This window comes from Pseudomonas sp. PB120 (assembly GCF_009761815.1).
Classification (GTDB): Bacteria; Pseudomonadota; Gammaproteobacteria; order Pseudomonadales; family Pseudomonadaceae; genus Aquipseudomonas.
On sequence record NZ_RWIN01000082.1, the window covers coordinates 1 to 91,951 of the forward strand.

A 91,951-nucleotide genomic window follows, 5' to 3' on the forward strand; every position below is an offset into this window, starting at 1 on the left:
TCGACAAGGAACAGCCTCAGCTGGTGATCCTGGGCAAACAAGCCATCGACAGCGACAACAACCAGACCGGCCAGATGCTTGCTGCATTGAGCGGCTACGGTCAGGGCACCTTCGCGTCGAAAGTTGACATCAGCGGCGACAGCGTTGCTGTGACCCGCGAAATCGACGGCGGCGCGCAGACAGTTTCCCTGAAACTGCCGGCCATCGTCACCACCGACCTGCGTTTGAACGAGCCGCGTTATGCGTCCCTGCCAAACATCATGAAAGCCAAGAAGAAGCCTCTCGAAGTAGTGACTGCGGACGATTTGGGCGTTTCCACCGCCTCCACCAACAAGACCGTGAAAGTCGAAGCGCCTGCAGCACGCAGCGCGGGTATCAAGGTCAAGTCGGTGGCTGAACTGGTCGAGAAACTGAAGAACGAAGCGAAGGTGATCTGAACATGACTATCTTGGTTATTGCTGACTATTCAACCGACCAGCAGGACAACAAAGTAGTGGCCCCGGCCACGCTGAGCACCGTGGCTGCTGCCGCCAAAATCGGTGGTGACATCCACGTTCTGGTGTCCGGCCAGGGCGTTGGCGCCGTGGCTGAAGCCGCTGCGAAAATCGCTGGCGTGGCTAAAGTGCTGGTGGCCGACAACGCCGCTTACGCACACCAATTGCCAGAAAACATAGCACCGTTGGTGGCAGAGTTGGGCAAGGGTTACAGCCACATCCTGGCTGCCGCGACCTCCAACGGCAAAAACATCCTGCCGCGCGTTGCCGCCCAGCTGGACGTTGACCAGATCTCCGAGATCATTTCGGTTGAAAGCGCTGACACCTTCAAGCGCCCGATCTACGCCGGTAACGCCATCGCCACCGTTCAATCGAACGCAGCGATCAAGGTGATCACCGTGCGTGCCACCGGTTTCGACCCGGTTGCCGCTGACGGTGGCTCGGCTTCCGTTGAAGCGGTTGCGGCCGCTCACGACGCAGGCACTTCGAGCTTCGTTGGCGAAGAGCTGGCCAAGTCCGATCGTCCGGAACTGACCGCAGCCAAAATCGTCGTTTCCGGCGGTCGCGGCATGCAGAACGGCGACAACTTCAAACACCTGTACGCCCTGGCTGACAAGCTGGGCGCTGCCGTCGGTGCTTCCCGCGCCGCGGTCGACGCAGGTTTTGTACCCAACGACATGCAGGTCGGTCAGACCGGCAAGATCGTTGCTCCACAGCTGTACATCGCGGTCGGTATCTCCGGCGCGATCCAGCACCTGGCCGGCATGAAAGACTCCAAAGTGATCGTTGCGATCAACAAGGACGAAGAAGCGCCGATCTTCCAGGTGGCCGATTACGGCCTGGTGGCGGACTTGTTCGAAGCCATTCCCGAGCTGGAAACGCTGGTCTGATCAACACATTGCCCGACCTTCTGGCCGGGCTTTTTTTGATCTTCTGTAGGAGCGAGCACGCTCGCGATGAACTCAAGGACGCCGCGTTTTTCCAAAATGAACGCGTCATCGTTGACGTCCATCGCGAGCAGGCTCGCTCCTACAGGGGTTCTCGCTAGGCTTTTTTGCGATAGGCCATGGAGTCATCGATACGCTTGAGAATGTAATCCCCCGCCGCCACCGGCGGATAGAGACTCAACGCCGGATCGATCCCCAAATCACAGGGGTCAACGCCTGCACCGTAAGTCGGATCGTAGAACGTTGCGATGGAATACCGCTCATGACCTGACGCGTTGATCACCCGGTGCAGCGTCGAACGAAAGCGATCATTGGACCAATGCGCCAACAGGTCTCCCACGTTAACCACCAGGCTGCCGGGAATCGGCGTGGCCTCGATCCAACGGTTGGAGCCCAGCTCGCGCACCTGCAACCCGCCGCTGTTGTCCTGATAAAGCAAGGTAATGCACCCGTAATCCGTGTGCGGGGCCACACCGAACTGGTCAGCCTCGGCCTGCGGCGGTTGTGGCGGGTAATAGACCATCTGCGTGCGTTGCAACGGCTTGGTGTATTTGTCCACGAAGAAGTCCTCGTCGATCCCCAACCCTGCTGCCACAGCCCTGAGCAAGTCGGCCCCGGCCTTGCCGATTTCCGAATAGTACTCGGACAAGGCGTCCTGCAACTCCGGCATGAATTCCGGCCACTGATTCGGCCCGCGCAACGCCTCGCCGGCAACAACGCACGGATCATCCTCCGCCAACTCCAGGCCGATACTGAAAAACTCCTTGAGGTCGGGCTTGGTGGCTTCGTACATGGTCGCCCCACCCAGCGCATGCCAGCCCCGATGCCGCTTGTTCACCGCCACTTGCCGCTTGACCTCGGTCGGGTACGCAAAGAACTGCGCAGCGGCCGCCATGGCCCGGTCGATCACTGGCTGAGGGACACCGTGATTGACGATGTAGAAAAAGCCGACTTCGCTACAGGCTTTTCGAATGGCATCACCGGCCCGACGAATGCTTGCCTGATCACCTTCGCGTACGCCGGTCATGTCGATCAGGGGCAGATTGGTGCTAGAGGTCATGTTCACTCCTACATTAGGTAAATACAGCAGTGGCTGGATAGCGGCTTTGTCGAAGGCTGACTGGCCGGTATATACAGGTCATAGCATTTACCGTGCCGCCTCTCTGTGCAGAGACCCGCAAGCCTCGGGCTAAGGCGAATCTCCACTTATACTGCGACGAAAGGTCATCCTCCAATCTGTTACCCACCCGTTTCCCTTCGCCCCAGCAAGGAGCAGAACGCCCACAACTGGTGCAACCTTCGGTTACAGGGTCATGGTAAATCGCCCGCATAAATTTCTCTCCCACTCCCGACCAATAGGTCTGGAATGCTGATTTGAGCGTGGGATCGAAAATTTGGCCTGCATCTTGCCTTACCTGTATATACAGGAACATATCGCCACCCTGCTTCCCATCACCCTGACCTCAGGACACTTACAATGCACGCACCCTTGCAGCTCAAACCCGGTCAACTCACCCTCGATCAGTTGCGCGCCATTTATCAGCTGCAGCGTCCTTTTGAACTGGACCCGGCCGCACGCGACGTCGTCGATGCCAGTACTCGTACAGTAGACGAAATCATCGCCAATCAGCGCACGGTGTACGGCATCAATACCGGTTTCGGCCTGCTGGCACGGACGTCCATTCCTACCGAATCGCTGGCCAAACTGCAGCGCAACCTGCTGCTGTCGCACTGCACCGGCACCGGTCCGCTGCTGGACGATGCCAGTGTCGCGCTCATCATGGCGCTCAAGGTCGGCTCCCTGGCCCGTGGTTTTTCCGGGATTCGCTGGGAAGTGATCCAGGCCCTGAGCAAGCTCTATGCCGCCAGGGTTTACCCGTGCATTCCGTCCCAAGGGTCCGTCGGCGCTTCGGGCGACTTGGCGCCATTGGCGCATATGTCCGCCGTGCTGATCGGCGTCGGCCGGGTGCGTCATGAAGGCCGTGAAATGGATGCGGTCGAAGGCCTGGCGATTGCCGGCCTTGAACCGATGGTGCTGGGTCCGAAGGAAGGCCTGGCGCTGATCAATGGCACCCAGGTTTCGACGGCGCTGGCCTTGCGTGGCCTGTTCGCCTGCGAAAAACTGTTCAGCGCGGCCGTCGTCGCCGGCAGCCTGACCGTTGAAGCGCTGAAAGGCTCGGACGTGCCGTTCGACCCGCGCATCCAGGCGGTACGCGGACAGCCGGGGCAAATCGACGTCGCGCTGTTCTACCGCGAACTGCTGGCCACCAGTGAAATCCGCGAATCCCATCGCGACTGCGACCGTGTGCAGGACCCTTACTCGCTGCGTTGCCAGCCGCAAGTCATGGGCGCGTGCCTGGATCACATGCGCTTCGCCGCCGGGGTTTTCCTGCGCGAAGCCAATGCCGTCTCGGATAACCCGCTGGTGTTCTGTGCCGATGGCGACGTGCTCTCCGGCGGTAACTTCCACGCCGAACCGGTCGCCATGGCCGCCGATGTGCTGGCCCTGGCCATTTCCGAAATTGGTGCCTTGTCCGAGCGGCGCATCGCCCAACTGGTGGACCCGGCACTGTCGGGCCTGCCGGCCTTTCTGGTGCGCGAAGGCGGCCTGAACTCCGGCTTCATGATCGCCCAGGTCACCGCTGCCGCCCTCGCTTCGGAGAACAAAACCCTGGCGCACCCGGCGTCGGTCGACAGCTTGCCGACCTCGGCCAACCAGGAAGACCATGTCTCGATGGCGACCTTTGCGGCACGTCGTTTGCTGGACATGGCTGGCAACAGCAGCGCGGTGGTTGCCATCGAACTGTTGGGTGCCGCTCAAGGCGTGGATTTGCATGCGCCGCTGCAGACTTCGCAAAAGCTCTGCGAAGTGCTGGCGATGATTCGCCGTGAAGTGGCTCACTACGATGAAGACCGTTATTTCGCCCCGGACATCGCCGCTGCACGCGCCTGGGTCGAGAACGCGGCGTTCATTCAGTGGCTGCCTGCCGAACGCCTGTATGCCTGATCCGTACACCTGAGCCAAACCCGTTCGCCGCGGCATGACGGCGGCGAACACCTACTCTTTCGTAGCCGATGGGATATGCCATGCGCCGTTATTATTCAGGCCCGGACTATCGTCGAGCACACAGCATTGCCGAGTTGGCAGTGATGGCCCGCCGACGCTTGCCGCATTTCGCCTGGGAATACCTGGAGGGCGGTGCCGAAGAAGAGGTGACCTTGCGCCGCAACCGTCAAGGCTTCGCGGACATTGCCCTGCTGCCGCAGACCCTGGTGCCCTGCACTGCCACGCAACCCCAACGCTGGCTGCTCGATCGTGAGGTGCCGCTGCCGATCGCAATCGGCCCCTCCGGCTACAACGCCATGCTGTATCGCGACGCCGATATTCACCTGGCCCGCGCCGCCACCGAGCGTGGCCTGCCCTTTACCTTGAGCACCGTTTCCACCAGTTCCCTGGAGCAAGTGGTAACGGCGGTGCCCGACGTCAATCTCTGGTTCCAGCTGTATTGCCTGCGTGACCCAAAGGTCCAGGAAGACTTGCTGTTGCGTGCGGCCGCCGTCGGCTGCCAGACCTTGTTGCTGACCAGCGATGCGGTGCTGCTGGGCAATCGCGAGTGGGACAAACGCAACTTTGTCCGCCCCCGGCAACTGAGCCTGCGCAACAAGCTCGACGTGCTCGCTCATCCACGCTGGATGGCCCAGGCCCTGTGGCCTCATGGCCTGCCAAGCATGGGTAACATCGAACGGTATCTGCCGGCCGGGCAACGTACTGTCGAAGGCGCCGCCCATTTCATCGGCTCGCAAATGGACACCGGCCTCGACTGGGACGCCCTCGCCCGCCTGCGCGACCACTGGCCACAACGGCTGTTGCTCAAAGGGGTGTTGCACCCGGCGGACGCCGAGAAAGCCGTCGCGCTGGGCCTGGATGGTTTGGTGGTCAGCAACCACGGCGGCCGGCAATTGGACGGCGTCCCGGCGAGCATCGACTGCCTCCCGGCGATTGCCGCCGTTGCCAAGGGCAAGCTCACGCTGCTGCTCGACAGCGGCATTCGCCGTGGCACCGACATTCTTAAAGCCTGTGCTCTCGGTGCTGACGCAGTGCTGCTCGGGCGCGCTACTTTGTATGGCGTCGCCGTCGGCGGCCAGGCCGGTGCCGGCCATGCGCTCGACCTGCTCTCGCAGGAGTTGCGCCTGGCCCTGTCGCTGCTCGGCACGCCGGACCTGAACCAGCTTCACCGTCGCTCGCTGTACACGACCTCCTCCACATCCTTCACCGTGAGTTGAACCGATGAACGATTTGCAACAGACCCTCGAACAATTGCGCCTGGCGCTGGGTGATGCCGCGGTACTCACGGGTGCCGATATCAGTCAAAGGCACTACAGCGACTGGACCGGCCATGCGCCGGCCTGCCCTGCCGCGCTGTTGCTGCCGCGCACCACGGAACAGGTCGCGAGTGCCTTGCGCATCTGCAACGACGCCCGTCAGTCGGTGGTTCCCCAAGGCGGAATGACCGGGCTGGCCGGCGGCGCCGTGCCCCGCGCAACAAACATAGCCCTGTCCCTGGAGCGCCTGCGCGGCATCGAAGAAATCGACCCTGCCGCGGCGACCATCACCGTCCGGGCCGGCACCACGCTGCAAGAAATCCAGCAAGCCGTGCTCGATGCCGGGTTCGTTTTCCCGCTGGATCTCGGCGCCCGTGGTTCGTGCCAGATCGGCGGCAACATCGCCACCAACGCCGGCGGTAATGCGGTGATTCGCTACGGCATGACCCGCGACCTGGTCCTCGGACTGGAAGTGGTCCTGGCCGATGGCCGGGTGCTAAATCTGCTCAACAAGATGATCAAGAACAACTGCGGTTATGACCTGAAACAGTGCTTCATCGGCAGCGAAGGCACCCTTGGGGTGATTACTCGCGCGGTTTTGAAGCTCGCGCCCCAGCCCGGCGAAACCACCACGCTGCTGTGCGCCCTGCCCGATTACGCCAGCGCGGTGAGTTTGCTGCGCCGGGTGCAGCGCAGTGTCGGGACGCCGCAAGCCTATGAGTTGATGTGGCAGGACTTCTTCCGCCTGGGGGTTTCCTGGCTGGAAAACCCGACCGCGCCGATGTCGCTCGACCATCCGCTGTATGTCCTGCTCGAATGCGCCAGCCCTCGGGAGATGCTTGAGCAGACACTGGAAGAGGCTTTCGCCGCCGGTGAAGTGGTCGATGCGGTACAGGCCAGCTCCCAGACCCAGGCCCGCGCACTGTGGAAGATTCGCGAAGCCACCGGCGAATTCCCCATGCGCATGCCCCCTTTGAACTTTGACGTCAGCCTGCCCATCGGCCTGATCGGCGACTTCGCCGAACGCTGCCGCCAGCGCCTGGAGCAACGCTGGCCAGGCAACCGCAGTGTGTATTTCGGCCACATCGGTGACAGCAATCTGCACCTGACCGTGGACTGCGCGTCGCTGCCCCAGCCTGCCCCCCTTCTTGAGGTCGAGGAACTTGTCTATAGCGCTGTTGGCGAACTGGGCGGATCGGTCTCTGCGGAACATGGCATCGGCCTGCTCAAGCGCGAATTTCTCCATCATTCGGTCAGCCCCGAGGCCCGCCAGGCGATGCAGCAACTCAAGGATTGCTTCGATCCCCACGGCATTCTCAACCCCGGAAAAATCCTCGGCTAAGCTGAAATTCAAGCTGTATATACCGCTCTGGCACGTTAACTGCTGTAGCGGTATCCGATGACGCTGTCATGAACCAACCGCAACGCATAACGAGAACCAACACACCATAACCTCGCTGTACCTGACGAAGGAGTTACACCATGCAACTCGATTCTCTGTTCAGTAAAAAATTCAATGGTCTGTGCATCGCCCTGGCCCTGGCTGGCATCTGCATGACGGCCCAGGCCGATCAACTGGCCGATGTGAAAAAGTCCGGTGAACTGGTGGTGGGCACCGAGCTGCAATTTGCACCTTTCGATTTCACCGAGAACGGCAAACAGAAAGGCCTGAACTCCGAGCTGTTCGAACAGCTGGGCAAAGAATTGGGGGTCAAGGTCCGCTTCATGGACCTGCCATGGCCAAGCGTACTGCCGGGGCTGGAAGCCAAGAAATTCGACATCGTCGCCGGCCCGATCATCGTCACCAAGGCGCGCAAGGAGCGTTACCATTTCGTGATGCCGATTGCCGAGGCCACGGTTGCATTGCTGGTCAGCGCCAAGGACAGCCCGGTCAACAAGCCTGAAGACATCGCCGGCAAAGTCGTGGGCGCCGGCAAGGGCTCGGCACAGCTCGAAGAACTGAAAACCTTCGCCGCCACCCTCCCGGGGAAAGTCGACGTTCGTGAATACATCGACAACAACCAGGCGTACGCAGAACTGGGCACCAAGCGCATCGTCGCGGTCGCCAACTCCCTGCCGAATATCTCCTACGTCGCCGCCCAGCACCCGGACAAGTACAAAGTGGTGTTGCCTCCGTTCGGCAAGAAGTCCTACTTCGCCTACCTGGGCCGCAAGGATGAAGACGCCAACAGCCTGATCGCCGCGCTCGATAGCGCGATGCTGAAAATGCACGAGGACGGTCGTCTTGCCGCCCTGCAAAAGAAATGGCTGGGTGTGGAAATGGACGTGCCAAAAGCTGACTTCGAACCGACCTGGTAAACGAGGCTTGCTGATTCGTTGAACGGAATGCCGGCTCAACCGAGCCGGTGATTCATCCCTGCGGAGGCACGACGATGTTTGATTGGCCTTTACTGCTGCAAAACCTGCCGCTGTTGCTGGACAGCCTGCTCGTGACCCTGGAGATCTCCGTCGCCGCACTGGCCATCGGTTTTGTCATCGGGGTGATCGTGGGCAGTCTGCGGTTGTCACCCATACCCGTGCTCAGGCGCCTGGGTGGCGCCTACATATTTGTGTTCCGCGGCATTCCGCTGCTGGTGCAACTGCTGTTCATTTATTACTTCCTGCCGCGTATCGGCCTGCCCAACGTGTCGCCCATGGTGGCGGCGGTGATTGGCCTGTCCCTGGCGGCAGGGGCCTATATTGCTGAAATCATGCGCGGTGGCTTTCTCGCCATTCCCGGAGGCCAGCTGGAAGCCGCCGGTTTGCTGGGCCTGACTTCAGGGCAAATGCTGGTGCGCATCCGCGTCCCGCAGGCCGTGCGCCTGACCTTGCCGGCGCTGGTCAACGAAATGATCCTGCTGATCAAGGCGTCGTCGCTGGTGTCGGTGGTGGGCCTGGCCGACCTGACCCGCACGGCCCAGAACATTGCGGCCAGTGACTACATGTTCGTTCAGGACTACCTGATGCTGGCCGGCTTCTATTGCCTGATCAACATCCCGCTGGCGTTCTTCGGCGGCCTGCTGGAACGTCATCTGAAGGAGCGCAGCGCATGATCTTCGATCCCACGATCATCACCGATCACCTCGGCGACATCGGACAAGGCTTCATGGTCACCCTCGGCACCTGGTCTGCCGGCGTTGCGTTGGGCCTGATGCTGGGCCTGTTGATCGCGGTCGCCCAGTTGTTCGGCAACCGCCTGGTGCGCGCCCCGTTACGGGCGTTCATCGAGATGATTCGAAGTACGCCGTTCCTGGTGCAGTTGTTCCTGGTGTACTACGGCGGCCCGTCGTTCGGCCTGAGCCTGGACCCCATTCCAGCCGGCATTCTCGGCCTGGGCATTTATGGCAGCGTGTACTTCGCGGAAATTTTCCGCACCGGTTTTGAATCCGTTGCCCGCGGGCAACTTGAAGCCGCCGACTGCCTGGGCATCACCCGCCTGCAATGCATCACCCGCATCCAGATCCCGCAAATGCTGGTGATCATCCTGCCCGCGCTGGTCAACCTGGTCACCATCCTGTGCAAGGAAACGGCCGTGCTGTCGATCATCACCATCCCCGAACTGACCATGGTCCTCACCGGCATTGGCTCGGAAACCTTTGCCTTTGTCGAAACCCTGCTGGTGCTGTGCATCGGCTACCTGCTGTTGGTGGAAGCCTGCTCACGGTTGGGCATGTTGCTGGAAACCCGCGTGGGGCGGTTTATGCAGAAGCAGCCGCGATGAGTCACTTCCAATCGACGCCCACAGCGGCGCCACACTCATCCGTATTGAACGAATCAGGTGAAGCGATGAAGACGTCCAAGACACTTTCCGACACGAGCGAGCCGATGCTGAAACTGCAGAACGTCGGCAAGAGCTTCGGCAACCTGCGCGTGCTCAAGGGTATCGACTTGCAGGTCCGGCATTCTGAAGTGGTGTGCCTGATCGGCCCCTCGGGCTCGGGCAAAAGCACCCTGCTGCGCAGCATGGCGTTTCTTGAGGAATACGACGAGGGCGAGATTTACATAGAAGGCCAACTGCTGGGCTGGGTGCCCGAGAACGGCAAGGGCCGCAAGCGCGCGGCCCAGTCGCAGATCAATCAGGTGCGGCGCAATGTCGGCATGGTTTTCCAGCAATTCAACCTGTGGCCGCACATGACTGCCCTGGGCAATGTCAGTGAAGCCTTGCTGCGTGTGCGCAAATTGTCGGCCGATGAGGCAAAGCAACGCGCCATGGCGATGCTGGACAAAGTCGGCCTGGCCCATAAAGCCACGTCTTATCCGGCGCAGCTGTCCGGTGGCCAGCAACAGCGGGTGGCGATCGCCCGGGCATTGGCCATGGAACCGCACATCATGCTGTTCGATGAACCCACCTCGGCCCTCGACCCGGAGCTGGTCGGCGAAGTGCTGCAGGTCATGAAAACCCTCGCCAAGGAAGGCATGACCATGGTGGTGGTCACGCATGAAATGGGCTTCGCCGCCCAGGTCGCCGACTCGGTGGTGTTCCTCGATCACGGCCAGGTGGTCGCCCATGGCACCCCGCACGAAATCTTTCACAACGCCGAACAGCCGCGTCTGCAGCAATTCCTGCAGAACTACCTGGATCGCAACGCTTTCTGGCAAGACACCAAAGAGGTTAGCCCGGTATGAATTCCAACGACCTGAACCTGCTGGCCCGCGCGGAAGTGCGAGACCTGGCCAGCTATAACGCCGGCCTCGGCTCGGATGCGGTGCGAAAGCGTTTCGGCCTGACCCGCGTCGCCAAACTGGGCAGCAATGAAAACCCCATGGGCCCGGCACGCGCCGTCACCACCGCGATGGCCCAGGCTTGCGGCGAGATTGCGCTGTACCCCGATGCCGGGTGCCAGGCGTTGCGCACCGCACTCTCGAACAAGCTCGACGTACCGGAAGATCAATTGGTGTTCGGCAACGGCTCGGAAGATTTGCTCAGCGTGATCAGCCGGGTGTTTCTCGATCACGACGACGAAGTGGTCACCGTGGTGCCGTCCTTCGGCCTGCATTTTATCTACCCGATGGCCGCCGGTGCCCGGGTGGTGGGCGTACCGATGACCGACGCCGGCACGTTCGACGTGGCCGGCATGATTGCCGCGCTGACGCCGCGCACGCGTTTGCTGATGTTTTCATGCCCGTCCAACCCGGTGGGCTGCACCCTGACGGCCGATGAGTTGCAGCAGTTGCTCGACGCCTTGCCCGACCAGTGTTTGCTGGTGTTCGACGAGGCCTATTACGAGTACGCGCAATGGGAGGCGGAATACCCGGATTGCCTGGGCTTGATTCAGGCCAGCGGCAAACCGTTCATTCTGCTGCGGACTTTCTCCAAGGCTTATTCCCTGGCGGGTTTGCGCGTCGGCTACGGCATCGTCAGCGATCCGCTGCTGGCCGACCTGATCAACCGCCTGCGCACGCCCTTCAACGTTAACCGCGTGGCCCAGGCGGCAGCGGTTGCAGCGCTGGCCGACGATGAGTACCTGCAAGCCTGCCTGTCCCATGTCGCCAGCGAACGCCGGCGGATGACCGTCGCGCTGCAGGAACAAGGCATCTCGACCGCACCGTCCATGGCGAACTTTCTGTACTTCACCACGCCCTATCCTGCCGAAGTCATCAACCAGGCATTGCTGCGCGAAGGGGTCATCATCAAGCCCTGGCGCGAAGCCGGCTATTTGCAGCACTTGCGGGTATCCATCGGAAGCTGTGAGGATAACGACCTTTTCCTCCAGGCACTGGCAAATGTCCTTGCCGCACAAGCCATTCGGACCGACTAATGATCAAAAATGCACCGCAAGCGCTCTATCGGCGCGCGAAGGATTTCGTGCAAGGCCAGCTTCGCGCGGGCGTTTGGAAACCCGGCGACCTGATCCCCTCAGAGAACCGGCTGGTGCAGGAACTGGGCATGTCGCGCATGACGGTCAACCGTGCATTGCGCGAGCTGACCGAAGAAGGCCACCTGGTCCGTATTTCGGGCGTAGGAACCTTTGTGGCCGAAAGCAAACCGCAATCGAACCTCCTGCGCATCACCAACATCGCTGACGAAATCATTTCCCGGGGACACCGTTACACGTGCCGCGTCCTGCACCTGGGGCGCGAGTCCGCGTCGATGGCGGTGGCCGCCGCCTTGGCGCTGCCCACCGGCTCATCGGTGTTTCATTTGATTTGCGTGCACAGCGAGGAAGGCGTCCCGGTGCAGCTCGAGGATCGTTACGTCAATCCGGAGCTGATACCGGAATTCCTGCAGCAGGAGTTTGGTGAACACCTGCAACCGGCCCGTTACCTGCTGCAGGTGCTGCGGCCCGATGAAATGGAACACATCGTCGAGGCCAGCCACCCGAGCAGCGACGAAAGCAAGCACATGCAGATCGACGCCAACGAACCGTGCCTGGTGCTGATGCGTCGCACCTGGAGCCAGAGCAAGATCGTCACTTATGTGCGCCTGGTCCATCCCTCCTCACGGTATCGCCTGGGCAGCCGCCTGCCGGTCAATGGTGCGCACCGGGACAGCTGACGGCCATTAGTTGCCGTCAGAGATCAATTGCCAAACTTTCCTTCAAGTCGATACCGGGAGCCCGGGTAGACCAGTCGTGCACTGCCGACCTGACCTTTCGCCGACCACGTACGCCGACGGATCAGCAGGCACGGCTCATTGCGTTTGATCTGCAGCAATCGGCACTCCACCGACTTGGCATGAATCGCTTCGACCACATGCTCGCCTTCGGTCAACGGCGCCAACTGAATCAGATAGGCATAGGGCGTGACTTTGGTGAAATCCTGATTCAGGTAGTCAGGGGCCACCTGTGCGTTGACGAACCGCTCCTCGATCTGCACGGGCACTTCATTCTCGTAATGCACGACCAGGGAGTGAAACAGTCGCGGCACACCGTCCAGTGCGAAGGGCAGCGCCAACGAAGATTTGGCGGGCACCTCTTCAAGTGTGATCACCTCACAGCGATGGGTATGCCCGCGCGCCGATATTTCTTCGGCAATGTTATGGATCTCGAACAGCGCGGCATGCCCCTTCGGTTCCGCGACAAAGGTCCCGACACCCTGCATGCGCACCAGCAACCCTTCGATGGTCAGCTCTCGCAAGGCGCGGTTGATGGTCATGCGGCTGACCCCCAACAAGCTGAGCAGCTCGCTTTCCGATGGCAATTTCGAGTTTGGCAGCCAGTCCCCCGAGCGGATCTTTTGCACAATGGCTTGCTTGACCCTGGCGTACAACGGAGAGGGACTTTCAATCGTCAAAGACTCAAGGGGTGGCTTGCCATTGACAGTGGTCGACACAATGACTCCTATTTTCAGAGGGCTCCTGCGAGCGGAAGCGCTAGTTTATACGAACGCCTTGGGGTTGATGTACGGCGCTGATGGTCAGGTCAACAGTTGCTTACTCACCGCCATTTGATCCCGCCCACGAGCGACCAGCCATCGATGGAAATCACGGCAGTGCGCTTTATCGAAAACATCTTTGGCCCCCACCAGAAAATACGACGAAGGCATCTGCAGCCCTTGTGCGAACGGCATGATCAAACGCCCATCGGTCAAAGCGTCGGCAATCATCGAGTATTGCGCCAGTACAACGCCCTGCCCGAGGATCGCCGCCTGAATGGCCATGGATGACAAGGAGTAGACCCGATACCCGTCACATATCTGCGAACTGTCGACCTGCTGGGTGCTGAACCAATCGCGCCAGGAAGGCGGGGACGCGAATTTAGGCAACCAATCAATCGACAGCAATGGATAAGCCAACAAATCCGCCGGCGTCCGCAGCGGCTTGTCGGCCTGCAACAGATTCGGGCTGCAGACGGGAACGACCCAATCGCGGAACAGTTCGATGGCGTGCTCACTGGCGCCGTAATCGCCATAGGTCACCCGAAAATCGATTTCATAGCCGTCCGGTGCGGGCTCGGCATGGCTGCCGTCCAGGAACAGGTTCACTTCCGGGTGATTGCTTTGCCAGGTGTAGATCAACGGTGCCAGCCACTCTGAAAGCAGCGAGGGCAATGCACTGATCCGCAGGTTGGTGGCGCTCTTTGCGCGTTCGACTTCCACCTGGGCAATGCGCAGCATTTCAAAGGCTGCCACGCAGCTGTCGTGATAACGCTGGCCGGCGGCGGTCAGGCGAATACGCTTGCCGACGCGGAAGGTCAGACTCAAGCCCAGGCTGTCTTCGAGCAACCTCATTTGCTGGCTGACCGCGCCCGCCGAAATGCCCAGGCGCCGGGCCGCTTCGACAATTCCACCGAAGCGCCCGACCGCTTCAAACACCTGCACGGCACGCAGAGAGGGCAAGTTGTTCATCGGCATCTCCAGAAAAACAGCCGCCGATTAATACTTTAGCTGAGCTACACAATGCAACAGCTTTTCACATCTTTTCGAATGTTCAGACTCTCGTATTCTGGTCCTGTCACTGCTTGCCCCGTGGGCAGTGAAAACAGACCGGATCAGCCTTGCACCACGACCTTGCATCCGCACATTGCACATTCCAATGACGAAAAATAAGGCAAAGAAAAATGAAAAAAATCATTCTCGCCACGTTATTCGCTCTCGCGTCGAGCAGCGCCCTCGCTAACGATTTGAGCGCGATCCGCTTCGGCGTAGACCCGACGTTCGCGCCTTTCGAATCGAAGGAACCCAGCGGTCAACTGGTCGGTTTCGACATTGACCTGGGGAACGCCATTTGCGCCCAGCTCAAGGTCAAGTGCGTGTGGGTGGAGGTCGCCTTCGACAGCATCATCCCGGCACTCAAGGCGAAGAAATTCGACGGCATTCTTTCGGCGATGACTGTCAACGAAAAGCGCAAGGAAAACATCGCGTTCTCGGACCGGCTCTACAACTCACCCAACCGCCTGATCGCCAAGGCTGACAGCGGTTTGCTGCCCACCGTCGAGTCGCTCAAGGGCAAGCGCGTCGGTGTCGCCCAAGGCAGCACCCAGGAGGCTTACGTCAAGGCCATCTGGGCACCCCATGGCGTGACGATGGTGTCCTACACCAATCAGGACCTGCTTTACCCGGACCTGGTCAGCGGTCGAATCGACGCCACCCTGACTGACGCGGTCGTCGCGGATATCGGCTTTTTGCAGACACCGCAAAACAACGGGTTCGCCTTTGCCGGCGACACGGTCCAGCACGAAGAGCTGCTGGGCCAGGGGATCGCGATTGGCCTGCGCAAGAATGACGAGGCGCTGATCAACGCCATCAATGGCGCCCTGGCGGAAATACACAAGAACGGCACGTACGACGCCATCCAGAAAAAGTACTTCACCTTCGACATCTACAACTGACGCGTCGTCCTCGCAGGCTCTGATCGCCTTGCTGCGGTGATCAAGAGCCTGCCCCTGCCCCCCGAAAATCCCCCTGACTTCCAATCCTCTAAATAGGCGGTCTGTGGATCGCTATTGCCGAAGGAGAGACAGACCATGTTTTTACAGGGTTATGGTGCGCTGATTCTTGAAGGTGCATTCGCAACCATCAAGTTGGCGTTGCTCTCGATGTTACTGGCGGTTTCGCTCGGCCTGATAGGCGCGTCGGCAAAACTGTCCAGCCATCGACCGCTGAGAGTGCTGGCAACCGGATACACCACGCTGATCCGCAGTGTCCCTGATCTGGTGATCATGTTGCTGCTGTTTTACAGCCTGCAAATTTTGCTGAACGTTTTCACCGAATGGTTGCACGTCCAACAGATTGACCTGAACCCGTTTGTGGCCGGCGTGTTTACCCTGGGGTTCATTTACGGCGCCTATTTCACCGAGACGTTTCGCGGGGCCTTTCAGTCAGTGCCTGTCGGCCAACTGGAGGCCGCCATCGCCTATGGCATGAGCCGTCGGCAACTGTTCATGCGGGTGCTGTTTCCGCAAATGATGCGCTTTGCGCTTCCCGGCATCGGCAACAACTGGCAGGTGCTGATCAAGGCCACCGCGCTGGTCTCGATCATCGGCCTGATCGATATCGTCAAGGTCACTCAGGACGCCGGCAAACACTCGATGCGCCTGTTCTTCTTTAGCCTGATTGGTGCTCTGATCTACCTGGCGATTACCACCCTGTCCAACGGCGTGTTGTTGTGGCTTGAACGCCGCTACTCGGCCGGCGTCAGGGGGGCACAGTTATGATCGGCATCTTGCAGGAGTATTGGCAGTCCTACCTTTGGTTCGATGGCTATCAACTGTCCGGCGTTGCCATGACCTTGTGGTTGCTGGTCGTGTCCATCGCCATCGGCGGCGTCCTCTCCGTGCCCCTGGCCGTGGCGCGGGTCTCACGCAACCCCTTCATCCGTGGGCCGGTCTGGTTCTATACCTATGTGTTTCGGGGCACGCCGTTATACATCCAGTTGCTGCTGCTTTATACCGGGGTCTACAGCCTGGAGATGGTCCGCGATCAACCGCAGCTCAATGCCTTTTTCCGCGAAGGCATCAACTGCACCTTGCTGGCCTTTGCCCTCAACACCTGCGCCTACACCACGGAGGTGTTCGCCGGCGCGATCCGCGCGACGCCTTACGGTGAAATCGAAGCCGGGCGCGCCTATGGCATGTCCAGCTTCACCTTGTACCGACGAATCATCCTGCCCTCGTCGCTTCGTCGTGCGCTGCCGTACTACAGCAATGAGGTGATCCTCATGCTGCATTCCACCACCCTCGCCTTCACGGCCACCGTGCCTGATTTGCTGAAGGTCGCCCGGGATGTGAATTCAGCGACCTATTCCACTTTCGAGGCATTCGGTCTGGCGGCGATGTTTTACGCCCTGATGGTGTTTGTCCTGGTCTGGTTCTTTCGCCGCTGCGAAGTTCGCTGGCTGGCCTTCCTGCAACCTCAAGCGCATTGATTTGCCGTCATTTGGAGAGCATCGAACATGTACAAATTACGCATCGATGAGCTGTACAAGAATTACGGTCCCCACGAAGTCCTCAAGGGTGTGTCGCTCAAAGCCAAGGCCGGTGACGTCATCAGCATCATCGGCTCGAGCGGGTCGGGCAAGAGCACCTTCCTGCGCTGCATCAACTTCCTCGAGCAGCCCTGTGCGGGGCGAATCAGCGTCAACAACGAAGAGATCCGCACCCGGCAAGACATCAACGGCGCGATGAGTGTGGCCGACCCGCACCAACTGCAAAAAATTCGCACCAAGCTGTCGATGGTGTTCCAGCATTTCAATTTGTGGCAACACATGACGGTGCTGGAAAACATCATCGAAGCGCCCATTCATGTCCTTGGCATCAAGCGCAAGGACGCTGTGCAGCGTGCCCACCAGTACCTGCGCAAAGTTGGCCTGGATGCCAGCGTCGACAGTAAATACCCCTCGCACCTCTCGGGCGGCCAGCAACAGCGCGTGGCCATCGCCCGTGCGCTGGCGATGGAGCCGGAAGTGATGCTGTTCGACGAGCCGACCTCGGCGCTCGACCCGGAACTGGTCGGCGAAGTGTTGAAAGTGATGCAAGCGCTGGCAGAAGAAGGCCGGACCATGGTGGTGGTCACCCACGAGATGGGCTTTGCCCGGCACATTTCCAACCACGTCATGTTCCTGCACCAAGGCCGGGTGGAAGAGGAAGGACATCCCGGCGACGTCTTGGTCAATCCGAAAAGTGAGCGGTTGACGCAGTTTCTCTCCGGTCGTTTGAAGTAATGCTACGTTCGATATGAGGCAACCATGAGCGCAAGTTTCCCCACGCACCCGAGTTTCAACAACCAACGTGAGCAATTCCTGGCGGCTGCCAAGGCTGCCGGGGCCAACCTGACCACTTACCCTCACCCCTTGAAGGGGCCATTTGGCGAGCCATTGAGTACCGATGTCACCTGGCTTGGCGACCCGCAGGCCAGCAGAGTGCTGGTCGCGATCAGCGGCACCCACGGCGTTGAAGGCTTCTATGGCTCGAACTGCCAGATCAAATGGCTGCTGGAGTTCGGCGAAAGGTCCCTGCCGCCTGATGTCGCGGTCCTGATGATCCACCTCGTCAATCCCTGGGGCACGGCGTGGATGCGCCGCGTCAATGAAGACAATATCGACCTTAATCGCAACTACCTGGACTTCACGGGGAGACTGCCGGAGAACCGGCAATACGAGGCGTTGCACGGGGTTTATGCCTGTGAACAGCGGCTGGGACCCGCACGCGAATATGCCAATGCGCAGCTCAACGATCGCGTCCAGACCGAGGGCTGGTCAACGGTGATGTCGATTGTCGAAGCCGGCCAGTATCACCACCCGGATGGCCTGTTCTACGGCGGGCAATCGGCGAGCTGGACGAACAAAACCCTGCACGGGATTTTGCGGGAGCACCTGAGCCACACCCGGGTGGTCATGTGTTTTGACCTTCACACCGGCGCCGGGGACTATGGCCACCCGATGCTGATGACGATTGCCCAGGCCGAATACCCGGCGTTCAGCGATGCCCAGGCCATTTATGGGCCGTGGCTGTACACCTTGATCACCGGGCCTGGCAGCCAGAGTGACACCGGCGTGGCGGCAACAGCCACGGGGTACACGTCACACGCCATCATTGAAGCGCTGCCGGACGTGCACCTGATGCCGTTCGTGATTGAATGCGGCACGTATCCCGGAGAACAGATCCATACCGTTTTGCGCGACGACCATTGGCTGCACCTGCACGGGGATCTGGCCGAGCCAGTGGCCGGGCAAATAAAGCTGAAGCTGCTTGAACAGTTCTACCCGGCCGATCCGGACTGGCAAGCCCTGGTGTGGCTGCGCACACGACAGATCTGGGAGCGCGCCTTGGCGGCGTTGCCACTCATTCAACCGTAAAACCCTGCTGCCCCCCTCAAACCTCTCCCATTCAAGACTGCCCTGCGCGGTCTTGAATGCGTTTGTTCGTCGTACTTTTTCAATGCCAGTCATGTTAGCCAAACTAAATAAACGAACAGATTTAGACATCTATTCTCACTCAATCCCCTCCTCGTAACCTGAACGCCTCGCTAGCCATCGTTCGCCAGCAAACGCGAACAACACAACAACAAGGAGAACCCCCATGTTTTTACGAAACGCATGGTACGTGGCCGCCAGTGAAGCCGAGTTGGGTGAAGATCTCTATCCGGTCACGCTGCTCAGTGAGTCCGTGGTGCTTTACCGCAAAAGTGACGGCACGCCGGTCGCCCTCGAAGATGCCTGCCCGCACCGCAAGTTGCCGCTGTCCATGGGACGCCGCAAGGGTGATGACATTGAATGCGGTTACCACGGCTTGACCTTCGACTGCTCGGGCAGCTGTGTCCGCGCGCCGGGTAGCCAACGCATTCCCCAAGGCGCCAAAGTGCGCAGCTACCCCCTCGCCGTCCGCTACGGTTTGATCTGGATCTGGATGGGCGATCTCGAACTGGCAGACGAATCCAGAATTTGCGAGGTGCCTGAATGGGGTGACCCGGCATGGGGCCTCAATCGTGGCGACAGCATGATCATCCCGTGCAATTACTTGTACATGACCGACAACTTGCTGGACCCAGCGCATGTCGCCTGGGTGCATCAATCGTCCTTCGGCAACGCGGCCTGCGCCGAAGAACCGCTTAAGACCACCGTCACCGACGTCGGCGTGATCGTTTCGCGGTGGATGCGCGATGTCGAAGTGGCGCCGTTCTACGCCAAGTTCGTCACGTTCAGTGGACGGTGTGATCGCAAGCAGCATTACGAAGTGCATTACCCTTCCCAGGCCATTATCAAGGCCCTGTTCACCCCCGCCGGCACCGGTTCTGACGAAGGAGAAATGCACGAACAGGTGTTCCTGATGAACTCCTACAACTTCATGACCCCCATCGACGAATCGAACACGCGCTATTACTGGTTTCAAGTGCGTAACTTCGATACCGAAAACGAGGAGGTGTCACGCCAGTTCGACGAGGACGTGCGCCACGCCTTTGCTGAAGATCGAGTCGTCCTGACGGCCGTGCACAAGGGGATGGCCAACAAACGCACGCCCAACATTGATCTGGCCTCCGACTCCGGTCCGCTGCGTTTCCGCCGCAACCTGGAAAAATTGATTGCACAGGAGCAGACAGGCCAATTGATTCCGCTGACCCAACGGCACGTTGCGGAACAAAAGACGGAGGCATGAGATGGGGACTCAATTGCAAACGCCGTCCGCTTCGACAGGCTTCAAAACGTTCCGGGTCATGGAGAAGATTCAGGAAAGTGCCGTCATCACGTCGTTCGTCCTGACAGCGACCGACGGGTTTTCCACCCTGCGATTTCGTCCGGGTCAGTTTCTGATTGTTCGCCTGCCGCTGGGAGATGGCGTGACCGCGTTGCGCAATTACAGCCTCTCCGGTGACGCCAATGACCCCTCGCGCTTACGCATTTCGGTCAAGCGCGAACCGGCACCGTTCGACCGGCCCGAGCTGCCACCGGGTCAAGGGTCCAATCACTTGCATGATGCCGTACAGGTCGGCGACTCGCTGGAGATCGCCGGCCCCACCGGCACCTTCGTGCTCGACGAAGAGAGCCCAAGGCCAGTTGTGCTGTTCAGCGGCGGCGTGGGGCTCACGCCGATGCTCAGCATGCTGCATCAGCTGAGCCGTCATTCTTCGCGTCCGGTGTTTTTCATTCATGCCTGTGAAAGTGGAACCGTGCATGCCTTTCGTGACGAGGTGTTGGCACTGGCCAGCCGTCGCCCGGGGATCCATGTGCATTTCTGCTACCGCAACCCGGAGGCAGACGATCTGGCCAAGGGTGTTTTTCACAGCCAGGGCCTGGTCAGTCGGGAAACCTTGCAACGGCTGCTTCCATTGGACGACTACGACGTTTACCTGTGCGGGCCGAGGCTCTTTATGCAGGCGAACTGGCGTCTGTTGCGCGACCTTGGGATTGCGAGCCAGCGTATCCACTATGAATTCTTCGGCCCCGCGACGGTACTCGAAGAGGATGAAGTCATCGCGACGGCGCCCTTGGCCACGCCTGAACCCACGGCGCCGGTTGAAGGTGCGCTGACCGTGGAATTTCTGCCGTCCGGTACGCGCGTGGCCTGGGACGAGAGTTGCCAGTCACTGCTCGAACTGGCCGAACAGGCCGGCCTGACACCGGCCTTCAATTGCCGGGCGGGCTTGTGTAATACCTGTCAGGTCAGCCTTCGCGAAGGCTCCGTCGAGTATGTCGAAACGCCGCTGGATGAACCTCAGAGCGGTAGCATTCTGCTCTGTTGCACCCGCCCTACCTCTGCCGTGACCGTGGATTTGCGGCAGTGATCGGCTGCAAGCCAGGTTTTTTGCTGTTGGCTGGCGGGATGATTTGCTGATGTGCTGTTGGCTCGGCAACACTTGGGACGGTGTTGTCTGGGCGGACGCCATCGCGAGCAGGCTCGCTCCTACAGGGATTTTGTGAGCGCTGGAGAATCAATGTGGGAGCGAGCCTGCTCGCGATGGGGCCAGACCCGTCGCCGCAGGAGCCGGATAAAGGTAAGATATCGCCCCTTCCCCGCAGCCCTTCCCTGCACCCCGCCGAATAAGCCGATTCCATGCCTTTCGAACTCAGCGTTGACCTCACCACCCTGGCCATTCTGGCCATTGTCGCTTTCATTGCCGGCTTCATCGACGCCATTGCCGGCGGCGGTGGGCTGTTGACCACCCCGGCGCTGCTGACTGCCGGCCTGCCGCCGCACCTGGTGCTGGGCACCAACAAACTCAGCTCGACCTTTGGGTCGGCCACCGCCAGCTTCACCTTCTACCGCCGCAAGCTGTTTCATCCTCGGCAATGGGTGCATGCCATCGTCGGCACCCTGGTCGGCGCACTGACCGGCGCCATCGTCGCGCATTACCTGCCGGCCGAATGGTTGAACAAGATGCTGCCGGTGATCGTCTTCGCCTGCGGCGTGTACCTGTTGTTCGGTGGAACGCCAAAAGCGCCGCTGGACAGCAACGCACCGATCAAGAAAAAGTGGCAATCGACCCAAGGCTTCAGCCTCGGCTTCTATGACGGCGTGGCCGGTCCCGGCACAGGTGCGTTCTGGACCGTCAGCAGCCTGCTGATGTACCCCATTGACCTGGTGAAGGCCAGCGGTGTGGCGCGCAGCATGAACTTCGTCAGCAACATTGCGGCGCTGTCGGTGTTCGTGTTTTCCGGGCAAGTGGACTGGATCATCGGCCTGTGCATGGGCCTGTCGGTGATGGTGGGCGCGTTTTTTGGCGCACGGTCCGCGATCAGCGGCGGCGCCAAATTCATTCGCCCGGTGTTCATCACTGTGGTGCTGGGCCTGACGGTGCGCCTAGCCTGGCAGCACTGGTTCAGCGTGGCCTAACCGCCGCGCCACGTAGACGTCGATCAGGTAACGGGCAATCGAGCGTGACGCCGGCAACGGCGGCAGCTCATGCACGTTGAACCACTGGGCGTCTTCGATCTCGTCTTCCTGGCAGACAATCTCGCCGCCCGCGTACTCGGCGTGAAAACCCAGCATCATCGAGTGCGGGAACGGCCAGCACTGGCTGCCCAGGTACTGGATGTTCTTGACCTCGATCTGTACTTCTTCACGCACTTCACGAATCAGGCAGTCCTCCGCCGACTCGCCCGGCTCGGCAAACCCGGCCAGCGTGCTGTAGACCCCGCTGACGAAACGCGGCGAACGGGCCAGCAGCACTTCATCGCCACGGGTCACCAGCACGATCATGCTCGGTGAAATGCGCGGATAGCTGCGCAAATCGCACGGCTGGCAATGCATCGCCCGCTCCCTCGGCACCTGCGTCATGGCCTGCCCGCAGTTGCCGCAAAAACGGTGCTCGCGGGCCCAGGTGCCGATTTGCGCCGCGTAGCCGAGCACCTTGTAGACCGTGTGATCGCCTTCCAGCATGAACGCCCGCAGGCCTTTCCAGTTGCAGCCCGGCACGTCGCTGTGACTGCGCAGCTCCAGCAGGTAAACCGGTTCGCCATCCAGATGGCCGATGCCGTGCTCAGCGAGGATCGACAGGTCCTGGCGCTTGAGCCATTCCCGGGGGAACAGCGCGCCATTGTCGTCGAACAGAAAGCCCTCGGGGCTGCGCGCCACGGCCCAGCCGCCGGGTTGATCGGTGTCCAGTACTGCGGTGGTCCAGCGTGAAGTCATTTTTCAATCAATCCAGAAATTCGGGTTTCTGTTTGCTCATATGGGCGGCCATGGCCACGCGCAGATCGGTGGATTGCAGCATGGCGGCGTTCCAGGTGGCGACGTATTCGAGGCCGTCGTCGATGCGATGGTCGCGCATGTAGCTGATCATTTCCTTGGTGCCGGTGATCGCAATCGGCGATTTGCCGGCGATGTCGCGGGCAATGCCCATGACGCCGTCGAGCAGGCTGGCGGCATCGCTGTAGACGCGATTGACCAGGCCCATGCCGCGCGCTTCTTCGGCACCAAAGGTGCGACCAGTGTAAGCCAGTTCACGCAGCATGCCGTCACCAATGATTCGCGGCAAGCGCTGCAAGGTGCCGACGTCCGCCGCCATGCCGATGTCGATTTCCTTGATCGAGAATTGCGCGTCTTCGGCGGCGTAACGCATGTCGCACGCAGCAATCAGGTCGATCGCGCCGCCCAGGCAGTAACCCTGAACCGCCGCCAGCACCGGCTTGCGGCAGTTGTCGACCGCATTGAACGACGCTTGCAGGGCCAGGATCTTGCGGCGCAACAAGCGGGCATTGCGGCCGACGTCCTTGCCCAGTTCATTGGCGACCCCGGCCAGCATCATCAGGTCGATACCGGACGAGAAATGCTTGCCTGCACCACTGAGGACCACCACGCGAACTTCGTCGGTGTCCTCCACCCATTGGAAGATCTCGATGATCTCGCTCCAGAAGGCGGCATTCATCGAGTTGATTTTTTCCGGGCGATTGATCTGCACATGGGCGATTTTGTCGGCCAGTTCGACGGTGAACGCAGTGTACTGAGTCATGGCAGTGATCCTTTACCGGGCAAAAAATAAGGCCGGAACTATAACAAGGCATCCGGTCTGGCAGTAAGGCAGCGGTTCGGCCAAAAGCGGGACCCTAGCGCGCACCACAACAGTGCGAGGCCCTTTTATGCGTTGCACATTCATGTGACTGCCAGATTACTTTTTAGGGCAAAAAAGCAAAAAAACATGCACTTCGTCGGGGCGATTTTGTCCCGTTCCGGTACGTCCGTACCGCTTTGAACCGATTGTCGAACAATTTTGCCATTCTCGCTTTACCGCTCTAAGTTCTGGCCTAGACTCATTTTCGCGGGGCAAAACCGGCCGGTCACAAAGTGTAAAAAAAATCGAAACTTTTGCTGTTTGTGGTCGGTCCTCTGAAAGGTAGGTGCGTTGCCACTGGTGCAATCCTTGCAACGACGACTCCAGCCATTCTGCTTCAACACATTGGGAGCGTTTGCTCAACGATGTGTCGCGCGTTTGCGCCCGGCCACAGGACTTGGCCATGAAACACCGTTTTTGTCAGACCTGAGAATTAGATCAACAACACGGGAGATTCATATGATCAGTGCGGCTTTAGATATTCAGGGAGAGCGTGCTCATCAGCAGGTCGGCGATTCGAACGCCGTGAGTGCGCCAGCTGCCCAATCGGTCATCGCTCCCGGCACCCGGACGCTTGTACCGGCTGTCAGTCAGAATCCGAACAGAAAGAAAGTGCTGTTCGTGACCTCGGAAATCGCCGACCTGGTGAAAACCGGTGGTCTGGGCGACGTTTCCGCCGCCCTGCCCCGGGCCATGTCGCATTTGCACGACGTGCGCGTGCTGATTCCAGGCTATCCGCAGGTGCTGCACAGCGAAAACCCGATTCACATCATTGGTGAACTGGGTGGGCATGCGGCCTTGCCGCCGTGCAAGATCGGGCGCATGGACATGCCCGACGGTCTGGTCATTTACGTGTTGATCTGCCCCGAGCTCTACGAGCGCGAGGGTTCGCCTTACGGCGCCAATAACGGTCGCGACTGGCCGGACAATCACATCCGCTTTGCCCGCCTGGGCCTGGCCGCCGCCGATATTGCCGCCAACCTGGCACAAATCCACTGGTGCCCGGACCTGGTGCACGCCCATGACTGGCCGGCCGGCCTCGCGCCTGCCTACATGCACTGGCGTGGCCAGCGCACCCCGACGCTGTTCACCATCCATAACCTGGCCTATCAAGGCGTGATCAGCCTGGGTTCGTGCCCGGAGCTGGGCATTCCAGCCCATGCCCTGCAGCAGGAAGGCATGGAGTTCTACGGCAAGATGTCGTACCTCAAGGCCGGCATGGCCTATTCGAGCCACATCACCACGGTCAGCGCCACCTACGCCCAGGAAATCACCACCCCGGCCTTCGGCTGCGGCCTCGACGGTTTTCTCGCAGCCAAGACCCAGCAAGGTTTGCTCAGCGGCATTCCAAACGGCATTGACGAGAGCTGGGATGCGGCCACCGATACGCACCTGTTCCGCCCGTTCAGCATTGGTGACTGGGAAGGCAAGGCCGTGAATGCCGCGCATGTGCGGGAACTGTTCGGCCTGGACGACTCCGAAGGCCCGCTGTTCGCCGTGGTCTCGCGCCTGGTGTATCAGAAAGGCCTGGACCTCACCGAAGCCGTCTCCGAATACATCGTCAAGAACGGCGGCCAGATCGCGATCATCGGTCGTGGCGAGCCGGAAGAAGAACAAGCCATGCGTGAACTGGCCCTGCGTTTCCCCGGACAGATCGGTGTGCGCATCGGTTTCAACGAAACCGATGCCCGCCGCATGTTTGCCGGCAGCGACTTCCTGCTGATGCCTTCGCGGTACGAACCTTGCGGCTTGAGCCAGATGTACGCCCAGCGTTTCGGTTCGTTGCCGGTTGCCCGCAATACCGGCGGTTTGGCCGACACCATCGAAAACGGTGTCACGGGGTTCCTCTTCGACGAGTCCACGGTGGAAAGCTATCAAGAAGCGCTGAGCCGGGCCTTCAAGGTGTTCGCGTTTCCCGACCTGCTCCACGCCATGCGCTGCCGTGCGATGGCTGCACCTTTTAACTGGTGCAAAGCGGTCGAACCGTACGCCGAACTCTACGAACAACTGGTCGCCAAGGCGTTGGGTAAATCAGGCCACAAATAATCAGAGGTTTTCAACGAATGCCGTTACGGACCCTTGAGACCCGGCCCCACGGCGCAATCATGCTGGACGCCGAGCACACGCGTTTTGCCTTGTGGGCGCCAGATGCGTTTTACGTCAGTGTCGAACTGGAAAATGGACAATCCTTGCCGCTGCTGCCTCAGGCTGACGGTTGGTTCGTGATCATGACCCGCTGCCCCGCCGGCACGCGTTACCGCTACAACATCGACGGCGAGCTGGACGTCCCCGACCCGGCCTCCCGTGCTCAGGCCGGGGGGTTGCACCTGCCGAGCGTGGTGGTCGACCCTCTGGCCTACCGCTGGCAACACAGCGCGTGGCTGGGCCGGCCATGGAACGAGGCAGTCATTTACGAACTGCACGTCGGTGCGCTCGGCGGCTTTGCCGGCGTCGAGCAGCATCTGGCGCGTCTCGTCGAATTGGGCATCACCGCCATCGAGCTGATGCCATTGGCGCAGTTTCCCGGTGAGCGCAATTGGGGCTACGACGGCGTGCTGCCCTACGCGCCGCAGTTCTCCTATGGCTCCCCTGAGCAACTCAAACACTTGATCGACACCGCCCACGGCCATGGCCTGGCGGTGATTCTCGACGTGGTCTACAACCACTTCGGCCCGGACGGCAATTACTTGCATCACTATGCCAAGGGCTTCTTCCGTGAAGACAAGCACACACCGTGGGGCGCCGCCATCGATTTCCGGCGGCGTGAAGTGCGGGACTTCTTCATCGAAAATGCATTGATGTGGCTGATGGAGTACCGCTTCGACGGCTTGCGCCTGGACGCGGTGCACGCCATCGAGAGCCCGGACTTTCTGCAGGAGCTTGCCCAGCGGGTTCGCCGGCAAACCGATCCTGCGCGGCATGTGTGGCTGATGGTCGAGAACGAACACAACCAGGCCAGCCTGCTGGAACAAGGTTACGACGCGCAGTGGAACGATGACGGCCATAACGCCTTGCACGTCCTGCTGACCGGCGAAACCGATGCCTATTACGCGGACTATGCCGAACAACCGACTGAGCAGCTGGCGCGCTGTCTGAGCCAGGGTTTCGTGTTTCAGGGCCACATCAACCGTCACGGCGAATCCCGGGGCGAGCCCAGCGGCCACCTGCCGCCCAGCGCATTTGTGCTGTTCCTGCAAAACCATGACCAGATCGGCAACCGTGCGTTCGGCGAGCGCCTGCATCAATTGGCGCACCCCGAGGCCTTGAAAGCCGCCACTGCACTGCTGCTGTTGTCACCGATGATTCCGTTGATGTTCATGGGTGATGAGCTTGGGGTCGCAGAACCTTTTCTGTTTTTCACCGACCACCATGGCGAACTGGCAGAACTGGTGCGCGAGGGACGGCGCAATGAGTTTGCTGCCTTCAGTGCGTTTGCCGACTCGCAAAAGCGCGAGCAGATTCCCGACCCCAACGCGCCCCACACTTTTGAAGCGTCACAGCCTGACTGGTCGGCACCGCAACAGCCCGCCATGGCAGCGCTGTATCGACAATTATTGAGCCTGCGCCACCAACACCTCATCCCGCGCCTGCCGGGCACCCGCTCGCTGGGTGCCGAGGTGTTGGGCAAAGGCGCGGTGAGCGTGCGCTGGTCCCTGGGTGATGGCAGTGAGCTGCGCATTGACCTGAACCTCGGCGACACGCCCGTGGTCCACACCTCACAGGCCGGTGCACAGTGGTTGTTCGAACACCCTGCGCAATCAGCCGACCTGTTGGAACAGGGGCACCTGGCCCCGTATTGCGCGCTTGTCAGCCTCACGGCCGCAGCCCTTTTGCTACCCCCGGACGGAGAGCGCCCATGAGTGATGCGCAACTGGAAATACTGGCCAGCCGAGCAGGCCTGGCCGTCGACTGGATCGACGCCAACGGCCGCCCGCAAAAAGTCGCCCCCTCGGTGTTACGCGCCGTCCTTACCGGGCTCGGCCACCCGGCCGGCAGCGCCCAGGAAATCGACGCCAGCCTGCAGGAATTGCAGCAGGTGCAAGAGACCCACGTGCTGCCGCCGCTGATCACCGCCGACTTCGGCGCCGGTCTGGACCTGGCCCGTTTCTTCGAGCCGCAAACGCCTTGCGAAATCCACCTCGAAGACGGTTCGCGGCTTAGCCTGAAACTGGATGGCGACGCGGTTCTGCCGGGCTTGATCCCGGTCGGTTATCAGCATGTCGACATCGCAGGGCAGTCCTTCACGCTGGCAGTGGCCCCGGCGCGCTGCTACAGCGTCGGTGATGCCGTCGACAGCCCGATCCCCCGCACCTGGGGTCTGAGCGTGCAATTGTACTCGCTGCGGCGCCCCGGCGATGGCGGTTTCGGGGATACCCAGGCCCTCGAAGACCTGGCCCGAGTCGCCGGCGAACGCGGTGCCGAGGCCTTGGCGATCAGCCCCTTGCACGCGATGTTCAGCAGCGATACCCAGCGCTACAGCCCCTACTCGCCTTCCAGCCGCTTGTTCCTCAATACTCTCTACGCCGCACCGGGAGCCATTCTCGGGGAACGCGCGCTGCGCACTGCCATCGACGCCACCGGTCTCGCCGTCGAGCTCAAGGGCCTGGAAGAGCTGCCCTTGATCGATTGGCCAACCGCCGCCGAGGCCAAGCATCGCCTGTTGCAGGCGCTGTACGAAGGCTTCGTCCAGGGTGAACACCCACTGCATGCCGACTTCAGCAGCTTTCGCCACGCTGCGGGCGAAGCCCTGGAAAATCACTGCCGTTTCGAAGCCCTGCAAGAGGCCTGCGCCACCAAGGGTGAAACCCTCGATTGGCGCGAATGGCCCGAGCAATGGCGCGACCCGCGCAGCGCCGCGCTGGCTGAATTCGCCGAAGAAAATGCCGGGCGCATCGGCTTCTACGCCTTCTGCCAATGGCTGATCACCCGCTGTCTTGAGCGCGTGCAAACCGCCGCCCGCAGCAGTGGCATGAACATCGGCCTGATTGCCGACCTGGCGGTAGGTGCCGATGGCGGTGGCAGCCAGGCCTGGAGCCGTCAGGATGAATTGCTGGCCTCCCTGACCGTCGGCGCGCCGCCGGACATTCTCAATCGCACCGGCCAGGGCTGGGGCATCTCCGCGTTCTCGCCCGAAGGCCTGGTGCGCAACGGTTTTCGTGCATTCATCGAAATGCTACGCGCCAACTTCGCCCATGCCGGCGGCCTGCGCATCGATCACGTCATGGGCCTGCAACGGTTGTGGGTGATCCCCAATGGCGCGCCGCCCGCGGATGGCGCCTACCTTTACTACCCCGTCGACGACCTGCTGCGCCTGCTGGCCCTGGAATCCCATCGGCACCAGGCGATTGTCCTCGGCGAAGACCTCGGCACCGTGCCCGATGGCCTGCGGGAAAAACTGATCGCCCGGTCGATCCTCGGCATGCGCGTGCTGCTGTTCGAACAGGACAACACGCACTTCAAGCCGATCCTCGATTGGCCGGATAACGCACTGGCGACCACCAGCACCCACGATCTGCCGACAATCAATGGCTGGTGGCATGGCCACGACATCGACTGGAGCGCCCGACTGAACCTGGTCGACGCCAACGGAGAAATCGACTGGCGCCATCACCGCGAACGCGAACGCGAAGGCCTGCGGCGCGTGTTGAGCGAGGACCCGCAGAACTTTCGCGAAGAGCCCCACGAGACCGATCAGATACTCGACGCGGCCATCCGATTTCTCGGTCACACCCGCGCGCCGTTGGTATTGCTGCCCCTGGAAGACGCCCTAGGCATCGAACAGCAAGCCAACCTGCCCGGCACCACCGACACGCATCCCAACTGGTCACGGCGCCTGCCCGGCACCAGCGAAGCGTTGCTCGATGACCCGGACGCGGCCCGGCGCCTGGAGTTGCTCGCCTGCGCGCGACTTCAGGCCGGCGAGCGTGATCAATGACTGCATCGGCACTCCAGCCGCTGCGGGCGACCCTGCGGCTGCAGTTTCATAAAGGCTTCACCCTGGACGATGCGGTGCCGCTGGTGCCGTATTTCGCCAGCCTGGGTATCAGCCATGTCTACGCCTCGCCGCTGCTGAGCGCCCGCGCCGGTTCGATGCATGGCTATGACGTGGTGGACCCGACCACGGTCAATCCCGAGCTCGGTGGCGAAGCGGCTTTGCGCCGTCTGGTCGCTGCCTTGCGCGAGCAAAGAATGGGGCTGATCCTCGATATCGTCTCCAACCACATGGCGGTTGGCGGCGGCGACAACCCCTGGTGGCTGGACTTGCTGGAATGGGGACGGCTCAGTCCTTACGGCGAATTCTTCGACATTCAGTGGCACTCGCCCGATCCGTTGATGGAAGGTCAGTTGCTGCTGCCATTCCTGGGCAGCGATTACGGCGTCGCCTTGCAGGACGGCACCCTGCCCTTGCGCCTGGATGCCGGGCGCGGCGCATTTCATGTCGAGCACTATGAGCACCGTTTCCCGATTTGCCCGATGCATTACGGCGAGTTGCTCAATGGCGATGACGAACGACTGAAATCACTGGCCGAGCGCTTCAGCACCTTGAGTTACCAGACGGACGCCCACAGCCTCGCGATGCCGTTGAAAGACGAACTGCGCGAACTGGCAAGCGACCCGGCCGTGTTGCAGGTGATCCAGCAGAACCTGAAAAGCTACGACTCCTTGACCACCGAGGGTTTCCAGCGCCTGCACACGCTGCTGGAGCGTCAAAGCTATCGCCTCGCCAGTTGGCGCACCGCCGCGGACGACATCAATTGGCGGCGCTTTTTCGATGTCAACGAACTCGGGGGCCTGCGTGTCGAGCGCCCGGCCGTGTTCGAAGCCACTCATGCAAAAATCTTCGAACTGGTGACACAAGGATGGGTGGACGGTTTGCGCATCGACCATATCGACGGCCTCGCCGATCCGCGTGGGTACTGCCGCAAACTGCGGCGCCGGGTCGACAGCCTGTCACCGGACCGGCACCTGCCGATTTTCGTCGAGAAGATCCTTGGCCAAGGCGAAACCCTGCACCGCGACTGGTCGGTGGATGGCACCACCGGTTACGAATTCATGAACCAGTTGTCGTTGCTGCAACACGCGCCGGAAGGTGCCCAGCCCCTGGGCGAACTCTGGAGCCGGCACAGCGAACGGCCTGCGGATTTCCGCCAGGAAGCGCAACTGGCGCGCCAGCAAATCCTCAATGGCTCACTCGCCGGCGATTTCGAAAGCGTTGCCCAGGCCCTGTTGCAAGTGGCCCGAGATGACCTGATGACCCGCGACTTGACCCTCGGCGCGATCCGGCGGGCGTTGCAGGAATTGATCGTTCATTTTCCGGTGTACCGCACCTACATCAGCCCTCTTGGCCGCTCCGCTGAAGACGATGTGTTTTTTCAGCAGGCCCTGGACGGCGCACGCCAAACCCTGGGCGAGGCCGATTGGCCAGTGCTCGATTGCCTGGCACGCTGGCTGGGGGGTGAACCCTGGCGCAAACGCCCGGTGGGCCGCTCGCGCAAGATCCTCAAACATGCCTGCGTGCGGTTTCAACAATTAACCTCACCGGCTGCCGCGAAGGCTGTGGAGGACACCGCGTTCTATCGTTCGGCCGTGCTGCTGTCTCGCAATGACGTGGGGTTCAGCACCGAACAATTCAGCGCGCCGGTCGCCGACTTTCATGCGGCCTGCCGCAATCGTCTCGACGAGTTTCCGGACAATCTGCTGGCCACAGCCACTCACGATCACAAGCGTGGCGAAGACACTCGTGCACGGCTTGCGGTGTTGAGCGAACGCAGTGTCTGGTACGTGGAGCAAGTCGAACACTGGCGTACCCTGGCCGCGCCGCTGCGCAGCGACGACAACATGCCATCGGCCGGCGACGAGTTGATTCTGTATCAGGCCCTTCTCGGCAGCTGGCCGTTGACATTGCGCAGTGACGATCAGCAGGGCCTTGAGGACTACGCCAAACGCCTCTGGCAATGGCAGCAAAAAGCCCTGCGCGAAGCCAAATTGCAAAGCAGCTGGAGCGCCGCGAACGAGGCGTATGAACACGCGACCGAGGCCTTTCTCAATCGTCTTTTGCTGAGTCCGCAGGGCCTGGCATTGCGCTCGTCACTGTGTGACGCCGCGCAAGTCATCGCCGCCCCCGGAGCACTGAACGGGTTGGCGCAAACCTTGCTGAAGATGACAGTGCCAGGCGTGCCGGATCTGTATCAGGGCGACGAGTATTGGGACTTCACCCTGGTCGATCCGGACAACCGCCGGCCGGTGAATTACGCCAGTCGCCAGCAGTCGATGCAGGCACCTGCAGAGCTGTCCGGGCTGTTGGCGAACTGGCGTGACGGGCGCATCAAGCAAACCCTGATCGCGCGCACGCTGAACCTGCGCGCCGAGCATGCCGAACTGTTCCGGCGAGGGTCGTATCAGGCACTGGACGTCGTCGGCAGCGAGGCTCACCGGGTTGTAGCTTTTGCGCGCGAACAGGGAGGCAAACGGGTCATCGTGATCGTACCGATACGCTGCGCTGCCCTGCTGGAAAACAGTGCCGCCCCCCATGTCGGCGCGCCGCAGTGGGGCGATACGCGGGTCAAATTACCGTTCACCGCCACGGGCGAAAATCTGAAGGGACTTTTTTCAAGCGTCGCAGTCACAGAACACAAGGAGCTGATGATTAGCGCCGCGCTGGGGGATTTCCCGGTCAATCTCTTTATCCAAACTTGAACACAGTTCAGGAGCATTGCGATGAGTACCGACGATAAACGCGTTCGCGAATTTGCCTATCAGATCTGGGAGTCGGAGGGTAAGCCCGAGGGCCAGGAAGCCCGTCATTGGGAGATGGCGCGCAAACTGGCGGAAGCTGAAGCCCTGGCGCCGAAAAAGTCGCCTAAGGCTGCGGCCACCAAAGCGACCACCGCCAAACCGGCTGCCAGTAAACTCAACGGCAAGGCCGCCGAATCCAAGGCCAAGGCCAAGCCGGCTGCGGCCTCGAAGGTGATTCCGCCCGGCGAAAAACCAGCCGAGAAAAAGCCTCGAGCCGCGAAGAAACCGCCAGCGGTCTGATACCCAGCCGATTCACCTCGTGGCGAGCCCCCTCGCCACTGCGGCCGCACTCGCCCTGAACAAATTGCAACTGTGGACGCGATCCAATGTGGGAGCGAGCCTGCTCGCGATGACGGGCTGACATGCGCCATTGATGTCGATTGGCAGGACGCCATCGCGAGCAGGCTCGCTCCCACAGGGTTTGCGGTGTCTTCACCCCCGTATTCGTTTTCCCCTATTTGCAGGAGCATCTATGACCAGTCCAAAGAAAGCCGCGCCAGAGTCTCACGCCGAGGCCTCACGAATCCGTGAAGGCTTGCCCTTCCCGCTGGGCGCGACCTGGGATGGTCTGGGGGTTAACTTCGCATTGTTTTCCGCCAACGCCACCCGGGTCGAGCTGTGCATCTTCGACGACACCGGCGAAGTCGAGCTGGAGCGTATCGAGCTGCCGGAGTACACCGACGAGATCTATCACGGCTACCTGCCCGACGCTCATCCCGGCCTGATCTACGGCTACCGCGTCTATGGGCCATATGACCCGGCCAACGGGCATCGCTTCAACCCGAACAAATTGCTGATCGACCCCTACGCCAAACAATTGGTCGGCCAGTTGAAATGGTCCGAAGCCTTGTTCGGCTACACCATCGGCCACCCCGATGCCGACCTGAGTTTCGACGAACGCGACAGTGCGCCGTTCGTACCGAAATGCAAGGTGATCGACCCGGCCCACACCTGGGGCCACGATCACCGGGTCAGCGTGCCGTGGGACAAGACGATCATTTATGAGACTCATGTGCGCGGCATCAGCATGCGTCACCCGTCCGTTCCCGAGAACCTGCGGGGCACCTTCGCCGGGTTGATGGTCGATGATGTGCTGGAACACATCCGCAAACTCGGCGTCTCGAGCGTGGAGTTGCTGCCGATCCACGCCTTCGTCAATGACCAGCATTTGCTGCACAAGGGCATGACCAATTACTGGGGCTACAACAGCATCGCGTTCTTCGCCCCCGACCCGCGCTACCTGGCCAGCGGCAAGATCGCCGAGTTCAAGGAGATGGTCGCGCACCTGCATGAAGCCAATCTGGAAGTGATCCTCGACGTGGTCTACAACCACACCGCCGAGGGCAACGAGCAAGGCCCGACGCTGTCGATGCGCGGGATCGACAACGCCTCGTATTACCGCCTGATGCCCGACGACAAGCGCTTCTACATCAACGATTCCGGCACCGGCAACACGCTGGACCTGAGTCACCCGTGCGTGTTGCAGATGGTCACCGACTCATTGCGTTACTGGGCCACGGAAATGCACGTGGACGGTTTCCGTTTCGACCTGGCGACCATTCTCGGGCGCTATCACGATGGTTTCGACGAGCGTCACAGTTTCCTCGTGGCCTGCCGCCAGGACCCGGTGTTGCGTCAGGTGAAGATGATTGCAGAGCCCTGGGATTGTGGCCCCGGCGGCTATCAGGTCGGTAACTTCCCGCCGGGCTGGGTCGAGTGGAATGACAAATTCCGCGATACCGTGCGCGCCTTCTGGAAAGGCGATGACGGGCAATTGGCGGACTTCGCCAGCCGCATGACCGCGTCCGGCGAGATGTTCAACCAGCGTGGCCGGCGGCCTTACGCCTCGCTGAACTTCATCACCGCCCACGACGGCTTCACCCTCAACGACCTGGTGTCGTACAACGACAAGCACAACGAGGCCAACGACGAGAACAATCAGGACGGCAGCAACAACAACCTGTCCTGGAACCACGGCGTCGAAGGCCCGACCGACGACCCAGAGATCAATGAGCTGCGCCTGCGCCAGATGCGCAACTTCTTCGCCACGTTACTGCTGTCACAGGGCACACCGATGCTGGTGGCAGGTGACGAATTTGCCCGCACCCAGGACGGCAATAACAACGCCTATTGCCAGGACAGTGAGATCGGTTGGGTCAACTGGGACCTGAGTGAAGATGGCAAGGCCTTGCTCAAGTTCGTCAAACGCTTGATCAAGCTGCGCCTGACCTACCCGATCCTGCGTCGCGGACGGTTCCTGGTGGGCAATTACAACGAGGACATCGGCGTCAAGGATGTCACCTGGCTCGCGCCGGATGGCAGCGAAATGTCCACCGAACAATGGCAGGAGGCCCATGGTCGCTGCCTGGGCATGCTGCTCGACGGTCGCGCTCAGGAAACCGGGATTCGCCGTAAAGGGGGCGACGCCACGCTGCTGTTGGTGGTCAACGCGCACCACGACATCGTCAATTTCACCTTGCCGGAAGTGCCGGACGGCGGCTTCTGGACCTGCATGATCGACACCAATCAACCGTCGATCCGGGGACAGGAGCGCTTCGAGTTCGGCCACGAATATTCGGTCACCGGCCGCTCGCTGCTGCTGTTTGAATTGCAGCGTGACGAAGAAGAGTGAAATAGACCTTCAGGGATTTCTTCAATGTTGATCACCGGCCTGCGCGGAGGCGCAAGGCCGGATAAAAAATCGTAACAAAGGAGGTACCGAGGCGACGAATCGTGTGACATGAGCAATACTCTGCTCGCGGCAATCCAGGGCTTGGAGCGCAGCACACTGATATCAACCAGAACAAGGATGTAGCGCCATGAAACAGGTTTCCATCAGCGAACACAGCCTGCCCGCACAAATCTGGAACAGCGCCCCGCAACTCGACAACATTCCCGTCATTAGTACTCAAACCCTGATCCCCGCCGGCGCTCGCGCGGTGGTGGTCGCCCCGCACCCCGGCGATGAAGTAGTGACCTGTGGCGGCCTGCTCCAATTGCTCAGCGCTTTGGGCCATCCCCTGCAATTGATTTCGATCACCGACGGCAGCGCCAGCCATCCGGGGTCGCAGCAATGGTCGGAGAAACGCCTGAGTGTGTTTCGCCCACAGGAAAGCGTCGAAGCCTTGCGCCGGCTCGGGTTGCCGATGCACAGCCTGAAGTGGATTCGCGGTGGTTTCACCGACAACGCGCTGGCGGAGCGCGAGGTGCAATTGACGCAGTTCATCGCCCGCTACCTGCGCCCCGGGGATGTGGTGTTCAGCACCTGGTGCGAGGACGGCAATACCGACCATGGCGTGGTTGGGCGCGCCAGCGCAAAAGCGGCAGCGCTGGTCGGCGCGGCGTTCAACGAAATGCCGGTCTGGGCCTGGCATTGGCCGACCCGCGATCAAGGACTGATCCCTTGGCACCGCGCACGCAAGGTCCGTCTCGACACCTGGACCGTCGCGCGCAAAAGCCACGCCACCCACGCCTATGCCAGCCAGCTCGACGGCGAACCCGCCATCGGCCTCGCGCCGTTGCTGCCGCCGGTGTTGCTGGAGCGTATGCGGTTGCCCTATGAAATCGTGTTTGTCTGAATCCGACGCCCCTTCTCACGGCGCGCACACTCCCCTGTAGGAGCTGGCTTGCCAGCGATGGTCGCCAACGATAACGCGGGTTGTCTGAATGAAAGCGTTGCCCATACGTTTTTCGCGAGCAGGCTCGCTCCTACAGGAGTTTCATGATGCCGCGAAATCCGGACTGAACTGCCCGCTCCCGCGTCAGTCGCATACTTTAGCTGCCCTGATTCCAAGGAGTGAACGTGACCATCGATCCCAAGCCTCGGGCCGTCGAACCGGCGTCGCTGAACACGCCACCGGCGATTCATCGTCTGCGGGTGCTGACCGTCAATACCCACAAGGGTTTTACCGCCTTCAACCGCCGTTTCATTCTCCCCGAACTGCGGGAAGCGGTGCGCAGTACCTCGGCTGACCTGGTGTTCCTGCAGGAAGTGGTCGGCGTCCATGACCGTCATTCGTCGCGTTACAACGACTGGCCGCAAACCTCGCAATACGAATTCCTCGCCGACAGCATGTGGAGCGACTTCGCCTATGGCCGCAACGCGGTCTACCCCGACGGTCACCATGGCAACGCCTTGCTGTCGAAATACCCGATTCGCGAGTATCGCAACCTCGACGTTTCCATCACCGGTCCCGAACGACGCGGGTTGCTGCATTGCGTACTGGATGTGCCAGGGCACGCCGAAGTCCATGCGATCTGCGTTCATCTGAGTCTGCTGGAAAGCCATCGCCAGTTGCAGCTCCAGTTGCTGTGCCAACTGCTTGAATCACTGCCCGATGGCGCACCGGTGATCATTGCCGGTGATTTCAACGACTGGCAGCTCCAGGGCAACGCCGCCCTCGCCCGTCGCGACTACCTGCACGAAGCCTTCGAACGCCACCACGGTCGCCCCGCAAAAACCTACCCGGCCCGGTTCCCCCTGCTGCGCCTGGACCGCATCTATCTGCGCAATGCCAGCAGCCACGCGCCCCGTATTCTGGGCAGCAAACCCTGGACGCATCTCTCGGATCACCTGCCGCTGGCGGTCGAAGTCCACCTCTGAATGTGCTCTTTTTCCGCTTGCACCTGTTACTTATGACAGTAGATAGACCTGAAAACTGTTGATAGCGTGTGCTCGAAGGTTTTCCTCACGGAGACGAGCATGAGCGGTTCGACGAAGCTGTCCAAGGAACTATGCGGGGTCTGTGCCGTTGCCATTTTTCTGTGCCTTCCCTGGTCGCAAAACGCCAACGCGAGCTGCACGCTCACAGCCACCGGCGGAAATGACAACTACGTGTGCGACAGCGGCAGTAGCGGCCCGCTGACTGACCTCACGGGCAACAACAGCTTGACCTTCCCTGCCAATGGCACCGGCACCATCAACGGCAACGTGACCTTCGGCGCAGGCATCGACCGGGTACTGATGAGTTCGGGCAGCATCGTCGGCGCACTCGATCAGGGTGACGGGGCCAACGTCCTGCAAATCGACAACGGACGGATAACCGGCGACGTTCATCAGGGCAACGCCATCGACCTTTTCATCATGAACGGCGGCAGTATTCATTCGCTGTTCCAGGGTGACGGCCTGGACCGGTTCCTGATGACTGGCGGCACGATTATCGACGCGTTCGAGGACGGTGATTTCGCCACCATGACCGGCGGCACCATCGGGCGAGTCAACATGAAGCTCGACGACAACACCTTCGACATGTCGGGTGGCAAGATCCTGGGCAATCTGGTGACCGGGTTCGGCCAAGACACCATCATCGTTACCGGCGGATTCATCGGCGGCAATATCAGCGTCAGCGGCGGTGACGACAGCATCACGGTGACGGGCGGCGAAATTGTCGGCGAGATCCGCGCCAGTGCGGGCAATGACATTTTGCTCTGGAATGGCGGTGGCCTGATCCGTTCGGCCATCCTCATGGGGGAAGACAACGACCGCGCGATACTGCGCAATCTGAGTGAAAGCACCCTGACCCTCACCCCGAGTATCGACGGCGGGACCGGCAACGATCAGCTGACCTTCGATCACACCACGTCAGCGGGCGCGGGCAGGTACATCAACTGGGAAACGGTCAATCTGAACAACGGCTCACGGTTCGACCTGACGGGCAAATTTGTGCTGGGTGACAGCGCCAGCGGCACCGGCGTTTTCAACATCGACGGCAGCAGCACACTGACTTCCACTCAGGGCAGCGTCATGCCATTCGCCGCGGGCCAACGCGTCACCCTGAACAACGCAGGGGTGATCGACCTGAGCAGCGGCAATACCCGCACCAACGATACGCTGACGGTGCAGGGCAACTACGCGGGGAGCGGCGGCCAACTGCTCTTGCAAAGCGAGGTCGGTGCTGACAACGCCCCCAGCGACAAACTGGTGGTCAAGGACGGGACGTTGACCGGAAACACCCTGATCAGCGTCAGTAATCTCGGGGGTACCGGTGCGCTGACCGTGCAGAACGGCATCCAGTTGGTACAGGCACAAGGCACGGCCGTCAGTGCCAACAATGCCTTTGCGCTCAAGACCCCGGTTTCAGTGGGCGCGTACGATTACTACCTGTTCAAGGGTGGCGTCACTGCCGGCACTGAAAACAGTTGGTTCCTGCGCTCGACCGTGGTGGCCCCGCAAGTGGCGGGTGTCCCGATCCCGGTGGCGGCCATCGGCACCCCGCCGCTGCCGGCTCCAGTCGTCGGTGCCGCACCGATTCCGTTGTATCGCCCGGAGGTGCCGACCTGGTCGGCAGTGCCGCCGGCTGCGGCGCAGTTGACCCTTGCGGCCCTTGGCACCTTTCATGATCGGCAGGGTGATCAACGTCTACTCAACGAAACCGGAGCCTTCGGCGCGGGCTGGGGCCGCGCTTATGGCAAAAACCTGGATCAGACCTGGGCCGGCACCGTGACGCCCAGGCTCAACGGCTCACTCAACGGGTTTCAAGTGGGCAATGATCTGTACAGCTCAGAAACTTCCGGCGGGCAAACCCAGCGCACCGGTTTCTTTATCGGCCACACCCGATTGCAGGGCGATGTCGACGGTTTCAATCAGGGCTTCGAGGGCAAGCGCGCCGGCAAGGTGGACCTGCGCGGTGACAGCGTCGGCCTTTACTGGACGTTGATCGACCCCATCGGCTGGTACGTCGACACGGTCCTGATGGGCACCCGGCTGGATGGCGACAGTCACTCCGAGCGCGGACTCAAGCTCGATACACGCGGACACGCCCTGACGGTCTCGGCCGAGGCTGGCTACGCGATTCGGCTGACGCACGATTGGGTGGTGGAGCCCCAGGCTCAAGTCATCCACCAAAAAGTCTCCCTGGACAGCCAGGATGACGGCGTTTCCCGGGTGTCTTTCGATTCCGACGGCGCCTGGACCGGTCGCCTGGGGGCCCGCCTCAAGGGCCGTTATGAAATCAGTGGGCGCCCGCTCGAACCTTTTGTGCGTGCCAACCTGTGGCACACCTTTTCCGGAACGGACTCAGTGACGTTTGGGGGAATTACCCCCATCAATACCGAGCAAAAATCCTCATCGGCCGATCTGGGCATGGGCGTCGTATTGAGTCTGGCCAAGGCCGTCAGCGTTTACGCCAGCGCAGATTACAGTCGCAATATCGACAGCAATCAGCTGCGCGGGACCAGCGGTAATATCGGTTTGAGAATCAGCTGGTAAGCCGATAGCTTGCTACCAAACCCGTCTAGACCGGGGCTGAGCCGACGTTTTTTTGTACAAACAACAACTTAGAGAGGCTGTAAAAATCAGGGACTTGCAGCCGCTAAAATAGCCATACCACTTATCGGCCATTTTCTTGACGCAAGGCCACGGGTCTTCTTAGCTTCACCGTACTACCCCCGGAAGTACCATCAGGGACAAACCCCAGACACCCGTAATAACGGGCGGGCAGAGGCTTGCCCCCATCCATTCGGTCGCCCCTCATTCGGGGTAGGAGAGACGCCAGAGCGAGATACGGAATGCGATTGCAAGGTAGACCTCCATGAAAACTTCATTCACCTCACAAGAGATCAAAGTTACTTTTTGCACTGTCTCGAGTTCACTCCTGCTGTGCTCCTCCATTGAAGTGCAGGCTTCGCCTGCGGAGGAAGACACAACACCCTGGTACCGCCAGGATGTCCCGGTCCTTAACCTGACCACTGCAATCGCGGCAACCTACCCTGGCCGATTTGGCATCATTCCGGATTTACGAAGTACACACCTGACCACCGAAGACGCTGCCCCGTCAGCCTGGGATCAGCTCTATGGGCAGGCCTCGCGCAAGGCACAGACCGATTACCTGGCGCTGGGGTCTACCTTCTCCGGTGCAGGTGAATTGAAGAGCCCGCCGATTCTCACCTTGCAAACCAGTAACGGTCAGACTCAGCGAGTCGGGTTGATCGGCGGCCTGACTCAGTTTCAGGGCAACAGCAACGGCCTGGTGACCAGCCCGGCCCTGGCCAACCCGAACAGCGACACCCTCAACCTGCAAGGCCAGAGCCTCGGCGCCTACTGGAGTTTGATCGGTGCCCAGGGCTGGCACGTTGATTTGACCGCCAGCGGCGGCCGGGTCAATGGTTTCAGCCGCAACGAACAAGGCGCCCGACAAGCCACCGAAGGCAGCGCGATGACCCTCTCGGTCGAAGGTGGATTCCCGATTGGCCTGAGCGATAACTGGGTGGTCGAACCCCAGGCGCAATTGATCAATCAGCGCATTACGCTGGATACGCCATACGCCGGTTCGGGCAATGCCTCGTCCAGCGACCTGACGTCATGGAGTGGTCGGGTCGGTGCCAAATTGAAAGGGAGTTACGACATCAATGGCCTGCCTGTCGAACCCTATGTGCGGACCAACTTGTGGCACACCGTGTACACCGGCAACACCGTGACCCTCGATCAGGTCGACAAAATCAGCAGCAGCCGCAATTCCTCGACAGTCGAGTTGGGGTTGGGATTGGTGGCCAAGGTGACACCGGCGGTGAGCCTGTATGTCAGCGCCGATTACAGCAGTGATGTGGATGACAATGATTTGAACGGGTTGATTGGCAGCCTGGGGGTGCGGATGCGGTGGTGAGGGGCTGGCAGCAAGCATTGTTTTGTCTGGGCTGACGCCATCGTCGGAACGCCGCCCGGAGCCGGCTCGCTCCCACAGGGATTGCACCCTCCCTGTGGGAGCACTGAACCTGTGGGAGCGAGCCGGCTCGCGATGGCAGCGCCTCGGAGTCAGTAGATCAACCCTCCGGCCGCAAAATCAACACCGCCAGCGGCGGCAAGTTCAGCACCAGCGACAGCGCCTGGCCATGGCTCGGTGTTTCCTCGGTAAACGCCCCGCCGCTGTTGCCATAATTGGAACCGGCATACGTCGCCGAATCGCTGTTGACCACTTCCGTCCAGCGCCCGGCAAACGGCACACCAATGCGGTAAGCCTCGCGCGGCACCGGCGTGAAGTTGGCCACCACCAACACCGGCCGCCCTTCTTTGCTCCAGCGCAGATACGCATAAACGCTATTGATCGCATCATCACCGATCAACCACTGGAAGCCCTGCGGCGCATCGTCCTGCTCATGCAATGCCGGCTCTTCGCGGTACAGCCGGTTAAGGTCGCCAACCAGCTTCTGCACCCCTTGGTGTTCCGGGTATTGCAGCAAGTACCAATCCAGTTGCTGATCGTGGTTCCACTCGCGCCATTGGCCGAACTCGCAGCCCATGAACAACAGCTTCTTGCCCGGATGGGTCCACATGAAACTCAGGTACGCCCGCAGGTTGGCGAATTTCTGCCAGCGGTCGCCGGGCATCTTGTCGATCAGCGAATGCTTGCCGTGCACCACTTCATCGTGGGAGATCGGCAGGATGAACCGCTCGGACCAGGCATACACCAGGCCGAAACTCAGTTCATTGTGATGGTGGGCGCGGTACACCGGGTCCTGCTGGATGTAATGCAGCGAATCGTGCATCCAGCCCATGTTCCACTTGTAGTTGAAGCCCAGCCCGCCTTGCTGGGTGCTTTGGCTGACACCCGGCCACGCGGTGGATTCCTCGGCAATCACCAGCGCACCCGGCGCTTCCAGGGCGACAACGTCGTTGAGGTGGCGCAGGAAGTCGATGGCTTCAAGGTTTTCCCGGCCGCCGTGACGGTTAGGCACCCACTCGCCCGCCTTGCGCGAATAATCGCGGTACAGCATCGAGGCGACGGCATCGACCCGCAGGCCATCGACGTGGAAATGCTTGAGCCAATGCAGCGCCGAAGCGAGCATATAACCGTGCACTTCGGTGCGGCCCAGATTGTAGATCAGCGTGTCCCAGTCCTGATGAAAACCTTCCTGGGGGTTGCCATATTCGTAGAGCGCAGTGCCGTCGAACTGGGCGAGGCCGTGGACGTCGGTGGGAAAGTGCGCCGGCACCCAGTCGAGGATCACGCCAATCTCGGCCTGGTGACAGGCGTTGACGAAGGCCGCGAAGTCATCCGGCGAACCATAACGAGCGCTCGGGGCAAACTGCGACAGCAGCTGATAGCCCCATGAACCGCCAAACGGGTGCTCCATGATCGGCATCAGTTCAATGTGGGTAAACCCCAGTTCCTTCACATACGGAATCAGGCGTTCACCCAACTCCTTCCAGGTGTACTGACGGGCGACTTCCCCCAGGTCATCGAGCTCGCATTGCCACGAACCGGCGTGCAGTTCATAGATCGACAGCGGCGCGCTTGGCCGCTGGCGGTCACCACGGGATTGCATCCAGTCGTGGTCCTGCCAATCGATATTCAGCGGCGAGGCGACTTTTGACGCGGTGTCGGGCGGCAGGGAGGTGGCCAGCGCCACCGGGTCGGCCTTGAGCGGCAAAATGCCGTGGGCGCCGAGGATTTCGTACTTGTAGGTCTCCCCCGCTTGCAGGCGCGGAATGAACACTTCCCAGACACCCGAGGGATGACGCAGGCGCATCGGGTGCCGACGGCCATCCCAGTTGTTGAAGTCACCGACCACCGACACGCGCCTGGCATTGGGCGCCCACACGGCGAAACGCACGCCATCGACACCATCGACATTTTTCAGCTGCGCGCCCAGGCAACCGCTCAAGTCGCGATGGTTACCCTCGGCGAAGAGGTACAAATCCATCTCGCCGAGCAATGGGCCAAAGCTGTAAGGGTCTTCGGAGATTTGTTCGCCGCCGGCCCAACGGGTGCGCAGCACGTACGGCTGGGCCCGATCGAAATGGCCGACAAACAGCCCCGGTGTCTGGGTTGCCTCAAGTTGGCCGAGTTCTTCACCGGAGTCCTTGGCCAGCACCTGAACGCTCAACGCGTCCGGCAGATAAGCCCGAATGAATTGTCCGCCAGCGTCGTCGCCGTGCGGGCCGAGAATTGCAAAAGGGTCGTGATGTTCGGCGCGCACTAGCGCGTCGATGTCCCGCGATCTGGGCAGTAGCGCCTCTTTAGCGTGACCCTGTTCCTTGTTCGAGAAACTCATGACTACTCTCCACCAAGATCGGAAAAGGGTTTAAGCCCACTCAATAATCCATATAAACCGTGCAACGGCACAGGCAGCCATGCAGGTCGGTTCTCCGCCTCATACGCCACCTCGTAAGCCGCCTTCTCCAGACCGAACAACGCCAGCGCGGCGTCCTCGCCTCCCGGATCTTGCCACGCATGAGCAAGACTAGCTGCCGCCAGCCGATAAGCGTCGACAAATGCCTGTTTCGCCTCATTTAAATAACGATCTGCTACCCGCTGTCGTGCTGCTTGCGCATCGACGGTGTTGTCGACGTTGTGCACGTTGATCGTCATCGCCGCCGCATAATCGAAGGAGCGCAGCACGCCACTGACGTCCTTGTACGGGCTGTGCTTGCCCCGACGCTCGCTCAACGGACGCGCGGGCTCACCCTCGAAGTCGATCAGGTAGGCATCGCCCTTGATCACCAGCACTTGCCCCAGGTGCAAATCGCCATGGACACGGATGCGTAATCCGCCAGCGGCTTGTTTGCCCAGGTCCTGAACATGGCTGAGGATGGTTTTCTTGTTGTCCAGTAAACGACTGACCAACGCTTTGTCCGCAGGGTTCAGTTCGTTTTGATGTTGCTTGAGCAACTTCAGCGCGTGCTCCAGTTGCGCGGCGACGTCCTTGGCTGAGACCAGTGCGTCTTTTTGCGAAGTGATTTGGGGAGCGAAATCCGGATTGTCAGTGGGCGCCGCCAGCACCTGGTGCATTTCACCGAGACGCTGGCCGAGCATCCCGGCGAAATCCTTCAGCTCACCCAAGGCGTTGTAGTGCTGTTCCTGTTCGGACATGGCATCAGCGAGTTCGTCACGCAACGCCCGTTCCAGGTTGTTCTGGGTCCACTCCCAGGCATCGCCCTGATTGCTCAGATAACCTTGGGCAATCATCAGCAGGTTGTCTTCACCCTTGCCGTCGCGCCGAACCACCGAGCCGAGCAATGGCGAGATGTTGGCGAACCCGGCGCCGGTCAGGTAGGCGCTCATCTCCAGCTCCGGGTGAGTGCCCGAGGCGACTTTGCGGATCAGCTTGAGCACCAGGCTTTTACCAATCACCACCGAACTGTTGGACTGTTCGGCGGAGAGGTAGCGCACCTCGGATTCGGCGGTGAGGCCCAGTTTCTCCAGTTCGTCCGTCGGTTCGAAGCGGATCTCGCCGCCATCCGAAGGCAACACGGTGCGGTTCTGCATGCCCTGCAGCACGGCGCGGATAAAGTTTTCCAGGGCGAACGCATCGGTGATCAAGCCGACCTGCGGCCCGCGTCGAACGCGGGACAGCGCCAGTTGTTGCGGTAACGGGGCGCCGACCTGATCTTCCGCGATAAAACCAAAGGGCAGTTGATAGCGGCTGGTATGGCCGCCGCTGGTCACCTCGATTTCACTCAATAACACCGGATGCTGCGGGTCGCCGAAGCGCACACCATAGGCCAGGTTGACCTTCTCGATGGTCGCGTCCTTGCCGGCGAACCAACGGCGGTTCTGCAACCAGTTGGGCAGGATGCCCTGCTCCAGCGTGGTCCGGGACGGGGCTTCGAGCAGTTCTTCCATGCGTTTCTTCAGCACCAGGGTGGTGAAGTCCGGCAGGCTTTGCGCCGGTTCCACGTGCCAGCTCGGCATCTGGTTTTCTGCCGCCAGGCCAAACCAGTAGAAACCGTACGGCGCCAGGGTCAGCAGGAAATTCAGCTGGCCGATGGGCGGAAACGCATTACCGCCGAGCATCTCCACCGGGACCATGCCGGCATACGCAGACAGATCGAGCTCCGCCGCTTGCGCACTGCGCGAGACGTTGGCCACGCACAGGATGATTTCGGATTTGCCATCCGGTCCGGTGAATTCACGGGTGTAGGCCAGAATCCGCCGGTTGCTCGGCGAAAGCATTTTCAGCGTGCCGCGCCCAAACGCCTTGGACTGCTTGCGCACGGCGAGCATGCGCCGCATCCAGTTCAGCAACGAATGCGGGTCACCGGCCTGGGTTTCGACGTTGACCGACAGATAACCGTATTGCGGGTCCATGATCGGTGGCAGCACCAGGCTCGCCGGATCGGCGCGGGAGAACCCACCGTTGCGGTCGATGGACCATTGCATCGGCGTGCGCACGCCGTCACGGTCGCCGAGATAGATGTTATCGCCCATGCCGATTTCATCGCCGTAGTACAAGGTCGGCGTGCCCGGCATCGACAGCAGCAGGCTGTTGAGCAGCTCAACGCGCCGACGATCACGCTCCATCAACGGGGCGAGGCGCCGGCGAATCCCCAGGTTGATCCGCGCCCGGCGGTCCGCCGCGTAGTAATTCCACAGGTAATCGCGTTCCTTGTCGGTGACCATTTCCAGGGTCAGCTCATCGTGGTTGCGCAGGAAAATTGCCCATTGGCAGTTAGCGGGGATTTCCGGGGTCTGGCGCAGAATATCGGTAATCGGGAAACGGTCTTCCTGGGCCAGCGCCATGTACATGCGCGGCATCAACGGGAAGTGGAACGCCATGTGGCACTCGTCGCCATTGAGGCCCTTGGCGTCGGTGTCGCCGAAGTAAAGTTGTGTGTCTTCCGGCCATTGATTGGCTTCGGCGAGCAGCATGCGGTCCGGGTAGTTGGCGTCGATCTCGGCCCGGATCTGCTTGAGGACGTCGTGGGTCTCGGGCAGGTTTTCGTTATTGGTGCCGTCGCGTTCGATCAGGTAGGGAATGGCGTCCAGGCGCAGGCCGTCGATGCCCATGTCGAGCCAGTAACGCATCACCGACAGCACGGCTTTCATGACTTGCGGGTTATCGAAATTCAGGTCGGGCTGGTGGGAATAGAAACGGTGCCAGAAATACTGGCCGGCCACCGGGTCCCAGGTCCAGTTGGATTTCTCGGTGTCGAGGAAGATGATGCGGGTGCCGTCGTATTTATGGTCGTCGTCGGACCAGACGTAGAAGTCCCGCGCCGCCGAACCGGGCTTGGCCTTGCGCGCCCGCTGGAACCAGGCGTGCTGGTCCGAGGTGTGGTTGATCACCAGTTCGGTGATGACCCGCAAACCCCGTTCGTGGGCCTCGGCGATGAAGCGCCTGGCGTCGGCCATGGTCCCGTAATCCGGGTGCACGCCACGGTATTCGGCAATGTCGTAGCCGTCATCGCGACGGGGCGACGGGTAGAACGGCAGCAGCCAGATGGTATTGACGCCGAGGTCGGCTATGTAATCAAGTTTGGCAATAAGACCGGGAAAGTCGCCGATCCCGTCATTGTTGGAGTCGAAAAAAGACTTAACGTGAACCTGGTAGATCACCGCATCCTTGTACCAGAGCGGGTCTTTGATGAAGGTGGCTGCCTTGGGTTTCTTCGCCATGTGAAACTCCTGTTGAACTCGGTTCAGCAACGCTTACTTGTGGCGAGGGGATTTATCCCCGTTCGGCTGCGAAGCAGTCGTAAAAATTCGGCTGAAGGAATGGGTTGCCTGATTATTTGGGGGCCGCTTCGCAGCCCAGCGGGGATAAATCCCCTCGCCACAAAGGCCCCTTGCCATGGCATCTAGGGGGCAGTAATCCGCCAAATCCCGAACGGCTGATACGCCGGATCAATCCGCATGAATTGATACTTGCCATACCACGTCCAGCGGTGGCCGTTCATCAGGTCCTCGCCCTGGGTGTGAGCATCGTCAGGCAAGCCCATTTCCCACAGCGGCAACTCGAAATTCGCCTCCTGAACGTTATGCGGATCCAGGCTGACCGCCACCAGAATGAAATTGCTGCCGTCTGCACTGCGCTTGCCGAAATACAGGATGTTGTCGTTCCACGCGTTGTAGAGCGTCAGGCCCAGGTGCGTGTGCAACGCCGGGTTTTGTCGGCGTATGCGATTGAGCTGAGCGATTTCGGCAATGATGTTGCCCGGCGCATTGAAGTCTCGCGGACGGATTTCGTACTTCTCCGAATTGAGGTACTCCTCCTTGCCCGGCACCGGCGCGGCTTCGCACAGCTCGAACCCTGAATACATGCCCCAAAGGCCCGAGCCCATGGTCGCCAGCGCCGCGCGGATCAGGAACCCGGCGCGCCCGGACTCATGCAGAAAAGCCGGGTTGATGTCCGGTGTATTGACGAAGAAATTCGGCCGATAACACTCGCGCCACGGCGATTGGTTGAGCTCGGCGAAATAGGTCGAGAGCTCATACTTGGTGTTGCGCCAGGTGAAATAGGTGTAGCTCTGGGAATAACCGACTTTGCCCAGGCGCGCCATCATCGCCGGCGTGGTGAAGGCTTCCGCGAGGAAGATCACCTCGGGGTACAACGCCCGCACATCGGCGATCAGCCATTGCCAGAACGGCAATGGTTTGGTGTGAGGGTTATCGACGCGAAAGATCTTCACGCCCTCCTCGACCCAACCCACCACGATGTCGCGCAACTCGACCCACAGGCTCGGAATCGCCTCGACGGCATAGAAGTCGACGTTGACGATGTCCTGGTATTTTTTCGGCGGGTTTTCGGCGTATTTGATCGTGCCGTCCGGCCGCCAGTTGAACCAGCCGGGATGCTGTTGCAACCAAGGGTGATCCTGGGAGCACTGGATCGCGAAATCGAGGGCGATTTCCAGGCCATGATCCGCCGCCGCGGCCACCAGCCGGCGAAAATCCTCGCGGGTGCCCAGTTCAGAGTGGATCGCTTCATGCCCACCTTCCGCGCTGCCAATCGCGTAGGGACTACCCGGATCGTCCGGCCCGGCGGTCAGGGAATTATTCGGGCCTTTGCGGTAGCTCCGCCCGATGGGATGGATCGGCGGGAAATACAGGACATCGAAGCCCATGTCCTGGATCATCGGCAGCCGCGAATGCACGTCGTTAAAGGTGCCATGGCGCGCCGGATTGTCGGTGATCGAGCGCGGAAACAATTCATACCAGCTGGCGAATTGCGCCAATTCCCGCTCGACGTCTACCGGGTATTCAGGGCTGAGGCTCAGGTACGCGCGGTGGTCGGCCTGGGCCATCAACTCGGCGCTGCGCGCGTGCAAAAACAGTGCGACTTGCTCGGTTTCCAGCAGCCCCGCCAGTTCATGGTGCAGCGCCGCGAGCTGCTCGCTCAGCGGTCCGTCGGCACGTTCGGCGGCGTGTTGAACCAGCGTCCGGCCTTCCTGCAGTTCAAGACTGACCGGTACCCGCGCCGAATGCTTTTTCTCCAGTTCATAACGGAAACTGGCGAACTGGTCGATCCAGGCCTCAACGCAAAACACATAGCGGCCCTGGCGCTCGACGCGGAACTCGCCCTGATAGCCGTTATTGCCGAGCTCGCCCATGACTTCGCTGTGCCAGACCTCATCACCGTCAGCGCGCCAGCGGATGCGCACCGCCAGCTTGTCGTGACCATCGGCAAACACCTTGCTGGTCACCACCACGTCCTGCCCTTCGACCGCCTTGACTGCAAACTGCCCGCCATCAAGGATCGGCATGGTGTTTTCAATCGCGATACGCGGCAGCAGCAACGCCTGCGACAGTGGCATATGAGGGTTGTAGTTCAGTTCTGTCGGTTTTTCGGCAGTCATCGAGCATCTCTCCTTTACGCCCCATGGACGCTCTTGTGTCTGATGTTCCTTGAATTGACTCACCTAGGTTCCGAGCAACCGGTAGCCGTAAAAGTTCACCGGGATTTGCCTGAGACTTCGGGTGAATCAAATCCTTTACGCAGTGGTCAACACACTTAAGCACGACTCACGCCATGTGCCACAGGAGACCTCAACCATGAGCATTCCAATCCCGGCTGAAACACCCGATCCGAACATCGATCAACCGACCATCCCGCCTACGGAGCCGCAACCGGTGCCGGAGCAAGATCCGCCAGAGACTACCGCGCCACCGCGTGAGGAACCGCCGACGACCGTGCCGCCGGTGATTGTGCAACCAGAATGATGACAATTTACGGGATGTGATCCTTGTCGAGCAGCTTCACGATTTTCGGCATCACACTGAAAACCCCCAACGCCAGCAGCGTACTCAGTACCGCCGTCGACTCCCTTCCCAACCCCGCCGCCACACCAATCGCCGCCGTCATCCACAACCCGGCGGCGGTGGTGAGGCCTTTGACGTGGCCTTCGTCGCCTTCCTGGTTTTTCAGGATGGTCCCGGCGCCGAGGAAGCCGATGCCCGCGATCACGCCTTGGACCACGCGGCTCATGGCGTCTGCCTGTGAGCCGGACATTTGCGGCACCAGCACGAACAAGGCGGCGCCCAGTGCGACCAACATGTGGGTGCGCACCCCGGCGGCCTTGCCCTTGTGTTCACGCTCGAATCCGAGGATGCCGCCCAGGAGGGCGGCGATCAGCAACCTGACGGTGATTCGCGTCAGTTGCGAGGCGTCGCCGATGTCGGCGAATTCGGCTTGCAGGGTCACCCACACCTCATGCCACCACGCGTTCATGTCGCTGTCCTTGTGCTGATGGATGGAAAATCGCTCGATTCTGGATGGACCGCGCCGACCATTAATCGGTTGCACAGAACGATGCCCGGCCGATGCGCCCTAACACTGTAGAACCCGCTCAAAAAGGACCTGCCCATGACCGTTCGCATCGAAAACCAGACCTGCTTTTTCACCCTCGAAAACGGCGAAGAAATTCGTCTGTGCCCCGACGTGACCATCATTACCGACTCGGAAAAAGCCATGTCAGCGGTGGACATCAACGGCCAGCGCGTTTACATCACTGAAGCAGAAGCCGATGCATTGACCGTAGCAGGCGCTGTGGACGGTCGCCGGCATTTGAAGGCCACGGACAGTGATTCGGTTATTTGACTGATCCGGTCAACCGCATCGCTGGACGCCGGATATAGCCGCCAACAGGTGCTTCAACTTGTCGCAGGCAGCGGATCAGCCAGCATCTGATCCGCTTTTTATTGCGATACCTGAGTCTGTTATGCAAACAGATCGACGCTCATAGTGCTCTGGCCTGATGGAGGCTGATGAGCGAAAGACCATGAGCGATAGAATCCCCGTCCGATTAGTTGAAAGCACCGCTTCAGTACAGACTTTCGAGCCTTCGCGTCCAAAGATGAGGGCCAAGTCCAGCGACAACCTGATCCACACCCGCAGCTTCACCGGACTGTTCCGCACCCTGCGCATGGGCGGCGCGGGGTTTCTTTTCCTGTTGTTTTTCGGCACCGTGTGGCTGAACTGGGGCGACCGTCAGGCGGTGCTCTGGGACCTTGCCGACAGTAAATTCCACATCTTCGGCGCGACGTTCTGGCCCCAGGATTTCATCCTGTTGTCGGCGTTGCTGATCATCGCTGCGTTTGGCCTGTTCGCGATCACCGTGTTCGCCGGCCGGGTCTGGTGTGGTTACACGTGCCCACAGAGTTCCTGGACCTGGATTTTCATGTGGTGCGAGAAAATCACCGAGGGCGAGCGCAACCAGCGCATCAAGCTGCAAGCCGCCCCCTGGGGCCTGAACAAGGTGATGCGCCGTTCGGCCAAGCACACGTTGTGGCTGGCGATCAGCCTGCTGACCGGCCTGACCTTCGTCGGCTACTTCACGCCCATCCGGCCGCTGGCCGAGGAACTGCTGACCTGGCAAATGAGCGGCGTCAGTCTGTTCTGGGTGCTGTTTTTCACCGGCGCGACCTACATCAACGCGGGCTGGCTGCGCGAAGCAGTGTGCATGCACATGTGCCCGTATGCGCGGTTCCAGAGCGTGATGTTCGACAAGGACACCCTGACCATTTCCTACGACGTTGCTCGCGGCGAAAACCGTGGCCCGCGCAAACGTGACGTGACACCGGCCGAGGTCGGCCTGGGCGATTGCATCGACTGCCAACTCTGCGTGCAGGTCTGCCCGACCGGCATCGACATTCGTGACGGCCTGCAGATGGAGTGTATCGGCTGTGCGGCGTGCATCGACGCCTGCGATTCGATCATGGACAAAATGGGCTACGCCCGTGGCCTGATCAGCTATACCTCGGAGCATCAGTTGCAAGGTGGCAAGACGCATCTGTTGCGCCCCCGGCTGATCGGCTACACCGCCGTGTTGCTGGTGATGATTGGCGCGTTGGTGCTGGCGCTGGTGGAGCGGCCGATGGTATCGCTGGATGTGAGCAAGGATCGGGGCCTGTTCCGGGAAAACAGCCAGGGGCAGATCGAAAACATTTACAGCCTCAAGGTCATCAACAAGACCCAGCAGCGTCAGGCTTACCGCCTGAGCCTGGTCGATGGCGACGGTTTTCAGTTGCAAGGCAAGACCGAATTGAGCCTGGCACCGGGTGAGATCGTCGATGTGCCGGTGTCGGTGGCGATGACGGCTGACCGGCCGAGCAGCAGTTCGCAGACCCTGCGCTTCAAGGTGGTCGACAGTGATGAGCCGGGCATTTACAGCGTGGCCAATAGCCGGTTTGTGGCGCCGATGAACAGGTGATCCTTTAGACTGCGGCGTTCTGGGGCACTGTTGGAGCACTGTTAAAACTGTGGCGAGGGAGCTTGCTCCCGCTCGGCTGCGCAGCAGTCGTAAATTCTTGGGGGCGCTTCGCACCCCAGCGGGAGCAAGCTCCCTCGCCACAAACCGATAATTTCAATCCGGGCACTCGATGAAACGCTACGAAAAATTCGCCGACGACATCGCTGAACTGATCCGCTCCGGCGTCCTCGGCCCCGGCCAGCGCGTGCCCTCGGTACGCTATGCCAGCCAGACTTACGGCGTCAGCCCGTCCACCGTGTTCCAGGCCTATTACCTGCTCGAACGCCGCGGGTTGATCCGCGCCCGACCGCGCTCGGGCTACTTCGTTAACACCCATGCGCCGAGCCCGTTTTCCGAGCCGGTGATCAGCAGCCAGGTCAACGAATCCACCGAAGTCGACGTCAGCGAGCTGGTGTTCTCGGTGCTCGACTCGATCAAGGACCCGAACACCGTGCCCTTCGGCTCGGCGTTCCCCAGCCCGACCCTGTTTCCCCTGCAACGGCTGTCGCGCTCCCTGGCGAGTGCGTCCCGGGACATGGACCCGCGCATGGTCGTCACCGATATGTCGCCGGGCAACCCGCACCTGCGTCGACAAATCGCCCTGCGCTACATGGTCGGCGGCCTGATGTTGCCCATGGAAGAACTGCTGATCACCAACGGCGCACTGGAAGCGCTGAACCTGTGCCTGCAAGCGGTGACCGAGCCCGGCGACCTGGTGGCCATCGAAGCCCCGGCGTTCTATGCCTGCCTGCAAATACTGGAGCGACTGAAGCTCAAAGCCGTGGAAATCCCTGTGCACCCCCGGGACGGTATTGACCTCGGCGTACTGGCGCAGACCCTGGAACGTCACCCGATCAAGGCCTGCTGGTGCATGACCAGTTTCCAGAACCCGATGGGCGCCAGCATGCCCGAGGCGAAGAAACAGGCGCTGGTGGAACTGTTGCGCAGCCATCAGGTGCCGCTGATCGAAGACGACGTCTACGCCGAACTCTATTACGGTCAGCACGCACCGAAGCCGGCGAAAGCGTTCGACACCGAAGGGTTGGTGATGCATTGCGGCTCGTTCGCCAAAAGCCTCGCGCCCGGCTACCGCATCGGCTGGGTCGCTGCCGGGCGCTACGCGCAGAAGATCGAACGCCTCAAACTCATGACCTCGCTCTGCGCCTCGATGCCGGCCCAGGCCGCCATTGCCGACTATTTGCAGCATGGGGGCTACGACCGGCATTTGCGTAAATTGCGTTATGCGCTGGAAGAACAGCAGAGCGCGATGCTCGCGGCCATTGCTCGCTACTTTCCGGCGCAGACCCGCGTCAGCCAACCGGCGGGGGGCTACTTTTTGTGGCTGGAATTGCCGGCACAGATGGATTCGTTGAAGTTGTTTCAGATGGCATTGGCGCAGGGGATCAGCATTGCGCCGGGGCCGATATTTTCACCGACGCAGCGATTCAGGAATTGTATCCGGTTGAATTACGGCAGCCCGTGGGATGAGGCGGCGGAGAAGGCGATGGAGACGTTGGGGCGGATTGTGCGGTCGTTCTAAAATATCCGGTGAACATGCCGGCCTCATTGCGAGCAGGCTCGCTCCCACAGGAGATCTGTGGTGTTCACAACAAGTGTGCTCACATCAATCTAATGTGGGAGCGAGCCTGCTCGCGATGAGGCCAGAACAGACACCGCAAAACTCTACAGGCTACCGCCCACCACCCAGATCAACAAAAGTCCCCGTCGCATAAGACGCCTTATCCGACAACAACCACACAATCGCCTCCGCCACTTCATCCGGTCGCCCACCCCGGGCCATCGGGATCGCCGACTCAAGCTTGCTCACCCGATCCGGGTCCCCGCTCAACGCATGAAAGTCGGTGTAGATGTACCCCGGCCGCACCGCGTTGACCCGAATACCCTCGCCCGCCACTTCCTTGGACAAACCGATCGTAAAGCTGTCGAGCGCCCCTTTCGAGGCCGCGTAGTCCACGTACTCGTTGGGCGACCCGAGGCGCGCGGCCACCGACGAGACGTTGACGATGCTGCCGCCCTGCCCGCCATGCTTGGGCGACATGCGCAGGACCGCGTGCTTGGCGCAGAGGATCGGCGCCAGCACATTGGTTTTCAGTATTTTGAGAATGCGGAATTCGGACATTTCGTCGACCCGGGACTTGTGCCCCACGGTGCCGGCATTATTCACCAGCGCCGTGACCCGTCCGAGTTCGGTGTCCACACGATGAAACAGGGCGATCACTTCGTCTTCGATGCTGACATCGGCACGCACCGCGATGGCTTGGGCACCCAGGGCTCGGACTTGCGCCAACACCGCGTGCGCCGCCTGCTCATCGGCCTGGTAGTTGATACAGATCCGATAGCCTTTTTCCGCGGCCAACAGTGCCGTCGCGGCGCCGATGCCGCGGCTGCCGCCGGTGATGACGATGACTTTGTCCATGCGAGCATTCCCCCAGTCCAAGCGTAAGCTGTCGGGGCAAAGAATAACCGTCATTCCCGGTTTTTGCATGGGCTCCATGGCAAAGACATCGTGTGGCAGCCGCTACACAACCAAATCTGCTGCGGTCGCCTTTTGCTCCGCCCGATGAATATCCGCCATGAAACGATCGGCTGGCAGCGGGTGCCCGAGCCAGTAACCCTGCAACGAATCGCAGCCGAGTTGGGTCAGGAAATCCTGCTGAACGTCGGTTTCCACGCCTTCGGCGACAATGCGCAAACCCAGCGCCTGCCCCAGCGCGACGATGGCGGAAACGATAGCGGCGTCATCGCTGTCACGTTCCAGGTCGCGCACGAACCCGCGGTCGATTTTCAGCTCGTTGGCTGGCAGGCGCTTGAGGTACATCAAGCTTGAGTAGCCGGTACCGAAGTCGTCGATGGAAAGGTCGACGCCCATTTCCGACAACTCTTGAAGCACCGTCATGCTCGCATCGGCATCGCTCATGGCGGTGGTTTCGGTGATTTCGAGGGTCAGGCTATTGGCCGGCAAATGGTGCGTGGCCAGTGCCTTCGCGACGCTCTGGACCAGCCCGGCATGGCAGAACTGCAAGGCCGAGAGGTTCACCGCGATACGCCAATCGGTGTAGCCCAGCACGTACCACTCGCGCATCTGACGGCAGGCTTCGTTGAGCACCCAATCGCCAATCGCAATGATGAGCCCGGTTTTCTCGGCCAGGTCGATGAATTTGTCCGGCAGCAGCATGCCCTGAGTCGGATGCTCCCAACGCAGCAACGCCTCGGCGCCTACCGGTTGGCCGTTGCTGGCATCGAATTTCGGCTGGTAATAGAGGCTGAATTGCCGCTGTTCGACGGCCATGCGCAAATCCTGCAGCAGTTGCAGCTGTTTGCGCGCGTTGCTGTTCATCGAGGCGTCAAAGAAGCTGTAGCCGTTTTTGCCCGCGCCCTTGGCGTGATACATCGCCGCGTCGGCGTTCATCAGCAGTTCGTGGGCGGTTTGGCCGTTGCCCGGATACAGCGAGATGCCCACGCTGGCGGATATCTGCAATTCATGTTCGGCGACCCGGAACGAACGCGCGATCAGGCTGACCTGTCGAGCTGCGAGGCTCACGGCGTCGTTCTGTTCGCCGAGCTGAACAAGCAGCACAAATTCATCACCGCCTATGCGCGCCAGCGTGTCCTGGCTGCGCAGATCTTCACGCAGTCGCAGCCCGACTTCACGTAACAGCTGATCACCCATGTGGTGACCGAAAGCATCGTTTACCGGCTTGAAGCCGTCCAGATCGATGAACATCAACGCAAAACAGCCACCCTCCGCTTCAACCCTCGACATGGCCTGATCGATGCGATCGGCCAGCAAGATCCGATTGGGCAGGCCGGTCAGGGTGTCGTGCAGAGCCAGTTGGGTCAGTTCGCGGTTCGCCTCGGTCAGCGACTGGGCCAGACTGGCCGTGCGCGCCTCGAGCCGTGCATCGAGGATCGACGTCAGCAAGGCAATGCTCAAGACCGCCAGGGTGGTGATCAGCACCAGATTGTCCAGTCCCTTGCCGCTCAGGCCATCGACGGCCGCGCCACAGAAACTGCCGTCCGGAAAACGTGCGGCCGCCATCGCGGTGTAGTGCATGCCGACTATCGCGACGCCCATGATCACCGCCGCGCCGCCGCGGATCAGACTGACGTAAGGCGTGGACTGGCGCAGGCGGAAAGCAATCCACAATGCCGCGCCCGAGGCACCGACTGCGATGATCAGCGAAGCGCCGAACAGCGTCGGGTCGTAATCGATGCCCGGCTGCATGCGCATGGCCGCCATGCCGGTGTAATGCATGGCGCTGATACCGGCGCCCATGATCAGCGCGCCGAACGCCAGTTGCCAGGCAGGCAGTCGCGGTTGGCTGACCAGCCACAGGGCGAATCCGCAGGACAGGATGGCGGTCAGCAGCGACAACAGCGTGATGCCAAGGTCATAGCCCAGGTCGATGGGCAGTTTGAACGCGAGCATGCCGATGAAGTGCATCGACCACACGCCGATGCCCATGGCGCAAGCTCCACCCGCCGTCCACAAATGCACCGCCCGCCCCTTGGCCGTGGCTATACGCCCGGTCAGGTCGAGTGCGGTATAGGAGGCGAGAATCGCTACAAAGAGCGAGATGATAACCAGCGTGGGGGAATAGCTACCAATGAGCATGAGACTTCTCGCGAACACCCCGCCGTTTAGCGTCCATTCAAGGGGGGGCAAAAGGGGCGATTGTACTGATTGCGCTGGAGAACGCACTGACAAAATCAGCAAAGGGCCATCAAGCCGATGAAACGCTTGTTTGAGCCCTCACAGAAGACGCGTTTGCCACATGCAGCCGCTGCATCCGCCTGTAGCAGCTGCCGAGCTTGCGAGGCTGCGTTCGGCTGCGAAGCAGTCGTAAAAAATGAAAATGAATTTCTCCAGATGCACCGAGCCACCTGAGTTCACGACTGCTCCGCAGCCGAACGCAGCCTCGCAAGCTCGACAGCTGCTACAAGCGAACTGAGGCTCGGCTGTCTACCCACGAATGGCTATTGCGCTTTACTCATCTCCAACGCCCCATCCCAACCACCGCCCAACGCCGCAATCAGCTGCACACTGGCAATCAGGCGACTTTGCTGCAAATCCAGCACGTTGCGTTCATTGTTCAACGCCGTGGCCTGAACCACGACCACGTCGAGGTAAGCGATCAGCCCGGCCTTGTACTGGTTCTGGATCAAACGAAGGGATTCCCGGGCCGCGTCCAATGCCTGCTGACGCACCTCGGCTTCGTTTTCCAGGACTTTAAGCTGAACAAGGTAGTTTTCCACTTCGCGGAAGCCGTCGAGCACGGTCTGACGGTACTTGGCGACGGTTTCATCGTAGGCCGCTTCACTGCGATCGACTTCCGCCGAACGCTGGCCGCCGTCGAACAAAGTCATGGCCAGTTGCGGCCCGACCGACCAAAAGCGGTTCGGCACGGTGAACCAGTTGGATGACGTACTGCTGCTGTAACCGCCGTTCAGGCTCAGCGTCAGGTCCGGGTAATAAGCGGCCTTGGCCACACCGATGTTCGCGTTGGCGGCGATGACTGAGCGCTCGGCCGAGGCGATGTCCGGACGGCGTTCGAGCAGTTGCGAAGGCAGTGTCAGCGGTACCTCTGGCAACTCCGGGATATCGCGGGTTTCAGCCAGGCCAAACTCCGCCGGTGCGACCCCGATCAGTACGGCGATAGCGTTCTCGAACTGGGCACGCTGCCAGATCAGGTCGACGAGGTCGGCCTGAGTGCTTTTGAGCTGGGTTTGCGCCTGGGCCACCGCATCTTTGCCGGAGACACCGGCGCGATACTGGTTTTCGGTCATTTTCAGCGAGCGCTGATACGCCTCGACCGTCGCTTCCAGCAAGCGTTTCTGTTGATCGATCACGCGCAATTGCAGGTAGTTCTGCACCAGTTCCGACTGTTGGCTCAGGCGCATCGCCGCCAGATCGGCAAAACTCGCCTCGGCATTCGCGGTGTCGGCCTCCAGCCCACGACGGAGCTTGCCCCAGACATCGGCCTCCCAGCTGACGCCGGCTTGCGCGGTGTAGGTGTTACGAATGCCGCTGGAGGAACTGCTCAGGCTTGAGTTGCTGCTGCCGGTGCCCTGGCTGGAGCGGTTTTTGCCGGCGGTCAGGTCCACCGTCGGAAAGAACGCACCACGGGCGCTGCGCACCAAGGCCTGGGCCTGGCGGTATTGCGCTTCGGACTGGGCGACCGTCTGGTTGGCGCTGTTGAGTTTTTCGATCAGGCCATTGAGCTGCTGATCGCCATACAGCTCCCACCAGGCGCCGCGAGCCAGCGCATCGCTCGGGTTGGCCTGACGCCAGCCTGCCGCCTCTTTGTATTGCACCGGCTCGGCCGTTTGCGGACGGTGGTAATCGGGGCCGATGGCGCAAGCGCTGAGCAGCGCAATGCACAGCGACAGGCTCAACAAACGCGAGCCTCGGGCCGTTATCAGCGGTGCAGCCAGGTTCAAAAGCGATCGGTCAGTCATAGCGGAGTTTCCAAAGCAGCATCGGTACGCACCCCACGCCATTTATTGAAGCGATGGCGCAGTTTGTCGAGATAGAGGTAAACCACCGGGGTGGTGTAGAGGGTCAGCACCTGGCTGAAGATCAGCCCGCCGATAATGGTCAGGCCCAGCGGCTGGCGCATTTCCGCGCCTTCGGCACGGCTGAGCAGCAACGGCAAGGCACCGAGGATCGCCGCCAGGGTGGTCATCAGAATCGGCCGCAGACGTTGCAGGCACGCGCTGCGAATTGATTCCAACGGTGCCATGCCATGATGGCGTTCAAGTTGCAGCGCCAGGTCGATCATCAAAATCGCGTTCTTTTTCACCACGCCAATCAACAGGAACAGGCCCAGCAACGAGATCAGGCTGAACTCGCCCCCCAACGCGTAGATCGACAACAACGCGCCGACCCCGGCCGACGGCAGGGTCGACAGAATCGTCAGCGGGTGCACGTAACTTTCATACAGCACGCCCAGCACCAGGTACACCGCCACCAGCGCGCCGAGAATCATCCACGGCTGACTTTTCTGGGTGGCGGCGAACGCGTCGGCGGTGCCGGCCATTTTCACAATCACGTCTTCCGGCATGCCGAGCTTGGCAATCGCACGCTCGATGGCGGCCGTGCCCTGCTCCACCGTCACGCCTTCGGCCATGTCGAAGGAAATGCTCTCGGACGCAAACTGGCCTTCGTGGCTGACACGGTCATCTTCCAGGCTGTTTTCGTAATGGGCGATGGTCGACAGCGGAATCCGCGCGCCATCGGCCGTGATCACCTGAACCTGTTTCAGGGTGATAGGGTCCTGTGCGTATCTCGGATTGACCTCCATCACCACCTGATACTGGTTGAGGCTGTCGTAGATAGTGGAAATCTGCCGCTGGCTGTAGGCGTTGTTCAACACGGCGGTGACCATGCTCATGTCCACGCCCAGGCGCTTGGCCTGATCACGATCGACAATCAGCGTCACCTGTTGCGCGCCGCGCCCCTCGCGGGCATCAATTGCGGTCAACTCCGGCAAGGCCTTGAGCGCGGTGACGACCTTCGGATACCACTCACGCAATTCGCCCAGGTCGGCGCTTTGCAGAATGTAGGAATACTGCGACGTGGTCTGTTCGCGACCGCCGCCGAATTGCAGGTCCTGATCCGCCATCAGCATCAACTGTGCACCGGCCACCTTGGGCATTTCCTTGCGCAGGCGCTCGATGACCTTCTGCGCAGAAATGTTCCGTTCCTTGATCGGTTTCAGGCGCACCAGCATGAAGGCGTTGTTGGTGCCGTTGGTGCCACCGATGAACCCGGCCACGCTTTGCACGGCGTCGTCCTTGAGGACGGCGCGGCGGAAGGTTTCCATTTTCGGCTGCATCACGCTGAACGACAGTCCATCGTCGCCGCGCACGAAACCGATCAGCTGCCCGGTGTCTTGCTGCGGTAGAAACGTTTTAGGAACAACCACATACAGCGCAACGTTAACGCCAATTGTCAAAAGAAGACTGAGCAGCGTCAGTCGACGATGGCGCAGGACCCAGTCGAGACTGGTCGCATATTTGCCGACCATCCACTCGTTGGCGCGCTGGCTCCAGCGTTGCAAACGGTTCTCCTGGCCCGGCGTGTGTGGCTTGAGCCATCGCGCGCAGAGCATGGGCGTGAGTGTCAGTGAAACCACCAGCGACACCACAATGGACGCCGCCAGCGTGATGGAAAATTCGCGGAACAGGCTTTCGATGATCCCGCCCATGAACAGGATCGACAGGAACACCGCCACCAGCGAGACGTTCATCGACAGCAAGGTGAAGCCGACTTCCTTGGCGCCGAGGTACGCGGCTTTCATGGGTGGTATGCCTTCGTCGATGTGCCGGGAAATGTTCTCCAGCACCACGATGGCATCGTCCACCACCAGCCCCGTGGCCAGGATCAGCGCCATCAGCGACAGGTTGTTCAGGGAGAATCCGTAGAGGTACATCACCGCAAAGGTACCGACCAGCGACACCGGCACCGCCAGCGTCGGAATCAGCGAGGCGCGGAAGTTACCGAGAAACAGGAACACCACCAGAATCACCAGCGCCACGGCAATCAGCAGGGTCATTTCCGCTTCGTGCAACGTCGCCTTGATCACGGGCGAGCGGTCCATCGCCAGGTTCAGCTTGACGCTGGCCGGCAGCACCGCTTGCAGCGCCGGCAGCTGGGCCTTGATCTCGTTGACCGTCTCGATGATGTTGGCGCCGGCCTGGCGGTTGATCACCAGCAGCACCGCCGCGTCATCATTGAAGAAGCCGCTGTTGTAGCGGTCCTCGACGCCGTCGCTGACCTTGGCCACATCCTTCAGGCGCAGCGCAGCGCCGTTGGCGTAGTGAATGATCAGCGACTCGTAATCCTTGGCCTTTTCCAGTTGATCGTTGGCCTGGACCTGCCACAAGCGCTCGCCGTCTTCGACCGAGCCCTTGGGGCGTCGTACGTTGGCGTTGGCAATGGTGTTGCGCACATCGTCCAGCGCCACGCCGTACTGGTTGAGCGCTTGGGGTTCTAGCTCGATGCGCACCGCCGGCAGCGAACTGCCGCCGATCTGCACTTCACCCACGCCCTGCACCTGAGACAGGCTCTGGGACAAAATGGTCGAGGCCAAATCGTAAAGCTGGCCCTTCTCCAACACATCCGAGGTCAGCGACAGCACCATGATCGGCGCCTGGGACGGGTTGACCTTCTTGTAGGTCGGCATGCTGCGCATCCCGCTCGGCAGCAGGTTGCGCGAGGCGTTGATCGCCGCTTGCACTTCCCGCGCCGCGCCGTTGATGTCGCGGTCGAGGTCAAATTGCAGGATCACCCGGGTCGAGCCCTGGCTGGATCGGCTGCTCATGGTGTTGACCCCGGCGATGGCGCCGAAGGAACGCTCGAGCGGCGTGGCCACGGTCGAGGCCATCACTTCGGGGCTGGCACCGGCCAGGCTGGCCTGGACCACGATTACCGGGAAGTCCATTTGCGGCAGCGGCGCCACCGGCAACAGGCCGAAGCTCACGCCGCCCAGCAGCATGATCGCCAGGCTCAGCAACATGGTCGCGACCGGGCGCTTGATGAAAGGTCCGGACAGGTTCATGGCTGCTCTACCGCTTCCACGGCTTCAGACTTGTGGCCCCAGCGTCGCCCCAGCCGGTCGAAGTACAGATAAATCACCGGCGTGGTGAACAGCGTCAGCACCTGGCTGACCAGCAAACCGCCGACCATCACCAGACCCAGCGGTTGGCGCAGTTCCGCACCGGAACCGGTGGCCAGCATCAACGGCACCGCACCGAACAAAGCGGCCAGCGTGGTCATCAGGATCGGCCGGAAACGCAGCAGTGCCGCCTGATAGATCGCGGCCTCCGGCGCCATGCCCTGGTTGCGTTCGGCATCGAGGGCAAAGTCGATCATCATGATCGCGTTCTTCTTCACGATGCCGATCAGCAGGATGATGCCGATGATCGCGATCATCCCCAGGTCATTGCCACTGAGCAGCAGCGCCAACAAGGCGCCGACCGCCGCCGAGGGCAAGGTCGAGAGAATGGTGATCGGGTGGATATAACTCTCGTACAACACGCCGAGCACGATGTACATGGTCACCACCGCCGCCAGAATCAGCAGCAAGGTGCTCGACAGCGAGGCCTGGAAAGCCTCGGCCGCACCCTGGAACTGCGTCTGCACGCCAATTGGCATGCCGATGTCTTTCTGCACCTGGTCGATGATTTCCACCGCCTGGCCCAGCGCCACACCCGGCGCGAGGTTGAAGGACATCATTACCGCCGGGAACTGGCCGATGTGGGTAATCGCCAGCTGCGCCTGACGCTCTTCGACGTGGGCCAGGCTGGCGAGGCGCACTTGTCCGCCATCGGTGGTCTTGACGTGAATCTGGTTCAGCGCGTCCGGGCCGATCTTCTCGCCGGACTGCGATTGCAGCACCACGCGGTATTGACTGGCCTGGGTGTAGATCGTGGAAATCTGCCGCTGACCGAAGGCGTCATACAGCGCGTCGGTGATGTTCGACACCGACACGCCAACCCGCGACGCCGCATCGCGGTCGATCACCAGATAGACCTGCAAACCCTTGTCCTGCAAGTCGCTCGCGACATCGGTCAGCTCCGGCCGTTGTGCCAGCGCTTCAACCAGACGACCGCTCCACAGGCTCAACAATTCCGAGTCCGGCGACGACATGCTGAATTGATACTGCGTGCGGCTGACCCGGTCTTCGATGGTCAGGTCCTGCACCGGCTGCATGAACAGGCGGATGCCAACCAGTTTGTCGAGTTCCGGTTGCAGGCGGGCAATCACCGCGGTCGCGCTCAAGTCACGATTGCTGTGGGATTTAAGGTTGATCAGCAAGCGACCGCTGTTGAGCGTCGAGTTGTCGCCGTCGACGCCAATGTAGGACGACAGGCTTTCCACCGCCGGATCGGCGAGGATGACTTTCGCCAGTTCCTGCTGCCGCTCGCTCATCGCTGCGAAGGAAATCGACTGCGGCGCCTCGGAAATCCCCTGGATCACCCCGGTGTCCTGCACCGGAAAGAATCCCTTGGGCACGACCATGTACAGGAACACGGTCAGCGCCAACGTAGCCACGGCCACCAGCAACGTCAGCGGCTGGTGCTTGAGAACCCACGTTAACTTGCGTCCGTAAGCCGCGATCATCCAGTCAATTGCTGCACCGCTGGCCCGGTAGAAACGGCCCTGCTCTTCTTCCTTCGGTTCACGCTTGAGCAGACGCGCGCACATCATCGGCGTCAGTGTCAGGGACACCACCAGGGAAATCAGGATGGCCACCGCCAAGGTGATGGCGAACTCACGGAACAGCCGCCCCACTACGTCAGCCATGAACAACAGCGGGATCAGCACCGCGATCAGCGACAGGGTCAGGGAAATCAGGGTAAAGCCGATCTGCTTGGCGCCCTTGAGCGCGGCATTCAGCGGGCTGTCGCCCTCTTCGATAAATCGGGCAATGTTTTCCAGCATCACGATCGCATCGTCCACCACGAAACCGGTGGCGATGGTCAGGGCCATCAGGGTCAGGTTGTTGACCGAGAAACCCGCGAGGTACATCACGCCAAAGGTGCCGATCAGCGACAGCGGCACGGCCACCGACGGGATGATCGTGGCGCTGGCCCGACGCAGGAACAGGAACGTGACCATGACCACCAGCGCGATGGCGATCAGCAGTTCGTGTTGTACATCGGTGACCGAGGCGCGGATGGTCTGGGTGCGGTCAGTCAGGACGGTGACGTCGAGGCCGGCCGGCAGGTTGTCGGTGATGCTCGGCAACAAGGCCTTGATGCGGTCGACCACTTCGATGACGTTGGCACCCGGCTGGCGCTGAATGTTCAGCAGCACCGCCTGGTTTTCATTGGCCCAGGCCGCCAGGCGCTCGTTCTCGGCACCGTCGACGATTTCCGCCACGTCCTTGAGCCGCAACGGCGCACCGTTGGCATAGGCCAAAATCAGGTTGGCGTAATCCTTCGGTGAAGTCAGCTGATCGTTGGCATCGAGCATCGAAACCCGGGTCGGGCCGTCGAAGTTACCTTTCGGCTGGTTGACGTTGGACGCGCCGATCAGGGTGCGCACGTCCGACAGGTTCAGGCCGTTGGCCGCCAGGGCTTCGGGGTTGACCTTGATGCGCACGGCCTGACGCTGGCCGCCCGCAATGCTGACCATGCCGACGCCACTGATCTGGGCAATTTTCTGCGCCATGCGCGTGTCGACCAAATCGTTGAGTTTGGGCAGTAGCATGGTCTTGGAGGTGATGGCCAGGGTCAGCACCGGGGTGTCAGCCGGGTTCACCTTGTTGTACACCGGCGGTGCCGGCAGGTCCTTGGGCAGCAAATTGGTCGCAGCGTTGATCGCGGCTTGCACCTGCTGCTCGGCGACGTCCATGTTGATGTCGAGGCTGAAACGCAGGGTCAGCACCGACGCGCCGCCAGAACTGGTCGAGGCCATCTGGGTCAGGCCGGGCATCTGCCCGAACTGCCGTTCAAGGGGCGCGGTCACGGCGCTGGTCATGACGTCCGGGCTGGCGCCGGGATAGAGCGTCATGACGCGAATGGTCGGGTAGTCGACCTGAGGCAATGCCGACACGGGCAACAACCGGTAGGCGATGATGCCGGCCAGGATAATGGCCAGCATGCTCAGCGTGGTGGCTACCGGGCGAAGGATAAACAGCCGCGAGATGTTCATGCGCCGCCCTTTTTCACCTTGTCTGTGGTCGCAGGTTCAGTGCTGCTGGCCGCCGATTTGCCTTGCAGATGCCCGGTCGGAGTAGTCGGTACATCCTTGGTGTCGTTGACCACTTCCACTTCGCTGCCTTCCTTCAGACGGTCGGTGCCTTCCAGGACGACCCGATCGCCCACGGCCAAGCCTTCGGTAATCACGGTGTTTTCGCCGTTACTGGCACCTACCTTCAACTGACGGATCGTGACCTTCTTGCCGTCGGCGTCCAGGGCGTAGACGAACGTGCCGTTGGTACCGAACTGGATCGCCGCCGAGGGTGCGAGCACCACGCCTTTGAGGGTGTCGGCCAGCAGGTGGACGTTGACGAACTGGTTGGGGAACAGCGACTGGTCGCGGTTCTCGTAACGGGCCTTGAATTTCAGGGTGCCGGTGGTGACGTCGATCTGGTTGTCCAGGCTCTGCAACACGCCGTTGGCTTGCAGTTTCATGTCACCGCGATCCCAGGCTTCCACCGGCAGTTTTGCGCCGGAACGATAACGGGCCAGCACGGTTTCAAGGCTGTTTTCCGGCAGGGTGAACGCAACACTGATCGGCTGGGTCTGGGTGATGATCGCCAGCGCGGTGGTGTCGTTCGCCGCCACCAGGTTACCGACGTCCAGCTGACGCAGGCCTACGCGACCGGCAATCGGTGCGCGGATCTTGGTGAATTCCAGATTGAGCTTGGCATCGTTGACTGCGGCCTGATTGGTCTTGACCGTGCCTTGATACTGGCCGACCAGCGCTTCAGCGGTGTCCAGGGTCTGTTTGGCGATACTGTCTTCGCGGTACAGGCCGCGATAGCGCTCGACGTCGACCTGGGCGTTTTTCAGTTGCGCCTGGTTTTGCAGCAACGTGCCTTCAGCTTGAAGCAAGGCATTCTGGTAAGGACGCGGATCGATCTCGGCCAGCAGGTCCCCCGCCTTCACCATTTGCCCTTCTTCGAAAGAGATCTTGATCAATTCGCCGCCAACCCGGCTGCGCACATTGATGGTGTTCAACGCCGTCACGGTGCCCAGCGCCTTGTAATACAGCGCAAAGTCGCCCTTGACCGCTGGCGCCACACGCACCGGTACCGGCCCGGTCGCCCCGCCGAACCCAGGTCGCATGCCCCCCGACTTGCCGGTGTGGCCGGCGACGGCTTTCGGCTTTTCGCCCGTTTTGTGGTCAGTACCGCCGGGCCAGAATTTCCAGCACAGGCCAGCGATGACCAACAGGACAAGCAGGCCAAACAGCCAGCGACGGGAGTTACGGGGAGCGAAGGATTGCATTGAATGATCAACCATTGGGCGCGTGGGCTTCTTTTACATGAGGCTGAACGATAAGCACTGGCGGGTATTAAGCAAAGCGCCTTTACCGGCAATTTACCTTCGGCTTACGTAACAGGATGTTTGTCCAAGACACTGAATCACAAATGAAAACGGCCTGGACAGGGCCAGGCCGTTAACAATTGTAATGACTATGCTTATTTCAGAACGGAAAGTGCTGCTTCGTAGTTAGGTTCCTGGCCGATTTCGCTGACCAGTTCGCTGTGCAGGACGTTGTCGTTTTCGTCCAGAACTACCACCGCACGGGCGGTCAGGCCCTTGAGTGGGCCGTCGGCAATGGCCACGCCATAGTTCTCGATGAACTCGGCGCCGCGCAGGGTCGACAGGTTCTGTACGTTGTCCAGGCCTTCAGCGCCGCAGAAGCGGGCTTGGGCGAACGGCAGGTCAGCGGAGATGCACAGCACGACGGTGTTGGCGACATCGTTGGCCTGGGCGTTGAACTTGCGCACCGACGTGGCGCAGGTCGGGGTGTCGACGCTAGGGAAGATGTTCAGCACTTTGCGCTTGCCGGCGAAGTTCGCCAGGGTCACGTCGGACAGATTGCCGGCAACCAGGGAAAAGGCTGGCGCCTTGGAACCGGCTTGTGGCAGCTGGCCGTTGACTTGAACCGGGTTGCCTTTGAGAGTGACTTGAGCCATGAACGGAGTCCTTCTGAACGTTGTTGTGGAGAATTTTGCCGAGGCCGAAGTTAAGCACGAAACGGCCCGGCCACCTATGGTCAGATACAAATTGTGAAGTCTGGTTGCAAAAACTGGATACAACCCGCCCTGCTACCTACATAAAACTCTGTGGGAGCCGGGCTTGCCCGCGATGACAATGGCACATGCCACATCGCTGGTGGCTGACAGATTGCAATCGCGAGCAGGCTCGCTCCTACAGGACCGCATAAATTCATCCTGTGGGAATTTTCGTTGGCACCGCTGTCGATTCAGCCAGCAGCCATTCGACTAAGCAGTGAATCTACCCACTCCAGCGGAGAAACCACCATGCGATTCATGATCATTATAAAAGCCAGCCAGGACTCCGAAGCCGGCGTGATGCCCAGCGAAGAACTGTTGACCGCGATGGGCAACTACAACGAGGAACTGGCCAAGGCCGGCATCCTCCTCGCGGGCGAAGGCCTCCATCCCAGCAGCAAAGGCACCCGCGTGCGGTTCTCCGGCGACAAGCGCTCGGTGATCGACGGCCCGTTTGCCGAAACCAAGGAACTGATCGCCGGTTTCTGGTTGTGGAAGGTGAAGTCCAAAGAAGAAGCCATCGAGTGGGTCAAGCGCTGCCCCAACCCGATGCCGGGCACTGAACCCGAGATCGAGATTCGCCAGGTGTTTGAGATGGACGATTTTGGGCCTGAGCTCACACCGGAACTTCGGGAGCAGGAAGAGCGGGTGTTCGGGGAAGGAAGGAAGTGCTGAGCGAGCTTCTAGCGCACTTTGATCACGTCCTAAACAAGAGCAGGCCTCGAATGGACGTGATCGAGTGCGTGGGGCTCAGCCACTCGTTTGGTTACTCGTGTCGATTTCCGAAAACGACGTATAACGGCTCAAGCCCAGTCTCGCTGGGGAAGACCACTATATAGTCGTCAATCGGCACATCTTCGCCACTACCGGTCACGAGCTCAAGCGGCGGTATTGACGAGGAGTAAACGAAACCAACCCGATGTGTTGGCGGCGGTGCGTCGGGAACACGCGTCTGGACAGCAGTCGATGCAGACCACTCAATGGTTATCGGTGCAGAGCCATCCGCCGTAAAGCTGAATGAATTGGGTTGTTCGGCTGATTGCGCCCCGCGAACCCGCACCCTCGGAGCTGAAAGATTGTGCCGCGAGCTGGTGATGTGCACCTGCTCCAGAGATTGGACCTCGCGTAATCCTCTAAACATCGATCCGGGTTTAGCCGGCACTACAGCCGAGCCCATCCTGACAGGAACGAGAACCTCGGACCGCTCCGCTGCCAATGACTGCCAATCTTGTCCTTCAACAGGCATCAATTCGAACAAAGGGACACTGAGACCGAAGACCTTGTTATCTGCGCGACTGGTAAATTCGAACTGCAACACAGCGGCTCGGTGTTTTTCATCGGCAGGCTCATCGGACGTGTTACGCCAGGTAAATTCGGCTACTGCCGAACGTATGGCTTTTTGTAGATCTACCTGTTGAGAAAACTCCAATGCCGATGACTCATCCTCCAAAAGCAAGTTGGGGCGATTACCCACTATGGCCAACAACGCTTGGAGCCTGCAGACAGTCAGGGCCGGACTCGCCCCCGCCAAAGTCTGCGAACCAATCAACTTCTGCTGGGCGGCTATCATCAACGCCTCGGCTTCATCGTGCAGGGTACGATGGCGCTGATTAATAGCCGCCAATCGTGCAATGTAGCGATCGTAAGTCCCATTGATTTGATGGGCGATGTCTTGCCACTGAGCCAGGTCGGATCGCGCATATTTCAGGTCGCCCTGAGCGATTTTTCTGGTGAACTCGATGTGCATTTTAAAGAATTCGAACTTTCGAGTACTCAAGTATGAATCATGCTGTGCCCGCTCCAGTTCACGGATGTTATTTTCCTGATCGTAAATATCAAGGCTGACACCCTGCACAGAGCGAAAGTGCTGGACTCGCTGTCCAAAAACAGAAAATGCCAGATCGACGGCCTGCTCTGAAACAGCTACGTCTAATGCGATTTTGCGCACATTCGTCAAGCTGTGCTGGACAGCCGTCATCCGCACCGGGGGTGGAGGTAACGAGCCCCCGTCATCCTTGAAAGCCGCCAGGCCTTGTTCGCGATGCCACTGCCTGACGTGATGCACTACAGTGTCCGGATCATGTTCCATGCCTGTTTCGTCAGGAGCAAACAACAGATCCGCTCCTTTAGGGTGACCTACGATGCGGTCGAAATGATTGATCAGGTGGTTATGGTCCAGCCTGGGTAGGTCGACGGCCCAGATCCGTTCAACCAGCGCCTTGAATTCCGAAGCGGTGAAATCCTTGAGTGTTGGTTTAAGTTCCATCTTGATTCGTCCTTGAGTTTATTTGGCATACAGTCGAATAACCTGGCACCTGCTCATTATTTGTGCAGGTGCCCGTATGTTAGAGACGGCGATTATTCAGGTTTGAAACCAGGTTTGTTATTAGCCGCGCGCCACTCTTTGACTGTCTTCAAGATGCCTTCAGGGCTGTTTTCCTGGCCTTCATCAGGATAGAAAATAACGTCTGAGCGACCTGGGTGTTCGGTGATACGTTCAAAGTGAACAAGGAGACGGTCTAAATAGGCCTCTAACGCTCTGCCCTGCAACCCTTCAGGAAAGTCATTAAATTTTCGCAAAAATGACAAAAACTCGGCTTCGGTGTAGTCCTCCAGCCTCTCTTTAAAGATCATGATTTTTTCTCTCCTTGTGGAGTTGTATATGACGCCGTGGAGTCATAACCGAAATGTTTTCAATTCCATAAACGTCGCCCCCCATCGAAACTTCTAATTCATGATGAAGTTCAAACGTTTTACGCCCGCCGCTTTGATCGGCAAGCGGAGGGTATGGTGATAGCCCCTCGCGCATTCTGCGAAGATTGCGTACGCTAAACTGCTGACTCAACGTCGAATCTGCTTCAACGGCTTTCCAGACCGCCTCCCTGAACCGGTGAAAATTAGCAAATTCACGCCCTCTTAATTGATCAGCAATCTGCAAAGGTATAGGCGCCCCCTCCCCTCGCGCAGCGTCACCCAACCATACCCCTGAAACCGTCTTGCCTACCCCAGTCACAACACCCGGATCATCCCGCCGATCGCGAAATAAAGCATCCGGAGAAGGCAACTCCATATCTCCCGGATACCCAGGAATACTCGCACCAATCTCCCCTTCGTCAACAGCCGGAAGCGTCTCGTTTGTCGGTAGGACAGGAATGGGCGGGGTACCGGGATACACCAACGGATCGGTGGGAACGCCTGGTAACGCCGTCGACCCCAGGTGTTCGCTGCCCGGTGGCACCAATGGTGTCCAACTGCTGACCGGCGGGAGCGGCCAAGGGACAACAGCGAGTACAACCCCCAGCCATCCTCCGGTGCTCTGCGGTGTCTTGATCCTTATTTTGTCGAGATTGAAAGGGTCGTCCCAGAACTCCGGCCGTTCCTGATAGCGCAGTTCGAATTCGCGGTTTTCACCCACCCACGTATTTTTCGGCGCATAAGGCGCGAAGCCTTGTTCGATGCGTTTTTTGTTCAGCGCCTCGAAGGGCGAGGCAAGCAATCGATTCTCACCGAGCGTCCGCCACAGTGCTTCGTCGAAAGTACCGAATGACTTGAATTCGCGCCCCCTGAACTGATCACCAATCTGCGTCGGGACGGCGGCGCCTGCAGCCTGGGTAGCGGTTTTCCACCAATCAGCCGCAGCGGGTTGGCCGGTACCGGTAACGACGCCCGTACCCATTGGCGGCACATTGAAGGACAGATAAGCCGGTGGCAGCCCAGGCACGCAAACAATGCAATCCTGGATGCGTAAGTCGCCGCCCGCTGGCAGGTCTTGGACCTGAGGTTGCGTCACCGCAAGGCGATAAGGGTCCTCGTAAGATGTTGTGGATGCGGCGTCTGGCGTGAACTCAACATGCCTGGCCGGTGCCCCTGGGATCTCGGCCGTGTAGAAACCCGTCATGGGGTCCAGTACTGCATTCACGACCGGCACTCGCGAATCTATATCGCCCCCGGTAGCGACTACGACAATCGCGGTACCTTGCGGGACGGCTAAAGGTTTAAGGCGATACTCCACCTCAACCGAACCGCCATCGTCCGCGATCGCTTGCAGCTCTCGATTGTCATATAGATCCAGCGATTGCGCCGGGACGCCGACAGCGTGGAACAACCGTTGGCGCTGCTCGGGGGTTAACTCTCCGTTACCCAGCTCACTTGGGTAGCCCATGCCCACTACGAATATCGCAGTTTGCGGTACGGTGAGCGTTGCCACGATGCCTCTCAGTGCGATACCTGCCCGCGCTACGGCGATGACCAACCTTTCGGTTGATGCATCAATCCATTCACCGCTGGGGTTGGAAATGAACGACGAGGTGGCAGACAAACGCAAGGTGTTGGCGTGTTTTACCCGTTCAACGCGCACATCCTCATCGGCCTGCTGCTTGAACCGAATGCGCGCATCACGCTGCTCGGCAACTTGTCGTAGGCGCTCCCAGATGGCTTCCCTTTCGCGCCAGTAGAGGGTCTGTTCGGCGTGATGCCGGGCCAGCACACTGGACTTATCCTCTAACGCGGTTATCTGTGCAGACAGCAGGCGTGAGTCCAGGGACGCGCTGTAGGCGCTTTCCCAAATCTGATGAGCGTGACCCAACGCTTCACCAAACTGCTCCAATCGAGCCAGGTAATCGCTCACCGCACGCGTAGACGGATCGTGTCCATCGAACGAATATGCAACAGCGGTTTTTGAATTGAGCTCTGCGGTTTTTCGGGCAATTAACCCGTCAATCTCGTTTTTTTCCTTAGTGATGAGATAGAGCTGCCAGCGTTCGCTCGAGCCGTTTTCCGGTGGCCGTCTGGCGGCCAAGATTTCCTGTTCGAGTGTTGATGCGAGTTGCCCGGACCTGACCGAAAATCGTTGGTCTGTCTCAGCTCTAAAGGCGCCATGGCGTCGGGTCAGGCCTGAAAGCACTTGCTGTCGCGTCTGGCTGCGTGCCTGTTCCTGTGCCTTTGCAGCCGCATCAGCCTTATCTCTCGCCGCTTTTTCGTCTCGCTCCCGAATGGCCTTTTTCCGCAGAGCAATGGTCTTCGCGCTCGGGCCACCGAAATTGCCTGAAGCCCCTACCCGGTTACCTCCGCCTCCACCACCTCCACCACCTCCTGAGCCGCCGCCAGAAGCGGGTGGTCCGGACCTGATCACCACGTCACCTGACGTTCCATCGTTGAATCGTTGTGCCATACAGTCTCTCCTTGTCTGTAAGGGCACAGCATGTCGATGGGTCGTTGATCACGTGCGGTACATATGTATTGGATGGGGGGGTTATTTCGTAGGTTTCTTCGAGGCAGGTAGTTGTGATTTCTTATGATTAAGCGTCAGGCAACTCTGCAAATGGAGGCATTGATAGATGGGAAGTAGAACCGCGTTTTCGTTCTTCGCGGGCAAGCCTTGCTCCTACAGGAGAAAACCAACCCATTGATCCGTATTAACTTTTTAGTACAGAAAATTAAACGCGAACCTGCCCGCAAAACTAAAGAATTAATCCATTCGACTGGCGAAGCCATGGTTAGCTGCTAACTTGAACGGATGCTTCCTACAGGCTGATAGGAAAAAGATTACGTAGTAACGGCCAACTATAAGTGCCGAGTCGTCCAATGAGCCACCAAGGAACCGGGGAATCATGTCGAAAAAAATGGGGATGCGCGCCTTTTCGTTGGCGACTTTGCTTGCGCCCGTCTGTTGCGTTCAGGCAGACAACGCCGATACGGCCAACAAAAGCAACAACCCGCTGAACCTCGCGCCCGGCGCCAATCTTCAGGACTACTACACCCCCAGGCTGTACGACACCAACGTCCACACTAACGATGCCCTCTTGCGCGGCACCCTGCCGATAGCCCCCAACGATTTCATCGGTGTCCCGCAGTTGCTGCGCGCCACCTTGCCATTCAGCACCCGTCCCGATCCGCACAACGGTTACAGCACCGGCATCGGCGACCTGAACCTGTTCGATATTTTCCTGCTCAAGACAGACGGCGTTCAGCTGGGCATCGGCCCGCAGATCACCGCGCCCACCGCCGAGCAGGATGAACTGGGCACCGGCAAGTGGCAGGCCGGCCTCGCGGCCGTTGCCATCGACTCTTCGCCTCGCGGTTTGCTCGGTGCGCTGGTGCAGTATCAGAGCTCGTTTGCGGGTGACCATGACCGCGCCCATGTCGAAACCGCAACGATGCAGCCCTTCATCATGCATAACCTGGCCAAAGGCTGGTACCTGCGCTCGACCGGCACCTGGACCTTTGACCTGAAAAACAACACTCACTACATCCCACTCGGTTTGGGTGGCGGCAAAGTCTGGAAATCCGGGACTAATATCCTGAATGCGTTTATCGAACCGCAATGGACTGTGGAGCGCAAAGGCGATGGTTTGCCGCAGTTCACGCTGTTCGCCGGGATCAACGTCACGTTTGGCAAGTGAGGGCATCGCCATGAACATTGCAATTCGCACCGCCGGTTTCGGCCTGATGACGATGTTTGTCAGCTGCGGCGTGGGGGCCAGTTTTACCGCCACCCCCGAGGAAGCCCGGGGCATTGCCAAGGAAGCCTACCTGTACGGTTTCCCGGTGGTGGAGATGTACAAGACCCTCTACACCCAGGCCGTCGACAAGAAGAGCCCGAACTTCAAGGCACCGCTCAACCAGATCGGCAACACCGCCATGGCGTTCACCCCCAAGGACACCGCGTTCGTCACGCCAAACGCCGACACGCCCTACTCCTTTGTCTGGATGGACCTGCGCGCCGAACCAGTCGTGCTGACCTTGCCGCCCATCGAGGAACACCGTTACTACTCGGTGCAGTTGATCGACGCCTATACGCAGAACTTCGCCTACCTGGGCACCCGCAGCACCGGCAACAACGGCGGCCACTTTATGATCGCCGGCCCGAACTGGCAGGGTCAGCAACCGGTTGAAATCGACCGCTTGCTGCGCAGCGAAACCGACATCGCCTACGCGCTGTATCGCACGCAGTTGTTCGATGAAAAGGACCTGGCCAAGGTCAAGCAGATCCAGAAAGGCTACAAGGTCGAAACGCTGAGCCACTACGTCAAACAGAAAGCCCCGCCGACGGCGCCGAAGATCGACTGGCCCAAACCCACGCCGACCATGAGCGAAACCCCGGACCTGTTCCGGTACCTGAACTTCATGCTGGCCTTCGCGCCGGCCCAGGACGTTGAAAAAGACCTGCTGGGGCGCTTCGCCAAAATCGGCATTGAGGCCGGCAAGCCGTTCAAGCCCAGCGATCTCACACCTGAGCAGCGCAAGGCCCTGGAAGACGGCATCAGCGACGCGAAGGCCGAGTTCGCCCAGTTCCAGAAGGACAAGGTCAATACCCACCAAGTCTCCAGCGGTGACCTTTTTGGCACGCGTGACCACCTCAACGGCAACTACCTGTACCGCTACGCGGGCGCCAACATGGGGATCTTCGGCAACTCGGCCGAAGAAGCGAACTACATCGGTTACTTCGTCGACAAGGACGGCCAGCCCGTCGATGCGTCCAGACACGATTACACCCTGCATTTCGACAAGGGCGCCCTGCCCCCGGCTGACGCGTTCTGGTCGTTGACGATGTACGACGGCAAGAACAAATTGCTGGTGGCCAACCCGTTGAATCGTTACCTGATCAATTCGCGGATGTTGCCCAACCTCAAGCTCGATGCCGACGGTGGCCTGACCCTGTACGTACAGAACAAGGCACCGGCCAAAGACCTGCAGAGCAACTGGCTGCCTGCGCCGAACGGTCCGTTCTACGGCGTTCTGCGTTTGTACCTGCCAAAACCGGAAGTCACCAACGGCCAATGGAAAATGCCGCTGCTGACCCCGGCAAACCCATCAAAACAGTAAATGGAGTCACTCATGGGAAGGACTTTTGTAGTACGTCCTTTATTGGCCTTGTGCGTGGTCGGCACCAGTCCTCTGGTGCTGGCGGCTGAGGGTGGTGGCGGAAGGCCGATGACCGGCCTGCAAGTGTTTTCCAACGCCGGGATCGTGCCCCCGGAACCCGGCTGGGTCATGTCATTGAGCAGTTTCTGGTACGACGGCGAACTCAAGGGCAACGCCCAGGTGCCGATCGTTGGCGCCCTGAGTACCGGCCTGGACATGCAGGTTTCCTACACCATGGCCAACTTCACCCATGTCTGGGACACCGGCAAGGGACAATGGAACTACGCCTCGGCCATCGGCGTGCCGGTGCAATACACCGACATCACCGCCAGTATCACCGGCCCGCGCGGCCGGACGCTGGGCACCGAGGACACCGGCACCCAGTTCGCCGACATGCTGATCACGCCCATCGCCGCCGGTTACCACTTCGACGAGGTCAACCACCTCTCGCTGTCGTTGCCGATCTACGTGCCGACCGGCGCCTACAACGACAATCGCCTGGCCAACGCCGGACAGAACAACTACACCTTCATGCCCACCGTGGCCTTCACCCACCTCGACGGCAAGGGCGGTGAGTTCACGGTGTCCGGGGGACTTGAGTTCTACACCGAGAACGACGCCACGGATTACAAGAACGGGGACCTGTTTACCCTCGACGCCCTGTGGACCCACGGCTTTGGCAACGGCTGGAACGCCGGTGTGGCGGCCGGGTACATTCAACAAATCAGCGACGACACCGGCTCTGGCGCCAACAGTGGCTTTCGTGGGCGATCCGTGGGTGCCGGGCCGACGTTCGGCTGGCAGGGCAAGTTCGCCGATGCCCAGGCCAATATCAATGCCCGCTGGATCCCGGAATTCGACACCAAGAATCGGCCAGAAGGCAACGGTTTCAGCGTCAACCTGACGCTGGCGTTTTTCTAAGGAGTCACCAGGGATGGCCATCGCTTCCAGACTGACGTTATGCAGCGTGCTGTTCAGCGGATTCGCCTGTGCGAGCGAACTGCCCGCCATGGGCAGCGCACCCGCACAGCCGAAGGCCAAGGGGGACCCCGAGACATGCCATCGCCTGCAACAGGACTTCAACATTGACCTGAAAAAGGTCGTGGCGGCGGGCTGCACGCCTTCCACGGAGCAAATTGCCAAGCTGATGGACAACCCGGTGGGCAATCTGGTGTTGCTGTTCAACCAGTTCGACTACACCGCGCTCAAAGGCCCGAACAGCAACGGCACGCGCATGCTGGGCAAATACAGTTTCATGCCGACCTTCCCGATTTCCATCGGCGAAGACTGGAACCTCATCAACCGCTTGCCCATCAGTTACGTCAGCGCCCCGGTCAATCACCGGGCCGGCAACCTGATCGGCATGGGGCCGAACGAGATCCTGAGTGACCGCAGCGATTTCATCTCGGTGGTCCAGGACCCGTTCGACCGCACCAGCGGTTTCGGTGACCTGGCCTACGTCGGGGTGTTCTCGCCCAAGGAGCCGGTGCGTTTTTCCGGCGGCGGCAAGATGGTCTGGGGCTTCGGCCCGACTGCGATGTTCCCGACCGCCGAAGAAGACGTGCTCGGCACCGGCAAATACTCGCTCGGCCCGGCGTTCGTCGCCGCTTACCTCGGCGAAGACTGGACTTTGGGCGTTTTCCCGCAACACTGGTGGTCAGTGGGTGGCGACAGCAAGCGAAAGGATGTCAGCCTGACCAACATTCAGTACTTCATCCAGCGCGCCATTCCCGGCCCCGAGCAATGGCGCATAGGCATGACGCCCAACGTCACCGTCAACTGGAAAGCTGAAGGCGGCAACAAAGTCACCTTCCCGATCGGCCTCGGCGCCGGGCGGATATTCAACTTCGGCAAGCTGCCGGTGCGCATTTCCGGGGAGATCCAGTACTCGGCGATTCACCCGGACGACCTGATCAGCAGCCGCTGGAATTTCCGCCTGTCGTTCATTCCTGTCATCCCGACTTTCATGTTCTGAGCAGGTATTGCCCATGACCGCCCTCAATGACCTTAACGCCCTGCAAGCCAGCATCGCTGAAGCCGTACTCGGCCAGGATCAGGTGATCCGACAGATTCTCCTCGGCCTGTTGGCGAACGGCCATTTGCTGCTCGAAAGCCTGCCCGGGTTGGCCAAGACCCGCACGGTCAAGGCGCTGGCCAAGCACCTGGATGCAAAGATGAGCCGCATCCAGTTCACCCCGGACCTGCTGCCGTCGGACATCACCGGTGCCGAAGTGCTGCATCAGGTCGATGGCAAAAACGAAATCCAGTTCCAGCCCGGGCCGCTGTTCGGCAACCTGATTCTGGCGGATGAAATCAACCGCGCCCCGGCCAAGGTCCAGGCGGCGTTGCTTGAAGCGATGGAAGAACGGCAAATCACCGTGGCCGGCAACAGCCATGTGCTGCCGGAATTGTTCATCGTGGTCGCGACGCAGAACCCGATCGAACAGGAAGGCACGTATCCGCTGCCGGAAGCGCAAATGGACCGGTTCCTGATGAAAGTCCTGCTGGATTACCCGAGTGCCGAAAACGAGAGCCAGGTGCTGCGCCTGTTGCGCGAAGAGGAACAGGCAATTGGCGCTAAAACCGCTGCCGTGCAGGGCTTTTCGCTGTCCCAGGACGTGATCTTCGCCGCACGGCGTGAGGTCAGCGCGGTGCACGTGTCCCCCGCCATCGACCGCTACCTGATCGACCTGATCAACGCCACCCGACACCCGGCCGATTACGATGCCGACCTTGGCCGCTGGATCGCCATCGGCGCCAGCCCTCGCGGCGGCATCGGCCTGGACCGTTGCGCCCGTGCCGATGCCTGGTTGCAAGGCCAGGATTTCGTATCGCCGGACAACGTGCGTGCCGTGGTGCATCCGGTGCTGCGTCACCGCTTGCAACTCAGCTATGACGCGGTCGCCGACGGCGTATCGGCGGATCAGGTGCTGGATCACCTGCTCGACAAAGTGGCGATCCCTGCATGAATACCGACGGCCTGGTCTATGTCTCCCTGGCGCAATTGATGGCGCTGGAGTTCAAGGCCCGTGACCTGAGTTTTCTGGCGCGCCAGCCCCAGGGCAGCATCCTGGCCGGCAACCATGCTTCGCGCCTGCGTGGCCGGGGTTTGAATTTCGATGAATTGCGCCGCTACCAGCCAGGCGACGATCTGCGCCACCTCGATTGGCGCGCGTCGCTGCGGACCGGGAAACCAGTGGTGCGGACCTTCACCGAAGAGCGCGATCGCCCGGCGTTGATTCTGGTGGACCAGCGCATGTCGATGTTCTTCGGCTCGCAACGCAGTTTCAAATCCGCCACCGCAGCCGAACTGGGTGCGCTGGCGGCGTGGATGGTGTTCAACGCCGGGGATCGGGTGGGTGGGCTGGTGTTCAACGACCAGCGTATCGACAGCATCGCGCCGTTGCGCAGCCGCAAACGGATCGAAGCGTTTTGCAGCCGGATTGCCGAGCAGAACCAGCAGTTGAACGCCGCCAGCCCGGACGCCGAGGGCGAAGACCAGCTCGACAAAGTCTTGCAGCATTGCCTGGCGGTGGCCGGTCACGATCACCTGATCTGCATCATCAGCGACTTCGCCGGGGCCGGTGAACGCACGTTGCAGCTGATGCGCCAGCTGGCCGCGCACAACGACGTGATCGCCATGCAGGTCTACGACCCGCTGGCCCTGAACCTGCCGAAAAACGGCCGTTTGCTGATCACCCAAGGGCAATTGCAGGTGGAACTGGCCGTCGACCAGCGCAGCGTTCATCAACCGTTGGGCGACTTTCTCAGCGGGCGGCTCAAGGACGTTGCCACGTTGCTGCGACGCAGCCAGGTGCCGTTGATGATGTTCAGCACGGCGACTGACGCGCAGGAACAATTGCGCGCGGAACTGGGCAGGGGGCGGCGATGAACCCGAACATTCCGAGCATCGACCAACTCAAGGAAATCGCCCTGCCCGCGCCGGTCAGTTATGCGCCGCAGACGTGGGGGTGGTGGGTGTTGCTTGGCTTGTTGGTGGTCGCTGTTTTGCTGGTGAGTGCACGGCGATATTGGCAGTGGCGCCGGGACCGTTACCGGCGTGAGGCGTTGGTGCGGTTGGCGCAGTTGCAAAAGCGCAGCGATGACCTGAATGCGTTACGTGAATTGCCGGAATTGCTCAAACGCGTGGCCATATCCATGCCTCCAACCCACCACACACCCCCTGTGGGAGCGAGCCTGCTCGCGATGAGGCAGGCACATTCAACATCAATGCTGACTGACAAAACGCTATCGTCGGAACGCCGCCCGGAGACAGGCTCGCTCCTACAGGGGGATGTTGGTGCGCTTGGGGGTGGGGATTGGCAGGCGTTTTTGGAGCGACACAGTAAGCAGCCGATACCGGCAGATTTCAGCCAGCAACTCGCACAGCTGGCCTACGCACCCGACGCAACCTTGCAAGCCTTGCCCGCCGACCAGCGTCAACAGCTGTTCGACACCTGCAAACTCTGGGTGGAGCATCATCATGTGGCAGCTTGATTACCCGTGGCTGTTATTGCTGCTGCCGCTGCCGTGGTTCGGCTACCGTTACCTGCCCGATTACCGCGAGGCCCGCAGCGCCGTGCGCGTGCCGTTTTTCGGTGCCATGAGCCGCGCGGTCGGCCAGACGCCGAGCCAGGCCGGCACGCGCAGCAATCGCTGGCAGTTGCTGCTCAACCTGCTGGTGTGGGCGCTGTTGCTGGTGGCGGCGGCGCGGCCGGTGCTCGTGGAAAAACCCATCGAACGTCAGCAACCGGTGCGCGATCTGATGCTCGCCATCGACATTTCCCAGTCAATGGAAACCACCGATTTCACCGACGCCAATGGCCAGAAAATCAATCGCCTGGCAGCGGTCAAGGAGGTGGTGAAAGGTTTTATCGACAAGCGTAAAGACGATCGCCTCGGCCTGATCGTCTTCGGCAGCGGCGCCTATCCGCAGGCGCCGCTGACCCTGGATCACGCCAGCCTGTCGCTGCTGCTCGACGACACTGGCATCGGCATGGCCGGCCCCAACACGGCCATCGGCGACGCCATCGGGCTGAGCCTGAAACTGCTCGACCAGGCCCACGAACAGGAAAAAGTCCTGATCCTGCTCACCGACGGCAATGACACCAGCAGCGCCATCACCCCGGACCACGCGGCCGCCATGGCCGCCGCCAAGGGTGTGGTGATTCACACCATCGGCATTGGCGACCCGACGGCGGAAGGCGAAGCCAAGGTCAACCTGCAAGGCTTGCAGCAGATCGCCGAGGCCACGGGCGGCAAGTTCTTCCGTGCCGAGGACCGTACGGCACTGGATCAGGTCTACAGCACCCTCGACCAGCTCACGCCGCATCAAGTGAAAACCCTCAGTCACCAGCCGAAAAAGGACCTGTTCTGGTGGCCACTTGGCGCCGCCATCGGTTTGCTGGCGCTGTATCACCTGGGCGCCCTGCTCCGCCCGCACTTGGCGTTTGCCCGCCAGCGACGGGAGGTTTGAGATGGACATCAACCTCAGCGACTTCCATTTCCTGCGCCCGTTCTGGCTATTGCTGGTGCTGTTCGCCGCATTGCTGCCGCTGCTGTGGCGCCGTAGTCGCGATTTGCAACGGCGCCTGCGCAGCAACATCGCCCCGCACTTGCTGCCGCATCTGCTGATCACCCCACAAGACAAGCAACGGCTGCGGCCGGTGCACCTGGTCTGTGGGTTGCTGATAGTGGGCGCCATTGCGGCCGCCGGACCGACCTGGGAACAGGACCGCCCGGACTTTCTGGAAAACCGCGCGCCACTGATTATTGCCATCGACCTGTCGCCCTCGATGGACGCCACCGACGTACAGCCCAGTCGCCTCGAAGCGGTCAAACACAAACTCCACGACCTGATCCAGCGCCGCGCCGGTGCGCGCAATGCGCTGATCGCCTACGCCGGCAGCGCCCACCTGGTGCTGCCGGCAACCGACGACCCGGCGCTGCTCGACACTTTTATCCAGGCATTGAGCACCGACCTGATCGGCAAGCAGGGGAAGAATGTCGGCGCGGTCATCGATCAGGCCAAGCGTCTGCTGGCCGCCGAAAAAACCCCGGGCACCTTGTTGTTGATCACTGACGGCGCCGACGTCTCGCAGCTCGGCGGCCTGGACAAACAGCTGAGCGACAGCGCGCTGCAAGTGCTGATCCTCGCTGTCGGCAGCGAGGACGGCGGGATCATCCACAACGCCAGCGGCCAGCCGCGCACCGACAGCAACGGTCGTCCGGTGCTCGGCAGTTTCGATCAGGCAGCACTCAAGCAACTCGCCTCGGCGGTGGACGCGCCGCTGGGTAGCCTGACGCTCGATAACGATGATCTGGACTGGATCGAACTGCACGCCGAGCAGCATTTCCAGAGCGCCAGCGATGAACAGCGTGAGTTGCACTGGAAGGACGCCGGTTACTGGCTGTGCTGGCCATTGTTGTTGCTCGCGTTTTTCAGCGTGCGCAAGGGCTGGAGCCTGAACTGGATAGCCGGGTTGTTGTTGGCACTGGGCATTGGATTTCAACCGACAACGGCTGAAGCCAACGCGTTGACCGACGCGTTTTTCACCCCGGACCAGCAAGGTCGCTGGGCCTTTGAACATGAACATTTCCCGCAGGCCGCCGCACATTTTGTCGACCCTTACTGGAAAGGCATCGCGGCCTATAACGCCGCTGATTTCGACCTGGCCCTGGCGAGCTTTGCGCGGCTGGAAACGCCGCAAGCGTATTTCTACCTGGGCAATATTTATGTGCGGCGCTTCAAGTTCGACGAGGCCATCGCCGCCTACACCCAGGCGTTGAAGTTGCAGCCGCAGTTCCCTGAAGCCACCGCCAACCTTGCCCTGGCGATTGCGTTGCAGAAGGACACCGAAAGCGCCGAGAAGAATGCGCCCGAGGTCAAACCTGACGAAATCAAGATGGACAAGGCTCCGGGCAAGGGCAAGAGCAAATCCGTGCAGACCGAGCAGGCGGCTTCGGATGAGTTGTGGTTACAGAACCTGACGACTTCGCCGGCGAAGTTCCTGAAGCAGAAGTTCAATTTGCAGGATCAGGTGGGGGGCAAGCCATGAACCGTCTGAAAGACCGAGTCGCATCCATCGCGAGCAGGCTCGCTCCTACAGTTGAATCGCGTGCACCACAAATCCCCTGTGGGAGCGAGCCTGTCTCCGGGCGGCGTTCCGACGATGGCGTCCACCCAGTCACCACAAACTTCAGCACCCTACTCCTCTGCCTGATCACCACCGTCACCCTGGCCGCCGAACCCGACCTCAGGGTCCAGGCCACCCTGCAACCCGCCAGCACCGTCATGGTCGGCGGCATTCTCGAACTGCAACTCGACATCCTCACCGACAGCTGGTTCACCGACGCCCCGACCCTGCCTGACCTGAAACTGCCCGGGGCACTGGTCTTGCCCCCGGACGGTCACGCCGAGCACATCAACCAGACGCTGGACGGCAAGTCCTTCAACGGCATGCGCTACAGCTACCGCATCACCCCGAACCTGGCGCAAGGTTTCGACATCCCCGCCCTGACCGTGCACGCCACGCCGGGTCAGGCTACGACCGGGCTGAGCGCGCAAAGCCAGCCGCTGCACTTCACCGCCGCACAACCGCCGGGCTTCAAACCCGGTGAACCGGTGCTGGTTGCCCAAGCGCTGCGCTTCACGCAAACCGTGCAAAACTCGGCGACGCCCTTGAAAGTCGGCGACAGCATCACCCGGCAACTGACGCTGCAGGCCGATGGCACACTGGCCATGTCGCTGCCAACGCCGTCACTGGCCGACGCCAGCGGTTTGAGTCGTTACCTGAAGACTCCCCAGGTCAGCAATCTGAATGACGGCCGTGGCAACTTCGTGGGCGGGCAACGCATCGACACCGTCACCTACCGGATCGACACCGAGGGCGCCCACAGCCTGCCGGCCATCGAGCTGAAATGGTGGGATGCGAGCAGCCAGCAAACGCGGACCGCCCAGGTCCCGGCCATCACTTTTGAAGCGAGCGCCAACAGCGCTTACAAACCCGTTTTCTCCCTCACTGAAGACCTGAAAAAACTCGGCCAGCAAAGTCGCCTGCACGTTTCCGGACACGGGTTTGTCATCGTGATGTTACTGGTCGTCCTGGCGTTGCTCGGCTGGTTTGTCCGCCCCTTCGTCCACCGTGCATACCTTGCAGCACAGGCCCGGCGCCGTGCCCGACACGATGCCTGGCTGCAATCCGCCGACTACGCCTGGCGGCAGATCCCGCCACAACTGGATGGCAACCCCGCGCAACTGAGCGCGCTGTACCTCTGGGCCAGGCGCAGCCGCATGGGCCTGAAGCTGAGCAACATCGGCCCGCGCCTGCAAACCCTGCTGCGCGCTTGCTACGGCCGCGCGCCGACACAAGACCTGGCGCTGCGGCAACTCAAGGACTCCTTGGCTACGCTGCACCATCAGGCCAAACGCAATACGGTCTCAAATACTGCTGCGTTACGGCCGCTCAATCCCGTTCACGAGAAGGACTTCCCATGACGAACCCGATAGCAAACCACCAGCGCCACGGGCTGAAGCTGCTCCTGGCCATGGCCCTGAGCCTGCCGTTGCTGGCCCTTGCCGCCGGGCCATTGCCTTCATGGAATGACGGCCCATCGAAGAAAAGCATCGTCGAGTTTGTTCAAGCGGTGACTGATCAAGGCAGCAAGGACTTCGTCAAACCCGAAGACCGCATCGCCGTGTTCGATAACGACGGCACCTTATGGAGCGAGCAACCGATGTACTTCGAATTGCTGTTCGCCCTGGAGGAAGTCAAGCGCACCGCACCGCAGCACCCGGACTGGAAAACCACCCAGCCGTTCAAGGCCGTTCTGGAGAACGATCACAAGGCACTGGCCGCCTCCGGCATGGAAGGCATCATGAAAATCTTCGGGGCCACCCACACCGGCATGACCACCGAAGCCTTCGACGACTACGCCAAGACCTGGCTGAGCCAGGCTAAACACCCCAAGACCGGTAAGCCGTACACCGAAATGATCTTCCAGCCGATGCTGGAAATGCTCGATTACCTGCGCAGCCAGGACTTCAAGACCTACATCGTCTCTGGCGGCGACACCGGGTTCATGCGCGCCTTCGCCGAGAAGGTCTACGGCATTCCACCAGAGCAAGTGATCGGCACCACGTTTGTCACGGCGTTCCAATACAAGGACGGCAAGGCCTCGATTTTGCGCACCCCGAAACTGGCGCACAACGACGACGGCCCGGGCAAACCCGAGAGCATCGACGCGGTCATCGGCAAGCGCCCGATCCTCGCCTTTGGCAACTCCGACGGCGACCTGCAGATGTTGCAATGGACCGCCGACGGGTCGGGCAAACGTTTCATGGGGCTGGTGCATCACACCGACGCCAAGCGCGAATGGGCCTACGACCGCCAATCCGACATCGGCCGACTGGACAAGGCCCTGGACGAAGCAAAAACACGTGGCTGGACGGTCGTGGACATGGCCGCCGAATGGCGCCGGATCTACCCGTTTGAGACCGCCACACCCGAGCAAGTGCAATAAAAAAGCGTGACGCAGGACTGCAATAAACGTTTGTCGCGATTGAGCGGCGCAAGTGAGCAAAGGAGCTAGTCAGATGACTCGCATACACAAGTGGCTACCGAAACTCGCCCTGGTGGCAGCCTCGGTGATGGCGATTTCGGCAACTGCCGGGGCCGCTGAAAAACCCAACATTCTCGTGATCTTTGGCGATGACATCGGGCAGACCAACATCAGTGCGTATTCCATGGGAGTGGTCGGCTACAAGACGCCGAACATCGACCGGATTGCCAAAGAAGGCATGATGTTCACCGACTATTACGCGGAGAACAGCTGCACGGCCGGACGCTCGTCATTCATCACCGGCCAGACGCCATTGCGCACTGGTCTGTCGAAAGTGGGGGCACCGGGTGCACCGGTCGGCCTGCAAAAACGCGACATCACCATCGCCCAGGCGCTGAAGTCTCAGGGCTATGCCACGGGCCAGTTCGGCAAGAACCACCTGGGCGACAAGGACGAGTACCTGCCAACCAACCACGGTTTCGATGAGTTCTTCGGCAACCTGTATCACCTCAACGCCGAGGAAGAGCCTGAACGCCCGTACTGGCCGAAAGATGACCCTGAGTTCCTCAAATCCTATGCCCCGCGTGGCGTGATCCACAGCTTCGCTGACGGCAAGATCGAAGACACCGGCGCGCTGACCACCAAGCGCATGGAAACCATCGACGACGAAACCACCGCGGCCGCGCAAGCGTTCATCGAGAAACAGGCCAAGGCCGACAAACCGTTCTTCGTCTGGATGAACACCACCCGCATGCACGTGTTCACCCACGTGCGTGACTCGATGAAGGGCCAGAGCGGCATGCCTGGCAACGAGTACGCGGACGGCATGCTGGAGCACGACGGCGACGTCGGCAAACTGCTGAAAACCCTCGATGACCTGAAAATCACCGACAACACCATCGTTGTCTACACCACCGACAACGGCCCGAACCAGTTCTCCTGGCCGGACGCGGCGACCACGCCGTTCCGTAACGAGAAGAACTCCAACTGGGAAGGTGCCTACCGCGTTCCGGCGATTGTGCGCTGGCCCGGTCACATCAAGGCGGGTGAAGTCTCCAACGAGATGTTCTCCGGCCTGGACTGGTTCCCGACCTTGCTGGCTGTAGCGGGCGATGCCGATGTGAAGAACAAGCTCCTGAAAGGCTGGGCCCCGACGTCTGGCGGTGCCAACTTCAAGGTGCATCTGGACGGCTACAACCAGCTGCCTTACCTGACCGGCCAACAGCCTAAAGGCGAGCGCAAGGAGTTCTACTACTTCAACGATGACGGTGTGCTGGTGTCGATGCGCTTCGATAACTGGAAAGCGGTATTCTGCGAACAACGCGCGCCTGGGGGTTTCCCGGTCTGGAGCGAACCGTTCGTGTGCCTGCGAGTGCCGAAAATTTTCAACCTGCGCATGGACCCGTATGAGCGCGCAGACGTCGTTTCCGATCAGTATTACGATTGGCAAACCAAAAACGTCTATCTGGTAGCCCAGGCGACCGGCAAGGCAGCGATGTTCCTGCAGACCTTCATCCAGTACCCGCCAAGCCAGAAACCGGCCAGCTTCAGTGTTGACCAGATCCGTACGGCGGTGGACGCAAAAATCGCTGAAGAAATGAAGAAACAACCTGCACAGTAAGACCGCTTGACCGCCGCTCGCCTTCATCGGCGAGTGGCCTTATTTTCGGCTTGAGGCCGCGTTGGTGTCATCGCCAGCAGGCTGGCTCCCACCGTTTTTTGTGAGAGCCAGCCTGCTGGCGATGGGGCCGGCACAGTCCCAGGTTTTTTCAAATTGAAACAAGGCAGTCCGCAATGTCCTCACGTGTCGCCAGCAAGTCGTCGGCTATCCCGGTCACTCACGTGGCTACCCCGTTGCTGATTCCCGCCCTGCTGCTGTTTATCTCCGGCGCCGCCGCGCTGGTGTATCAAGTGCTGTGGATCAAGCAGCTGTCATTGGTAGTCGGGGTCGAGGTGTATGCGATCACCACCGGGATCAGCGCGTTTTTTGCCGGGCTGGCCCTGGGCGGTTTGCTGTTCGGCCGGTTTGCGGATCGCTTGCAGCGACCGGTTCTGCTCTACGCCGGCCTCGAAGTCCTGGTGGCGGTGCTGGGTGTCGGCGCGACGTTCGCGATGAGCCTTGCGGCCAGCCCCTTTGCCTGGCTGGAGCAACACATCGGCTTGCTGGCCTGGGTGTTACCGTTTGCTCTGGTAGGCATCCCCGCCCTGTTGATGGGCGGCACCTTGCCAGTGCTGGTGCGCTCGCTGGCGGCCGACCCGCAACAAACGGGCAAGGCCGGCGGCCAGCTCTATGCAGCGAACACCGCCGGGGCCATCGCCGGCACGCTGCTCGCGGCGTTCGTGCTGATCGCCACACTCGGCGTGCGCGGCAGTGCCCTGGCGGCTGCGATGCTGAACCTGTTAGCCGCCGCGGGTGCCTTGTGGTTCCAGCGCAGTCGTTCACTGCCGGTCGAGACGCCAGTCAAACACCACGCGGACAAAGCGCCTGACCGCCTGGCGCTGTGGCTGTATTCCATCGCGGGCGGCGTGGCCCTCGGTTACGAGGTGGTCTGGTCGCAATCCATCGTGCAGTTCATGAGTACGCGCACCTATGCCTTTGCGGTGGTGCTGGCGACGTACCTCACCGGACTGTTTCTCGGCAGCGCGGTGCTGGCCCGTCGGGTTGATCGCCTTCGCGATCCCTGGGGCGTGTTCGGCTTGCTGATTGCGGGTGCCGGGTTGGTCGCATTGCTGGAAATGGCACTCCTCGGACGCTGGCTGGTGCTTGCGCAAAGCCTGGCGGAGACCTGGGTCCTCGGCTTGGGTGCGGGTGAACTGCTGGGTATGAGCGCACGCTTTGCGGTCGCGGCGTTAAGCATCGTGTTTGCTCCGACCCTGTTGCTGGGCGCGGCGTTTCCCCTGGCGTTGCGACTGAGCGTCGGGCATGAGCGTGTCGGCCGGGACGTCGGCGCGGTGGTCGCGTTCAACACCCTGGGCGGGATTATCGGCGTGATGCTCTGCGGCTTCCTGCTGATCCCGTTGCTGGGCCTGGTGCGCACCTTGGGCCTGCTGGCGATTGTCGCCGCCGGGATCGGTTATCTCGCGGTGCGCAAAGGGCACCATGTGAAGAAAGGCCGGCGTCAGGCCGTCGTGGCCATCGGCCTGTTGTCCGTGGCAGTGGCGCTGCTGACCCCGGTGGACAAACTCGCCAGCCTGCTCCCCGGCGCGCGCAACGGTACGTTGGCTTTCTACGAAGAAGGACGCGGCGGGACCGTGGCCGTGGTCACCCAGGGCAAGGGCGAGAAAGCGTTCCAGCGGTTGTACATTCAGGGCGTGTCCAACACCGGCGACGCCATGCCGTCGCTGCGCTACATGCGAATCCAGGCCTTGCTGCCGCTGCTGATCCACAACGGCGAGCCCCGTTCGGCGTTGGTGATCGGGTTCGGCACGGGCATCACCGCAGGCGCCCTCACCCGCTATCCGGGTCTTGAGCATCGTGTCGTGGCAGAACTGCTGCCCTCGGTGGTCAAGGCGGCGCCGCTGTTCAAGGGCAACTTCAATGCCGCGGCCGACCCGGCGGTTGATGTGCGGCTGCGTGACGGTCGCCAGGAGCTGCTGCGCAGCCCGCAACTTTATGACCTGATCACCCTCGAACCACCACCGCCCTCGGCGGCCGGCGTGGTCAACCTGTATTCCCGGGACTTCTACCAACTGGCCGCCAGCCGCCTGGAGAAAAAAGGCCTGGTCGCGCAATGGCTACCGCTGCCAACCCAGAACATCGACGATTCGCGCTCGCTGGTGCGCAGCTTTCTCGATGCCTTCCCGTACGCCACGCTGTGGACCAGCGAGTTCCACGAGATGCTGCTGGTGGGTTCTATGGAGCCGATTGAGCTGGACGCGGCGAAAATCAGCCAGCGTTTCCAGCAGGACACGGTTCGCAGCACCTTGCAGGAGGTGGGCATCGGCTCGGCGCCGGCGTTGCTGGCGACCTGGGTCACCGACCGCACAGGGCTCGAACGCTTCGCGGCGGATGCACAACCGGTGACCGACGACCAGCCGCGTATCGAATATGCGCCGTGGGTTCGGGCCAAGGAGATCACTCGAGTGCTGCCGGCGTTGCTGGATCTGCGTATGGCGCCGCCGCTGGTGAACGCCGATGCGGGATTTGTCGAGCGGATGAACACGCACCAGCAACGGCTGATGCAGTTCTACCGGGCGAGTCTGCATGCATATGACGGTGACCGCGATGCGTGGGCCCGGGATGCGCGCGAGGTGATGCGCGGGGATGGCGGGAATCCGTATTTCCGGTGGTTTATGGGGGAGTGATGTAGCGCCTGCCTAGACGCCATCGCCAGCAGGCTGGCTCCCACAATTGATCGGCGGCGTACACAGATCCAATGTAAGAGCCCGTCTGATCGATCGCCATCGCCAGCAGGCTGGCTCCTAAATTAGATCTTCGTCGATCACAAAACCTGTGGGAGCCAGCCTGCTGGCGATGAGGCCCTCAGCCCCAACGCATCACTTGGCCTTGAGCTTCAAATACGACTGATGCAAATCCGAAGCCCAGCCATCGATCACGCTTTTCACGTCATCGGCCTTCATCACCTGGGAATCGTTTTCCAGCGGCTTGCCCGTGCCTTTGCGCACGACCTGCGCCAACACATGGTTGTTGCCGCCATCCAGGAATACCGCTTCGGTGGCCAGGTCGGTTTCCTGGTCGCGGATACCGCTGGCCGTACTGACCGCCGCCGCCACCAACGCAATCGGAATCACTTCATACGGCTTCAGGCTTTCGGTCTTGCTGCTCACCGCAGTGATCGCCGCACGCACCACAATCACACCCGGGCCCGGGCCGGTCGCCAACGGCAAGGATTTGCCGATTTCACGCTTGAGCGCCTGATCGTAGTAACCGGTGATGCCGTTCAGCGTCGTCTGAGGGATTTTTACCGTCGGCTGAGGTTTTGGGTAGAGCTGGGTCGGCTCGATGTAGACACTGGTGTACTGATTGATATCAAGCTTGGGATCGACCCAACGCATGACGGTGGCGCCCGACGGCGACTTGGCTTCCTTGAGTTGGCTGTAGTCCTTGAGGAACCCCGAATACTGGTCCGGCTCGACGACTTTGCTGGCACACCCCACTACGGCGAGTGAGGCCATGCACAGAGTGCCCATCGTTAACGCTAGCTTCATGCTGTAACTCCTGTCAGTGGGCCGACAACGGTATTGCAAAGGTGAGGTAAGAGTTATAGCCAAAGCTCAGGATTTCGCCTTGCGAAAGTACAATATTCATCTAATGCCGGAGCTGGATCACAACCGTCATTTGACAGACGCCGGCCATCCGGCAAAGCTGCACCGAGCTTGAACGCGCGCCTGACGGCAAACGCACCTGGACTACGGAAGTCGCAATGCCGAACCCTAAAAACAAAGCAGCCAGCCCCAACCCTGATTCGCCACCGAACCTGATCAACCGCTACCTGTTCCCCGTCACCATCGGCCTCTTGCTGCTGGCCGTCGCGGGCATCGGTTGGTTTCTGTTCAGCAGCCAACCGACGCCCGCCCCCTACGCACCGGTCAGCACGCCCGCCGTTCAACCGGCCAAGCCGCCCGCAGTGGCCATGGCCCCGGCGAAGATGGTCGATGAACAACAATGCCAAGGCTGCCACAGCGAGCAGGTCAAAGACTGGCAAGGCTCTCATCACCAACTGGCGATGCAGGAAGCCAGCGCTGAAACGATGCTCGGCGACTTCAATAACGTCACGTTCAAAGCAGAAAACGAAACCACCCGGTTCTCGCGCAAGGACGACGGATTCTGGGTCAATACGCCGGGCATCGACGGCAAGAACGCCGATTTCAAAGTCGCCTACACCTTCGGTATCGCGCCGTTACAGCAATACCTGATCGAGGTCGGCGAAGGCCGGTTGCAAGCACTGGGCGTGGCCTGGGATACCGAGAAACATCGCTGGTTTCACCTCTATCCTGGCCAGGGCGTGAACTTCAAAGACCCCCTGCACTGGAGCAAGCCAAGCCAGAACGCCAACTTCATGTGCGTCGAGTGCCATACCACCGGCTACAAGCGCAATTTCGATGCGGCAAAAAACAGCTTCGACAGCCACTGGAACAGCCTCGGTGTCGGCTGCCAGGCCTGTCACGGCCCGGCATCCAATCACCTGGAATGGACGGCGAAGAAAACCGATCTGATCCATGCCGGTTTTGCGGCCGACCTCAAGGACAAGAACGCCACCGTCGAAATCGAAACCTGTGCCCGCTGCCACTCCCGCCGCGCACCATTGGGGGATGGTTTTACCGTGGGCAAGCGCCTGATGGACGACTACCTGCCCAGCGCCCTGACCCGCGAACTGTATGCGCTGGACGGCAAGATCAAGGATGAAGTGTTCGAACACGGCTCTTTTGCCCAAAGCAAAATGTTCGACAAGGGTGTGCGCTGCAGCAACTGCCATAATCCCCACAGCACCGAACTCAAGGCGCCGGGTAACGGCGTCTGCCTGCAATGCCACAACACGGCCGGCAAGACCGCTGTGGAAGGCGTGGATGGCAAAGGCCTGCAAGCCAAGAATTACGATTCCATCGAGCACACCCGCCACACCATGGGCCAACCGGGTTCGCAATGCGTGGATTGCCACATGCCCGGCAAGTTTTACATGATCAATGACTTCCGCCATGACCACAGCTTCAGCATTCCCAACCCCGCGCGGGCGAAACAGCTGGGCACGCCGGACGCCTGCCTGAGCTGTCACCAGGGCAAGGCTGGTGACAAAGTCACCGAGCAGTTCAAACTCTGGAACACTTCCACGGCAGCCCAGGCGCCGCGCTACGACGAAAGCCTGTGGCTGGTTCGCAACGGTCAGCCCGGGGCCGCGCAAGCCCTGTACGAGCAACTGCAACGCAGCAACCTGCCGGCGATTCAACGCGCGACTTTGCTCGCCGAGTTACCGCTGTACCCCAGCGAACAGGCGTTGAAGCTGGCGACTCAAGACTTGCGCAACCCGGCGCCGCAAGTGCGCGAAGCCGCCGTTCACGCGATCAGCGCGTTCCTGCCACCCCCTGAGCGTGCGCCCTTGCTGACGCCGTTGTTGGGCGACCCCGTGAAGGCCGTGCGCATTGCAGCTGCCAGGGACTTGCTCAGCGTGGGCCGCAATGGTCTGGGTGACGCCCAGGCTAACTGGAATGCCGCGATTGCCGAGTATGAAGACGTGCAGAAAAACCTCGCCGAGCGCGCCGAGGCCAACCTCAACCTCGCCATGCTTTATCAGGCCAGCGGTCGCAGCGACGAAGTCGAAGCGTTGCTGCGCACAGCCCTCCAGCGCGACCCGGATTTCTATCCGGCGCTGGTGACGCTGGTGCAGTGGCTGGAGGCGGCCGGGCGCGGTGAGGAAGCCCAAGCGCTGCTGGCACAGAGCTTGAAAGAGCATCCAGACGCCGCGCTACTGCAACATACCCAGGGTCTGGCGTTGATCCGCGCCGGGAAAACCGACCTGGCCATGCCCGCCCTGCGTAAAGCCGCGCAACTGGAGCCGCAGAACGCGCAGTACGGTTATGTGTTGGCCGTGGCGTTGCACGACAGCGGCAAGGTCGACCAAGCCTGCGATGAGCTGGAGCGTCTATTAAAAGTACAACCGGCCAATCGCAATGCACGGCTGTCGTTGATCCAGTACTACCTGGACAACGGCCAGGAGCCAAAGGCCCAGGTGTTGTTGCAGGGCTGGAAGAAAATGAACATGGGGGATCCGGCGCTCAAATGAATCTGAATGCGGCGCCGAGGATTGATCGGTCGCAGATCCTGTGGGAGCGAGCCTGCTCGCGATGACGGCGTATCAGTCAACATTGACGTCGGCTGATATACCGCCATCGCGAGCAGGCTCG

67 protein-coding genes and 1 pseudogene are annotated in these 91,951 nt (G+C 60.7%); 48 read left to right on the forward strand and 20 right to left on the reverse strand.

Features of this window, described 5'->3' with window-relative positions:
• Positions 1 to 437: pseudogene (locus EJA72_RS15830) on the forward strand (electron transfer flavoprotein subunit beta/FixA family protein); the annotation flags it as partial.
• Positions 438 to 439: 2 nt separating this feature from the next.
• Positions 440 to 1,384, forward strand: coding sequence for an electron transfer flavoprotein subunit alpha/FixB family protein (locus EJA72_RS15835; RefSeq protein ID WP_157712367.1), 945 nt, complete (start codon positions 440 to 442; stop codon positions 1,382 to 1,384).
• 154 nt (positions 1,385 to 1,538) lie between these two features.
• On the opposite strand, the gene EJA72_RS15840 is transcribed toward EJA72_RS15835, so the two are convergent.
• Positions 1,539 to 2,501, reverse strand: a complete 963-nt coding sequence (locus EJA72_RS15840) for an isopenicillin N synthase family oxygenase (protein WP_157712368.1) — start codon at positions 2,499 to 2,501, stop codon at positions 1,539 to 1,541.
• A 417-nt stretch (positions 2,502 to 2,918) separates the two neighbouring features.
• Here EJA72_RS15840 and hutH point away from each other — a divergent pair, with 417 nt between their 5' ends.
• From hutH to hutC (EJA72_RS15885), 9 genes are all read left to right on the forward strand, one after another.
• Positions 2,919 to 4,448, forward strand: a complete 1,530-nt coding sequence (hutH, locus tag EJA72_RS15845) for a histidine ammonia-lyase (RefSeq protein ID WP_157712369.1) — start codon at positions 2,919 to 2,921, stop codon at positions 4,446 to 4,448.
• A gap of 80 nt (positions 4,449 to 4,528) precedes the next feature.
• Positions 4,529 to 5,725 carry an alpha-hydroxy acid oxidase gene (locus tag EJA72_RS15850; RefSeq protein WP_157712370.1) on the forward strand — a complete coding sequence of 399 codons (1,197 nt, stop codon included), beginning with the start codon at positions 4,529 to 4,531 and terminating at the stop codon, positions 5,723 to 5,725.
• 4 nt (positions 5,726 to 5,729) lie between these two features.
• Positions 5,730 to 7,106: an FAD-binding oxidoreductase gene (locus EJA72_RS15855; protein ID WP_157712371.1), complete on the forward strand. Its 1,377-nt coding sequence runs from the start codon at positions 5,730 to 5,732 to the stop codon at positions 7,104 to 7,106.
• Positions 7,107 to 7,246: 140 nt separating this feature from the next.
• Positions 7,247 to 8,083: a transporter substrate-binding domain-containing protein gene (locus EJA72_RS15860; protein WP_157712372.1), complete on the forward strand. Its 837-nt coding sequence runs from the start codon at positions 7,247 to 7,249 to the stop codon at positions 8,081 to 8,083.
• Positions 8,084 to 8,157: 74 nt separating this feature from the next.
• Positions 8,158 to 8,817 (forward strand): amino acid ABC transporter permease, encoded by a 660-nt coding sequence (locus EJA72_RS15865; protein ID WP_157712373.1) that lies wholly within the window; start codon positions 8,158 to 8,160, stop codon positions 8,815 to 8,817.
• A complete protein-coding gene (locus EJA72_RS15870) occupies positions 8,814 to 9,485 on the forward strand; it encodes an amino acid ABC transporter permease (RefSeq protein ID WP_157712374.1) in 672 nt (223 codons plus the stop codon). Before EJA72_RS15865 ends, EJA72_RS15870 begins: the two co-directional genes overlap by 4 nt.
• A gap of 65 nt (positions 9,486 to 9,550) precedes the next feature.
• Entirely contained in the window at positions 9,551 to 10,390 is an 840-nt protein-coding gene (locus tag EJA72_RS15875; protein WP_306109999.1) for an amino acid ABC transporter ATP-binding protein, read from the forward strand.
• Entirely contained in the window at positions 10,387 to 11,523 is a 1,137-nt protein-coding gene (gene hisC / locus EJA72_RS15880; RefSeq protein ID WP_157712375.1) for a histidinol-phosphate transaminase, read from the forward strand. Before EJA72_RS15875 ends, hisC begins: the two co-directional genes overlap by 4 nt.
• Complete coding sequence (gene hutC, locus EJA72_RS15885; RefSeq protein ID WP_157712376.1) at positions 11,523 to 12,260, forward strand: histidine utilization repressor; 738 nt, start codon at positions 11,523 to 11,525, stop codon at positions 12,258 to 12,260. The genes hisC and hutC (EJA72_RS15885) overlap by 1 nt, the downstream gene beginning before the upstream one ends.
• Positions 12,261 to 12,283: 23 nt before the next feature.
• On the opposite strand, the gene hutC (EJA72_RS15890) is transcribed toward hutC (EJA72_RS15885), so the two are convergent.
• Positions 12,284 to 13,036, reverse strand: coding sequence for a histidine utilization repressor (gene hutC, locus EJA72_RS15890; protein WP_178129390.1), 753 nt, complete (start codon positions 13,034 to 13,036; stop codon positions 12,284 to 12,286).
• Between the two features lie 84 nt (positions 13,037 to 13,120).
• A complete protein-coding gene (locus EJA72_RS15895) occupies positions 13,121 to 14,050 on the reverse strand; it encodes a LysR substrate-binding domain-containing protein (RefSeq protein WP_157712377.1) in 930 nt (309 codons plus the stop codon).
• 212 nt (positions 14,051 to 14,262) lie between these two features.
• On the opposite strand from EJA72_RS15895, the gene EJA72_RS15900 reads away from it, so the two are divergent.
• From EJA72_RS15900 to EJA72_RS15935, 8 genes are all read left to right on the forward strand, one after another.
• Positions 14,263 to 15,033 carry an ABC transporter substrate-binding protein gene (locus EJA72_RS15900; RefSeq protein WP_157712378.1) on the forward strand — a complete coding sequence of 257 codons (771 nt, stop codon included), beginning with the start codon at positions 14,263 to 14,265 and terminating at the stop codon, positions 15,031 to 15,033.
• Between the two features lie 135 nt (positions 15,034 to 15,168).
• On the forward strand, positions 15,169 to 15,858 hold the full coding sequence (locus EJA72_RS15905; protein WP_157712379.1) for an ABC transporter permease: 690 nt from the start codon (positions 15,169 to 15,171) through the stop codon (positions 15,856 to 15,858).
• Entirely contained in the window at positions 15,855 to 16,568 is a 714-nt protein-coding gene (locus EJA72_RS15910) for an ABC transporter permease (RefSeq protein ID WP_157712380.1), read from the forward strand. Before EJA72_RS15905 ends, EJA72_RS15910 begins: the two co-directional genes overlap by 4 nt.
• Positions 16,569 to 16,595: 27 nt before the next feature.
• Complete coding sequence (locus EJA72_RS15915) at positions 16,596 to 17,363, forward strand: ABC transporter ATP-binding protein (protein WP_157712381.1); 768 nt, start codon at positions 16,596 to 16,598, stop codon at positions 17,361 to 17,363.
• A gap of 24 nt (positions 17,364 to 17,387) precedes the next feature.
• Positions 17,388 to 18,497, forward strand: coding sequence for a DUF2817 domain-containing protein (locus EJA72_RS15920; RefSeq protein WP_157712382.1), 1,110 nt, complete (start codon positions 17,388 to 17,390; stop codon positions 18,495 to 18,497).
• A 223-nt stretch (positions 18,498 to 18,720) separates the two neighbouring features.
• A complete protein-coding gene (locus tag EJA72_RS15925) occupies positions 18,721 to 19,794 on the forward strand; it encodes an aromatic ring-hydroxylating dioxygenase subunit alpha (RefSeq protein WP_157712383.1) in 1,074 nt (357 codons plus the stop codon).
• 1 nt (position 19,795) lies between these two features.
• Positions 19,796 to 20,920, forward strand: coding sequence for an FAD-binding oxidoreductase (locus EJA72_RS15930; protein WP_157712384.1), 1,125 nt, complete (start codon positions 19,796 to 19,798; stop codon positions 20,918 to 20,920).
• A gap of 269 nt (positions 20,921 to 21,189) precedes the next feature.
• Complete coding sequence (locus tag EJA72_RS15935) at positions 21,190 to 21,969, forward strand: TSUP family transporter (RefSeq protein WP_157712385.1); 780 nt, start codon at positions 21,190 to 21,192, stop codon at positions 21,967 to 21,969.
• On the opposite strand, the gene nudC is transcribed toward EJA72_RS15935, so the two are convergent.
• Both nudC and EJA72_RS15945 read right to left on the reverse strand, forming a co-directional pair.
• Positions 21,937 to 22,767, reverse strand: coding sequence for an NAD(+) diphosphatase (gene nudC / locus EJA72_RS15940; protein ID WP_157712386.1), 831 nt, complete (start codon positions 22,765 to 22,767; stop codon positions 21,937 to 21,939). The two genes, EJA72_RS15935 and nudC, sit on opposite strands and share 33 nt — an antisense overlap.
• 7 nt (positions 22,768 to 22,774) lie before the next feature.
• A complete protein-coding gene (locus EJA72_RS15945; protein WP_157712387.1) occupies positions 22,775 to 23,587 on the reverse strand; it encodes a crotonase/enoyl-CoA hydratase family protein in 813 nt (270 codons plus the stop codon).
• Positions 23,588 to 24,145: 558 nt separating this feature from the next.
• On the opposite strand from EJA72_RS15945, the gene glgA reads away from it, so the two are divergent.
• From glgA to EJA72_RS15995, 10 genes are all read left to right on the forward strand, one after another.
• Positions 24,146 to 25,732: a glycogen synthase GlgA gene (gene glgA, locus EJA72_RS15950; protein WP_157712388.1), complete on the forward strand. Its 1,587-nt coding sequence runs from the start codon at positions 24,146 to 24,148 to the stop codon at positions 25,730 to 25,732.
• Between the two features lie 17 nt (positions 25,733 to 25,749).
• Entirely contained in the window at positions 25,750 to 27,546 is a 1,797-nt protein-coding gene (treZ, locus tag EJA72_RS15955; RefSeq protein WP_157712389.1) for a malto-oligosyltrehalose trehalohydrolase, read from the forward strand.
• The gene (malQ, locus tag EJA72_RS15960) at positions 27,543 to 29,621 is read left to right on the forward strand and encodes a 4-alpha-glucanotransferase (protein WP_157712390.1); all 2,079 of its coding nucleotides are present in this window, start codon (positions 27,543 to 27,545) and stop codon (positions 29,619 to 29,621) included. Before treZ ends, malQ begins: the two co-directional genes overlap by 4 nt.
• Complete coding sequence (locus EJA72_RS15965) at positions 29,618 to 32,383, forward strand: malto-oligosyltrehalose synthase (RefSeq protein ID WP_157712391.1); 2,766 nt, start codon at positions 29,618 to 29,620, stop codon at positions 32,381 to 32,383. Before malQ ends, EJA72_RS15965 begins: the two co-directional genes overlap by 4 nt.
• A gap of 21 nt (positions 32,384 to 32,404) precedes the next feature.
• Complete coding sequence (locus EJA72_RS15970) at positions 32,405 to 32,722, forward strand: DUF2934 domain-containing protein (protein WP_157712392.1); 318 nt, start codon at positions 32,405 to 32,407, stop codon at positions 32,720 to 32,722.
• Positions 32,723 to 32,954: 232 nt separating this feature from the next.
• Positions 32,955 to 35,114, forward strand: a complete 2,160-nt coding sequence (gene glgX, locus EJA72_RS15975) for a glycogen debranching protein GlgX (protein ID WP_157712393.1) — start codon at positions 32,955 to 32,957, stop codon at positions 35,112 to 35,114.
• A 187-nt stretch (positions 35,115 to 35,301) separates the two neighbouring features.
• On the forward strand, positions 35,302 to 36,060 hold the full coding sequence (locus EJA72_RS15980) for a PIG-L deacetylase family protein (RefSeq protein WP_157712394.1): 759 nt from the start codon (positions 35,302 to 35,304) through the stop codon (positions 36,058 to 36,060).
• 224 nt (positions 36,061 to 36,284) lie between these two features.
• Positions 36,285 to 37,085, forward strand: a complete 801-nt coding sequence (locus tag EJA72_RS15985) for an endonuclease/exonuclease/phosphatase family protein (RefSeq protein WP_178129391.1) — start codon at positions 36,285 to 36,287, stop codon at positions 37,083 to 37,085.
• 99 nt (positions 37,086 to 37,184) lie between these two features.
• Positions 37,185 to 39,689 (forward strand): autotransporter outer membrane beta-barrel domain-containing protein, encoded by a 2,505-nt coding sequence (locus EJA72_RS15990; RefSeq protein ID WP_157712395.1) that lies wholly within the window; start codon positions 37,185 to 37,187, stop codon positions 39,687 to 39,689.
• Between the two features lie 322 nt (positions 39,690 to 40,011).
• Positions 40,012 to 41,082 (forward strand): autotransporter outer membrane beta-barrel domain-containing protein, encoded by a 1,071-nt coding sequence (locus EJA72_RS15995; RefSeq protein WP_157712396.1) that lies wholly within the window; start codon positions 40,012 to 40,014, stop codon positions 41,080 to 41,082.
• A 157-nt stretch (positions 41,083 to 41,239) separates the two neighbouring features.
• Here the strand turns inward: EJA72_RS15995 and glgB are convergent, their stop codons facing one another.
• The 3 genes from glgB to EJA72_RS16010 form a co-directional block, all read right to left on the reverse strand.
• Positions 41,240 to 43,471: a 1,4-alpha-glucan branching protein GlgB gene (glgB, locus tag EJA72_RS16000; protein WP_157712397.1), complete on the reverse strand. Its 2,232-nt coding sequence runs from the start codon at positions 43,469 to 43,471 to the stop codon at positions 41,240 to 41,242.
• Positions 43,472 to 43,473: 2 nt separating this feature from the next.
• Entirely contained in the window at positions 43,474 to 46,815 is a 3,342-nt protein-coding gene (gene treS / locus EJA72_RS16005; RefSeq protein WP_157712398.1) for a maltose alpha-D-glucosyltransferase, read from the reverse strand.
• A gap of 182 nt (positions 46,816 to 46,997) precedes the next feature.
• A complete protein-coding gene (locus EJA72_RS16010; RefSeq protein WP_157712399.1) occupies positions 46,998 to 48,995 on the reverse strand; it encodes an alpha-1,4-glucan--maltose-1-phosphate maltosyltransferase in 1,998 nt (665 codons plus the stop codon).
• A gap of 196 nt (positions 48,996 to 49,191) precedes the next feature.
• Between EJA72_RS16010 and EJA72_RS28975 the strand changes: the two genes are divergently transcribed.
• Entirely contained in the window at positions 49,192 to 49,359 is a 168-nt protein-coding gene (locus EJA72_RS28975; protein WP_178129392.1) for a hypothetical protein, read from the forward strand.
• Between the two features lie 7 nt (positions 49,360 to 49,366).
• Here the strand turns inward: EJA72_RS28975 and EJA72_RS16015 are convergent, their stop codons facing one another.
• Positions 49,367 to 49,867, reverse strand: a complete 501-nt coding sequence (locus EJA72_RS16015; protein WP_157712400.1) for an MgtC/SapB family protein — start codon at positions 49,865 to 49,867, stop codon at positions 49,367 to 49,369.
• 135 nt (positions 49,868 to 50,002) lie between these two features.
• Here EJA72_RS16015 and EJA72_RS16020 point away from each other — a divergent pair, with 135 nt between their 5' ends.
• From EJA72_RS16020 to mapR, 3 genes are all read left to right on the forward strand, one after another.
• Positions 50,003 to 50,236, forward strand: a complete 234-nt coding sequence (locus EJA72_RS16020; RefSeq protein ID WP_157712401.1) for a DUF3203 family protein — start codon at positions 50,003 to 50,005, stop codon at positions 50,234 to 50,236.
• A 181-nt stretch (positions 50,237 to 50,417) separates the two neighbouring features.
• Positions 50,418 to 51,848, forward strand: a complete 1,431-nt coding sequence (ccoG, locus tag EJA72_RS16025; RefSeq protein WP_157712402.1) for a cytochrome c oxidase accessory protein CcoG — start codon at positions 50,418 to 50,420, stop codon at positions 51,846 to 51,848.
• A 169-nt stretch (positions 51,849 to 52,017) separates the two neighbouring features.
• Positions 52,018 to 53,427, forward strand: a complete 1,410-nt coding sequence (gene mapR, locus EJA72_RS16030) for a GntR family transcriptional regulator MpaR (RefSeq protein WP_157712403.1) — start codon at positions 52,018 to 52,020, stop codon at positions 53,425 to 53,427.
• Between the two features lie 150 nt (positions 53,428 to 53,577).
• On the opposite strand, the gene EJA72_RS16035 is transcribed toward mapR, so the two are convergent.
• The 7 genes from EJA72_RS16035 to tpx all read right to left on the reverse strand — a co-directional run bounded on the left by EJA72_RS16035 (position 53,578) and on the right by tpx (position 66,568).
• Complete coding sequence (locus EJA72_RS16035; RefSeq protein WP_157712404.1) at positions 53,578 to 54,324, reverse strand: SDR family oxidoreductase; 747 nt, start codon at positions 54,322 to 54,324, stop codon at positions 53,578 to 53,580.
• A 102-nt stretch (positions 54,325 to 54,426) separates the two neighbouring features.
• The gene (locus EJA72_RS16040) at positions 54,427 to 56,523 is read right to left on the reverse strand and encodes a bifunctional diguanylate cyclase/phosphodiesterase (protein ID WP_157712405.1); all 2,097 of its coding nucleotides are present in this window, start codon (positions 56,521 to 56,523) and stop codon (positions 54,427 to 54,429) included.
• A 362-nt stretch (positions 56,524 to 56,885) separates the two neighbouring features.
• A complete protein-coding gene (locus EJA72_RS16045) occupies positions 56,886 to 58,367 on the reverse strand; it encodes an efflux transporter outer membrane subunit (RefSeq protein ID WP_157712406.1) in 1,482 nt (493 codons plus the stop codon).
• Positions 58,364 to 61,471, reverse strand: coding sequence for an efflux RND transporter permease subunit (locus EJA72_RS16050; RefSeq protein WP_157712407.1), 3,108 nt, complete (start codon positions 61,469 to 61,471; stop codon positions 58,364 to 58,366). The genes EJA72_RS16045 and EJA72_RS16050 overlap by 4 nt, the downstream gene beginning before the upstream one ends.
• Positions 61,468 to 64,572, reverse strand: a complete 3,105-nt coding sequence (locus tag EJA72_RS16055) for an MdtB/MuxB family multidrug efflux RND transporter permease subunit (RefSeq protein WP_157712408.1) — start codon at positions 64,570 to 64,572, stop codon at positions 61,468 to 61,470. Before EJA72_RS16055 ends, EJA72_RS16050 begins: the two co-directional genes overlap by 4 nt.
• Positions 64,569 to 65,888 carry an MdtA/MuxA family multidrug efflux RND transporter periplasmic adaptor subunit gene (locus EJA72_RS16060; protein WP_157712409.1) on the reverse strand — a complete coding sequence of 440 codons (1,320 nt, stop codon included), beginning with the start codon at positions 65,886 to 65,888 and terminating at the stop codon, positions 64,569 to 64,571. The genes EJA72_RS16055 and EJA72_RS16060 overlap by 4 nt, the downstream gene beginning before the upstream one ends.
• Before the next feature lie 179 nt (positions 65,889 to 66,067).
• Positions 66,068 to 66,568: a thiol peroxidase gene (gene tpx, locus EJA72_RS16065; protein ID WP_157712410.1), complete on the reverse strand. Its 501-nt coding sequence runs from the start codon at positions 66,566 to 66,568 to the stop codon at positions 66,068 to 66,070.
• A 348-nt stretch (positions 66,569 to 66,916) separates the two neighbouring features.
• Here tpx and EJA72_RS16070 point away from each other — a divergent pair, with 348 nt between their 5' ends.
• Entirely contained in the window at positions 66,917 to 67,342 is a 426-nt protein-coding gene (locus EJA72_RS16070; protein ID WP_157712411.1) for a YciI family protein, read from the forward strand.
• A 91-nt stretch (positions 67,343 to 67,433) separates the two neighbouring features.
• On the opposite strand, the gene EJA72_RS16075 is transcribed toward EJA72_RS16070, so the two are convergent.
• From EJA72_RS16075 to EJA72_RS16085, 3 genes are all read right to left on the reverse strand, one after another.
• Positions 67,434 to 68,933, reverse strand: coding sequence for a bacteriocin immunity protein (locus EJA72_RS16075; protein ID WP_157712412.1), 1,500 nt, complete (start codon positions 68,931 to 68,933; stop codon positions 67,434 to 67,436).
• Between the two features lie 92 nt (positions 68,934 to 69,025).
• Positions 69,026 to 69,301, reverse strand: a complete 276-nt coding sequence (locus EJA72_RS16080; protein WP_157712413.1) for a bacteriocin immunity protein — start codon at positions 69,299 to 69,301, stop codon at positions 69,026 to 69,028.
• Entirely contained in the window at positions 69,291 to 71,837 is a 2,547-nt protein-coding gene (locus EJA72_RS16085; RefSeq protein WP_157712414.1) for an S-type pyocin domain-containing protein, read from the reverse strand. Before EJA72_RS16085 ends, EJA72_RS16080 begins: the two co-directional genes overlap by 11 nt.
• A 439-nt stretch (positions 71,838 to 72,276) precedes the next feature.
• On the opposite strand from EJA72_RS16085, the gene EJA72_RS16090 reads away from it, so the two are divergent.
• From EJA72_RS16090 to EJA72_RS16150, 13 genes are all read left to right on the forward strand, one after another.
• Positions 72,277 to 73,068, forward strand: coding sequence for a hypothetical protein (locus tag EJA72_RS16090; protein WP_157712415.1), 792 nt, complete (start codon positions 72,277 to 72,279; stop codon positions 73,066 to 73,068).
• A 10-nt stretch (positions 73,069 to 73,078) separates the two neighbouring features.
• A complete protein-coding gene (locus EJA72_RS16095) occupies positions 73,079 to 74,491 on the forward strand; it encodes a DUF1254 domain-containing protein (RefSeq protein WP_157712416.1) in 1,413 nt (470 codons plus the stop codon).
• A gap of 12 nt (positions 74,492 to 74,503) precedes the next feature.
• Positions 74,504 to 75,451 (forward strand): transporter, encoded by a 948-nt coding sequence (locus EJA72_RS16100; protein ID WP_157712417.1) that lies wholly within the window; start codon positions 74,504 to 74,506, stop codon positions 75,449 to 75,451.
• A gap of 13 nt (positions 75,452 to 75,464) precedes the next feature.
• The gene (locus tag EJA72_RS16105) at positions 75,465 to 76,505 is read left to right on the forward strand and encodes a hypothetical protein (protein WP_157712418.1); all 1,041 of its coding nucleotides are present in this window, start codon (positions 75,465 to 75,467) and stop codon (positions 76,503 to 76,505) included.
• Between the two features lie 13 nt (positions 76,506 to 76,518).
• The gene (locus tag EJA72_RS16110; RefSeq protein ID WP_157712419.1) at positions 76,519 to 77,499 is read left to right on the forward strand and encodes a MoxR family ATPase; all 981 of its coding nucleotides are present in this window, start codon (positions 76,519 to 76,521) and stop codon (positions 77,497 to 77,499) included.
• Positions 77,496 to 78,422, forward strand: coding sequence for a DUF58 domain-containing protein (locus EJA72_RS16115; protein ID WP_157712420.1), 927 nt, complete (start codon positions 77,496 to 77,498; stop codon positions 78,420 to 78,422). Before EJA72_RS16110 ends, EJA72_RS16115 begins: the two co-directional genes overlap by 4 nt.
• The gene (locus EJA72_RS16120) at positions 78,419 to 79,027 is read left to right on the forward strand and encodes a DUF4381 domain-containing protein (protein WP_157712421.1); all 609 of its coding nucleotides are present in this window, start codon (positions 78,419 to 78,421) and stop codon (positions 79,025 to 79,027) included. Before EJA72_RS16115 ends, EJA72_RS16120 begins: the two co-directional genes overlap by 4 nt.
• Positions 79,014 to 80,006: a VWA domain-containing protein gene (locus tag EJA72_RS16125; protein WP_157712422.1), complete on the forward strand. Its 993-nt coding sequence runs from the start codon at positions 79,014 to 79,016 to the stop codon at positions 80,004 to 80,006. Before EJA72_RS16120 ends, EJA72_RS16125 begins: the two co-directional genes overlap by 14 nt.
• Before the next feature lies 1 nt (position 80,007).
• Complete coding sequence (locus EJA72_RS16130) at positions 80,008 to 81,588, forward strand: VWA domain-containing protein (protein ID WP_157712423.1); 1,581 nt, start codon at positions 80,008 to 80,010, stop codon at positions 81,586 to 81,588.
• Positions 81,585 to 83,027: a BatD family protein gene (locus EJA72_RS16135; RefSeq protein WP_157712424.1), complete on the forward strand. Its 1,443-nt coding sequence runs from the start codon at positions 81,585 to 81,587 to the stop codon at positions 83,025 to 83,027. The genes EJA72_RS16130 and EJA72_RS16135 overlap by 4 nt, the downstream gene beginning before the upstream one ends.
• Complete coding sequence (locus EJA72_RS16140) at positions 83,024 to 84,052, forward strand: HAD family phosphatase (protein WP_157712425.1); 1,029 nt, start codon at positions 83,024 to 83,026, stop codon at positions 84,050 to 84,052. The genes EJA72_RS16135 and EJA72_RS16140 overlap by 4 nt, the downstream gene beginning before the upstream one ends.
• A 73-nt stretch (positions 84,053 to 84,125) precedes the next feature.
• Positions 84,126 to 85,712, forward strand: coding sequence for an arylsulfatase (locus EJA72_RS16145; RefSeq protein WP_157712426.1), 1,587 nt, complete (start codon positions 84,126 to 84,128; stop codon positions 85,710 to 85,712).
• Between the two features lie 173 nt (positions 85,713 to 85,885).
• Entirely contained in the window at positions 85,886 to 88,396 is a 2,511-nt protein-coding gene (locus EJA72_RS16150) for a fused MFS/spermidine synthase (protein WP_157712427.1), read from the forward strand.
• Between the two features lie 192 nt (positions 88,397 to 88,588).
• Here the strand turns inward: EJA72_RS16150 and EJA72_RS16155 are convergent, their stop codons facing one another.
• Complete coding sequence (locus EJA72_RS16155; protein ID WP_157712428.1) at positions 88,589 to 89,260, reverse strand: DUF3313 domain-containing protein; 672 nt, start codon at positions 89,258 to 89,260, stop codon at positions 88,589 to 88,591.
• A gap of 215 nt (positions 89,261 to 89,475) precedes the next feature.
• Between EJA72_RS16155 and EJA72_RS16160 the strand changes: the two genes are divergently transcribed.
• Positions 89,476 to 91,830 (forward strand): tetratricopeptide repeat protein, encoded by a 2,355-nt coding sequence (locus tag EJA72_RS16160; protein ID WP_157712429.1) that lies wholly within the window; start codon positions 89,476 to 89,478, stop codon positions 91,828 to 91,830.
• Positions 91,831 to 91,951: the final 121 nt, after the last annotated feature.

Coding starts and splice junctions, on each gene's coding strand:
- EJA72_RS16035 (WP_157712404.1), bottom strand. CDS start 54,324: ATGGACAAAGTCATCGTCATCACCGGCGGCAGCCGCGGCATCGGCGCC.
- EJA72_RS16155 (WP_157712428.1), bottom strand. CDS start 89,260: ATGAAGCTAGCGTTAACGATGGGCACTCTGTGCATGGCCTCACTCGCC.
- EJA72_RS15860 (WP_157712372.1), top strand. CDS start 7,247: ATGCAACTCGATTCTCTGTTCAGTAAAAAATTCAATGGTCTGTGCATC.
- EJA72_RS15915 (WP_157712381.1), top strand. CDS start 16,596: ATGTACAAATTACGCATCGATGAGCTGTACAAGAATTACGGTCCCCAC.
- EJA72_RS16115 (WP_157712420.1), top strand. CDS start 77,496: ATGAATACCGACGGCCTGGTCTATGTCTCCCTGGCGCAATTGATGGCG.
- EJA72_RS15905 (WP_157712379.1), top strand. CDS start 15,169: ATGTTTTTACAGGGTTATGGTGCGCTGATTCTTGAAGGTGCATTCGCA.
- EJA72_RS16050 (WP_157712407.1), bottom strand. CDS start 61,471: ATGAACCTGTCCGGACCTTTCATCAAGCGCCCGGTCGCGACCATGTTG.
- EJA72_RS15865 (WP_157712373.1), top strand. CDS start 8,158: ATGTTTGATTGGCCTTTACTGCTGCAAAACCTGCCGCTGTTGCTGGAC.
- EJA72_RS16060 (WP_157712409.1), bottom strand. CDS start 65,888: ATGGTTGATCATTCAATGCAATCCTTCGCTCCCCGTAACTCCCGTCGC.
- EJA72_RS15835 (WP_157712367.1), top strand. CDS start 440: ATGACTATCTTGGTTATTGCTGACTATTCAACCGACCAGCAGGACAAC.
- EJA72_RS15980 (WP_157712394.1), top strand. CDS start 35,302: ATGAAACAGGTTTCCATCAGCGAACACAGCCTGCCCGCACAAATCTGG.
- hisC (WP_157712375.1), top strand. CDS start 10,387: ATGAATTCCAACGACCTGAACCTGCTGGCCCGCGCGGAAGTGCGAGAC.
- ccoG (WP_157712402.1), top strand. CDS start 50,418: ATGAGCGATAGAATCCCCGTCCGATTAGTTGAAAGCACCGCTTCAGTA.
- EJA72_RS16130 (WP_157712423.1), top strand. CDS start 80,008: ATGGACATCAACCTCAGCGACTTCCATTTCCTGCGCCCGTTCTGGCTA.
- EJA72_RS16150 (WP_157712427.1), top strand. CDS start 85,886: ATGTCCTCACGTGTCGCCAGCAAGTCGTCGGCTATCCCGGTCACTCAC.
- EJA72_RS16045 (WP_157712406.1), bottom strand. CDS start 58,367: ATGACTGACCGATCGCTTTTGAACCTGGCTGCACCGCTGATAACGGCC.
- glgB (WP_157712397.1), bottom strand. CDS start 43,471: ATGAGTTTCTCGAACAAGGAACAGGGTCACGCTAAAGAGGCGCTACTG.
- EJA72_RS16080 (WP_157712413.1), bottom strand. CDS start 69,301: ATGATCTTTAAAGAGAGGCTGGAGGACTACACCGAAGCCGAGTTTTTG.
- EJA72_RS16040 (WP_157712405.1), bottom strand. CDS start 56,523: ATGCTCATTGGTAGCTATTCCCCCACGCTGGTTATCATCTCGCTCTTT.
- EJA72_RS15965 (WP_157712391.1), top strand. CDS start 29,618: ATGACTGCATCGGCACTCCAGCCGCTGCGGGCGACCCTGCGGCTGCAG.
- EJA72_RS16120 (WP_157712421.1), top strand. CDS start 78,419: ATGAACCCGAACATTCCGAGCATCGACCAACTCAAGGAAATCGCCCTG.
- EJA72_RS15970 (WP_157712392.1), top strand. CDS start 32,405: ATGAGTACCGACGATAAACGCGTTCGCGAATTTGCCTATCAGATCTGG.
- EJA72_RS15935 (WP_157712385.1), top strand. CDS start 21,190: ATGCCTTTCGAACTCAGCGTTGACCTCACCACCCTGGCCATTCTGGCC.
- EJA72_RS16100 (WP_157712417.1), top strand. CDS start 74,504: ATGGGAAGGACTTTTGTAGTACGTCCTTTATTGGCCTTGTGCGTGGTC.
- EJA72_RS16110 (WP_157712419.1), top strand. CDS start 76,519: ATGACCGCCCTCAATGACCTTAACGCCCTGCAAGCCAGCATCGCTGAA.
- EJA72_RS15855 (WP_157712371.1), top strand. CDS start 5,730: ATGAACGATTTGCAACAGACCCTCGAACAATTGCGCCTGGCGCTGGGT.
- EJA72_RS15925 (WP_157712383.1), top strand. CDS start 18,721: ATGTTTTTACGAAACGCATGGTACGTGGCCGCCAGTGAAGCCGAGTTG.
- EJA72_RS15895 (WP_157712377.1), bottom strand. CDS start 14,050: ATGAACAACTTGCCCTCTCTGCGTGCCGTGCAGGTGTTTGAAGCGGTC.
- EJA72_RS16095 (WP_157712416.1), top strand. CDS start 73,079: ATGAACATTGCAATTCGCACCGCCGGTTTCGGCCTGATGACGATGTTT.
- EJA72_RS15870 (WP_157712374.1), top strand. CDS start 8,814: ATGATCTTCGATCCCACGATCATCACCGATCACCTCGGCGACATCGGA.
- malQ (WP_157712390.1), top strand. CDS start 27,543: ATGAGTGATGCGCAACTGGAAATACTGGCCAGCCGAGCAGGCCTGGCC.
- nudC (WP_157712386.1), bottom strand. CDS start 22,767: ATGACTTCACGCTGGACCACCGCAGTACTGGACACCGATCAACCCGGC.
- EJA72_RS15900 (WP_157712378.1), top strand. CDS start 14,263: ATGAAAAAAATCATTCTCGCCACGTTATTCGCTCTCGCGTCGAGCAGC.
- EJA72_RS15990 (WP_157712395.1), top strand. CDS start 37,185: ATGAGCGGTTCGACGAAGCTGTCCAAGGAACTATGCGGGGTCTGTGCC.
- EJA72_RS15930 (WP_157712384.1), top strand. CDS start 19,796: ATGGGGACTCAATTGCAAACGCCGTCCGCTTCGACAGGCTTCAAAACG.
- hutH (WP_157712369.1), top strand. CDS start 2,919: ATGCACGCACCCTTGCAGCTCAAACCCGGTCAACTCACCCTCGATCAG.
- tpx (WP_157712410.1), bottom strand. CDS start 66,568: ATGGCTCAAGTCACTCTCAAAGGCAACCCGGTTCAAGTCAACGGCCAG.
- EJA72_RS16075 (WP_157712412.1), bottom strand. CDS start 68,933: ATGGAACTTAAACCAACACTCAAGGATTTCACCGCTTCGGAATTCAAG.
- EJA72_RS16010 (WP_157712399.1), bottom strand. CDS start 48,995: ATGACTGCCGAAAAACCGACAGAACTGAACTACAACCCTCATATGCCA.
- glgX (WP_157712393.1), top strand. CDS start 32,955: ATGACCAGTCCAAAGAAAGCCGCGCCAGAGTCTCACGCCGAGGCCTCA.
- EJA72_RS16085 (WP_157712414.1), bottom strand. CDS start 71,837: ATGGCACAACGATTCAACGATGGAACGTCAGGTGACGTGGTGATCAGG.
- EJA72_RS15850 (WP_157712370.1), top strand. CDS start 4,529: ATGCGCCGTTATTATTCAGGCCCGGACTATCGTCGAGCACACAGCATT.
- EJA72_RS15875 (WP_306109999.1), top strand. CDS start 9,551: ATGAAGACGTCCAAGACACTTTCCGACACGAGCGAGCCGATGCTGAAA.
- EJA72_RS15910 (WP_157712380.1), top strand. CDS start 15,855: ATGATCGGCATCTTGCAGGAGTATTGGCAGTCCTACCTTTGGTTCGAT.
- EJA72_RS16140 (WP_157712425.1), top strand. CDS start 83,024: ATGACGAACCCGATAGCAAACCACCAGCGCCACGGGCTGAAGCTGCTC.
- treZ (WP_157712389.1), top strand. CDS start 25,750: ATGCCGTTACGGACCCTTGAGACCCGGCCCCACGGCGCAATCATGCTG.
- EJA72_RS15920 (WP_157712382.1), top strand. CDS start 17,388: ATGAGCGCAAGTTTCCCCACGCACCCGAGTTTCAACAACCAACGTGAG.
- glgA (WP_157712388.1), top strand. CDS start 24,146: ATGATCAGTGCGGCTTTAGATATTCAGGGAGAGCGTGCTCATCAGCAG.
- EJA72_RS15995 (WP_157712396.1), top strand. CDS start 40,012: ATGAAAACTTCATTCACCTCACAAGAGATCAAAGTTACTTTTTGCACT.
- EJA72_RS16090 (WP_157712415.1), top strand. CDS start 72,277: ATGTCGAAAAAAATGGGGATGCGCGCCTTTTCGTTGGCGACTTTGCTT.
- hutC (WP_157712376.1), top strand. CDS start 11,523: ATGATCAAAAATGCACCGCAAGCGCTCTATCGGCGCGCGAAGGATTTC.
- EJA72_RS16020 (WP_157712401.1), top strand. CDS start 50,003: ATGACCGTTCGCATCGAAAACCAGACCTGCTTTTTCACCCTCGAAAAC.
- EJA72_RS15945 (WP_157712387.1), bottom strand. CDS start 23,587: ATGACTCAGTACACTGCGTTCACCGTCGAACTGGCCGACAAAATCGCC.
- EJA72_RS16160 (WP_157712429.1), top strand. CDS start 89,476: ATGCCGAACCCTAAAAACAAAGCAGCCAGCCCCAACCCTGATTCGCCA.
- EJA72_RS16145 (WP_157712426.1), top strand. CDS start 84,126: ATGACTCGCATACACAAGTGGCTACCGAAACTCGCCCTGGTGGCAGCC.
- EJA72_RS16055 (WP_157712408.1), bottom strand. CDS start 64,572: ATGAACATCTCGCGGCTGTTTATCCTTCGCCCGGTAGCCACCACGCTG.
- EJA72_RS16070 (WP_157712411.1), top strand. CDS start 66,917: ATGCGATTCATGATCATTATAAAAGCCAGCCAGGACTCCGAAGCCGGC.
- EJA72_RS16105 (WP_157712418.1), top strand. CDS start 75,465: ATGGCCATCGCTTCCAGACTGACGTTATGCAGCGTGCTGTTCAGCGGA.
- EJA72_RS15840 (WP_157712368.1), bottom strand. CDS start 2,501: ATGACCTCTAGCACCAATCTGCCCCTGATCGACATGACCGGCGTACGC.
- EJA72_RS16125 (WP_157712422.1), top strand. CDS start 79,014: ATGTGGCAGCTTGATTACCCGTGGCTGTTATTGCTGCTGCCGCTGCCG.
- EJA72_RS28975 (WP_178129392.1), top strand. CDS start 49,192: ATGAGCATTCCAATCCCGGCTGAAACACCCGATCCGAACATCGATCAA.
- EJA72_RS16135 (WP_157712424.1), top strand. CDS start 81,585: ATGAACCGTCTGAAAGACCGAGTCGCATCCATCGCGAGCAGGCTCGCT.
- treS (WP_157712398.1), bottom strand. CDS start 46,815: ATGGCGAAGAAACCCAAGGCAGCCACCTTCATCAAAGACCCGCTCTGG.
- EJA72_RS16015 (WP_157712400.1), bottom strand. CDS start 49,867: ATGAACGCGTGGTGGCATGAGGTGTGGGTGACCCTGCAAGCCGAATTC.
- mapR (WP_157712403.1), top strand. CDS start 52,018: ATGAAACGCTACGAAAAATTCGCCGACGACATCGCTGAACTGATCCGC.